Genomic DNA, 112,264 nt, shown 5'->3' with positions numbered 1-112,264 from the left:
GAGCTTGGCGTAAAGCCACTTGCCTGGGCACTCGGTGGCGAATCCGTCCCGATGGCCGGAGATCACGTTCAGTCGTACGTTCTTACCTTTGGGAAAGAGGTTGCCACCGGCCGACGTGAGATATGTCCTGCCCCGCGGATCGGCCCCGAAGAGGCCGAGCTTCCACGCGGTGAGCCGGGCGACGGCCGTCACCGCGGCGCCGGACGGTTTCGTCGCGCCGTAGGAGCCGATGACGGCGATGCCCATGCTGTCGTTGTTGAGGCCGGCGGTGTGCGCCCCGAGGACCGCCTTCGTCACGCCGCCGGCCCGGCCCTCGTAGATGGTTCCGCACTTGTCGACGAGGAAGTTGTAGCCGATGTCGCGCCAGCCCATGCCGTCGACGTGGTAGCGGTAGATACTGCGGATGACGGAGGGGGCCTGGGCGCAGGTGTAGTCGTTGCCGGAGGCCGTGTGGTGCACGAAGGCCACCTTGACCGTCTTCGTGTAGACGAGCCCGCCCACGCGCAGTGACTCGTCGGCGCCCCAGCCGCGCCGGGTGACGATCCGCGGTCGCGGCCCGATGTACGGCTTGGCCCGCACCGGGCCCTGCGTGCGGGCCAGTTCCCGCTCGGTGGCCCTTCTGCCCAGCGCCGGGATCTCCAGGGCGCCGAGGCGGGCGATGCCCGTCTCCTCGCCGGGGTCCACGAGTTCCAGATGCAGGCCGGCCGGCAGCGGGGGCCGCGGCCGGAGCGTACGGCCGCCCTGTGCGCCCTGCGCGCCCCGCGCGGCGGCGACCCGGACCTCCACCCCCTCCGAGGCGCCCACCCACAGCGGTGCGGTCGCTCCCCGCACCCGTCGTGACGCCCGTTCCGCCGTCCCCGGGTCGGCGCCGTGGTCGGCGTTGTGCGTCTCGACGTCCTGCCAGTCGGACCACTTCCCCGACCGCGCCGTCCGGGTGCGCACCTGGACGTGGCCGTGCAGTTCGGTGTCCGGGTCGTCCCAGACGACCCCGACCAGCGAGAAATGCTCACCGCCGGGCCGGTACAGGCCCTGCACCGGGGCGGTGCCGAGGACGCGCTCCCGGGTGAGGGGCACCAGGGGCAGCGACCGGGTGCTGCCCGGGACACCGGCCTCGGACGGCCGTACGGCTGCGACGGCCTCCGACGGTCGTGCGGGGGCGGCGGTCGCGGGCAGGGCCGGCAGCGCGAGCGCGAGGGCCGTGGCGCAGGTGACGCCGTTCGAGGCAGTGAGGATTCCACGCATGTGCATGATCGTGGACATAGGCATACAAATCTGTCCAACGGTGAACCAGCGACGAACTGACGGACCGTCGGGAAACGTTCCGCCGAACCGGTGGCCCCACCGCACCCTGCGCGCACCCGCCCGCGCGTACCCTTTCCCGGGTGAACGCCACCGATCGCACCCCTGCCGACCTGCTGGCTTCCGCGCTCGCCGCGGACCCCGGCCGCCCGCTGGTGACCTTCTACGACGACGCCACCGGCGAACGCGTCGAACTGTCCGTGGCCACCTTCGCCAATTGGGTGGCCAAGACCGCGAATCTGCTCCAGGGCGACCTCGCCGCCGCCCCGGGCGACCGGGTGGCCCTGCTGCTGCCGGCGCACTGGCAGACGGCGGTATGGCTGATGGCCTGTTCGTCCGTGGGGGCGATCGCCGATGTGGGCGGGGAGCCGTCCGCGGCCGACCTCGTGGTGAGCGGTCCGGACTCGCTCGACGCCGCGCGGGCCTGCCGCGGGGAGCGGGTCGCGCTGGCGCTGCGGCCGCTGGGCGGGCGGTTCCCGCAGCCCCCGGAGGGGTTCCTCGACTACGCCGTGGAAGTGCCGGGGCAGGGGGACCGGTTCGTGCCGTTCGCTCCGCCGGCCGCCGAGGAGCCCGCGCTGATCGTCGCGGGGGCCGAGTTCAGCGGGGCCGAGGTGGTCGAGCGGGCGCTCGCGGACGCGCCGTCGCTCGATCTGACAGGGCCCGGGTCGAGACTGCTGTCGGGGCTGTCGTACGACACGTGGGACGGGGTCAGCGCCGGGTTGTACGCGCCGTTGGCCGTCGGGGGGTCGGTGGTGCTGTGCCGGAATCTCGACCGGCTGGACGAGGAGGCCCTGGCCAAGCGGATCGAGAGCGAGCGGGTGACCGCGGTGCGCCGCTGAGAGGGGGCGCTCGGGCCGGCCGCCGTCCCCCGAACGGAGCAGCAAAGGGAGCTTGGGCGGCCCTTCCCCGCCATGGTCGTAAGAGCAGGACGCGACGCTCGTACGCCATGAGGGGGTGCCCCGCCCGTGACCGACACCGTAGGCCAGTCCCTCGGTCCCGGTCCCGGGGCCTCCGCCACCGGTGCGGGGCTCCTGCGGCGGCGTCGGCGGCGGTGGGCGAAGGTGACGGCGGTCGGTGCCGCCGTCCTCGGCGCGGTGGCCGCGGGGACCGGCTGGGCCCTGTACGCCACGCTCAGCGACAACATCACCGCCGATGACGCGGCCGCCCGCGAACTGGAGCGGTACGAGCGGGAGCGGCCCACCGAACTGGTGCGGGGTGCGCAGAACATCCTGCTGATCGGGTCGGACACGCGGGCCGGGGAGGGGAACTCCGCGTACGGGCGGGATCTGGGCGGCGAGCGGTCGGACACCACGATCCTGCTGCATCTGGCCGCCGACCGGCGCAGCGCCACCGCCGTGTCCCTGCCGAGGGACCTGATGGTGGACATCCCCGGCTGCCGGCGGCCGGACGGCAGCCGCAGCGAGCCGGTGTTCGCGATGTTCAACCACGCCTTCCAGCTGGGCGGTTCGGCGTGCACGATCCGGACCGTGGAGAAACTGACGGACATTCGGATCGACCACCACGTGGTCGTGGACTTCCGCGGGTTCAAGAAGATGGTGGACGCCGTCGACGGGGTGCAGGTCTGCCTGAAGGAGCCCATCGACGACAAGGCGGCCCTGCTGCAACTGCCCGCGGGCAGGGTCGAGCTCGACGGGGAGCAGGCGCTCGGGTTCGTGCGGGCCCGCAAGTCGCTCGGCGACGGCAGCGACACCGAACGGATGGAACGCCAGCAGCGGTTCCTCGGCGCGCTGGTCGACAAGGTGCAGAGCGACGACGTCCTGCTGAACCCGGCGAAGCTGTATCCGGTGCTGGACGCGGCGACCTCCGCCCTGACCACGGATCCGGAACTGGCAAGTCTGCGTGGCTTGTACCAGTTGGTGCGCGGACTGCGCAACATCCCCATTGAACAGGTGCAGTTCCTGACGGTGCCGAGGGAGTCGTACCTCTACGACACCAACCGTGACCAACTCGTGGAGCCGGAGGCCGAGAAGCTGTTCGCGCGGCTGCGGGCCGACCAGCCCGTGGCGGTGGCCCGGCAGACGCCCGAGGAGGCCGCGCGGACGGGCGCGGAGACGGGCGGGGAGCCGGACGGCGGGACCGGCCCCTCCCCCACACCGACGTTCCGCGGGAACACCGCCGCCGAACACATCTGTGAGTGACGCGCACATCGAAACGCCGAACTTCCGTCCGGGAAATGAGGCGGATTGCCCAGTTGTAGGCACAGGGAATTTGTCACCGGCGTCGCTTGACGCTGAACTGGGCGGATAGTGTGAGCGATCCGGTGCACCCGGCCACGAGGTCCGTCCTGGGGTCGTGCACTGATTCACCGAGACCCGAGCGCCTTTGAGGGGGAAGGCGCCGCGTGGCCCCGACGGAGGATTCGGACAACCGTGGACGCGCAAGGCCGTGGGCGGGCGGACAACATCGACCCCGCAGACCAGTGGGTACTCAATCCGGACACCGGCGAATACGAACTGCGACTGGGTCCTTCCGCAGCGCAGTCGGCGATTCCCAGCCCCCGCAGATCCGCCCCCCGGGCGGGAACCGGTGCGCCGCGCCGCCGTGACGACGCGACGCCCGGCGAGACCCGTGAGACGCGCCGGGGCCGCGGGGGCGACGTACCGCCGCCGCGGTCGGGCCGGCGCCGCGGAAGCGAGCCCGAGCCCGCGCAGGGCAGGCGTGCGGCCCGGCGGCCGGTGAAGAAGAAGTCCAAGGTCAAGAGGGCCCTGGCGTGGACGGCCGGCGGCACGGCGTTCGTGCTGGTCGCCGTCGGCACGGCCGGCTATCTCTACCTCAAGCACCTCGAGGGGAACGTCACCACGACGGACGTCGAGGGCGCCGCCAAGGACGGCTTCAGCAAGGACGACGCCTTCAACATCCTGATCATCGGCACCGACAAGCGCACCGGGAAGGGCAACACGGGCTACGGCGACAAGGGCAGCGTCGGGCACGCGGACACCAACATCCTGCTGCACGTCGCCAAGGACCGGTCGAACGCGACCGCGCTGAGCATTCCGCGCGACCTGATCGTGAACGTGCCGGACTGCCCGACCAAGCAGGCCGACGACTCGACCAAGATCATCCCCGGCACGCAGAACGTGCGCTTCAACACCAGCCTCGGGCAGGACGGCCGGGATCCGGGCTGCACCATGCGTACCGTGAAAGCCGTCACCGGCATCCAGCCGGACCACTTCATGATGGTCGACTTCAACGCGGTCAAGACGCTGACGAGCGCGGTCGGCGGCGTCGACGTCTGTCTCGCGCACGCGGTGAACGACAAGGAGTCGCACCTCGACCTGCCCGCCGGCAAGCACAAGATCGAGGGCGAGCAGGCGCTGGCCTTCGTCCGCACCCGGCACAGCTGGGGCAACAAGGGCGACCTGGACCGCATCAAGGTGCAGCAGCAGTTCATGGCCTCGCTGATGCGGAAGATGTCCTCCAGCGACACGCTCACCAACCCGTCCAAGCTGATCGACCTCGCCGAGGCCGCCACGAAGGCGTTGACCGTGGACAAGGGCATCGGCCACGTGGGCACGCTCAAGGACATCGCGCTGGAGCTGAAGAAGGTGCCGCCGAAGAACATCACCTTCCTCACCGTGCCGGTGAAGGACAACCCGGCCGACGGTGCCGTCCACAAGACGGTGATCGTCGACCCGGCGCTCGCCCCGCAGGTGTTCGACGCGATCAACAACGACGTGTCCTTCACCGAGGTGAAGAAGAAGCAGCAGGCGGAGAAGGACGCGCAGGCCGCGCGCCTGAAGGGCAGCAGGTCCGCGCCCTCCGAGGTGCGGGTGCGGATCCTCAACGGCGGTGCCGTGGGCGGCAGCGCGCAGGAGACCCTCGACTGGCTGCAGAACCAGGAGGGCGTGCTGAAGTCGGAGAACGCGGGCAACGCGCCCGCTCAGCTGGACAGGACCACGCTGGAGTACGCGCCCGACCAGGCCGCCCAGGCGCGTGAGCTGGCCCAGCTCATGGGGCTGCCCGGTTCCGCGCTCAAGCCCGGCAAGAGCGTGGTCAACTCCCAGGGGCTGCCGGCGATGACACTGACCCTGGGCAAGGACTTCAAGGGCGCGGGCGTCTCGCTCACCGCTCCGAAGAAGGCGCCGGACGTCGACAAGTCCACGGCGGACAAGGTGAAGTGCGCGTCGTAGGTAACCCAACGGGCCCGTCGTGCGTCTAACCGGACGCGGGACGGGCCCGTTGGTACGCGCAAGGGTGGGGAGGGCAGGAAGTTTGGCGCAGAGCGATGTGCGAGGGCAGGACCCTGCGGTCGACGACACGATGTCGCTCGCACCGCAGGACCGTACGGCGCCCGAGGGGTCCGGCCGGCACGGCGGGGGGCGGCGCAGAGGTGGTGCCACGGCCGAGCGGCCACGGCGCAGACGGCGCGCGTTGCGCTGGTCGGCGACCGTGCTGGCGGTGGTGATACTCGGCACGGCCGGCGCCGGTTACCTGTACTACCAGCATCTGAACGCGAACATCCGCAAGGGTCAGCGCAGCAGCGCCGACGACTCCAAGGCGTACAGGACGCCGGCGAACGCGGCCGGCCAGACCCCGATGAACATCCTGCTGATCGGCTCCGACAGCCGTAACACGCCCGAGGACCTGAAGCTCGGCGGCAGCAAGGACAGCGTCGGTGCTCCCCCGCTCGCCGATGTGCAAATGCTCATCCACCTGTCCGCGGACCGCAAGAGCGCCGCCATGGTGAGCATCCCGCGGGACACCCGCGTCGACATCCCCAAGTGCACGGATCCCAAGACCGGCAAGGTCTACCCGGCGACCAACGACATCATCAACACCACCCTGGCCCGGGGCGGGGCCGGCTGCACGCTGGCCACCTGGGAGAAGCTCACCGGGGTCTACATCGACCACTGGATGATGATCGACTTCGCCGGCGTGGTGAGCATGGCGGACGCCATCGGCGGCGTCGAGGTCTGTGTGAAGCAGAACGTCTGGGACCACCCGACGCCGGACCAGCCCGGCGGCTCCGGGCTGAAGCTGAGGGCCGGGACGCAGAAGATCTACCACGAGCAGGCCCTGCAGTGGCTGCGCACGCGGCACGCCTGGGGCAGCGACCCCCTGCGGGCCCGCGCCCAGCACATGTACCTGAACTCGATGGTCCGCACCCTGAAGCACCAGAACGTCTTCACGGACAGCGGGCGGCTGATGGACCTGGCCGAGGCGGCCACCAAGTCGCTCCAGGTCTCCGAGGAGATCGGCACGGTCAAGAAGCTGTACGACCTGGCCATGGAACTGAAGTCGGTGCCGACGAACCGCATCACCTCGCTGACGATGCCCAACATCACCGACTCGCAGAACCACGAGCACGTCGTGCCGGACCAGGCCAACGCCGACAAGCTGTGGGAGATGCTCCGCGACGACGTCCCGTTCGACAAGAACGGCAAACCGCCGGCCGCGAAGCAGGTCGCGGACAAGACCCCGGCGGCCACGTCGCCCTCCACGGACCCGGGCCGGCTCGGGGTACTGGTGCGCAACGCCACCCGGACCTCCACACAGGCGGCGGTGGGAGGCCGCGCGAACGACATCAGCCAGGTGCTGGCGCAGAAGGGCTACACCCGGGCGGCCGCCGACACCTCGGGGTCGCTGTCGGAGGACAGCACGGTCGTGCAGTACCCCAGCGCGGATCTGCAGGGTGACGCGCAGGCGGTGGCGAAGGCGCTCGGCATCCCGGTGAGCGCGGTGAAGCGGTCGACCGACGTCTCGGGGGTCACGGTCGTCGTCGGCGCGGACTGGCGCACCGGCACGAGCTATCCCCAGCAGCCCAAGCCCAAGGCCGGCGACACGCCCGACGGCTCCGACGCCATCAACGGTGCGGACACCAGCACGTGCATGGACGTGTACAAGCCGTATCAGTGGTGACCGGCGGTGGGGCCCCGGGAGCGGGGCCCCACCGGGTCAGCGGGCGCTGAGCACCGCCGGCCGCCGTGACGCGATGACCCTGCGGGCCAGGGACCTGGGGCTGGTCAGAAAGCCCCAGCCCCACGACATGTGCATGGTGGCCAGGGCCACCGGGATCTGCAGCCGGGCCTTCAGGGGCAGCCCCCTGCCCGCCGGGACCGAGCCCGCGACGATCGCCGCCAGATAGCCGCCGGGGACGACGAGGGCCCACGGGGTGAGCGCCGCCCCGGCGACGACGCCGGCCGCGATGGCGCACAGGGCGGTCGGCGGGGCGAGGTAGCGCAGGTTGATGGAGCCGGAGTGGTAGCGGGCCACGACGTGCCGCCAGCGGCCGTAGTCCTTGTACTGCTTGGCCAGCGCCCGCACGGAGGGCCGCGGCCGGTACGACACCTTCAGCTCGGGCGAGAACCAGATGAGGCCGCCCGCCTCCCTGATCCGGAAGTTCAGCTCCCAGTCCTGGGCGCGGATGAACTCCTCGTTGTAGCCGCCCTGCTGCTCCAGGGCCTCGCGGCGGAACACCCCGAGGTAGACCGTCTCGGCGGGACCGGCCTCGCCGCCCGTGTGGAAGGCGGCGTTGCCGACCCCGACCTTCGAGGTCATCGCGGCGGCGACCGCGTGCTCCCAGTCGTTCTCGCCCTCGGCGTGCATGATGCCGCCGACGTTCTGCGCGCCGGTCTCCTCCAGGAGCCGGACGGCGGTGGCGATGTAGTTCGGCGAGAGCATGCCGTGGCCGTCGACGCGGACCACGATCGGGTGCCGGGAGGCCTTGATCGCCGCGTTCAGCGCGGCAGGGGTACGGCCGGTGGGGTTCGGGACGGTATGCACGCGGGGGTCTTCGGCGACCAGCTCGGCGGCGATCTCGTCCGTGCGGTCCGTGGACGGACCGAGGGCGATCACGACCTCCATCTCGCCGGCGTACTCCTGCGCGAGGATCGCTTGGACGGCCCCGCGCAGATGCCGCTCCTCGTTGAGGACGGGCATGATCACGGAAACAGCGGGGTGTCGCACGTCGGGCTTGGCGTTCATAGGGGGCTCACGTTACCGCGAACGGGGGACACCGGTGCGCGCCGCCGGGGCGTAGTCCCGGGCTGGAGATCGTATCGGCCTACGGTGCTCACGGATCCCACGTACGGCCTCGTCCGGAGGTGTCCTCTTTGGCCAGCCCGCCCCGGTCCCCTGCTCGCCCGCAGCGCCGACCGCAGCCGCCTCGCCGTGTGCCGCACCCGCCCGAGGGGCCCGTGCGGTCGGTACGGCCGCCCCGGCGGCCCCGGTGGGCGATGCGGGCGGTGAGCACGCTGTCGGTCGTCGTGCTCGCCTCCGCCGGGATCGGGCACGCGGTGATCAGCAGCCTGGACGCGGGGATCGCCCGGGTCGACGCCTTCAAGGACATGAAGAACCGGCCGCGGGCGGGCCAGGGCATGAACATCCTGCTGGTCGGCACCGACGGCCGGGACCGGATCACCGATCGGGAGCGGCGGCAGTACCGGCTGGGCGGGGTGCCCTGCCACTGCACCGACACGATGATGATCGTGCACGTCTCGGACAACCGGGAGCGGGCCACGGTGGTGAGCCTGCCGCGCGACTCCTACGCCGAGGTGCCCGCGCACACCGACGTCCGCTCCGGGCAGCAGCGGGGGCCGCACCCGATCAAGCTCAACGCGGCCTACGCCGAGGGCGGCCCCCAGCTGACCATCCGCACGGTCGAGAACATGACCCATGTGAAGATCGACCACTATCTGGAGGTCGACTTCACCAGCTTCATGCGGACCGTGGACGTCCTCGGCGGGGTGAAGGTCTGCACGACGACCCCGCTGAAGGACTCCTACACCGGCCTCGACCTCAGCCCCGGCACGCACACCCTCAACGGCGGGCAGGCCCTGCAGTACGTGCGGGCCCGGCACGTGGACGTGGCGAGCGACCTCGGCCGGATGAAGCGGCAGCAGCGGTTCCTGGCCGCGCTGATCGAACGGGCCACCTCCTCCGGGGTGCTGCTGAACCCGATGCGGTTCCGGGACGTGGCCCGCGCGGTGCTCGGCTCGGTCCGCGCCGACGAGGGCTTCGGCACCGACGAGCTGCTCGACCTGGGCCGGGCCATGCGCAACTTCTCCCCGTCCTCCTCGGAGTTCACCACCGTGCCCATCGGGCAGCTGAACTACGACGTCAAGGGCATCGGCTCGACCCTGAAGTGGGACCAGGCCAAGGCGGACCAGCTCTTCGCGGCCCTGCGCGACGACAAGCCGCTCACCGTGGACCAGCCGCAGCGCGGCCATGGTCCCGCCCCGGCGCCGGTGGCGCCCGTTGAGGTGGATCCGCGGCAGATCCGGGTCCAGGTGGAGAACGGCAGCGGCACGGTCGGCCTCGCCAAGCGCGTCGACGCGGGGCTCGCGGCGACCGGCTTCGCCACGACGCGCCTGCCGGTGACGGCCGCCGCGCACGTGCCGCACACCGTGATCTCCTACGACCCCCGCTGGGACCGCTCGGCCCGTGCCCTGGCGGCTGCCCTGCCGGGGGCCGAGCTGCGCGCCGTACCGGGCCAGGGCCCGCTGCTGAGGGTGATCGCCGGGGCGGACTTCAGGAACATCCACCAGGTCCGCTTCGAGGACCCGGCCCAGCCCGAGCAGACCCCGGTACGCGGCAGCGAGGTGGTGTGCCCGGGCACCTCCTGAGCGCTCAGTCCTCGAAGCCCTCGGCCGCGCGCTTCTCCCGCAGCTCGCGAATGGCCCGGCGGCGCGCCAGGCGATGGGTGCGGCGGATCTGCGCCTCCTGGTAGCGGCGCCTGTCACGCTCGGTCTCCGGCAGCACCGGCGGCACCCGGCGCGGCTTGCCGTCGGCGTCGACGGCCGCGAAGACCAGGTAGGCCGAGCCGACCTGGGTGGGCGGGGCCGACTCGTTCCAGCGCTCGGCGAGGACCCGCACCCCGACCTCCATGGAGGTCCGGCCGGTCCAGTTCACCTGCGCCTTCACATGGACCAGGTCACCGACGCGCACCGGCTCCAGGAAGGCCATCTCGTCCATCGACGCGGTGACCGCGGGTCCGCCGGAGTGCCGGCCCGCCACGGCGCCCGCCGCGTCGTCGACCAGCTTCATGATCACACCGCCGTGCACCGTCCCGAGGAGGTTGGTGTCGTTGTGGGTCATGATGTGGCTGAGGGTGGTGCGCGAGGCGGACGTCGGCTTGCCGGGGATGTCCGGTTCCGTCTCCGGTTCCGCGTCCGTGGCCTGGTCTGTCATGCCCTCCACCTTATGCCGAAGCCGCAATCGCGGAATTTGTGTCGGGTTCGCAACAGCGGCGCTGTTATTTTCCGACAGCCCTTGTAAGCCTCACACCGACGCCCTGCACACTGGGGCGCATGAATGACTGGCCCCAGGGATGGTCCGACGACAACCGCGGCCCGCGCTACGGACGCGGCAGTGCCGGCGCACAGCCGGAGAACGCCCGCGTGATGCGTCAGGTGCGGCGCGGCCCGGCGGTACCGCCCGGGCAGCGCTCCTACGGCGACCCCGGCCCGGCGGCGCCGCCGTACGGGGCCGGCGTCCCGCAGCAGCCGTCGTACGTCGACGGCCAGGGGTACGACGACGGCGCCGGTTACGACAGCGGCTACAACACCGGGCAGGTGTACGGGGGCGGGCGGCGCGGCGGCGGCTTCGTGCCGAACGACAACGACCCGGACCCGGAGCTCGACCGGTACCGGCCGCGCCCGAACTGGCGGCGCCGGATCAAGTGGACCGTGATCACCCTGGCCACCGTGCTGGTCGTCACGTCCGTCGCGACCTACTTCTGGGCCGACTCCAAGCTGCGCCGCGAGGTCGACCTGTCCAAGGTCATCGACCGGCCGGCGTCGGGCGCCGGCACGAACTACCTGATCGTCGGCTCCGACAGCCGTGAGGGCATGTCCAAGGCGGACGAGAAGAAGCTGCACACGGGCTCCGCCCAGGGCAAGCGCACGGACTCGATGATGATCCTGCACGTCGGCGACAACGGCGACACGCTGATCTCGCTGCCGCGCGACTCGAACGTGACCGTGCCGTCCTTCAGGGGGTCGTCCGGGAAGCTCTACCCGGCCACGGGCCGGCAGGAGAAGCTCAACGCGACCTACGCCGAGGACGGCCCGACCCTGCTGGTCCGCACGATCGAGGCCAACACGGGTCTGCACATCGACCACTACGTGGAGATCGGCTTCCAGGGCTTCGCCAACATCGTGGACGCGGTCGGCGGTGTCGAGATCAACATCGACAAGGGGTTCAAGGACTCGTACTCGGGCGCCGACTTCAAGGCGGGCAAGCAGACGCTGAACGGCGCGCAGGCCCTCGCCTTCGTCCGTACCCGGCACGCGTTCGCGGCCTCCGACCTGCAGCGCACCAAGAACCAGCAGAAGTTCCTGTCGGCCCTGGCCCACCAGGTGGCCACCCCGTCGACGGTCCTCAACCCCTTCAAGTTCTACCCGGTGATGGGCGCGGGCCTGGACTCCCTGATCGTCGACAAGGACATGTCCCTGTGGGACCTGGGCTCGATGTTCTGGGCGATGAAGGGCGTCCAGGGCGGTGACGGCACCTCCCTGAACATGCCGATCTCCGGCTCGGTCGGCGGCAACCTCGTCTGGGACAAGGCGAAGGTGAAGACGCTGGTGGACGAGCTGAACAACGACCAGAAGGTCACCGTCTCCGGCAACTGAGCGGCCGCACTCCGGAGCGAGGGTGCCCGTCCGGGCGCCCTCGCTCCGCGTTCAGGCGGGCCTCACATCTTGGCGCCCGCCATGGCACGGCACATCTCCGCCGCGCGACGACACGCCTCCGCACAGCGCATCATCTGCGGATCGTCCGGCATCGCCATACACGCCTCGGCGCACATCTCGCACGCCTTGGCGCACATCGCGCACATGTCGCCCGACATGGGCGAGCGGCGCATCATCATGTCGGCGCACATACGGGTCGTCTCGGAGCAGTCCATGAGCGCGCGCATGATCTGCATCTGGGCCTGGCCGCCCATCTGCATGCAGGAGCTCATGCTCTCCTCGCACACGGTGTGCGCGGCCATGCAGGCATTGACGCAGTCCTGCATCTGCTGGGTCATGGGCGTCATCGTCGGCTGGGTCATGGCTCCTCCTCGGAGGCGGGGGCCCGGGGCGGACCCCGTGTGCTTCCGTACTACGTCGGCCGGACCCGGCCCGCATGTGACCGACCGGTCGTCACGTGCGGCACAACAGCCGGAAGGCGCCCCGGAGGGCGCCTTCCGAAGAGAGCCGAAGTCCCGTGCGGTTACGGCAGGTTGCGGGCCATGACGATCCGCTGGACCTGGTTGGTGCCCTCGTAGATCTGCGTGATCTTGGCGTCACGCATCATGCGCTCCACCGGGTAGTCGCGGGTGTAGCCGTAGCCGCCGAGGAGCTGAACGGCGTCGGTGGTGACCTCCATGGCGACGTCCGAGGCGAAGCACTTGGCGGCAGCGCCCAGGTAGGTGAGGTCGGCGTCGCCGCGCTCGGAGGCGGCGGCGGCCTGGTAGGTGAGGGCGCGGGCCGCCGAGATCTTCATCGACATGTCGGCGAGCATGAACTGGATGCCCTGGAAGTCGGCGATCGGCTTGCCGAACTGCTTGCGCTCCTGGACGTAGCCCTTGGCGTAGTCGAAGGCGCCCTGCGCGACACCGAGGGCCTGGGCGGCGATGGTGATGCGGGTGTGGTCCAGGGTCTTCATGGCGGTCATGAAGCCGGTGCCCTCCTCGCCGATCATGCGGTCGGCGGGGATGCGGACGTTGTCGAAGTAGACCTCGCGGGTGGGCGAGCCCTTGATGCCGAGCTTCTTCTCCGGGGCACCGAAGGAGACGCCCTCGTCCGACTTCTCGACGACGAACGCCGAGATGCCCTTCGAGCGCTTGGCGGGGTCGGTCACGGCCATCACCGTGTAGTACTCGGAGACGCCCGCGTTGGTGATCCAGCGCTTCACGCCGTTGAGGACCCAGAAGTCGCCGTCGCGGACCGCCTTGGTCTTCATGCCCGCCGCGTCCGAACCCGCCTCCGGCTCGGAGAGGCAGTACGAGAACATCGCCTCGCCCTTGGCGAGCGGGGTCAGGTACTTCTTCTTGATCTCCTCGCCGCCGGAGAGGATCACCGGCAGGGAGCCGAGCTTGTTCACGGCGGGGATGAGGGAGGAGGACACGCAGGCTCGGGCGACCTCCTCGATCACGATGACCGTGGCGAGCGCGTCGGCGCCGGCGCCGCCGTACTCCTCGGGGACGTGCACCGCGTGCAGGTCGTTGGCCACCAGGGCGTCGAGGGCCTCCTGCGGGAAGCGGGCCTCCTCGTCCACCGCGGCGGCGTACGGCGCGATCTTCGCCTCGACCAGGGAGCGGACGGCGTCGCGGAGCATGTCGTGCTCCTCGGACGGGCGGTACAGGTCGAAGTCAGCCGATCCGGCCACGGACTCTCACGCTCCAAAGACGCAGTGATACTGACGCTAATTACCGTTAAGTAACTCAAATTTTAGAGGGCCGCCCGGAGGACGCCTACGTGAGCTACGCGACAGCGGGGAAATTGCCCGGCGAGGGGCCCGACTATGCTCAGGGGCCGCATCACCGACGTACCCGAGCTGGAGCGCATCCATGAGCCTGAAGATCACCGTGATCGGCACCGGCTATCTCGGCGCCACGCACGCCGCGGCCATGGCCGAGCTCGGCTTCGAGGTGCTGGGACTCGATGTCGTACCCGAGAAGATCGCCCTGCTGGAGCGCGGCGAGACCCCCATGTACGAGCCGGGCCTGGAGGAGCTGCTGCGGCGGCACGTCGCCGGTTTCGAGGGGTCCACCGGGCGGCTGCGGTTCACCACCGACTGGGCCGAGGTCGGGGCGTTCGGCGATGTCCACTTCGTGTGCGTCAACACCCCGCAGCGGCACGGGGAGTACGCGGCCGACATGAGTTACGTGGACTCCGCGATCTCCTCCCTCGCCCCGCATCTGCACGGTCCGGCCCTGGTCGTGGGCAAGTCGACCGTGCCGGTGGGCTCGGCCGACCGGCTGGCCGGCTACCTGGCCGAGCACGCCCCGGCGGGCGAGGACGCCGAGCTGGCCTGGAACCCGGAGTTCCTGCGGGAGGGCTTCGCCGTCCAGGACACCCTGCACCCGGACCGGATCGTGGCCGGTGTGCGCAGCGAGCGCGCCGAGAAGCTGCTGCGGGAGGTGTACGCGACCCCGATCGGTGCGGGCACGCCGTTCGTCGTGACCGACTTCCCGACCGCGGAGCTGGTGAAGACGGCCGCGAACTCCTTCCTCGCCACCAAGATCTCCTTCATCAACGCGATGGCGGAGGTGTGCGAGGCGGCGGGCGGTGACGTGGCGAGGCTGGCGGAGGCCATCGGGTACGACGACCGGATCGGGGCGAAGTTCCTGCGCGCCGGGATCGGCTTCGGCGGCGGCTGTCTGCCGAAGGACATCCGGGCGTTCATGGCGCGGGCCGGTGAGCTGGGCGCGGACCAGGCCCTGACGTTCCTGCGCGAGATCGACTCCATCAACATGCGCCGGCGCGGCCAGATGGTGGAGATGACCCGGGAGGCGCTCGGCGGCGGCTCCTTCCTCGGCAAGCGGGTCGCGGTGCTCGGCGCCACCTTCAAGCCCGACTCGGACGACGTGCGCGACTCGCCCGCGCTGAACGTGGCCGGCCAGATCCACCTGCAGGGCGGCCAGGTCACCGTGTACGACCCGAAGGGCATGGACAACGCCCGCAAGGTCTTCCCCACCCTGGGCTACGCCGGTTCCGCGCTGGAGGCCGTGCGGAGCGCCGACGTCGTCCTGCACCTCACCGAGTGGCGGGAGTTCCGCGAGCTGGACCCGGCGGCCCTGGGCGAGGTCGCGGCGGCCCGGCTGATCCTGGACGGCCGCAACACCCTCGACCCGGAGCTGTGGCGCCGGGCGGGCTGGACGTACCGGGCGATGGGCCGCCCGACCGCGTAGTCAGACGGTGACGCCGGTTCGGCCGAGGCTCAGTCGGCCGAACCGGCGTCTTTCCGCATTCTGCACCACCGGACACATACGTGGCCGGTGAACTGCCTGTGTCTTACCCCTCTTTGGCCCGGTAGCGGCGCATCTTCGCCCGCGCCCCGCACACCTGCATCGAGCACCAGCGGCCGCGTGCGGCCGGGCTGCGGTCGTAATAGGCCCAGTGGCAGTCGGGTGCCTCGCAGGCCTTGAGCCGCATCCAGGTGCCCTGCACCAGGCCCTCGGCGACGGCGGCGGCGACCCGGGAGAGCAGCGGCGCGTCCGGGGCGGGGGCGAGGGCCGCGGAGCCGTCGCGCGCGTCGACGGCGACGTACAGGGGCGCGCGGGAGAGCAGCTCGCCGAGCGGGGTCACCTCGCGGTGCGGCGGATGCCCGGCGTGCGCGAGCAGCGCGGCCCGCAGCGACTCCCGCAGTTCCCGCGCCTCGTCCACCGCGTCCGCGGCGATCCCGAAGCACCCCCGCACCTCGGCCGTGTCCAGCGCGTCGGCGCCGGTCTCGATGTCCAGGAGCGTGTTGACCAGGGACTCGATCAGCGCCAGGGCTCCGGGGGCGGCCGATCTCTCATTCATGCTTGCGACGTTACCCCCAATGCGGGAGCATGCAGTAACCGTTACCGGTTACCCGGCTCTACAGGTAACGCCGTCTGTGACACAAGGAGGTAGTCATGGCTCTCGCCAAGCTCGGTGTCGTGGTGCTGGACTGTCCCGACCCCCGTGCGCTGGCCGGCTTCTACGCCGGGGTGCTGGGCGGCACGGTGGAGGGGGACGGCGAGTGGGTCGACCTGAAGGTGGCCGGCGGGCCGGCGCTGGCCTTCCAGCGGGCGCCCGGGTTCGTGCCGCCGAAGTGGCCCGCGCCGGACGCCTCGCAGCAGTTCCATCTGGACCTGGTCGTGGAGGACCTGGACGCGGCGGAGAAGGGGGTGCTGGAGCTGGGCGCCAAGCCGCTGGACGCGGAGGACCGCGAGCGGACCTTCCGTGTGTACGCCGACCCCGCGGGGCACCCGTTCTGTCTGTGCGCCTGCTGAGCCGGAGCGCCCGCTGACATCAGGGAGGATCCCATGACGTCCGTCGCCCGTTTCCGTTCCGTCGTGCTCGACTGTCCCGATCCGCACGCACTGGCCGCCTTCTACGCGGCGGTGGCCGGGGGCACCCCCGACGCGGAGGACGACGACTGGGTCGTCCTGAGGGTGCCGGACGGGCCGCGGCTGGCGTTCCAGCGGGCCGAGGGGTACACGCCGCCCGAGTGGCCGCGCGCGGACGTGAACGGCCAGCAGTTCCACCTCGACTTCGACGCGGGCCGGACCTGGGCGGAGGTCGACGCGGCCCATGAGCGGGTGCTGGCGCTGGGCGCCCGGCCGCTGGATCTTGAGGACCGCGAGAAGAAGGACTTCCAGGTGTACGCCGACCCGGCCGGGCATCCGTTCTGCCTGTGCCGGATCGATCACCCGTGACGCCCTGATCAGGGGGCGTCCAGCTCCCCGATCCGCGCGTTGGACACCTCCCGGCGGTGCTGCGCGGCCCTTGCCGTGAAGTCCGCGCTGCGCAGCACCCGTTGGACGTTGCCCCAGGTCAGCAGGGCCAGTTCGGGCTCGGACCAGTCGCGCCGGAGGAGTTCGGCGATCAGGCGGGGGTAGCGGGCGGCATCGGCGAGGTCGCGGGGGTGGGCGGCGCCGGAGTCGTAGGCGCCGGCGAGGCCCACGCACTCCGGGCCGGCCACGTCGCGGACGTGGTCGAGGTGGTCGGCGACGTCATGGACCGTCGGCCCGGTCTGCTCGGCGGTCAGCGGCACCAGGCACAGACCTTTCGCCGCGCCCAGCGAGGCGAGCAGTTCGTCGGGCAGGTTGGCCGGGTGCGGGCGCAGGGCGCGGGCGGCGGAGCGGGTGCACAGCACCGGGGTCTTGGACAGCGCGAGGGCGCGTTCGGCGGTGGCCCGGGAGGCGCCGGAGACATCGGCGACCACCCCGAGCCGGTTCATCTCGCGCACCACCTCCTCGCCGAACCGGGTCAGGCCCCGCTCCCCCGCCCAGGCCGTGTCCGCGAGCGTGAGCACGCGCAGGCCGAGACCGTGCAGGACGCGCAGGATGCCCAGGGAGTCGTCGAGCGCGGTGGCGTGGGCGGGGCCCAGCACCACGGCGATCCGGCCGCAGTTGCGGGCGTCGATGACCTGCCCGGCGGTGCGCACCAGGCGCAGGCCCTCCGGATGGGCGTCGATCACCGAGCGCGCCTGGTCCAGCTGTTCCAGGGTGGCGGCCGTCGCACGGTCGCCGCCGGAGCCCTCGGGCAGGTGCAGGGACCAGAACAGCGCGCCCACGTGGCCCTCGCGCAGCCGGGGTATGTCGGTGTCGATGGCCGCCTCGCCCAGCTCCAGGTCGTACCAGGGCAGCTTGCGCAGGGCCCACGGCAGCGCGTTGTAGCCGTCGGCGACCGGGTGCGCGGCCAGCAGGGCGTGGGCCCGCTGCAGCGACGCGGGCTCGGCGGGGAAGGGGTCGTCCGGCAGGCCGTCGTCCTCGCCGACCTCGGTCGGGGTGGGGATGTCGTCCTGGAGGTCGGCCATGGCGGGCTCCGTACGTCGTCGCGGCCCACGCAGGTCGTGAGCCACGTCGGGCTGGGGCGTATCGCCACCGTCGCACGGAGGCCAGGACGGCTTCCTGGTGAGTGGGGCGTTCGGGGGTACGGCGGCTCAGGCGCCCCGGGCCGTGCGGATCACCTCGTCCAGGGTCTCCCGGGAGCGGCGCAGATCGGCGATCATGCGGTCGATCCGGTCCCGCTCGGCGGTCAGGTCCTGCACCAGGCGCGGGGTGGCGATCGCGGAGGGGCCGCCGTCCCGGTCGCGCATGCAGGGCAGCAGCTGCCGGATCTTCTCGCTGTGCAGCCCGGCCGCGTACAGCTCCTGGATACGGATGACCCGGTCGACGGCCCACTCCGGGTAGTCGCGGTGGCCGCCGGGGGTGCGCTCGGCAGTGAGCAGCCCCTGGGTCTCGTAGTAGCGCAGCGACCGCTCGCTCACGCCGGTGCGCCGGGCCAGTTCACCGATCCGCATGTCCGCCTCCGCGTGTCCGCCGCCGAGTGACCGCCTCGCCGACGAGGGCTTGAACCTTACATCGGTGTCAAGTTCTACCGTGCGCGCATGACGCAGACAACGGACTTGCCGGACTCCACGGACTCCACCGACTTCCTGGCCCCGGCCCGGCTCGGCCGGCTCGACCTCCCCCACCACCTCGTGATGGCCCCGCTGACCCGCAACCGCGCGGAAGCCGACGGCACTCCGACGGACCTCATGGTCACGCACTACGCCCAGCGTGCCTCCGCCGGTCTGATCATCGCCGAGGGCTCCACGCCCAACGCGGTCGGGCAGACGTACCCGGACATCACCGCGATCCACACCGACCGGCACACCGCCGGCTGGCGGCGGGTCACGGACGCGGTGCGGGCGGCCGGCGGGCGGATGTTCCTGCAGCTCCAGCACGGCGGCCGGGTCAGCCATCCGGCGACCACCGGCCGCACACCGGTCGCTCCCTCCCCCGTCCCGCTGCCGGAGACGATCTTCACCCCGTGGGGCCACCTGCGGGCCGCCGTCCCGCGCGCGATGAGCGCGGACGACATCTGCGCCACGATCGCCGACTTCGCCGCCGCCGCGCGCCGGGCCGTCGACGCGGGCTTCGAGGGCGTGGAGGTGCACTCGGCCAACGGGATGCTGCTGCACCAGTTCCTCGCGGACAACACCAACCGCCGCACCGACGGCTACGGCGGCCCGGCCCGGCGGCGGGTGCGCTTCGCGGCGGAGGTGACCGAGGCGGTGGCCGACGCGATCGGCGCGGACCGGGTGGGCATCCGGATCTCCCCCGCGAGCACGGTCAACGGGGTCCTGGAGGAGGACACCGAGGGCCTGTACGCCGCGCTCCTGAACCGGCTGAAGGGGCTGGACCTCGCCTATCTGCACCTGGTGCGCTCCGACCCGGCCACCGGCTGGTACCGGCGGATCCGCGCCGACTGGCCCGGTGTCCTGATCGGCAACCCGGACCTGACCGACCTGTCCACCCAGGCCGTCACCCGGGCCGCACGGGAGATGCTGGCGGCCGGTGCCGACCTGGTGGCGCTCGGCCGGCCGTTCCTCGCCAACCCGGACCTGGTCGAGCGGCTGCGCCTCGGCGCACCCCTCAACCCGGTCCGGGACCGGTACTTCATGTACGTGGGCGGGGCGGAGGGGTACAACGACTACCCCACCCTGGCCGGTCAGCCGTCCAGCGACTCGATCGTGGCGTTGGACGGGGCGCGGGTCGCCTGAAGGTCGCGGGCCACGTCCTCCGCGGCGCCCAGGACCCGTACCGCGTTCTGCCAGGTCAGCTTGGCCAGGTCGGCCTTGGACCAGCCGCGGTCGAGCAGTTCGGCGAGCAGGTTGGGGTAGCCGGAGACGTCGCCGAGGCCGTCGGGGGTGAACGCGGTGCCGTCGTAGTCGCCGCCGATGCCCAGGTGGTCGACGCCGGCGACCTCGCGCATGTGGTCCAGGTGGTCCGCGACCGTGGACACCGTGGCGATCGGGCGCGGGTTGTGCTCCTCGAAGGCCTCGTGGATCTTCATCGCCTCGGGGCCGGTGTCGAGGTGGTGCAGACCGTGGGCGCGCAGGTTCTCGTCGGCCGCCGCCGTCCAGTCGACGGCCGCCTGGAGCACGAACTTCGGCACGAACGTCACCATCGCCACACCGCCGTTGGCGGGCAGCCGCTCCAGGACGTCGTCGGGGACGTTGCGCGGGTGGTCGCACACGGCCCGCGCGGAGGAGTGCGAGAAGATCACCGGCGCGGCCGTGGTGTCCAGCGCGGCCCGCATGGTCGTGGGGGCCACGTGGGAGAGGTCGACCAGCATGCCGAGGCGGTTCATCTCCCGCACCACCTCGCGCCCGAACGCCGACAGGCCGCCGGCCTTCGGCTCGTCCGTCGCGGAGTCCGCCCAGTCGTTGTTGTCGTTGTGGGTGAGCGTCATGTAGCGCACGCCCAGCTCGTACAGACCGCGCAGGGTGCCCAGGGAGTTGTCGATCGAGTGACCGCCCTCCGCGCCCATGAGGGAGGCGATACGGCCCTCCGCGCGCGCCGCCTCCATGTCGGCGGCGGTCAGCGCGGCCCGCAGATCGGCGGGGTGCCGGGCGATCAACTGCCGTACGCAGTCGATCTGTTCGAGGGTCGCCGGCACCGCGCCGGGCAGGTCCGAGGGCACGTACACCGACCAGTACTGCGCCCCGACGCCGCCCGCGCGCAGCCGCGGGATGTCGGTGTGCAGATGGGCGTCCTGCCGTACGGCGATGTCGCGCGCGGCGAGGTCGTAGCGGACCTGTTTGCGCAGCGCCCACGGCAGGTCGTTGTGGCCGTCGACGACCGGGAACTCGCGCAGCAGGGACCGCGCTTCGTCAGTTGAGGTCATGCCTGTTACTTCCCGAAGCCGAAGCCGCTCGACCCCTCGACTTTCGAGCGCAGCCGCTTGCCCTTCTCGGTGGCCTGGTCGTTGAGGTCCTGCTGGAAGTCGCGCATCTTGTGCAGCAGGTCCTCGTCGTGCGCGGCGAGGATGCGGGCCGCGAGCAGGCCGGCGTTGCGGGCACCGGCGACGGAGACGGTGGCGACCGGGACACCGGCCGGCATCTGCACGATGGACAGCAGCGAGTCCATGCCGTCGAGGTACTTCAGCGGCACCGGCACGCCGATGACCGGCAGCGGAGTGACCGAGGCGAGCATGCCGGGCAGATGGGCGGCACCCCCCGCACCGGCGATGATCACCTTCAGGCCGCGGTCGGCGGCCTGCTCGCCGTAGGTGATCATCTCGCGCGGCATGCGGTGGGCGGAGACGACGTCGACCTCGTAGGCGATCTCGAACTCGTCCAGGGCCTTGGCGGCGGCCTCCATGACGGGCCAGTCGGAGTCCGACCCCATGACGATGCCAACAACAGGGCTCATTCGGTGATCGTGCCTCTCAGGTATCCGGCTGCGTGACGGGCGCGCTCCAGCACGTCGTCCAGGTCGTCGCCGTAGGTGTTGACGTGGCCGACCTTGCGGCCGGGCTTCACGTCCTTGCCGTACATGTGGATCTTGAGCTTGGGGTCGCGGGCCATGCAGTGCAAGTACGCGGAGTACATGTCGGGGTAGTCGCCGCCCAGGACGTTGACCATCACCGTCCACGGGGCACGCGGGCGGGGGTCGCCGAGCGGGAGGTCGAGGACCGCGCGGACGTGGTTGGCGAACTGGGAGGTGATCGCGCCGTCCTGGGTCCAGTGGCCCGAGTTGTGCGGGCGCATCGCCAGCTCGTTGACGAGGATGCGGCCGTCGCGGGTCTGGAACAGCTCGACCGCGAGGTGGCCGACGACGCCGAGTTCCTTGGCGATGGTCAGGGCCATCTGCTCGGCCTTGAGGGCCAGCGCCTGGTCCAGGCCGGGGGCCGGGGCTATGACGGTGTCGCACACGCCGGCCACCTGCTGCGATTCCACCACCGGGTAGGCGACGGCCTGGCCGTGCGGGGAGCGTACGACGTTGGCCGCGAGCTCGCGGACGTAGTCGACCTTCTCCTCGGCGAGCACCGGGACGCCCGCCCGGAACGGGTCCATGGCCTCCTCGGCGGACTCCACGACCCACACGCCCTTGCCGTCGTAGCCACCGCGCACGGTCTTCAGGACGACCGGGAAGCCGTCCCCCTCCGCCGCGAACCGGACCACGTCCTCCGGGTCGGCGACGATCCGGTGCCGCGGGCACGGGATGCCGATCAGATCGAGCTTCGCGCGCATCACGCCCTTGTCCTGGGCGTGCACCAGCGCGTCGGGCCCCGGACGGACGGGGATGCCGTCCGCCTCCAGGGCCCTGAGGTGCTCGGTGGGTACGTGTTCGTGATCGAAGGTGATCACATCGCAACCGCGCGCGAACTCGCGCAGCGTGTCCAGGTCGCGATAGTCGCCGATGACGACATCGTTCACGACCTGCGCCGCGGAATCCTGAGGGGTGTCACTGAGAAGCTTGAACCTGATGCCCAACGGGATGCCCGCCTCGTGCGTCATACGCGCGAGCTGCCCCCCGCCGACCATGCCGACTACCGGGAACGTCACACCCCTAGCGTATCGGCCACGCGGGGGCGACCGGATCGCGCCCTTCGGGGGAACTCTTACCAGTCGCTTTCCGCCCTCTTTCCGATCTGTTTCCCGGTCTTGGCCTTGTGCACAGGCGACAGGGGGTTCACCCGGATAGCATGGCTGGGCTGACGAAACCTACCGACGGGAGCTGCACAGCCATGGAACCTCGTTCCTCGGGGCTGCAACGGCTCGTACGCGAGGTGGCCAAGTTCGGCACCGTCGGCGTCGCGGGCATCTTCGTGAACCTCGGCGTCTTCAACCTCGTCCGGCACGTCTCCGACCTGCCGGTGGTACGCGCCAGCATCATCGCGACCATAGTCGCCATCGCCTTCAACTACGTCGGCTTCCGCTACTGGACGTACCGGGACCGTGACAAGGGCGGCCGCACCAAGGAGCTCACGCTCTTCCTGTTCTTCAGCGCGATCGGCCTGGTGATCGAGAACGGCGTGCTGTACGCGGCGACCTACGGCTTCGGCTGGGACAGCCCGCTGCAGAGCAACGTCTTCAAGTTCGTCGGCATCGGCGTCGCGACGCTCTTCCGCTTCTGGTCGTACCGCACCTGGGTGTTCCGCGTGCAGCCGTCCCAGGAGGCGGAGTCGATCCTGGTGGCCGAGTCGAAGCGGCCGCACACGGAGCCGGAGCCGAAGTCGCAGCGGGTTCCGTAACCCGGTTCAGCGCACCGTCGGCCGCTCCTCCTCCGTCTTGCGGGCCGGCGGCGTGCGTGAGAGGAACAGCCCGAACACCGGCGGCTGCGCCTGGAGCAGCTCCAGGCGCCCCCCGTCGGCCTCCGCGAGGTCGCGGGCGACGGCGAGGCCGATCCCGGTGGAGTTCCGTCCGCTGATCGTCCGCTCGAAGATCCGCGCGCCCAGGTCGGCCGGGACCCCGGGGCCCTCGTCGGTGACCTCCACCACGGCCTGGTTGCCGGTGACCCGGGTGCGCAGCGCGACCGTGCCGCCACCGTGCATGAGGGAGTTCTCGATCAGCGCCGCCAGCACCTGGGCGACCGCTCCCGGCGTGCCGACGGCGTGCAGATGCCGCTTGCCGGAGCTGACGATGGCCCGGCCCGCGCTGCGGTAGGCGGGCCGCCACTCGGCGAGCTGCTGCTGGATGACCTCGTCCAGATCGAAGGTGACGGCGGAGCCGGTACGCGGATCGCGCGAGTTCGTCAGCAGCCGCTCGACCACGTCGGTGAGCCGCTCGACCTGGGTGAGCGCGACGTTCGCCTCTTCCTTCACGATGTCCGGGTCGTCCGTGAGGGTGATCTCCTCCAGGCGCATCGAGAGCGCCGTGAGCGGGGTGCGCAGCTGGTGGGACGCGTCGGCCGCCAGGCGCCGCTCGGCGGTCAGCATGCGGCCGATCCGCTCGGCGGAGGAGTCCAGCACATCGGCGACCCGGTCCAGCTCGGGGACGCCGTACCGCTTGTGCCGCGGGCGCGGGTCGCCGGAGCCGAGCCGCTCGGCGGTCTCCGCGAGGTCGGTCAGCGGGGAGGCGAGCCGGTTGGCCTGCCGTACGGCCAGCAGCACGGCCGCGACCACCGCGAGCAGCGCCACCAGGCCGATGATCAGCAGGGTCCGGCCGACCTCGCGGGTCACCGCGGAGCGCGGCTCCTGCACCGTGACGCTCTCGCCCTCCTCGCCCTGCTGGGTGGCGTGGATGACATCGCCCCGCGGCTTGGTGCCGATCTCTATGGGCGCCTGCCCGGGCATGCGGATGACCGCGTACTGGTCCTTGCTGACCGGATTGCGCAGCACGTCCGCGTTGACGTTCTCCGCGGCGAGGATCCTGCTGTCCACGATGCTGGCCAGCCGGATCGCCTCGGAGTCCACCCGCTCCTGGGCGCTGTTGCTGATCGTCCGCGACTCGACGATCACCAGGGAGATGCCGAAGACGGCGATCACCACGAGGACGACGGCGAGAGTGGACTGGATGAGACGTCGACGCATGTTCCGTTACCTGAGGTGATCGCTGGGCCCCGGGAAGGGCTCACCCGGGGAGGGGCTCAGCTCTTCTCGAAGCGGAAGCCCACGCCTCGTACCGTGGCGATGTAGCGGGGGTTCGCCGCGTCGTCACCGAGCTTCTTGCGCAGCCAGGAGATGTGCATGTCGAGGGTCTTGGTGGAGGACCACCACGTGGTGTCCCAGACCTCGCGCATCAGCTGGTCGCGCGTGACGACCCGGCCGGCGTCCCGCACCAGCACCCGCAGCAGGTCGAACTCCTTGGCGGTGAGCTGGAGTTCCTCGTCGCCCATCCACGCCCGGTGCGACTCGACGTCGATCCGCACCCCGTGCGTGGCCGGCGGCTGCTGCGGCTCGGCGGCACCGCGCCGGAGCAGGGCCCGTACCCGGGCGAGCAGTTCGGCGAGCCGGAAGGGCTTGGTGACGTAGTCGTCGGCGCCCGCGTCCAGGCCGACGACGGTGTCCACCTCGTCGGCCCGCGCGGTCAGGATGAGGATCGGCACGGTGTGGCCGTCGGCCCGCAGCCGGCGGGCGACCTCCAGGCCGTCCATGCCCGGCAGGCCCAGGTCCAGTACGACCAGATCGACGCCGCCCTGCATCCCGGCGTCCAGCGCGGCGGGTCCGTCCTCGCGCACCTCGACCTCGTAACCTTCCCGGCGCAGGGCGCGGGCCAGCGGCTCCGAGATGGACGCGTCGTCCTCGGCGAGCAGTACACGGGTCATGAGGTGATGGTAGACCGCCCGCGTGCGGTGCTGGGGTGTGATCGCTTCCAGGAACTCTTACCTTGTGACGGCACTGGTACGAACCATCGCTGTGGGGGTGAGATCGTAGAAGAGACCTTCGATTCCGGTCCTGCGGTTCCTCCGACAGCTGTGATCCGTGTCTCAAGTCCTTCCATATCCGGCAGTGTCCTGCCGTATGGTGACCTGAACGCCTGTAGTACACCGGGGACCTTTGGCGAGCACATGACGCTGAGGGTCTCTTTTGTGTGCGGGCCGACCAAGATCAGTCCTTGGCCGGCCTTGAAAGGAATGACCTCTGGCCGGGCTCCGCAGCGCATCGAAGCGCGTCGGGGCGTGGATCCCGGTGGTCGCCGTCCACCGCTTCCGAGACCCGGACGCGGACTCCCCGCGGGCGTTGGGGGCGGACGACCGACCGTGCCGGTGCCGGCCGCACCCCCACCGGGCGCGCAACGCTCGAAAAGCGCGTCCCGACCAGCAAGGAACGACCATGGCGTCCAGCCTGACGAAGGACTCGGTCCGTCCGGGCACCCCCGGTTCCGAGAAGACCTTCTTCGGCCACCCCCGCGGCCTGGCCACTCTCTTCATGACCGAGATGTGGGAGCGTTTCTCCTACTACGGCATGAAGGCCCTCCTCACCGTCTACCTGCTCTCCGGCGGCCCCGATGCCGGCAAGGGCAGCCTGGGCGGCGGCCTGGCCATGGACGTGGCCACCACCACGGTGATCGTCTCCGTCTACTCGGCGATGGTCTACCTGCTCGCCATGCCCGGCGGCTGGCTGGGCGACCGTGTCTGGGGCCCGCGCAAGACGGTGACCATCGCGGCCGTCACGATCATGTCCGGCCACATCGTGCTGGCCCTGCCCGGCGGTCAGGCTCCGTTCTTCGCCGGTCTCGCGCTCGTCGCGGCCGGTTCGGGTCTGCTCAAGGCCAACATCTCCACGATGGTCGGCCACCTGTACAACGGCCCGGACGACCCGCGCCGCGACGGCGGTTTCACCATCTTCTACATGGGCATCAACGCGGGCGCCTTCTTCGCCCCGCTGGCCATCGGAACCGTCGGCCAGGAGGTCAACTGGCACCTCGGCTTCGGTATGGCCGCGGTCGGCATGGCGGTCGGTCTCGCCGCGTTCCTGCTCGGCACCCGCAACCTGAGCGCCAAGAGCGACATCGTCCCCAAGCCGCTGACCGCCGAGGAGCGCACCACCTGGCTGCGCAAGGGCCTGACCTGGGTGGCCGTCGCGGCCGTGTTCTACGGCATCGTCGGCGGCACCGGCCACTTCACCCTGAACTGGGCGATGATCCCGCTGACCGTCATCGGTCTGGTCATCCCGGCGGGCGTGCTGATGCGCATCAAGCGGGACAGGGAGCTCTCGACCACCGAGCAGTCGAAGATGACCGCCTACATCTGGTTCTTCGTGGCCGCCGCCGTCTTCTGGATGATCTACGACCAGGGCGCGTCGACGGTCCAGGCGTTCGGCGAGGGCAAGGCGTCCCACGACCTGCTGGGCTTCGGCTTCCCGACCTCCTGGTACCAGTCGCTGAACCCGCTGTTCATCATGGCGCTGGCCCCGGTCTTCGCCTGGGTCTGGGTGTGGCTGAACCGCAGGGGCAAGGAGCCCAGCACCATCGTGAAGTTCTCGATGGGCCTGGTCCTGATCGGTGTGTCGTTCTTCTTCTTCCTGATCCCGCTGGCCATGGCGGCGAACGGCACCGCGGTCAGCCCGATGTGGCTGGTCGGCATCTACTTCATCCAGACCGTCGGCGAGCTCTGCCTGTCGCCGGTCGGCCTGTCGGTGACGACGAAGATGGCCCCCGCCAAGTACGCCAGCCAGATGATGGGCGTGTGGTTCCTGGCGGTCACCGCGGGCGACTCCGTCACCAGCCTGCTGTCCAACCCGGCCATCGCCGGGGTCGACCTCAGCGGTACGGGCGCCGTCTTCGGGGAGGCGCTCCTCGCGGCCCTCGCCGGTTTCGCGGTGTGGATGTACCGCCGGAAGGTCAAGTCGCTGATGGGCGACGTGCACTGACCTGTCGGAAGGCTAAACGGCGGAGGGCCGCCGCACCTCGGGTGCGGCGGCCCTCCGCCGTTCGTCCGTCACTTGGTCTCGACCGACCAGGACCGGGTGAAGCTGCTGAAGCCGCACATCACGGTCGACTTCTGGCCGGGCTTCACCCACGGCCCCCACAGGTACCACGGGATCTCGTGCGGGTTGCCGCGTCCGCGGATGACGTCGCACACGAGCTTCACCCGGTGCTTGGTCACCGGCTTGCCCGAAGCGGACTTCTTGCACGACGACGTGGCCTTGGGCCGGCCGAGGTCGAGGTGCACCACCGCCGTGCACGTGTACTTCGCCCCGGCCGCCTCCGCGGTGCCCGCGCCGGCCAGGCCCGTCCCCGTCGCCATGAGGAGGACGGCGAGCGCGCCGCCCGCCGCCTTCTTCCCCCACATCATTTGCTCCTCTTTTCTCCATCGGACGTCGAGAACGAAGGTCAATCGCCCAACTGCATCTTTGCCCGATGGGTAGTGCGCTTGTTCACTTTGCTTGCATGAACGACGGGGACGTTATAGCGCCATTGATCTTGGAAGCAAATCGTCTGCTGGGGTTTGAGTGTTTTCTGAGGTACGGCGGCTGGTCAGCGCGTCCGTCGGCCCGGCATGAACGTGAACACCGCGCCGCCCAGCAGGATCGCCGTGCCCGCCACCAGGCCGAGGGCCTTCAGGGCGCCGTGGTCGCTCGCGCCGGTCTCGGCGAGGCCGCCGGAGCCGGAGGTGCCGCTGCCGCCGGTCGAGGAGGTGCCTCCCGAGGTCGACGTGGATCCGGACGTGCCGCCCGGCTGCCGGCTGGTGTCCAGGGTGAGCGAGACCGCTGTCTTCGTCGGTGTGCAGGTCGTGGTCGTGCCGAGGGCCTTGACCGTGAGGACGCCCGGGGACAGCGTCGAGGAGCCGCTCGCGCCGGGCTTGTAGGTCCCGGTGAGGTCGGGGATCTCGATCGGGTCGCCGGACTTGATGTCCTTCGCGTTCGTCGGCCCCTCCACATGCACCGTGCCCTTGTCGGCGCCGCCCAGCACCACCTCCATGGACGGCTTCACGGAGCCCTTCGGGATGTCGGCGGGGCTGTTCATCACCGACTTCTTGAACTGCACGGTGAGGTCGAAGTTCCCGCCGTTCCTCTTGGCGTTGATCTGCACCGGCGAGGTCGCGTTCTTGTCGCCGATCGGCGTCTTGCAGGCGTAGGGGATCTGTACCTCCTTGCCGGTGAAGTCGGTCTGCCCGCCGCCGGACGCGGTGGCTGTGGGGGTGGCCGACCGGGTGGGGGTGCCGGACGGGGTCGGTGTCGTCGACTGCGTCGGCGTGCCGGTGCCCCCGCCGCCCCCACCGGTCACCTGGATGGTCGCCGCCTTCTGCACGGTCTCCTTGGGCGTGCACTTGGTGTCCGTCGACATCGCGTTGACGGTGTACGCGTCGGGCGTCAGCGTCACCTCGCCGGCCGTCGTCAGCTTGATGCTGCCCTTCATGTCGGACAGCACCATGGCGGCGCCCTTGGGGATCGCGGGGTTCGTGCGGGTCCCCTGCATCGCGATGCCGGCGACCTGCGCCCCGGCCGCCTTCAGCACGCCGGAGGGCTGGACCGAGTTCGCGGGCAGGTCGATGATGTCGGGATTCTTGGACGCGGCCTGGACGAACTTCCACACCACGTCCACCGTGTCGCCGACCTTCGCCGTGGCCGGCGCGTCGATCTCGACCTTCGTGGTGCCGTCGACCGGGCTGATGCCCGCGGGGGGCACACAGTGGGTGGCGTACGCCACCTCGGCCGCCTGCGCGGGGCTCGCGGCGAGGCCCAGCAGGACGCCCGCACCGCTCAGCGCCAGCGCGGCGCCCGCGGCCGTACCTCTCCTTCGGATGCTCACGTCGGTCCTTTCGTGGTGGGAGTCGTCGGACTCGTCGGGCTGTCGGGGTGCGGTGCGGAGAGCCGGCCGGCCGGGTCGCCCGGGACGGAGTCCGGGGCGAACCACGGCAGGGTCGGGTTCGTGGGGGGCGGTTCGGAGGTACGGCGGCCGGGGCGGGGCAGCCGGTGCAGGCGCGGCGTGCGGGCGGGGCGGGCGGCACCCGGGCGGCGCGGCCGCACCCGGTCCACCACGGCCATCCCGATGCGGAACAGCGCGGCCGGGACGACCAGGCAGAGCAGGATCCAGAACAGCGTCACGCCCCAGGGGCGGCCCACGCCCCACGGCTGTTCGGCGAGGACCCTGCCGTCGTACTTCAGGGAGACGGTGTAGTCGCCGTGCGCCCCGGCGGACAGCTCGACCGGCAGCCTCACCTCGGCCTTCCCGCCGGGGGCCAGGGTGCCGTGCCACTGCCGGTCGTCCCACTGCGGGGCGAAGACGCCGTGCGCGCTGCCGACCTGGAAGACGGGGTCCTTGATCGTGCCCGTGCCGGTGTTGCCGACGGTGAGGACGAGGCTGCGGCTCGGCGGCGCGCCGAACCAGGTCAGCAGGCCGCTCGAACCGGTCAGCCGGACGTCGGACAGCACGGAGAGCCGGCCGGCGGACGGTTCGGCGGGCAGCGGGGCGACGGGATGCCCGGCGACCTGCAGGACGGCGTCCGCCTCGGCCCGGGCGCCGGTGACCGTGGCCACGTGCACCACGCAGGGGCAGGGCACGGGCGGTTCGGCGACCGGGAGCCGGCGGCTGAAGGCACCCTGCGCATCGGTGGTCACGGCCCGGCCGTCGCCGTTGGCGCAGGAGTTGGTGCCGCCGATGACCCCCCGGGCCGGGGTGGCCCGCCCGCACACCAGCAGCATCAGCAAGGTGTGCGGCCGCCAGCCGCTGCCGCCGACGGTGACCGAGCCGCCGGTACCGGCCTGGGACGCCGACAGTCTCACCGCCGGCCCGTCCGCCGCGTACGTCCGTCCGCCGCCGGTCAACAGAAGCAACGCGAGCACCGCCGCCACCGCCGGCACCCGCAGGATCCCCGCCCTGCCGCTCACTTCACCGCGCCTTCCGTCAACTCACCACTGGGGTACGGGAGACCGGCGACCGCAGAGTCCCGCGCACTCCCGGTCACCGGACCACCGACCGCCGGAGTGCGGCCGCGACGCCGGCGGACGGCGGTCGGCACCGCCACGCCCGCGAGCAGTACGGCGCCCGCCACCGCCACGGCAGGCCACGGCACGAACCGGGCCGACGTGGTCGCCGTGTCGTGGGCTCCGCCCGGGGCCGTGACCGTCAGCCGTACGTCGACCGCGTCCAGCGCGGGACGGTCGGGCCAGGGCTCGGTGAGCCGCACGCGGGCGCCTGGGCGCAGGTGGACGGCCAGCGTGCGCGGCGCCCGGTCAAGGACCCGGCCGAGGACACCGTCGGCGCGTACCGCGAGCCTCGGCACGAGGACGGTCGTACCGCGGTTGACCAGCTCGTACGTGATGCGGTCGGCGTGCACGGCGAGGTGCTCGACGGTCAGCGCGGCGAGCGCCGGGCCCCCGACGCGCAGCCGGACCGGGACGGTCGCCGTACGCCCCCGCGCGTCCCGCGCGACGACGGCACCGGAGCGGTCGCCGGGCGCGGCCCCGGCCGGCACGGTCACCGTGAAGGGCACCTCGGCGCGGGTGCGGGCCGGGACGCGTAGCCCGCGCTCCGCCTTCTCGACGAAGACCGTGCGCAGACCCGTTCCGGACAGCCGTACGACGACCGGCGCCCGCCCGGGATTGGTGACGGCCACCGTGTCCTGCAGCACCGCCCCCGGCGGACCCTCGGCGTAGAAGGACGGGCGGCCACCGCCCACGGGCGCGACGGACCACCGCCCGGATGCGGGGGCGGCCCCAGGTGCGGCGGAGGCGCCGGCCGCGGCACCCAGTACGGCGCACAGGCACAGGGCCGCGGGCAGGGCGGCGCGGGCCGGAAGCGACGCGTGGGTCCGGGGCGGGCACCGATGACGGCTCAGGGCGCGGGCGGCGGACGGCATGGGCGGCTCCGGGCGGTTGTCCTGGGTTTCGACGGGGCTCGGCTTCGGCGGTGACTCTGCTCTGCGCGGTCGGCCTGGCGGCTTGGGCAGTGACTCGGCTTCGGCGCCCGGCCCGGGGCTTCGGCGGTGGCTCCGCTTTCGGTGGTCGGCCTGGGCTTCGGCGGTGGCTCGGCTTTCGGCGGTCGGCCTGGGGCTTCGGCGGTGGCTCGGCTTTCGGCGGTCGGCCTGGGGCTTCGGCGGTGGCTCGGCTTTCGGCGTTCGGTCTGGAGCTTCGGCAGTGGATCGGTTCTCGGTGGTCGATCTGGGGCGGACGGCCTGCAGGATTCGGCGGTGGCTTCGCTTCGGCGCTCGGCCTGGGGCTTCGGCGGTGGCTCCGCTATCGGTGGTCGGTCTGGGGCTTCGACGGTGGCTCGGTGGTCGGCCTGGGGCGGACGGTCTGGGGGATTCGGCGGTGGTTCCGCTCTCGGTGGGCGGCCTGGGCTTCGGCGCTCGGCCTGGGGCTTCTGTGGTCGTCCGGCCGGGTCAGCGGCGGGACGGCTGGTTGCGGCGGGTCAGCCAGAGGGCGCCGGCCGCGCCGGTGAGGAGGACCGTGCCGCCGAGGGTGCCGAGGGCGATCGCGGAGTCCTCCGGGCCGGTCTGCGGGAGCGTTCCGCCGGTGGAGGAGCTGCCGGAGGACGACGTCGGCGAGGAGCCGCCTGCCGCGGTCACGTCCAGCGTGAGCCCCGGCCCGGGGCTGTTGGTCGGCGTGCAGGTCGTCGTCGTACCGAGTGCCTTGATGACGAGCGTGCTCGGAGTGAAGGTGACCTTGCCGGTCTTCTTCGGCGTGTACGTACCGCTCAGATCGCTGATCTTGATCGGGGTGTTGGCGGGGATCGCGGCCGCGTTGGCGGGCCCGCTGACCGGCAGCGTGCCGCTGTCGGCGCCGCCGAGCCGGATGCTCGCGCTCGGCGTCATCGCGCCCTTGCCCAGCTCGACGGGGCTGGAGGAGACGCCCTTCTGCCAGGACATGGTGATCCGGTAGCCGCTGCCGCTCTTGACGCCCTTGATGTCGATGGGCGAGACGGCGCTCTTGACGCCGATCGGGGTCTGACAGCGGTAGTTCACGTCGACCACGTCGGCACGGGCGGCCGGCGCGGACAGCAGCAGCGCCGAGCCGGCCAGGGCCGCGGCGGACGCGAGCGCGGCGGTTCGTTTCGGGTACGACACGATCGGTCCACCCCAATCCCTTGCGACGACATTTCCTGACGACGTATCAGATTCGGCCGTCAAGGTACGCCCGGCGCCGCGAGGAGGGAAGACGCATCACACGCCGGAGTTGTGGTGATCCGGCGTGTGTGACGGGTGGCTGGAGTGGAGGCTGGGCAGTGGCGTCAGGGCCTGCGCAGCACCTCCGGCAGGCCCCAGCGCCGCAGCACCTCGGGGACGGCGACGGTGCCGTCGGGCCGCTGGTGCTGTTCCAGGAGGGCCGGAACCAGACGGCTGGTGGCCAGGCCCGAGGCGTTGAGCGTGTGGACGTACGCCGCCTTGCCGCCGCCCGCCGGGCGGTACCGGATGCCGCCGCGCCGTGCCTGGTAGTCGCGGGCGTTCGACACCGAGCTCACCTCGGCGTAGGTGCCGAGGCTGGGCAGCCAGACCTCGACGTCGTACGTCTTGGCCTGGGCGGCGCTGGTGTCCCCGGCGGCGAGGCGGGTGACGCGGTAGTGCAGGCCCAGGTCCGTGACCAGCTGCTCGGCGCGGTCCAGCAGTTCGAGCTGGGCCGCGTCCGAGTCGGCGGGCCGGGTGAGCTGGAACAGTTCGACCTTGTTGAACTGGTGGCCGCGCAGGGTGCCCCGCTCGGCGGCGCGGTAGCCGCCGGCCTCCTTGCGGTAACAGGGCGTGCAGGCCACGTACTTGAGCGGCAGCTCGCTCTCGTCGAGGGTCTCGCCCTGGTGCAGGGCGGCGAGCGCGGTCTCGGCGGTGGGCAGCAGGAACCGCTCGGGACGGCCGTCGGCCCCGCGGTCCGTGACGAAGACGTCGTCGGCGAACTTCGGGAACTGGCCCGCGACGTAGCCGGCCTGCCAGGTGAGCAGGTGGGGCGGCAGCACGAAGGTGTAGCCGGCCCGGCGGTGGCCGTCCAGGAAGTGGTTGAGCAGCGCCCACTCCAGCGCGGCTCCCTCGCCCCGGTAGACCCAGTTCCCGCTGCCGGCGAGCGCGGCGCCGCGCCGGTGGTCGACCAGTGCGAGCTCCTCGGTGAGCCGGACGTGGTCCCGGGGCGGGAAGCCGAACTCCGGGCGGGCGCCCTCGGTGCGGACGACCTCGTTGTGTTCCTTGCCGCCCGCGGGCACGTCCGGATCGGGGAGGTTCGGCAGGCCGTCGAGGAAGGCGCGGTGTTCCGTCTCCAGCCTGCCGTGCGCGGCGGTCGCCTCGGCGACCCGGTCGGCCAGTTCCGCGGCCCTGCGCAGGAGTTCGTCCGCCGGTTCGCCGGTCCGGCGGCGGGTGGCGATGTCCGCCGAGACACGGCGCCGTTCACCGCGCAGCCGCTCCAGGGCCGTTCGGGCCTCGCGCAGCCGCTGGTCGAGCGCGAGGAAGGCGTCGAGGTCCACGTCCAGGCCGCGTTTGGCCAGGCCTTCGCGGACGCGTCGGGGGTGCTGTCGGACGAGGGTGACGTCAAGCATGCTGCTGCCCAACTGATCGGCGGGGCGGCACGGTCCGCCCCGGGTCGGTCCCTCGGGGCGTGGGCGAGAGGGTGCTCGCGGTGCCACCACGCCTTCGCCGTCGTACGACGGCCTCTTAAAGCCCGATGACGGGGGCCGGCCGGCGGGGCATTTCCTCCCCGCACTCGGGAGGGGATTCGCACCGGGGGGCGAGGCCGCCTTCACAGCGGGTGGCGGCTCTCTCGGCTCGCCGGATCCCGGGCTACTTGTCTCCGTCAGCGCGTTGCGGCCAGGGTAGGCGGCGCAGTTTTCTGCGCAAACCGATTTTCCGGGCGCCGTGGGTGGCCGGAAACCCTAGGGTCATGCAGCCGGGAGCCCGTTGAACCCTGCCAGGGAGCCCGATGGACCGCGCCCGGGGACCCGATGCCCTGCGCCCGGGAGCCCGATGGACCACGCCCGGGAACCCGGCGCCCTACGCCGGAGCGCCCAGTTCCGCCCACACCGTCTTGCCCGGGCGGCCCGCGGCGCGGACGACGCCCCAGTCCAGGCACAGCCGCTGCACGATGAACATGCCGTGGCCGCCGGGGCGGCCGGCGCGGTGGGGGGTGCGGGGGGCCGGCTGGCCGGTGCCGCTGTCCGAGACCTCGATCCGGATCACCTTTTTGTCGCAGGCCAGGAGCAGTTCCTCCGGGCCCTCGGCGTGCAGGCAGGCGTTGGTGACCAGTTCCGAGACGACGAGCAGCACATCCTCGGCCGCGGCCCGCTGGTCGGCGCCGGCGGCGGGCAGCCAGCCCCACGCGTACAGCGCCTGGCGGGTGAAGTCGCGGGCGAGCGGGACGACCCCGCTCTCGCCCTGCAGGCCGATCCGGCGGACGTGCGGCCCGCCGAGGCCCTGGGTGCCGCCGGGCGGTACGGACGGCGCGGCTGCCCCCGTGGGCGCGCCGGCCGGCGGCGCACCCTCCTCGGACGCCCCGGAAGCGCCGCTGGGCTCCGGGCCGCGGTCGCCCGGCGAGTAAGGCCGGGTGGTGCTCATCAGCGCTTCACCTCACCGAATCACCAGTTCACGATGTCATGATCCAAAGGACCGGCACTCGTCCGTGCCGGCCGGTCCGTACGTCGTCCACCCGCTGTCCGTACGTCGTCCGCCACTGTCCGCGCGGGGTGTCCTGTCCGTCCGTCCGTCGTACGTACGTCCCGTCCGGTCGTCTCGCCGGTCCCGGGGCGGTCCGGGCCGGCGCTCGTCAGGGGGTGCCCCGCCTTCTCCTGCCCTCTCCTGCCCGGCCGATCCGGCACAACACCCCTGATTTCGGTGTGCCCGGCGCGAACGCCCGCGGCCGCCGGGACACGGGAGGGCGGGCACGGCGGGGTCAGTCGGCGCCGTCGGCCAGGGCGGCCTCCACGGAGTCGTGCACGGTGAAGACCGCCTCCGCCCCGGTGATCTCGAACACCCGGGCGACCACCGGCTGCATCCCGGCCAGATGGACCCCGCCACCGGCGGCCTCCGCCTTCAGCCGGGCGCCGAGCAGGACGTTCAGGCCCGTGGAGTCGCAGAACTCCAGTCGTGCGCAGTCCACGACGAGGCGCGAGAAGCCCTTGTCCAGAAGGTCGTCGAGGGGCTCGCGCAGAAGATCGGCGGTGTGGTGATCGAGCTCACCCGCCGGTGTCACAACGGCGCTGGAGCCCTCTTCACGCACCTCCACCAGAAGCCGGCCCGACTGTGCGCTGCCGACCGTCCCGTGGTCCATGCCGTCTCTCTCCCGAGGTCGTGGACGCTGACTGCTCTCGAACATTACGCCCTCCATGCGCACTCCGGCACCCGAAGAACCTCACGGAAGTGGACATATCACAACAGAACGCACTTGCGATCGCCTCCGTCGAGCGGGTAGGGCTAGTAGGAACATCTTTCGCTACACGCCGGCTTTGGAGGCGCCGCACACCGCAGTGCACGTATTGGCTTCGGCAGCCATATGCCGAGAACGATGGAGGACACCATGTCACCCCGGCTCGACGCATCGCATACCCCGATCGCGACGTCGACACCCCCACCGGAACAACTGGATCATCCCATCGACGCCCTCGACCCCTTCGAGGGACTCCCGGAGATCCCCCCGTACGACGAGATCGGCCCGGTCGATGCTCGCGCCCTGTCCAAGACCCTCTTCGAGCGCCTGGAGTCGCTGGAGGAAGGGACGCACGAGTACTCGTACGTCCGCAACACGCTCGTCGAGCTCAACCTCGCGCTCGTGAAGTTCGCCGCCTCCCGCTTCCGCTCCCGCAGCGAGCCGATGGAGGACATCATCCAGGTCGGCACCATCGGCCTGATCAAGGCGATCGACCGCTTCGAGCTCGCCCGCGGAGTGGAGTTCCCCACCTTCGCGATGCCGACGATCATCGGCGAGATCAAGCGTTTCTTCCGTGACACCTCGTGGTCCGTGCGCGTTCCGCGCCGGCTGCAGGAGCTGCGCCTGGACCTGGCCAAGGCCGGGGACGAGCTGGCCCAGCGGCTGGACCGGGCGCCGACCGTCCCGGAGCTGGCCGAGAAGCTCGGCATCTCCAACGACGAGGTCCTGGAGGGCATGGCCGCCTCGAACGCCTACACCGCCTCCTCGCTGGACGCCCAGCCCGAGGAGGACGAGACGGAGGGCGCGCTCGCGGACCGCATCGGGTACGAGGACCACGGTCTGGAGGGCATCGAGTACGTCGAATCCCTCAAGCCGCTGATCGCCGAGCTCCCGCAACGGGACCGGAAGATCCTCTCCCTGCGTTTCGTGGCGAACATGACCCAGTCGGAGATCGGCGAGGAACTCGGCATCTCCCAGATGCACGTGTCCCGGCTGCTGGCGCGCACGCTGGTACGGCTGCGCAAGGGTCTGACCCTCGAGGAGTGACCTCCGCGTCGCTGCTGTGACGCCTTTCGCAGCGGTCCGGCCACCGGTGCCGGGCCGCTGCGGCGTTTCCGCCGTCGGCACACCCCTCCGGTTGCCGCGAGTAGCCAGGAATCCACCCGTCATTCCCGGTTCTTGACGGCCTTTGGGGCCAACTGGCCCCGTGATCCCAACCGTTATGCGGTTACCCAGAGTAACCCCTTTTTTCGGCCAGCCCCCTCGACCACTATGGCCCCTCGAACCGGCTACTGGCCGGTATGTGAGACCGGGGCCGCAACGGCGCGGTGCCCCGGGGTGCGAGGAGGCTGGACGCATGGCTGAGGGGGACGGCACCGGGACGGGCGGAACCGAGGCGGGTGGACCCGGGAGGGGCGGCACCGGGACGGGCGTGGAGTACGAGGACGCGCCGGACGCCCGGCTGACCGAGCTGCTCCGCTCCCCCACCGCGACGGCGTACCCCGCCCTGCAGGAACTGCGCCGCCGGCACCACCCGGCGGTCCTGGCCTACGCCCGGCTGTGCGCCGCGGGCGAGTCCGCCGCCCGTCGGCTGGCGGCCGATGTCCTCACCACGGCGGCCCGCGAGACGGCCCGGGGCGTCGACCCGGCCGTCCCGCTGCGCCACCGGCTGCTGCTGCTCACCGCACGGCTGGCGGCCGGCTGGGCGCGCGACGAGCGATCCGGCGGCGTCGACCCCGGACTGCTGCTCGTCCTGAACGCGTCCGGCCTGCCCGAGGGCCCCACCCCGCCCCTGCTCCCGGCGTTCCGCTCGCTGCCCTCCCGTACCCAGGGCCTGATCTGGTACGGCGTGCTGGAGGGGGAGCCGCAGCACCGCACCGCCGCCTTCCTCGGCCTGAGCGGCGTCGACGTGGCCTACGGCACCCCGCAGGCCCTCAAGGCCCTGGCCCAGGCCTGCCTGCGCGACCGTCTCGCCGCCTCCGACGACCCGCAGTGCGCCGACTTCCGCCGGCTGATCGAGGAGGCGGTACGGCCGGACGGCCCGCGCCGCAGCCCCGACCTGGACGCCCACATGGCCCGCTGCCCGCACTGCACGGCCGCGTTCGAGGACCTGCGGGCACTGCGGGACGCGCCCCGGGAGACCCTGGCGGAGGGCCTGCTGCCGTGGAGCGGAACGGCGTACCTGCGCGCCGGGGATCCCCCGGCCGCTCCGGGCTCGCCCGGCGTTCCTGGCGCCCGTGCCGTACGTCCGTCCTGGCCGCCCCGGCGGCGCGTCCTGCTGGCCTCGGCGGCCCTGGGCGTGGCCCTGACCCCGCTCCTGGTGTTCGTCCTCACCCCGGCGCACACCGATGACCAGCAGCCGACGGCCGCGACGCCCGCGCCGCCACCGGTGACGGTGACGGCGACGGTCTCCGTCACCCCGTCCCCGTCTCCCTCCCCCACCAAGTCGCCCTCGTCCAGGCCGCCTTCGCCCACACCGAGTCCGTCGCGCCCGGCCACGCACCCGCCGCGCACCCGGAAGCCCACGCCCACGCCGACGCCCTCGTTCGCCCCGCCCGGCACCTCCTTCGCCCAGGTGGTGAACCAGGCGACGGGCCGCTGCCTGGACATCCGCGACGGCGATCTGTCGCAGGGCAACGACGTCGTCACGGCCCCCTGCTCCTCCGCCGACACCCAGCGCTGGCGGTTCGACACCTACCTGGGCGTGCTGCGCTCCGCGGCCGACGACCGCTTCTGCCTGGACAGCCGCGGCTCGACCGACCGCGGTGTGGGCATCTGGACCTGCGACTCGGTCTACGGCGGCAACGGCGACAACCTCCGCTTCACCATCGACCCCGACGGCACCATCCGCCCCGACATCGCCATCGAGACGGCGGTGACCCCGGACGGCCGGGACGGCGTGTCCCTGGAGCCCCTGGACGGCGGCCGGGAGCAGCGGTGGGGGGCGGGGGCGCGGTGATGCGGGGAGGGGCGCGCCGAAGGCGGGCAGGGCGCTGGAGCGCGGTAAGGCGCGCTGGAGCGCGGTGAGTTGAGCGAGGCGCGGTGAGGCGCGCTGGAGCGCGGTGAGTTGGGCGGGGGCGCGGTGAGTTGGGGCGGGCCGCTTCCCGTGCGGCGCCGCCCGCTCAGACCACGCGTTCGCCGCGCCGCCACACCCCGCTGACCAGGGGCACGCCCGGGCGGTAGGCCAGGTGGACGTGGCTGGGCGCGTCCAGGAGGGTGAGGTCGGCCCGGGCGCCGGGGCCGAGGCGGCCGATGTCGGTGCGGCGCAGGGCCGCCGCGCCGCCCGCCGTGGCCGCCCAGACCGCCTCGTCCGGGGTCATCCGCATGTCGCGCACGGCCAGGGCGATGCAGAAGGGCACGGAAGACGTGAAGGACGAGCCCGGGTTGCAGTCCGTGGACAGGGCCACCGTCACGCCCGCGTCCAGCAGGCGGCGGGCGTTGGGCCACTCGGCGCGGGTGGAGAACTCGGCGCCGGGCAGCAGGGTGGCCACCGTGTTGCCGCCGGCCAGGGCGTCGACGTCCGCGTCCGTCAGGTGGGTGCAGTGGTCGGCGCTGGCCGCGTCGAGTTCGACGGCCAGCTGGACGCCGGGGCCGTAGGACAGCTGGTTGGCGTGGACGCGGGGGTGGAGGCCCTTCGCCCTGCCCGCCGTGAGGATCGCGCGGGCCTGGTCGCCGTCGAAGGCGCCCTTCTCGCAGAACACGTCGATCCAGCGGGCGTGCGGCGCGCAGGCGTCCAGCATCTCGCCGGTGACCAGGGCGACATAGGCGGCCGGGTCGTCGGCGTAGTCCGGGGAGACGATGTGCGCACCGAGGTACGTCACCTCGTCGGTGTGCTTCGCCGCGAGGCGCAGGGCGCGGGACTCGTCCTCGACGGTGAGGCCGTAGCCCGACTTCGTCTCGAACGTCGTCGTGCCCTGGCGGAGGGCCTCGTCCAGGTAACGCGTGAGGTTGGCCTCCAGTTCCGCGTCGCTCGCCGCCCGGGTGGCCGCGACCGTGGTGCGGATGCCGCCCGCCGTGTAGGAGCGGCCGGACATGCGGGCGTTGAACTCCTGCGTGCGGTCCCCGGCGAAGACCAGGTGCGAGTGGGAGTCCACGAAGCCCGGCAGCACCGCGCGGCCGCCCGCGTCGACCCGGTTGTCAGTGGCGGGTGCTTTGCTGGATTCACCGGTCCACGCGACGCGGTCGCCGTCGATGACGACGGCCGCGTCCTGGATCAGACCGAGGGGGGAGCCGTCACCGAGGGAGGGGTCGTTGGTGACCAGCGTGGCGATGTTGGTGATGACGGTGCTGCTGCTCATGGTGTCCTCGTGGGTGGCCGAAGGGTGGTCGGCGGACTTCGGGCGCGCGGGGTTCACCCGCGCAGGGCGTCGATGGCGTCCGCGAGCGCCGACGGCACATCGGGCACCAGCGTGTGCGCCCCGTCGCGTACGACATGCCGCCCGCCCACGACCGTATGCCGTACGTCCGCCCCGCTCGCCGCGAATACGGCCGTTTCGGCGCCCAGCCGGGGCAGCGGTCCCGCTGTCCTGACCGAGTCCAGGGCGATCGTCGTGAAGTCGGCGAGGGCGCCGGGTTCGAGGGTGCCGGCCTCGTCCCAGCCGAGGGCGGCGTGGCCGTCGGCGGTGGCGGCCCGCAGCAGGGCGTCCGCCGTCCAGTGCCCCCGGGTGCGGGTGCGCAGCCGCTCGTTCAGCTCCATCGCGCGCGCCTCCTCCAGCAGGTCGATGACGGCGTGGCTGTCGGAGCCGAGGGAGAGCGGGGAGCCGGCCCGCTGCAGGGCGGCGGCCGGGCCGATGCCGTCGGCGAGGTCGCGCTCGGTCGTCGGGCACATGCAGGTGCCGGTGCCCGAGCCGCCGATCAGGGCGATGTCCTCGTCGGTGAGGTGGGTGTTGTGCACACCGGTGGTGCGCGGCCCGAGGACACCGTGGTCGGCGAGCAGCCGGGTGGGCGTGCGGCCGTGCGCGGCGAGGCAGGCGTCGTTCTCGGCGGTCTGCTCCGACAGGTGGACGTGCAGCGGGGCCCGCCGCTGCTGGGCCCATCCCGCCACGGTGGCCAACTGCCCGGCCGGCACGGCCCGTACGGAGTGAATCGCCGCCCCGATCCGCGCGTGATCCCGCTCCTTGAGAACTGCACAGCGTTCGGCCCAGGCCTCCGCGCTGCCGTCGGAGAACCGCAGCTGGTGGGTGTTGGGCCGCTCACCGAAGCCGGAGGACAGATAACAGGTGTCGAGGAGGGTGATCCGGATGCCGGCCTCGGCGGCGGCGTCGATCAGCGCCTCACCCATGGCGTTGGGGTCGGCGTAGGGGGTGCCGCCGGGCGCGTGGTGCACGTAGTGGAACTCGCCGACGCAGGTGACGCCGGCCAGCGCCATCTCGGCGTACACCGCGCGCGCCAGGGCGTGGTAGCTGTCCGGGGTCAGGTGGCCGGCGACGGAGTACATCACCTCGCGCCAGGTCCAGAAGGTGCCGCTGCCGACCTGGACGGTGCCGCGCAGCGCCCGGTGGAAGGCGTGGCTGTGGGCGTTGGCGAGCCCCGGCAGGGTGAGCCCGCGCAGCACCTCGGCGCCGGGCGGCGGGGCGGGCGTCCCGGTGCGCACGGCACCGATCCGCCCGTCCTCGCTCTCGAGCACGACGCCCGGCTCGACCCGGTCGCCGAGCCAGGCGTGCTCCAACCAGTAGGTCCGCTTGGTCACCTGCAGGCCAGCCCTTCCAGTACGTCGGCGAGCGCGCGCACCCCGGCCACGCAGTCGTCCTCGGCGGCGAACTCGGCCGGGGAGTGCGAGACACCGGTGGGGTTGCGCACGAACAGCATGGCGGTCGGAATGCTGCCGGAGAGGATTCCGGCGTCGTGTCCGGCCCCGGTTCCGAGGACGGGCACCTTCAGGCCGGTGTCCCTGCCCAGGATGCGGCCGAGCTCCTCGCGCAGGGCGTGGTCGAACTCGACGACCGGGGTGAAGGACTCCCTGACCACGTCCAGGTCGATGCCGTGGGCGTCGGCGTACTCACGCGCGGCCTTCTCCACGCCGCCGACCACCGTGTCCAGGGTCTCCTGGTCGGCGGCGCGGGAGTCGAGCCAGCCGCGCACCAGGGAGGGGATCGCGTTGACCCCGTTGGGCTCGACGGCGATCTTCCCGAAGGTGGCGACGGCACCGGCGAGTTCGGCCTCGCGGCGGGCGGCGAGCACCGTCTCGGCGTAGGACAGCATCGGGTCGCGGCGGTCGACCAGCCGGGTCGTGCCGGCGTGGTTGGCCTCACCCCGGAAGTCGAACCTCCAGCGGCCGTGCGGCCAGATGGCGCTGGCGATGCCGACCCGGTCGCCGGACAGGTCCAGGGCCCGTCCCTGCTCGACGTGCAGCTCCACGAAGGCGCCGATCCGGGCCAGCCGCTCCGGGTCCGCTCCGATGGCCTCGGGGTCGTACCCGGCGGCCTCCATGGCCTGCGGGAGGCTGACCCCGTCCCCGTCGGTGAGCCGGTGGGCCTGCTCGACGGTCAGCTGCCCGGCGGTGAGCCGCGACCCGACACAGGCGAGCCCGAACCGGGCCCCTTCCTCGTCCCCGAAGTTGACGATGGCGAGGGGCTTGGTGAACCGCACGTTCCTGCTCCGCAGCTCGTCGAGAGCCGCGAAGGAGGACACAACCCCGAGAGGTCCGTCGAAGGCCCCGCCATCCGGCACGGAGTCGAGGTGCGACCCGGTCACCACGGCGTCCCCGGCGCCCGGATCCCCCAGCCAGGCCCACTGGTTCCCGTTCCGGTCCACCTCGTACGTCAGCCCGCGCCCCTCGGCCTGCTCCTTGAACCAGGCCCGGCACTCGCCGTCGGCACCGGTCCAGGCATAACGCCGGTAGCCACCGGAGTCGGGATGCCGTCCGATGGGGAGCAGCTCGCGCCACATCTCCTGGAAGGAGGGGGCGCTTGGGGCGGAAGTCGCCCCAGGCTGTGGGCAGTCGTTCCGCAGGGCGGAACGGGTGGGCACAGCCGAACCCGCACCCGGCGGCGAGGCCTCAGCCCCCGCCGGAGAGTTGCCGTGCCCCGCCTCACCAACGGTCACGCGCCGTCACCCTCACGCATCGGCACCCGCACCCCACGCTCGGCCGCAACCGACTCCGCGATGTCGTACCCCGCGTCCACATGCCGGATGACACCCATTCCGGGGTCGTTGGTCAGCACGCGCCGGATCTTCTCGCCACCCAGCTTCGTGCCGTCGGCCACGGTCACCTGCCCGGCGTGGATGGACCGCCCCATCCCCACGCCACCACCGTGGTGGATGGAGACCCACGACGCACCGGAGGCCACATTGACCATGGCGTTCAGCAGCGGCCAGTCGGCGATCGCGTCCGACCCGTCGAGCATGGCCTCGGTCTCGCGGTACGGCGAGGCCACCGAACCGCAGTCCAGGTGGTCGCGGCCGATCGCCAGCGGGGCCGCCAGCTCGCCGGAGGCCACCATGTCGTTGAAGCGCTCGCCGGCCTTGTCGCGCTCGCCGTAGCCGAGCCAGCAGATGCGCGCGGGCAGACCCTGGAAGTGGACGCGCTCACCGGCCATCTTGATCCAGCGGGCCAGGGACTCGTTCTCCGGGAACAGCTCCAGGATCGCCTTGTCGGTCTTGGCGATGTCGGCGGGGTCGCCGGACAGGGCCGCCCAGCGGAAGGGGCCCTTGCCCTCGCAGAACAGCGGGCGGATGTAGGCGGGGACGAAGCCGGGGAAGGCGAACGCCCGGTCGTAACCGGCGAGCTGGGCCTCGCCGCGGATGGAGTTGCCGTAGTCGAAGACCTCGGCGCCGGCGTCCATGAAGCCGACCATGGCCTCGACGTGCTTCGCCATGGACTCGCGGGCGCGGGTGGTGAAGCCGGCCGGGTCCTTGGCGGCGGCGTCGGCCATGTCCTCGAAGGCCACGCCGACCGGCAGGTAGGACAGCGGGTCGTGGGCGGAGGTCTGGTCGGTGACGATGTCGATGGGGGCGTTCATCTCGAGCAGCTGCGGGACCAGTTCGGCCGCGTTGCCGAGGACGCCGATGGACAGCGGCTTGCGCTGGTCCCGGGCCTCCACCGCCAGCTGGAGGGCGTGGTCGAGCGAGTCGGCCCTGACGTCGAGGTAGCGGTGCTCGATGCGGCGCTCGATGGCGCGCGGGTCGCAGTCGATACAGATCGCCACGCCGTCGTTCATGGTGACGGCGAGGGGCTGGGCGCCGCCCATGCCGCCGAGGCCGGCGGTCAGGGTGATCGTCCCGGCGAGGGTGCCGTTGAACTTCTTCGCGGCGACGGCGGCGAAGGTCTCGTAGGTGCCCTGGAGGATGCCCTGGGTGCCGATGTAGATCCAGGAGCCGGCGGTCATCTGGCCGTACATGGTCAGGCCGAGGGCCTCCAGCCGGCGGAACTCCTCCCAGTTGGCCCAGTCGCCGACCAGGTTGGAGTTGGCGATCAGGACGCGCGGGGCCCATTCGTGGGTCTGCATCACGCCGACCGGGCGGCCGGACTGGACCAGCATGGTCTCGTCCTGCTTGAGGGTCCTCAGGGTGCGGACCATGGCGTCGAAGGAGCGCCAGTCACGGGCGGCCTTGCCGGTGCCGCCGTAGACGACGAGCTTGTCGGGGTGCTCCGCGACCTCGGGGTCGAGATTGTTCTGCAGCATGCGCAGGGCGGCTTCCTGCTGCCATCCCAGGGCGCTCAGTTCCGTGCCGCGCGGTGCTCGTACGGGGCGGGGTCCCGACATCGTCTGCCTCCTCCTGTTACTACGTCTATTCACATCCTGTCTTCCTGAATAGAACTAGTCAATACATCGGGCGACCCTGTCCGCCCGTCGCCGGTGTTTGGCTGGATGTACGCGAGACGGACACGAAGGGACACGAGGGGAGAGGCCGTGGAGCCGGACCTCGACAGGGAGGCGCGGGAGCGCGCCGCGCGGCGGGACGAGGCGGTGCGGGCCGCCGTGGAGCAGGGGCTGCTGGGGCCGGACGCGGCCGTGGCCGGGCTGCTGGACGTGACCGGGATCCGCGCGTCGGCGGCGGCGCTGCGGGCCGCGTTCGACGCCGTCGTGCCGCCCGGGACACCGGTGCTGCACGCCTTCGCGGTGAAGGCGACCCCGCTGGTGCCGGTGCTGCGGCTGCTGAGCGAGGCGGGCATCGGCGCCGAGGTGGCGAGCCCGGGCGAGCTGGCGCTGGCGCGGGCGGCCGGGGTGCCGACGGCCCGGACCGTGCTGGACTCGCCCGCCAAGACCCCCGCCGAGCTGCGCGAGGCGCTGACCCTGGGCATCGCGGTGAACGCCGACAACCCGCAGGAGCTGCACCGGCTGGACGCCCTGGTGCGGTCAGCCCCGACCAGGTCCCCGCTCGGCCTCCGGGTCAACCCGCAGATCGGCGGCGGCTCGATCGGGGCCACCTCGACGGCGACGGAGACCTCCAAGTTCGGGGTGGCGCTGCGCGACGAGGGGGCGCGCGAGTGGGTCGTACGGGCGTATCTGGACCGGCCGTGGCTGACCCGGCTGCACGCGCACACTGGCTCGCAGGGCATTCCGCCGGCGCTGCTGGCGCGGGGCGTGGCCGAGACGTACGCGCTCGCACAGGAGATCAACGAGCGGGCCGGGCGGCGGCAGATCGACACGCTGGACATCGGCGGCGGACTGCCGGTGAACTTCGCGGCCGAGGCGACGGCACCCTCGTACGCGCAGTACGCCCGGCTGCTGGCCGAGCGGGTGCCGGGGCTGTTCGACGGGCGGTACGGGCTGGTGACCGAGTTCGGGCGGTCGCTGCTGGCCAAGCACGGGACGGTGGTGGCCCGGGTGGAGTACGCCAAGAGCGCGGGCGGGCGGCGGATCGCGGTGACGCACGCGGGCGTGCAGGTGGCGACGCGGACGGTGTACGCGCCCGGGGCGTGGCCGCTGAGGATCGCCGCGTACGACGCCAAGGGGCGGCCGAAGCCGGGGCCGGAGGTGGTGCAGGACGTGGCGGGGCCGGCCTGCTTCTCGGGCGACCTGCTGGCGGAGGGGCGCGCGCTGCCTCTGCTGGAACAGGGCGACTACGCGGCCGCGCTCGACACGGGCGCGTACTGCTTCGCCCACCACTACGCCTACAACTCCCTTGTGCGTCCGGGCATTTACGGCTTCGCGCCGGACGGCTCGGGAGGGGTCGCCTTCGCGGCCGTACGGGAGCCGCAGACCGTCGCCGAGGTGGTGGCCGAATCCGGCGGGGCGCACGCGGACGCGCTCACCACCCTGTGGGCACCGGGAAGCCGTTGACGCACCCCCGGCACCCCTCCGACGAATGGATCAACTCGCCTGCCGCAGAGCTCAGTTGACCTACGCTAGTACGCCGGACGCATGTTCCACTGGAAAATGCCAAAGGCTCCCCCTTTTCCGCGCACGGTGCGTAGTGTCGCTGTCACTCAGCCGGAGACCCAGGCGGGAGGGGAGCCACCGGTGCCCGGAATCGACGAGTGCCTGCTGGAAGCGATGCGACTGCCCGGTGCCCGGGGGGCGGCGCTGGTGGACTGGACGAGCGGACTGGCCCTGGGCACGGTCGGGGAGGCGCCAGGCGGCGATCACGAGACGACCGCCGCCGAGGCCGCCGAACTGGCCCGGATGGCCGCCGAGCACGGCGCCTTCGCGACCCGGGCCGACGACGGGCAGCCGACCGTGGAGGACGTGATCGTCAGCAACCGCGACAGCTACCACCTGCTGCGGTTCGTGGACACGTCCTTCGACAGCAGCGTCTTCCTGCACCTGTGGCTCGGCCGCGAGGAGGGCAACCTCGCGCTCGCCCGGATCAGACTCGCCGAGATGGCGGCCCGGCTGGTGCTGGGATGACCGTGACCCAGATACCTCCGCCGCCCCTGCCGGTGCGGGACACCTCGGCGGGCCGGGCCCTTTCGCCGATGCTGACCCGGCTCGCCGAGGAGCGGGCCACCGGCGTCCTGGTCCGCGAGCACGGCACCCTGCACCTCGCCGAGGGCCGCGTGGTGCACGCCGAGAGCCCCTTCGCCCCCGGTCTCGACGTGCTCCTCACGGCCCACGGCACCCTCGCGGCCGACGCCTGGCAGCGGGCCGCCGACCGGGCCTCGGGGCCGCCGCACGCCGCCGAACTGCTGCTGGAGTCAGGGCTGCTGCCCGCGGGCGCGCTGGAGCTGTGCCAGCTGGACGCGCTCTACGACGCCGGGTACTTCGCGCTGGCGCCGAGCAGCACCCCGGGCCGCTTCCGGTACGACAACACGCCCCGGCTGGGCCCGCTGCCCTCGGTCCCGGTCGTCGCCCTGGAACGCGAGACGCTGCGCCGCCGGCTGCTGCTGCACCGGCTGTGGCCCGACCCGGCCGCCGACAGCGCCCCGCTGATCCGCGCGGACCCGGCCGCCGCCCCGGCCGCCGCCGCACGGGCCGCCGCCGCGCCGGTCACGCCCCGGCAGCGGGCGGTCCTGGACCGCGTGGACGGCGTCCGCACGGCCACCCAGATCGCCCGGAACCTGGGCCGGCAGGCCTTCCACACCCTGGTCGACGTACGCAGGCTCGCCGCGGCCGGCCATGTCGCGCCCCGGGCACCCGTCGTCGCGGAGCTCGCACCGCCGCCCCCACCCCAGGTCACCGACCCCGACATCGCGCTGCTGAAGAGGCTCAGGGATGCGCTGGAGGCGCTTTGAACGGCACCGCCCCGCCGAGAGGAGAGAGCTGATGGTGTCCGAGAAGGACCTGGGGGCCGTCCAGGACGAGCTGCACCAGCTGCGCAACCGGGTACCGCAGCTCACCGGCGCCCTGGCGGCGGGCGTCGACGGTCTCGTCGTCGCCCACGACACGCCCGGGGTCGACCCCGAGGGCCTCGCGGCACTCACCGCCGCCGCGCTCGGCGTCGCCGTACGGGTCGCCGACGCCACCGGCAACGGCGGCTTCCGGGAGCTGCTGGTGCGCGGCGAGCGCGGCTATGTCGCCACGTACGCGGCCGGCCGCACCGCCGTACTGACCCTGCTCGCCGGGGACCGGGTCAACGTCGGCCGGCTGCATCTGGAGGGCCGCCGTTCCGGAGCCCGCATCGGGGAGCTGCTCGACGCCGCCGACGCCTCGGCCCGGGAGGCCGGGCGCGCCGGGCGGCCGCTGGGCTCGGTCAGCTCCGCACCCCCGGCCCGTACCCGCACGACCCGCACCACCCGCACGCCCCGCGCCACGAGCGCCGACGCGCGCACCGCAACCGACAGTTGAACCGTTCGAGAGGATCCACCATGGCCAACACCGAGACCGCGCTGAAGGAAGCCCTCACCTCCATCGAGGGCGCCACCGGCGTCGCGCTCGTCGACTACACCAGCGGCATGGCGCTGGGCACGATCGGCGGCAGCAAGACCTTCGACCTGAACGTGGCCGCCGCGGGCAACACCGACGTGATCCGCGCCAAGATGCGCACGATGGAGATGCTGGGCCTCAAGGGCGAGATCGAGGACGTCCTGATCACGCTGACGGACCAGTACCACCTGATCCGCCTGCTCAAGGGCCGCGGCGGCAACGGCCTGTTCCTGTACCTGGTCCTCGACGCCGCCCGGGCCAACCTGGCGATGGCCCGGCACCAGCTGAAGAAGATCGAAGCGGAGCTGGAGGTCTAGACCAGAGCTGCGGTACGGCGGCGGGCCCCGCCCGGGGCCGCGTCGCCGGCCGCGATGCCCGTACCGCGCAGGCCCTTGACGGCCTTGCCCGCCGGGCTCCCGCCGCGCCGGTCGAGCCAGTCGACGCGGACCCACAGCAGCGTCTCCGCGGCGCGTTCGCGGCGCCCGATCCAGGCGGCCTTCAGCCGCAGCCCGGTGCCGAGCCCGGCCAGCAGCATGCCGCCGGCCGCCGGCACCGCGAAGGAGGAGCCGAGCGCCGCCGCGAAGGCCGACAGCAGCCACCAGCGGTGGCCCCGGCGCCAGTTGCGCACGGTCACCGCACGGTCCTGCAGCACGTCGTACTTGCCCGCGCGGGCCGCGCCGCGGGCGAGGGCGCCGTACCGGCCCCGCCGCACCAGTGCCACGGCCGCCGCGCCGACGAGGAACAGCGCGGCCCCGGCGAGCACCCCGATCCGCCGCCCGGTCAGCCCGGGCGGCAGCACCCCGACCCCCGCGGCGAACACCCCGCTCCACCACAGCGGGGCTGCCCCCGCCCGTACGACGACGGCCACCCGGGCCAGCCCCTGTCCTCCGCGCGCCACGTCAGCCTCCCGTGTCACGTGTCCACAGCGCTCGTGTCTGGTGAGGAAGCTAATAGCAGAAAGTGAGACGAGTCTGAGAGACCCCGGACGTCACTCCACGAAGAGCCCGCGGCCCGCCGCCTTCGCGTCGAACTCCTCCAGCCGCGCCTGCGCCTCGGGCAGGTCGTCGCAGACCGCCTCCAGCAGCACCCGTCCGAGCAGCATCGGCGCGCACGCGGTGTCGAAGGCGAGCCCGGTGCCGACGGCTGCGGGCAGCAGCAGGTCGGAGTACTTGGCGACCGGCGCGAACGCGGAGTCGGCGACCGTGACGGTGGTCAGGCCGACGTCCTTGGCGTAGGCGAGGGTGTCGACGACCTCGCGCGGATGCCGGGGCAGGGCGAAGCACAGCAGCGCGGAGGCGCCCGCGCGGACGGCGGCGTCGATCCGGTCCTGGATCATGGTGCCGCCCTCGTTGAGCAGCCGGACGTCCGGGTGGACCTTGGCGGCGAAGTAGGCGAAGCCGTACGCCTGGGAGGCGGCGGCACGCAGGCCGAGCACCGGCAGCGGGCGGGAGGCGGCCAGGATCCGGCCGGCCCGCTGCACCGGGCGCGGGTCGGCGAGCAGGTCGGCGAGGTGCCTGAGGTTCTCGATCTCGGCCTCGACGGCCTGCTGGTACTCGTTGAAGGTGCCCGCCTCGGCGGCCGGTTCGGCGGGGACGACCTCGCGCAGGTGCTTGCGCAGCGCCGGATAGCCGTCGAAGCCCAGCGCCACGGCGAACCGGGTCACCGAGGGCTGGCTCACCCCGGCCAGCTCGGCCAGCTCCACGCTGGACAGGAACGGCACGTCGGCGGCCCGCCGGACCATGCTGTGCGCGATCCGGCGCTGCGTCGGCGTGAGCCGGTGGCCCTCGAACAGCGCCTGCAGCCGGTTCGCGGGACTGTCGGTCACGCCACCGGACGCGGCACCGTCCACGGCGTCCGCACCGGTATCCCTGTCCACGCTCATGACGCGCTCCCCCTCCAGATGTCCGTGAACCGGTCGAGCAGTGCGGCCGCCTGTGTCACGTCGTCCGTGAGCGGCCGGTCGGCCGGGTCGGCGTCGAGGACCGACTCGGCGAGCGCGAACGCCCGCCCGGCCGGCAGCCCGGGGTCGGGTCGCAGGTCGCGCTGGCGCAGCGCGCGGACGGCGGCGACGAGCTCACAGCCGACCACCAGACGATACGCACCGCACGCGCGCAGGGTCTGCCGCGCGGCGAGTGAGGCGAAGCTCGCCTGTTCCTCGACGCCCCGGGAGAGTACAGCGTGCCCGAGCGAGGCGGGCGCGGAGAAGGCCCGCAGGTCACCGAGGGCCGCTCCGGCCGCGTACTCCAGGATCATCACGCCGGAGGAGGCCGGCTCCTGATCGGCGAGGAAGGGGCGCAGCCGGGTGTAGGCGGGCTCGTTGAGCGTGGACAGGCGGGACGTGGACAGCCGGGCCACCTGCATCAGGGCGAGCCTGAAGTGGTCCAGGGCGAGGGCGAGTTGGGCCTGGTAGAAGCCGCCGTGGTGGTAGGCGGCCAGGTCCTCGGGGGCGATGAGCGGGTTCTCGGCGGCCGCGTTGATCTCCACGGTCAGCACCTGCTCCAGGGCGTCGGCCGCGTCGTGTGCCGGGCCGTGGATCTGGGGCAGGCAGCGGAAGCCGTAGGGGTCCTGGATGCGGCCGAGCGGCGGGGTGGGCCGGTCGGCGGCGCCGATCAGCTCCCGCATCCGCCGGGCCACCTCGGCGCTGCCCCGGTGCGGGCGGGCGGCGTGCACGGGGGCGGCGTACGCCTCGTGGGAGCCGTCGACGGCGAGCAGGGACAGCGCGGCGACGACCTGCGTGGCGCCGATGAGCCCGCGCAGTTCGTGCAGGGCGAGCGCCGACTGGCCGAGGGTGAGGGCGTTGCTGCTGATCAGGGCGAGGGCGTCGTTGTTGTCGAGGGGCTGGGGGGCGGGGGCGCCGGCGCCGCGCCAGGGGTGCTCCCCGGCGAGCGCGAGCCCGACCTGGGCGAGGGCGGCGATGTCGCCGGTGCCGACGGAGCCGAACTCGTTGACGACCGGGTGCGCGCCGGTGTCCAGGGCCTCGCACAGGGCGGTGACCACGCCGGGCCTGAGGCCCGCGCCGCCGGCCAGCAGCTGGTTGACGCGGACGGCGAGCATCGCGCGGACCTGCCGGGCGGGGAGTTCCTCGCCGATGGCGCCGGCGTGGCTGCACAGCAGGCGCAGGCCGTGGCCGGCGGCGGCCTCGGTGGGCACGTCCTCGTTCCGGTTGGCGCCGACGCCGGTGGAGCGGCCGTAGACGCGCCCGGTGGCGGCGATCCGCCGGGCGGCGTGCCAGGAGTGCTCCACCCGCCGCATCGCCCCGGCCCCGGGGACGGGATGCGCGGCCCCGTCGGCGAGCCGCACGACGTCCTCGACGCCGAGTCCGGAGCCGTCCAGGACCAGGGGCCCGGACCGCGCGGACGGCACGGACGGCGGCGTGGACTGCGGCACGGCCGGCGGCGCGGACCGCGGCGCGGACTGCGGCGCGTCCGCGATGCGTGACGACATCACACCCACGCTCCCCTCGATCCGTCGCACCGGATCAACGCCGACCCACCGACCAACTATTCACACAGCAAGAACTCTGCATGAAGTTATGCACACGGGCAAGACGCAAGGGCGCCAAGAGGGGGGTTGTCCCCAGTGCGCGGGGCGGGGGCGCTCCCTAGGGTTGAGCCCATGAGCGCACTGGACTCGCGGGACAGCGACCTGAAGAGGGATCCGGACCTGCGGAAGGAACTCGACGCCACCCTGCAGACCCGCAGGGAGCTGGGCGAGGAGTACGAGACGGCGCTGGTCGACTCCTTCCTGGAGAAGGTCGAGCAGCGGATCGACGACGCGGTGGACCGCCGGGTGCGCCGTCATCTGGCCGAGCAGCAGCTGGCGACCGCCCGCGGCGCCCGGCGCCCGAAGAACGCCGACACCTGGCCGGAGCGCTTCGGGCTCGCGATCATCTCGCTGGTCCTGGCGATCCCGCTGACCGCCGTGGCCGGCGGTGTCGCCGGGACGGCCGGGACGGTGGCCGCCTGGGTCGGCATCGTCGGCGTCAACTTCGCCCAGGCGGTACGGCTCAACCCGGAGCTGCTCACCGGCCGCCGCGACCGCTCCGACCGGCAGGACTGAGCCCGGCCGGGCCCGCCGGGCCGACCAACCGAACGGACCGCCGGTTCACGCCTGCCGGGTCGTCCGGCCGAGCGGACCGCGACCGCCGGTTCACGCCTGCCGGGTCGTCCGGCCGAGCAGGCCGCCGGTTCACGCCTGCCGGGTCGGCAGGACCACGATCTGGCGGAGGTTGACGTGCCGGGGCCGGCTGGCGGCGTAGGCGACGACGTCCGCGACCTCGGCCGGCGAGAGGGCACCGATCGCCTCCAGCATGCCGTCCAGCTGCCCGGACAGCTCGGTGCTGTCGACATGGTCCTTCAGCTCGGTCTCCGTCAGTCCCGGCTCAATGTTCGTCACCCGCACGTCCTGCGGCCCGAACTCGGTGCGCAGGGACTGCGAGAGATAGGTGACGGCGGCCTTCGTGGCGCCGTACACCGCGTAGTTGGGGAAGGGGATGTGGGCGCCGATGGAGGAGACGTTCACCAGGTCGGCGGTGCGGCCCGCACCGGCGGCGGCCACCAGGTCGGCGCCGAAGGCACGGATGACCCGCAGCACCCCGGTGACGTTGGTGTCGAGCATCCGCTGCCACTCGTCGAGCCGGCCGTCGGCGACGGGGTTCGGGAGCATGACTCCGGCGTTGTTCACGACGAGGTCGACGGCGCCGAAGGTCTCGTGCACCAGGTCCCGGGCGGCCGCCACGGACGCGTCGTCGGTGACGTCGGCGGCCACGGCGAGCGCCTCGCCCCCGTCGGCCCGGATCTTCTCCACCAGCGCCTGAAGCCGGTCCGCGCGCCGGGCGAGCAGCGCCACCCGGGCGCCGTCTGCGGCGAGCCGCAGCGCGAGGGCCTCGCCGATGCCGCTGGCGGCTCCGGTGACGACGGCGGTGCGGCCGGACAGGTTCTCGTACGACATGGGTGTTCCCCCTGGGTGTGGGCGGCCGGGGCGGCTCCCCGGCGGCTGGCACCAGCCTCGCCCGGTCCGGCGGCCGTACCCAGGGATGCGGTTTTCCTGGGTCTGCCAGTACCAGGACGGCGTCCGGCGGCTCCCCTACGATCGACCCATGGACGGGGACTGGCTGGAAGGGGAAGTCGGCGACTTCCTGCGCTCGCGACGTGCACGGATCCAGCCCGAGGAGGTGGGGCTGCCCGGCCACGGACGGCGCCGCGTACCGGGCCTGCGCCGCGAGGAGGTGGCCCAGCTCGCGGGGGTCAGCGTCGACTACTACATCCGGCTGGAACAGGGCCGGGGTACGAGCGTGAGCGACGCCGTGCTGGACGCGATCGCCCGGGTGCTGCGGCTGGACGAGACCGAGCAGGCGTATCTGCGGACGGTGGCGCGGCCCCGCCGGCGACGGGGGCGGCGGCAGCGGTCCGAGGGGCCCCGCGTCCGTCCCGGAATCCAGATCCTGCTGGACGGCATGGAGCGCAGCCCGGCGTTCGTGCTGAACCCCCGCATGGACGTGCTCGCGTGGAACGCCCTCGGCGACGCGCTGAACGGCTTCAGCCGCGTGACGGCGGCGGAGCGGAACATCCCCCGGCAGGTCTTCCTCGAGTCCGCCGGCCGCGACCTCTACCCCGAGTGGCACGCGGTCGCCGCCCAGACGGTGGCCCACCTGCGCGTGAACGCGGGACGCCACGCCGACGACGCCGAGCTGTGCGCGCTGGTCGGCGAACTCTCCCTGAAGAGCGAGGACTTCCGCCGGATGTGGGCGGACCACGAGGTCAGGGAGTGCGCGTACGGCGTGAAGAAGGTACGGCACCCGGTGGCCGGCCTGCTGACCCTGCCGTTCGAGACGCTCACGATCCCGGCGGCCCCGGACCAGGTGATCGTGGTGTACACCCCGGAACCGGGCTCGGAGACGGCGGAACGCCTTGCCTTGCTGGGAAGTTGGAAAGCGACGACCGCAACCACGCATTGAGGAACCACGACGGCGAGCGACCACGTCCGCGAGGGCGGCGCCGGTTGAGGCGCAAAGGGGGCTTGCGCGGGGACCGCCGCACCCCCATTGCTGGGGGGCGGGACGACGGCGGTCCCCGCGAGGGACGCGGGCCGGGTCAGGGCCGGCATCTCGCGTCCGTGGCGTCCATGGAGGTCCGGGAGCCGCTCCGGAGGTCCTAGGCGCCGTTCGGCGCCGGCCGGGGCGGGGAGCCGCTCCCGCCCTGCCGACACCCACTAATCTGCCGGACGCGTGTTAAGCGGGTGCTGCGCGCACGTGACACGCTCGTACCACTTCCGCGAACCCCGCCTCACCTGAAGTCGTGCCCGTAAACCCACAGTTCACCGGGGGTTCGCTACTGCTTTCCGCCCTTGGCCAGGAAGGCCAGCAGGTCCTGCCGGCTGACCACGCCGGTGGGCTTGCCCTCGACCAGGACGATCGCCGCGTCGGCGGAGCCGAGCACGGACATCAGGTCGCCGACCGGCTCGCCGGAGCCGACCTGGGGCAGCGGGGCGGACATGTGCTTCTCCAGCGGGTCGTCGAGCGAGGCGCGCTTGTTGAACAGGGCGTCCAGCAGCTCCCGTTCCACCACGGACCCGACGACCTCGGCGGCCATCACGTCCGGGTGACCGGCGCCCGGCTTGACGACCGGCATCTGCGAGACGCCGTACTCGCGCAGCACCTCGATGGCCTGGCCGACGGTCTCCTCCGGGTGCATGTGCACCAGGGAGGGGATGATGCCGCCCGCCTTGTCGCTGAGCACGTCGCCGACGCGGGCGCTCGGGCCCTCGTCCTCCAGGAAGCCGTAGTCGGCCATCCACTCGTCGTTGAAGATCTTGCTGAGGTAGCCGCGGCCGCTGTCCGGGAGCAGCACCACCACGACGTCGTCCGGACCCAGCCGCTCGGCCACTCGCAGCGCCGCCACGACGGCCATCCCGCAGGAGCCGCCCACCAGCAGGCCCTCCTCCTTGGCCAGCCGGCGGGTCATCTGGAAGGAGTCCTTGTCGGACACGGCGACGATCTCGTCCGCGACGGTGCGGTCGTAGGCGGTCGGCCAGAAGTCCTCGCCCACGCCCTCGACCAGGTACGGCCGCCCGGAGCCGCCGGAGTACACCGAGCCCTCGGGGTCGGCGCCGACGACCTGGACGCGGCCGTCACTCACGTCCTTCAGGTAGCGGCCGGTGCCGGAGATGGTGCCGCCCGTGCCCACGCCGGCCACGAAGTGGGTGATCTTCCCCTCGGTCTGCTCCCACAGCTCGGGGCCGGTCGAGTGGTAGTGCGAGAGCGGGTTGTTGGGGTTGGAGTACTGGTCGGGCTTCCACGCGCCCGGGGTCTCGCGGACGAGCCGGTCGGAGACGTTGTAGTAGGAGTCCGGGTGCTCGGGAGCGACGGCGGTCGGGCACACCACGACCTCGGCGCCGTAGGCCCGCAGCACGTTGATCTTGTCCGTGGAGACCTTGTCGGGGCACACGAAGATGCACTTGTACCCCTTCTGCTGCGCCACGATGGCAAGGCCCACACCGGTGTTGCCACTGGTCGGCTCGACGATCGTCCCGCCCGGCTTGAGCTCGCCGCTCTGCTCGGCGGCCTCGATCATGCGCAGGGCGATGCGGTCCTTCACGGAGCCGCCCGGGTTGAAGTACTCCACCTTGGCCAGGACGGTCGCCTGGATGCCCTGGGTCACGCTGTTGAGCCGCACCAGCGGGGTGTTGCCGACGAGGCTGATCATCGAGTCGTGGAATTGCACCGTTGTCTCCGGTTGCTGCAAAAGAGATGTGGTCTTAGTGGTGTCGCCAGCCTAAGGCCAGGTGTGTGGCCGGGGCGGCCGTTCACTCCCCGTTGAGATTGACGCACGGTCCGTACGGGGCAAGGACTGTGTACGGCTACGAGGAGGTGGCGGCGACGCATGACGAGCATGTCGAGGGCGAGAGTGGCCCGGCGCATCGCGGCCGGAGCGGCGTACGGCGGTGGCGGGGTCGGCCTGGTCGGCGCCGCCGCGGTCGGTCTGCTGCTCGCGGAGGTACGGCTGGCCCGGCGCCATGTGGGCAACCACAGCGGCGGCCGGGTTCCGGTCGCCGACGGCGTGTACGGCCACGCGTACGACATCCCCGGGGAACCGCCCCTCCGCCTGACCATGCTCGGCGACTCCACGGCGGCCGGGCAGGGCGTGCACCGGGCGGGCCAGACCCCGGGCGCGCTGCTGGCCTCGGGCCTGGCGGCGGTGGCCGAACGCCCGGTGGAGCTGCGGAACGTGGCGCTGCCGGGCGCCCAGTCCGACGACCTGGACCGCCAGGTGGCGCTGGTGCTGTCGTCGCCGGTCCCGGTCCCGGACATCTGCGTGATCATGGTCGGCGCGAACGACGTGACCCACCGGATGCCGCCGACCCGCTCGGTACGGCATCTGTCGGCTGCGGTACGACGGCTGCGCACGGCCGGCGCGGAGGTGGTGGTCGGCACCTGCCCGGACCTCGGCACGATCGAGCCGGTGCAGCAGCCGTTGCGCTGGCTGGCCCGGCGGGCCTCCCGGCAGCTGGCGGCGGCGCAGACGATCGGGGTGGTGGAGCAGGGGGGCCGGACCGTGTCCCTCGGTGACCTGCTGGGCCCGGAGTTCGAGGCGAACCCGAGGGAGCTCTTCGGCCCCGACAACTACCACCCCTCCGCCGAGGGCTACGCGACGGCGGCGATGGCGGTGCTGCCGACGGTGTGCGCGGCGCTGGGGCTGTGGCCGGCGGAGGAGGAACGGCCGGACGTGTCGCGGCGCGAGGGCTTCCTGCCGGTCGCTCGCGCGGCTGCCGAGGCGGCGTCGGAGGCCGGTACCGAGGTCACGGCCGCGATGCCGACGGGGCCGCGAGGGCCGTGGGCGTTGCTCAAGCGCCGGCGGCGGCGCAGGGTGCCGGAGGCCGAGCCGGCCCGCCCGTCGTTGTGACCCACCTGGGGGCTGCTCCGCCCCCAGACCCCTTTTCCCGCCCGCGCGCCCGTCTCGGTCGGCTGGGCAGCGACGGGAAGGGCTTCCCCCTCGGCCATGGCCACCGCAGGGCAAAGCAAGCGCTTAGTAAATTGCGGTCAGTGTCACACCGCGACACGGGTGACCGGGGCCATACGTAGCGGTAACTTCCCAACCGGCCCTGCTTAAACAACCCTCACTGGAGCCGTGATGCCCGAAGCCGTCATCGTCTCGACCGCCCGTTCCCCCATCGGCCGCGCCGGCAAGGGCTCCCTGAAGGACCTGCGCCCCGACGACCTGACCGCCACGATCATCCAGGCCGCGCTGGCCAAGGTCCCCGAGCTGGACCCCAAGGACATCGACGACCTGATGCTCGGCTGCGGCCTCCCCGGCGGCCAGCAGGGCCACAACCTCGGCCGGATCGTCGCCGTGCAGATGGGCATGGACCACCTGCCGGGCTGCACCATCACCCGGTACTGCTCGTCCTCCCTGCAGACCTCCCGCATGGCCCTGCACGCCATCAAGGCCGGCGAGGGCGACGTCTTCATCTCGGCCGGTGTCGAGATGGTCTCCAGCTACGCCCACGGCAGCTCCGACATGCCGGGCACCTACAACCCGCTGTTCGCCGAGGCGCAGGCCCGCACCGAGGCCGTCGCCCAGCAGGAGGGCACGACCTGGCACGACCCGCGCGAGGACGGCCTGCTGCCCGACCCGTACATCGCGATGGGCCAGACCGCCGAGAACCTGGCCCGCGCCAAGGGCATCTCCCGCCAGGAGATGGACGAGTTCGGCGTCCGCTCGCAGAACCTCGCCGAGCAGGCCATCAAGAACGGCTTCTGGGAGCGCGAGATCACCCCGGTGACCCTCCCCGACGGCACGGTCGTCAGCAAGGACGACGGCCCCCGCCCCGGCGTCACCCTGGAGGCCGTCCAGGGCCTCAAGCCGGTCTTCCGCCCGGACGGACTCGTCACCGCCGGCAACTGCTGCCCGCTCAACGACGGTGCCGCCGCCGTCGTCATCATGAGCGACACCAAGGCCCGCGAGCTGGGCCTGACCCCGCTCGCCCGGATCGTGTCCACCGGTGTCTCCGGCCTCTCCCCCGAGATCATGGGCCTCGGCCCGGTCGAGGCGAGCAAGCAGGCCCTGCGGCGCGCCGGCCTCACCATCGACGACATCGACCTGGTCGAGATCAACGAGGCCTTCGCCGCCCAGGTGATCCCCTCCTACCAGGACCTCGGCATCGACCTCGACAAGCTGAACGTCAACGGCGGCGCCATCGCCGTCGGCCACCCCTTCGGCATGACCGGCGCCCGCATCACCGGCACGCTCATCAACTCCCTGCAGTGGCACGACAAGCAGTTCGGCCTGGAGACGATGTGCGTCGGCGGCGGCCAGGGCATGGCGATGGTCATCGAGCGCCTCAGCTGACCCACCGTCCGTAGCGGGGCAGGCACCTTACGTCAGGAAACGGCCCGGAACCGAGGGAACTCCAAGGTTCTGGGCCTTTTCGTGATCCAAATGCCCCCAGGATGTGACCTATCTCGCTCCCCGGACACATCGGCGCAGGTCAGCGCAGGTCAGCGCGGCAGGCGAAGAAACCGCGAACCCAAAGTCCTGTCCGTTTCGTGACGTTACGCACTGACAGCTGCTTAGTCCGCCCTTCAAGCTGATGTAGGAAGTCGGGGGTCGACTTTGAACCGGGAGTACGTCAGTGAGCGCCATGCCGATCGCCCTGCTGCTCACCACGGCAGCCACCGGCGCCGTGGGCGTCGCCGTCCTGCGCACCGTGCTGAAGCTGCGCCGTCAGCTGGCGGAGCTGCAGACCCAGCTCGCCGAGAACCAGTCGGCCGCCCTGGGCGCGCTGCTGCCGAACGCCCGCAGCAGCGCCGACGCCGACCAGATACGCGCCGCCGTGGCCGAGGCGCTCGCCGAGGAGCGGGAGCGGGAGCTGGCCGAGGCGCGTGCCTTCTGGGCCGCGCAGGAGGCCCGTGACGCCTCCGACACCCCGACGCTGCTCGGTCTTCCCGACACGGAGCTGTTCCTGCCCCGGCAGGCCGACTTCGCCGGGCTGGAGCCGGTGTCCGAGCCGAGTGCCGACGCCGACGAGTTCGCCGGGGAGTCCCCGGAGCTGGCCGCGGCCCGCCGCCGTCACCCCTCGCACCCCGACTTCGTCCCGGTGCAGTCGCCGGCGGTGAACGACCACGAGCGCACCGTCACCACGCTGGAACAGCTGGCCGCCGACCGCGTCGAGCTCTCCGACGTCCGCCCGGGCCCCCTCGGCACCCTCGACGTCTACGTCTTCGCCGACGGCACCACCCTGTGCATGACCCCGGGCCACCGCGAAACCGCCGAACGCCTGGCAGCGGCCGTGGAAGCCGGCGAGGCCCCGCACCTCCTGGGCGGCTCCGGCATCTCCGGCGCCTACACCCTCACCTTCGCCTACGGCGAGGACGACGGGAACATGGTCTACATCCTGGCGGACCGGGTCATCGCGTCACTTTGAGAGCCCTTTGAAACGGGGCGAGCGGCAGCCGACCCAAGGGGCGCGGGGCTGCGTCTGATATGCGGCTCCGCCGCGTGGGCGCGACCAGCCACGACGAAACCGCAGTCGCGAACGGCGCTCAGACACCCGCCCTCTGACGCGCCTCCTCAACCACCCGCACCGCCTCGGCGACTTCGTCGTCACTCCGCAACACCACCGCCAAGTCATGCGCGGCAACCAGAAGCTGGTCGGCCGCCGCGAACATCCCTGCATCCGGCATCTCCCGAGGCTCGGCTCCAGGCTCTTCCAGCAACTGGGCCCGCCGAGAAAGCTCCCTGGCCACAGCCAAGGCCTCACCGGCAGCGCCCCTTTGCAGCCGGCTCTGCGGAGCCGCCCGCAACCGGTCGGCGAAGTGATCCACTGCTCGGGTCAAGGGCGTCGTATCAACCACGCGCCGAGCGTAACGTGCCGCACTGTTGCCAATACGCGAACGCTCAGGCACCGTGACGTGAAGGACCGGCTTACATCCCCTTTGCGTTCGGAGGCGCCGATGTCCCAGCTCTTCTCGGAGGAGACCCACCGCAATCTGCTCGCCCGCATCCCCCACTGCACCGGTCGCGAAGTCTCCGACTGGTTGCGCACCGTTGAAGAAGGCCCCGCCCTGTTCCGCTTCGAGGAGAAGGTCAGCTGGCTCCGGCACGAGTACGACCTCGCCTACGGCCACGCGAAGGCGATCGTCCACGAGTACGACCTGAGGAGGGCGGCGCGCAAGCTGCGCTAGCCGCCGAGGACGGCGAAGGGCCCCGGGTCGGAACCCGGGGCCCTTCTCATGACCGGCGCGTGCGCTAGTCGTTGTTGGTGAAGATCGCCACCAGTCGCAGCATCTCCAGGTAGATCCACACCAGGGTCACGGTGAGGCCGAACGCGGCCAGCCAGGACTCGTTGCGCGGGGCGCCGTAGGCGATGCCGTCCTCGATCTGCTTGAAGTCGAGGGTCAGGAAGAACGCGCCGAGCACGATGGCGACGATGCCGACGAGCGCGCCGAGCGGACCGAAGCTGCGCAGCCCGCCGTTGTCGGCGACGCCGAACACGACCAGCAGCAGGTTGACCGCCATGACCACCAGGAACGCCAGGGCGATGGACATGCCGATGCGGGCGTAGCGGGCGGTGACGCGGATCCAGCCGGCCTTGTAGACCAGCAGGGTCGCGGCGGAGACCGCCATGGTGCCGAGCACCGCCTGGAAGGGGGCGCCGCTCCAGCGGCTGTTGTACATCTCGCTGATGACACCGAGGAAGACGCCCTCGAAGGCGGCGTACCCGAGGATCAGCGCGGGAGACGGGGTGCGCTTGAAGTTCTGGACCATCGCCAGGACGAACGCGACCAGCGCGGAGCCGACCGCCAGGCCGTAGCTGGTCGCCGTGACCGGCAGCAGCGCCCAGGCGAGGACGGCGCCGACGGCGACGGTGCCGAGCGTGATGGCCGAGCGGACGACGACGTCGTCCATCGTCATCCGGTCGGTGGTGACCGGTGCCTGGGGCGGCGCGCCGAACTGGACGCCCGCCTGCGCGTACGGGTTCTGGGCGTAGGGGTTCTGCGCGTACGGGTTGCCCTGTGCGTACCCGGCCTGCGGTGCGGTGTTGAAGCCGGCGTAGCCGTTGTCGCGGCTGAACCCCCGTCGCGAGAAGACCGGGTTACTGCTCCTCATTTCACTCCTCCATGGCTGCCGTGCGCAGCCTTGGCTCAAAGCGTAATGGATTGGCAAAGGATCGACACGCTACTTGAGGAGGATCTTTCCCCTGCCGTGCTGCCCAACACGCTACGCGTACCGGTGATTCCCGGCCATGGGTGATCGCCTTCCATGACGAACCTGCTACCTCACCGAGACGCTCCGCTAACCCGGCGGGGCCCCGGTCGGCCGAGCGGGGCCCCGGTCAGCCGAGCGGGAACCCGGTGTACGCCTCGGCCAGGTCGGTCTCGGCCGCGCGGGAGGAGGCGACCCGCTCCAGCCGGGCCTGCTGCAGGCGGGCGTCGAAGGGAGTGGCGTCCGGGGCCGGATGGAGCAGCGTCGTCATGTCGTAGGAGAACCGCTCGGCCTGCCAGACGCGGCGCAGGCAGGTCGCGGAGTAGGCGTCGAGGAGCTCCGGGGAGCCGCTCTCCTGCTCGTGGGTGAGGGCGCGGGCGAGGGTGACGACGTCCCCGACGGCGAGGTTCAGCCCCTTGGCTCCGGTCGGCGGCACGATGTGGGCGGCGTCACCGGCGAGGAAGAGCCGGCCGTGGCGCATCGGCTCGTGCACGAAGGACCGCATCGGCGTGACCGACTTCTGGGTGATGGGCCCGCGTTTTAGCCGCCAGCCGTCCCCGGTCTCGAAACGCCGCTCCAGCTCGGCCCAGATCTCGTCGTCGGTCCAGTCCTGGGCGTCCGTGCCGGCGGGCACCTGGAGGTAGAGGCGGGAGACGGACGGGGAGCGCATGGACAGGAGGGCGAAGCCCCGGTCGTGGCGGGCGTAGACGAGTTCGTCGTGGGAGGGCGCGACGTCGGCGAGGATGCCGAGCCAGGCGTAGGGGTACGTCCGCTCGAACACGCGGGACAGGGCGGCCGGGAAGGCCCTGCGGGACACGCCCCAGAAGCCGTCGCAGCCGGCGACGTACACGCACTCCAGCTCGTCCTCGCGGCCCTGGTGCCGGAAGCGGACGCGCGGCCGGTCGCCGTCCGCGCCCAGCACCGCCAGCGCCTCCGCCTCGAACAGCAGCGGCCCGCCCTCCTTCAGCTGAAGGGCGATCAGGTCCTTGCAGACCTCGGTCTGGGCGTACACCATCACCGACCGGCCGCCGGTCAGGCCGGGGAAGTCCACGCGGTGGCGGCGCCGGCCGAAGCGCAGCTCGATCCCGTCGTGCCGCAGACCCTCCCGGTCCATCCGCTCCCCGGCGCCGGCCGCGCGCAGCACGTCGACCGTGCCCTGCTCCAGGATTCCGGCGCGCTGCCGATGTTCGACGTAGGCGCGGTCACGGCTCTCCAGGACGACCGAGTCGATGCCGGCGCGGTGCAGCAGCCGCGCGAGCAGCAGTCCGGCCGGTCCGGCTCCGATGATCCCGACGGTGGTGCGCATCGGTGGGTCCCTTCGGGTCGACTCCACGAGTATCGCCTGTTCGCTCAGTGAAATTTTCTTCACTGATGTGCGGCGAGTCTGCGTCGAAGGGCATCCGATGTCAATGGGGCACCGCGTGGCCGGGTGCCTCGCGCTCCGGGGGAGCGCGAGGCGTTCACGCGGTCAGTGGCCCGGCCAGCCGTCCAGGTGCCGGTGCAGCGTCACCGTGGGCTGGGCGGCGTCCGCCGCCTTGGGCGCGTGGGCGACGGCGTCGCGCAGGACCTGCGAGACCTCGCCCGCCAGTCCGTCGACCCGCGTCCTCAGCTCGGCCGCGGGCAGCGAGGAGCGGGTCAGCGCGTCCAGCCGGCGGTGGATGTCGGCGAGCCGCTCCCGGGCCGCGGCGTCGAGGGTGAGGGGGGCCGGTGTGGAGACGACGAACTGGTAGGCGCCGGCGAGGGTCTGGCAGCCGGTGCACTCCTTGTTGGCCGCGTCGCTGAGGTTCACGGCGTTCAGGTGCGTGTGCTCGCCCGCGATGGTCACGATCTGGAAGGACAGCGCGACCGACCGGCAGTGGTCGTCGGCCGAGCAGCCGGCGGAGACGGCGTTGGCCTGGTTGCGCACCCCCGCCGCGTTGACGGCGCCGAACTGGCGGATCGTGAAGGAGTCCCGGGCCTGGGTGTGGTGGGCCCGGTCGACGTGGCTGAAGACGTGGTCGGCCGCGAAGGCCGCGTGCGAGGCGCCGGTGGCGGCCTGGGCCGGTACGGCGGTGGCCACACCGGCGAATCCGGCCGCGAACAGGCCCATGCCCAGGGCGCGCCGGGCGAGGGGATGGTTGCTGGAGCGTGCCTTGCGGTGGCTGCTCATGGGGTCTCCGTAAGGTGTCGGTCGGCCCAGGAGGGCCGGAAGGTGTCGGTCGGCCCAGGAGGGCCGGAAGGTGTCGATCGGCCCTGGAAGGCCGGAAGGTGTCGATCGGCCCAGGAAGGCCGGAAGGTGTCGGTCGGCCCAGGAAGGCCGGAAGGTGTCGGCCGGGCGGGCCGGACGTGGCTGACGAGGTGTCAGGACGACGCGGGCGCGGGCGAGCCGGCGGGCGGCGCGGACGTCGGACTCCCGGTCGGTGACGCGGGGACGCTCTCCGAGGGCGTCGGGGAGGTCGGGGGGCCGGGGTCCGGGCTGGCGGGCGGGGTCGTGGTCGCGGTGGCGCCGCCGCTGGAGGACTCCGGCTGGTGGGACTTCGAGCCGGTCGACACGGCCGGTGCGGCCGGGCCCGATGCCGAGGACTGCGGCGCGGAGGCGGACGCGCTCCCCGAGGGGCCCGGTGACGACCCGCCGCCCGGCGCCGAAGCGGAAGCCCCCGGCACCGCCGAAGGCGACACGGAGGCACCGCCGGTGCCGTACCGGCCGTGCCTGCCGGGGGCCGGAGTGGAGACGTCCCGGGGCGAGGGCTCCTCGGTCGACACCCCCGGTTGCAGGATCGGTGCGATCGGGGGCTGCTTCGGCAACGGCTTCGGGGTCATCCCGGACACCCAGGCGTAGGAGAGCCCGCCGAGTCCGGCGAGGGCGAGCACGCACAGCGCCAGCCGCAGCCGGGGCCGGCCGGCGGTGGAGCGGTTCGCGGCCCGCAGGAGCCGGCCGCCGATCTTCACGGAGAGGTAGCCGACACCGGCCATCGGGCACAGCAGCATCACGCTGCCGATCACCCCGACGAGCCCTGCGACGATCTGCCCGTGCGCGAACGCGGCGGCGGTGCCGATGAGTTGCTCGGTCAGCGAGCGGACCGTCGTGGTGAGGATCCGGGGCAGGTTCCACAGCGCGTAGCCCAGCTCGCCGGCGATCAGCGGCACCATGGTCAGCACCCAGCCGGCCACGATGGTGCGCGCGGACCTCTTCAGCCCGGCGACCTCCGTGCGCGCCGCCCTGCCCTTGGCGCCCGGCACGAGCGAGAGCAGGATCGGCTTGATCTTGCCGTAGAGATCCGGCACCCCGGCGAGGTCGCCCAGGATGTAGTAGCCGTCCAGGCGGACGGCCGGCATCAGCTGTTCCAGGATCTCGAAGTGCCCGAGATAGACGGCGGCCAGGAAGAACTGCGCCCCGGTCGCGAAGTAGGCCCCGGCCAGGGCCAGCATGAAGACGACGTTGAAGTACACCCCGCCGAGGTCCGTGCGGAGCCGGCCGGCCCGGGAGATCCGGTAGACGTCGGTGACGTCGGTGTACATCGACGGCCAGATGAGGAAGAGCCCGCAGCCGATGCAGCCGGGCCGGGCGCCGCCGTAGCGGCAGGCCGAGGCGTGGCCGAACTCGTGGAAGACGAGGGAGGCCACGGTGAGGACGAAGACGATGAGGATCAGCACCGGCTGGTCCAGGACCTCCAGCACCGGTTCGATCGCCCCGAAGTAGCCGAACAGCCAGACGTCCATCGCGAGCGCCGTGAGCAGCACGGCGGCGACCACGGCCGGGCGGTGCAGCCAGGCCAGGGCGCGCGCGATCCGCGCCGTACGGCGCTCGTCGAAGACCACCCGGTGGCCCTTGAGGGCGAGCAGCAGGTCGGAGCGCGGTGCGTCGACCTCGTCGTCCTCCTGGCCCTCGGGCACGGTCACGCCGAGCGGCTGGAGCTTGTTCTCCAGCAGGTAGCGGATGTTCTCGCCGCTGACCTCGCGGCCGTAGCGGGCGCTGACCCGGTGGGCGATCGTGTCGACGTCACGGATCCCGTCGACGGACGACGCCACCAGGTACAGCAGCCGCGACAGCTGCACGACCTGCCCGTCCCCCCGACGGGCGATGTACTTCGGTTCGGTGAAGCCCGAACCCTGGTACTCGCCGTGCAGCCGCAGCCCCGCGCTGAGCCGCGGGGCCGGGCGGACCGGCTCTCCGACGGCCGGCAGGCTGCCGGTCGTCACCTGTTCGTACGTCACCGGCCAGCCCCCGGGCCCGGGCACCGGGCCGGTGTCGTACAGCGCGCTGGTGCCGTCGTCGAGCACCGTCATCCGTGGTCTCCCCCCACGCCGTTCCCCCCATGGCAGCGGGGGCGGACCGCCCCGCCCGCCGGTGGTCCGTCGCCTCCGGCGCGCCCCTTCGGCGGTGCGGTCCGCCCCCCTGCCGTCGTAGCGGTGGTGCCTTACTGCTGGACGGTGATCGTCTGCTGGGCCGACGACTCGGCGTCGGACCACGAGGAGTGGTCGTTGACGGCGGCCGACTCGTTGTGGGCGTTGATGTGCGCCACGTGCTTGGTGACGTTGACGGTCCTGCCGAAGCTGAACTTCAGCCGGCCCAGGGCCTCACGGCCCGGCAGCAGCTCCGCGGACTCGCCGTCCAGCTCGCGCATGTCCATGCTCATGGTGTGTTCCTTTCGTGGTGTGTCGTTCGGGGACGGGGCGCGAGCGTTACTGGACGACGGTGATGCTCTGGCCGGCGCCGGAGTCGGCCACGGACCACGAGGAGTGGTCATTGACGGCGGCCGACTCGTTGTGGGCGTTGATGTGCGCCACGTGCTTGGTGACGTTGACCGTCTTGCCGAAGCTGAACTTCAGGCGGCCCAGGGCCTCACGGCCCGGCAGCAGCTCCGCGGACTCGGCGTCGAGCTCATGGGCGTTCAACATGATCGATTCCCCCTCGGGAAACAGGCGGTTCCGGTCGGAGAGAGTCAGGTTCCCCCCGGACTCTGTCCAACTTGGTCGGACGGGCTGTCCAACGAGATTGGACACTAGGGCCTCGCGGCACCCCTCCGCAACCCGTTCGGCGAATCACCCTTTCGGCGGGCCGACTACCCGACCGTAGAATCGGCGCCGACAGGGACGGTTCGGTCGAGCGGCGAGCAGGAAGTGGACTTCGGTGGCCAACGCACTGCAGCAGTTGATCCGTGAGCGTCTCGACCGCAAGGGCTGGTCCTACGGCGACGTGGCGCGGCGCGGCGGTGTGCCCCGCTCCACCGTCCACCACCTGGCCACCACCGACCGGGTCGTCCGCATGCCCCAGGCCACCACCCTGGAAGGCCTGGCCAAGGGCCTCGAACTGCCGCTCGACACCGTGCGCCGGGCCGCCGCCGAGGCCTGCGGCATCCACGTCTACGGCACCCCGGCCGGACCGGACGCCGACGGTACGGCCGCCCCGGCCACCGACCCCGAGGTGGACCTGCTCATCGCCAGCGTGCAGCAGCTGTCGGCGGAGGACCGCCGCCATGTCGCCGCCCTGGTCGAGTCCCTGCTGGGGCGCTCCGCGCCGTCGGCGCCCTCGGCACCGGAGAAGTGACCGGCCGTACCGCGCGGGGCGTGCCGGAAAAATCTGATGCCGGAAAAATCATGCAACTGCGCCCGAATGGGCCGACATCCCCCGCTAGTCTCTCGTCCTGCCCGAGGAACGAGAGCCGCACGATCCCGGGCTCTTTGGGGGGAACGTGTTGTTCGTGCATGGCGGGCCGGCCACCGCGGTGGTCCGGGGCCCCGCCGGTGAATCGGTCGTCCTGCTCTCCGGCGAGCTGCCCGAGGTGCTCACCGAGGACGCGGTGACCGAACTGCTGGACCTGGCCGCCGCGATCCTGGACGCGGACGAACTGGAGCTGTTCCACGCCTGTCTGCGCACCCTGCGCACGGACGGCCTCCGGGCGGGCCGGCGCATCGAGGTGGACGGTGCGGTACTGACGGTGTACGAGGGGTGAGGCGCCGTACGGCCGAGGCGAGACTCTTCGAGTGAAAAACCGGGGCAAGGCCGCCTGACCGGCGGTTCGCTGGCGGTCGGGGGGGTCTGCAAACCATACGTTCAGCTCCAGCGCTCACAGCGGCGGCGCTCTCGTGCACAGAGTGCGTTCGCACCTTCCGACAGAGCGCGAGGCCGAGAGGAACAGTTATGCGTCTGACCCGCGGCGCTCTCGCTGCTGCGACGGTGGCGGCGTCCGCCTCAGCCGTCGCCCTGCCCTTCCTCTACACGCACTGGACGTCCGGGAGCTCCGATGTCGCGCAGGTCCGCATGGTCAGCGCCGTGGACGCCTCGCGGAGCAGAGCCGAGTCGCCCGACCCGTCCGCGACGGAGCCGGTCCCGCAGGCAGCGGCGCCCCCCTGCCGCAGTTACGGCGGCCCCTACTGCGGCTGGGTGAGGGTGTACCGGGGCGGCTGTGACTGGGTGTGGGGTCTGAGCTACGGCATCAAGGATCCCGACGCGCTCTGCCCCCACGACCCCCGCCCCAGCCCCTCGGCCACGCCCAGCCCCTCGGGGTCGACGGCGTCCTCCGGGGGCGGTGGCACCACCGGAGGCGGCGGCACGACCAGGGGCAGGGGCACCACCGGGGGCTCCTCCGGCAGCGGCGGTACCTCGGCCGGGCTCGGTCGCTTAGCCGACCCGAAGCACAAGCGCCCGGCCGCGCCCCACCGCTCGGCCGCCCCGAACCCCACAGCCCCACCCAGCGCCACAGCCCCACCCGGCGCCACGGTCCCGGCCGACGCCGCAGCCCCGCCGGGCACCACAGCCCCGGCCGGCACCACAGCCCCGGCCGACGCCGCAGCCACGCCTCCTCCCGTCGGCGGCCGCCCGCAGCGGCAGTCCGTCCCGACCGCTCCCGCTGGAACGCCTTCGGCGCCGAGCGGCACCGGCGATGCGCACGCGCCCACGCCGGTCGGACCGCAGGTGCCGCCGGAAGAAGAAGGCGCCGGCACAGCGAGCCTTCTGCAAGCCGTACGCACCGCTGTGGAGGGCTACATCGCCCCCTACGCCTCCCCCTTCCCGGAGGTCGGTCCTTCGCCCATCGGCACCAGTTGACGCGGCAGCACGCCGGCCCCCTGACGCCAGGTCGCGTCAGGGGGCCGGCGGCGCTTTGGGGGCCGTGTCCGGCCCGCTGTCACTCGGACGAACGACGCCGGCGAAGCCGGGCCGCGGCGAGGAATCCCAGAACCACCAGCAGACCCGCGGCCGCGCTCACGATGCCCGTCACGCCCAGCAGGCTGCGGCTCCAGCCGACGGCCGCGCCGTCCTGCGCGGAAGCGGTGCGCCCGGGGGCGCCCTTCCGGGGAGCCGGGGAGTTCGACGGACCGTTCCCGTCGACCACCGCGCCATCCCTCGGACGAGCGCCGGGCCCGCCGTCGCCGTCGTCCCGGCTGTTGCGGCAGTGGGTGGCCGGGAAGGGAAAGACCCGCTTGTGGACGCCGAAGGTCCGCACCTCGAAGATCGGGTGCACGCGGAAGAACTGACGGATCGAGAACTCGTACTGGCCGGAGGTCTGGTTGGGATAGTCCACGCTCAGATAGGTCGAGACGGTGAAGGTGTCCCATGTCGCCGCCGGAGACGAGGACGAGGACGATTTGCCCGAGATGACGAGCGCCTCCGGCCCGCGCGGGCCGTTGGTCAGAATCGCCCTCAGGTCAGGGGCGACGAGCACGACACCGCGGCGGCTGTGACAGTCCCGGTAGGGATTGTGGTGACGGTGGTGCCCGTCCCCTTCGTACCGCACGGGCGCCTGCGCGGCGGCGCCGGCCGCCGGAGACACGAGGGCGAGGGCCGCACCCGCCAGCGGTGCTGCGACCCAGGGGCGAAGATTCATCCGAGGACCTCCATGGGTGGCGGACACAGGCGACCACGTGCCGGCCGACACATCCGAATCCGTGAAGAAGCTAAGAGAAATCAGCTCGCCACATCGTGAACGTCCTCGGGGAGCCGTACTATTTGTCACCACTTGTCACTCAACCGCAGCAGCATCGGCGGAAGAAGCAGGTCGTGGGGAGTCCAGCGCCTCTGCGCGTTCGGCACGCGGCGCGGGGTCCGGCTGCGGCGGAAGCGGCGGGTGCAGCCTGGTTCACGCACCGTACAGGAGCGAGTGCCCGGAGCCGGACTTGAACCGGCACGCCCGCGAAGGGGCAGCGAGGTTTAAGCTCGCCGTGTCTGCATTCCACCATCCGGGCAGGCCATGGGCTCCGCTTCGAGGTTCGAGCCTATCGGGACGCATCCCCCGAACAGCGGAAGGGCGGACCGATGTTGTCTTATTTTATTGACGTCTGAGGGTGCATCAGCCCGCGGTACGGGCCGTCCGCACTTGCCAACAGCGTGGCGCGACGTGGCTGGGCACGTACGTGGAATGACGGAATTTCACCGTCCGAACGAGGGTGTTCCACCCGTTCTCTACCAGCGTTCGAGACCGGTTCGACGGGAATTCCGGTGACGGCCCGGCGGTGCCCGAGGAGGGGACCGCTCTCAGGGTCCGCCGTCCTCCCCAGGTATGACACGGCGCTCTCCCGTCCGACCCGAGTCGCCCTCCGGAACCGGAACAGCGACTGACTACACGCGCCCCGGGCGCCGGGACGATGGAGCGGTCCCACTGGAACACACGTCGTCCCGACAGGAGCACCGTCCCGTGACCACCACACCCACCGCCGGCCGGACCACCGCCGTGGCCGCACGCGCCACGGAGCTGTCGAAGATCTACGGGCAGGGTGAGACCCGGGTGGTCGCCCTGGACCAGGTCTCCGTCGACTTCCGGCAGGCCGAGTTCACCGCGATCATGGGCCCGTCCGGCTCCGGCAAGTCCACGCTGATGCACTGCGTGGCCGGCCTCGACACCTTCTCCTCCGGCTCCGTGCGGATCGGCGAGACCGAGCTGGGCTCCCTGAAGGACAAGCAGCTCACCAAGCTCCGCCGGGACAAGATCGGCTTCATCTTCCAGGCCTTCAACCTGCTGCCGACGCTGACCGCCCTGGAGAACATCACCCTGCCGATGGACATCGCCGGACGGAAGCCGGACAAGGCCTGGCTGGACCAGGTGATCTCGATGGTCGGCCTGTCCGGGCGGCTCAGCCACCGGCCCGCCCAGCTCTCCGGCGGCCAGCAGCAGCGTGTCGCCGTCGCCCGCGCCCTCGCCTCCAGGCCCGAGATCATCTTCGGTGACGAGCCGACCGGAAACCTCGACTCCCGCTCCGGCGCCGAGGTGCTGGGCTTCCTGCGCAACTCCGTGCGCGAACTCGGCCAGACCGTCGTCATGGTCACCCACGACCCGGTGGCCGCCGCCTACGCGGACCGCGTGGTGTTCCTGGCCGACGGCCGGATCGTCGACGAGATGTACGCCCCCACGGCCGACTCCGTCCTCGACCTCATGAAGCAGTTCGACGCGAAGGGCCGTACCTCCTGATGTTCCGCACCGCCCTGCGCAACGTCCTCGCGCACAAGGCCCGGCTGCTGATGACCGTGCTCGCCGTCATGCTCGGCGTGGCCTTCGTCTCCGGGACGCTCGTCTTCACCAACACCATCTCCGACGCCTACCAGAAGAGCTCCGCCAAGGGCTTCGACCAGGTCGACGTCGCCGTACAGCCCAAGTACCAGGACTCCGAGGGCGACAAGGTCGGCAAGCTGTCCGATCTGACCCAGGGCGTGCTGGACAAGGCCGCGAAGGTCCCCGGCGCCGCCTCCGCGACCGGTGTCGTCAGCGGCTTCACCGCCGTCGCCGGCAAGGACGGCAAGCTGGTCGGCGGCGACTGGCAGTCCAACGGCGGCAACTACTGGGGCACCAAGGACGCCCGGTACCCGCTGGTCAGCGGCCATGCCCCGCACGGCGCGGGCGAGGTCCTGCTCGACTCCAAGACCGCGAAGCGGGCCGGCTACCAGGTCGGTGACACCGTGCGCCTGTCCGTGAACGGCCCGGTCCTCACCCCGACGCTCGCCGGCATCTTCACCACCGACGACGGCAACGTCTCCGCCGGCGGCAGCCTCGCGCTCTTCGACACGCCGACCGCGCAGAAGCTGTTCGGCAAGAAGGGCACGTACGACGAGATCGACGTCAAGGCCGCCCCCGGCACCAGCCAGACCGCGCTGAAGGCCGAGCTGGACAAGGCCCTGCCGTCCCGCCTGGTCGAGAACACCACCGGCAGGACCCTCGCCGACGGCCAGGCCCAGCAGATCGCCAACTCGATGAGCGGGCTGAAGCAAGCGCTGCTGGTGTTCGCCGGTATCGCGCTGTTCGTCGGCACGTTCATCATCGCCAACACCTTCACCATGCTGGTCGCCCAGCGCACCCGCGAACTGGCCCTGCTGCGCGCGGTCGGCGCCTCCCGCCGTCAGGTGACCCGCTCGGTGCTGATCGAGGCGTTCGCGGTCGGCGCGGTCGCCGGTGTGGCGGGGCTCGCCGCCGGCATCGGCATCGGCGCGGGCCTGCGCTCGCTGCTGGGCTCCTTCGGCGCGAGCGTGCCCGACGGGCCGCTGGTGATCAGCCCCGGCACCGTGGTGGCCGCCCTCGCGGTCGGCGTCCTCGTCACCATGCTGGCCGCCTGGCTGCCCGCCCGCCGGGCCGCGAAGATCCCGCCGGTGGCGGCGATGAGCAGCGTGCACGCCAAGGCGACCACCAAGTCGCTGGTGCTGCGCAACACGCTCGGCGCGCTGTTCGCGGCGGCCGGCGTCGCCGTGGTCCTCGCGGCCACGTCGATGAACGCCGACTCCGCCCAGGGCCCGATGGGCATCGGCGCGGTGCTGCTGATCATCGGCGTGTTCATCCTGACCCCGCTGCTGTCCCGCCCGCTGATCGCGGCCGCCGCCCCGGTGCTGCGCGCCTTCGGCGTCTCGGGCAAGCTGGCCCGCCAGAACTCGGTGCGCAACCCGCGCCGTACGGCGGCCACCGCCTCCGCGCTGATGATCGGTCTGACCCTGATCACCGGCATGACGGTGATGGCGGGCAGCCTGCAGACGGCGATCGACAAGATGGCCAGCTCGTCGCTGCGCGCGGACTACGTCGTCTCGATGACCAACGGCGACCCGCTCTCCCCCGACGTGGCGAAGAAGATCGCCGCGACCGACGGCGTGACCGACAGCAGCCCCCTGCGCCGTGCCGTCTCCCGGATCGACGGCTCCAACGAGGTGCTGACCGGCGTCAACGGCTCCGCGATCGGCGCACTGACCCATCTGGAGATGGAGCAGGGCACCTTCGAGGTGGGCGGCTCCCGGGTCACCGTGGACGAGGGCACCGCCAAGTCGCACGGCTGGAAGGCCGGGTCGGTCTTCACCGTGCGCTACGAGGACGGCAAGCGGCAGAAGCTGACGGTCGCCGGCGTCTACAAGGGCAACGAGATGTTCAAGGAGATCCTGGTCGACAACAAGGCCCTGACTCCGCACCTGCCCCACCCGTCCGACAGCGACGTCATGGTCAAGACCGCGGGCGGCGCCTCCAGCGCCACCAAGGACAAGCTCGTCAAGGCTCTCGACTCCAACCCTGCCATCAGGATCCAGGACAAGCAGGACATCTCCAACGCCATCGCGAAGATCTTCACGACGATGCTCAACATGCTCTACGGCCTGCTCGGCATGGCGGTGATCGTCGCGGTTCTCGGCGTCATCAACACCCTGGCCATGTCCGTCTTCGAACGCGCCCAGGAGATCGGCATGCTCCGCGCGATCGGCCTGGACCGCAAGGCGGTCAAGCGGATGGTCCGGCTGGAGTCCCTGGTGATCTCCCTGTTCGGCGGGGTGCTCGGCATCGGCCTGGGCGTGTTCTTCGGCTGGGCGGCCGGTCAGCTGCTGGGCACCAAGATGCCGACGTACGAACTGGTCCTGCCCTGGGGCCGGATGGCGGTCTTCCTGCTGCTGGCGGGCACGGTCGGCGTCCTCGCCGCGCTGTGGCCGGCCCGGCGCGCGGCCCGGCTGAACATGCTGGCGGCGATCAAGGCCGAGTAGCCGTACGACGACCGGAGGGGCCTCGCAGCCGCGGGGCCCCTCGTGTCGTACCGGCTGTCAGGTGTTCCAGGTGCGGGTGCGCAGCGGCAGGCCGGACACGCCCGACTCCGGGGTGCGGACCGCCAGGACCTGGTTGACGCCGATCCGGTTGTGTTCGAAGGCGAGCGCGGAGGCGGCCATGTACAGCCGCCAGACGCGGGCCCGGCCGGGGGTGGTGAGGCGGACCGCGCGGTCCCACCCGCCCTCCAGGTTGGCGACCCAGCGGCGCAGGGTGCGGGCGTAGTGCTCGCGGAGGGACTCCACGTCCCGTACCTCGAACCCGGCGCGCTCCAGCTGGGTGACGGTGCTGCCGACGGGGGCGAGCTCGCCGTCCGGGAAGACGTAGGAGTCGATGAACTCGTCCACGGCGTACGCCGACTCGTCGCGCTGCGGGCGGCGGGCGATCTGGTGGTTGAGCAGCCGCCCGCCGGGCTTCAGCAGGTCGTACAGCTGACGGGCGTACTCCAGATAGCGTTCGGCGCCGACGTGCTCCGCCATGCCGATGGAGGAGACGGCGTCGAAGGGCCCGTCCTCCACGTCCCGGTAGTCCTGGACCCTGATCTCCACCCGGTCGGTCAGCCCCTCGTCGGCGACGCGCTTGCGGGCGTACGCCGCCTGCTCCTGCGACAGGGTGACCCCGACGACGCCCACGCCGTGCTCGCGGGCCGCGTGGATGGCCATCGAGCCCCAGCCGCAGCCGACGTCCAGCAGCCGCTGACCAGGTGTCAGTCCCAGTTTGGCGCAGACCAGTTCGAGCTTGTCCCGCTGGGCGGTCTCCAGAGTTCCGCCGTCCTCCCAGTAGGCGCACGAGTAGACCATGGACGGGCCGAGGACGATCTCGTAGAAGTCGTTGCCGACGTCGTAGTGGTGGCTGATGGCCCGCTTGTCGGTGCGCCGGGTGTGCAGGTTCCGGCGCGGTCTGCGGATCTCCTCGCGGGGCGGGGCGGGCGGGATCGGGGGCCCGGCCAGCTTCAGCAGCTCACGGGCGGCGGCCCGTACGGCGGGGTCGCGCACGGCGTGCAGGAGGCCGGGGGCGTCCTCGCCGCGCTCCCAGACCAGGCCCGCCATCGCGTCGAGCGCGGCGTACAGGTCGCCCTCGATGTCCAGATCGCCCGCGACCCAGGCGCGGGCGAGACCCAACTCGCCCGGTTTGAACAGCATGCGGCGCAGGGCGCGGCGGTTGCGGATGACCAGCGCGGGTGCCTCCGGCGGCCCCGCCTGCGATCCGTCCCAGGCCCGTACCCGCAGCGGGAGCGGGACCCCCAGCACCTGCTCGGCAAGACTCCTCAGCCGCGACGCGGCGTCGGCCATGGCGCACACCTCCAAGACTTGATCCCGGATGCCGGTAACCACGTAAACACCGTCCGGCGTCCGGCGCAGTCCCGCAAAGGAGTTACACCTGGGCAAAACAGATGCATCGGCCATGCAGATGAGGGAGCGGCGGAGTGTGCGCGAAGCCCGGCCGTCGGTCAAGTCACGACTTGTGGGGGCATGACGCGCTTCGGGAGCCGGGCCGTAATGGATGGCGTACCCGAGATTCCCTCCTCCTCATCGGATGCGCCTCACCATGCTTCGTCTCTCCACGGTCCAGCGTCTCGTCCTGCTCGCCGCCTCCACCACGGTGATCACCGGAGGTGTGCTGTCGCACGGCTCCGCCTTCGCCGCCCCGCAGTGGCAGAAGATCACCGACAGCAGCGGCATCTCCGTCCGGCTGCCCGGGAGGCCCCACGTGGAGAAGTACAGCGAGGGCGGCGTCAACAGCCGTGACTATGTGGTGAAGACCGGATACGGAGCCCTGGGCTTCGTCGTGCTCGACGGGCCCGGCAAGGCCCCCGACCGGCCGTGGGACCTCAAGACGGACCTCAAGGCCGCGGTGGAGGGCTACAACAGCTCCGACACCGGCGCCCGTCTGCGCAGCACCGATGTCCACGAGGGCACGACGGGCGGCGACCACTGTCTGGAGGCGAAGCTCGTCGGCGTCGACCGGGTGGGGCACATCCGCCTCGTCGACCACGGCAGGCAGGAGCTCACGATCATGACGGTCGGCCACGGCGATCAGCGCAGGGCCGTCGACCGGGACTACCGTCAGGTGCTCGACAGCGTCAAGGCCCCGGGCCACGGCACCCGGCACGCCGAGGGAGCCGCCGTGTCGACCTGACCGGTACCCGCACACGCCGAAGGGGCCGCCCGCACCACGGATGGCAGGCGGCCCCTTCGGGTCGTACGCGGCGACCTGAGGTCAGGAGGCCTTGGCCTTCTCCTCGGTCTTCGGCGCGGCGGCGACCGGCGCCGGCTTCGCGGCCTCGTAGAACTCCTCGCGCGGGTTCTCCATGGCGCCGAGGGAGACGACCTCGCGCTTGAGGAACATGCCGAGCGTCCAGTCGGCGAAGACGCGGATCTTGCGGTTGAAGGTCGGCATCGCCATGCCGTGGTAGCCACGGTGCATGTACCAGGCGAGGCGGCCCTTGAGCTTGATCTTCATCTTGCCCATGACGATCATCGCCACGCCCTTGTGCAGGCCGAGACCGGCGACCGCACCCTTGTTGGCGTGCTCGTAGTCCTTCTGCGGGAAACCCCGCATGCCGGAGACCACGTTGTCGCCGAGCACCTTGGCCTGGCGCAGCGCGTGCTGGGCGTTCGGCGGGCACCAGGCGTTCTCGTTGCCCGCCTTGCGGCCGACGAGGTCCGGGACCTGGGCGTTGTCACCGGCGGCCCAGATGTAGTCCGTGCCCTTGACCTGGAGCGTCGGCTCGCAGTCCACGTGGCCGCGCGGGCCGAGCGGGAGGCCGAAGCGGGCCAGGGCCGGGTTCGGCTTGACGCCGGCCGTCCACACGATCGTGTTGGCGTCGACCTCGAGGCCGTTCTTCAGCACCACGTGGCCGTCGACGCAGGAGTCCATGGAGGTGGAGAGGTAGATCTCCACGCCCCGGCTCTCCAGGTGCTCCTTGCCGTACTGGCCGAGCTTCGGGCCCACCTCGGGGAGGATCTTGTCGGCGGCGTCGACCAGGATGAAGCGCATGTCCTCGCGGGACACGTTCTTGTAGTACTTGGCCGCGTCCCGGGCCATGTCCTCGACCTCGCCGATGGTCTCCGCGCCCGCGAAGCCGCCGCCGATGAAGACGAAGGTGAGCGCCTTGCGGCGGATCTCCTCGTCGGTCGTGGAGTCGGCCTTGTCCAGCTGCTCCAGCACGTGGTTGCGCAGACCGATGGACTCCTCGATGCCCTTCATGCCGATGCCCTGCTCGGCGAGGCCGGGGATCGGGAAGGTGCGGGAGACCGCGCCGAGCGCGATCACGAGGTAGTCGAAGGGCAGCTCGTACGCCTCGCCCACCAGCGGGGCGATCGTGGCGACCTTGCGGTCCTGGTCGATGGTGGTGACCCGACCGGTGAGGACCTCCGCCTTCGGCAGCACGCGCCGCAGCGGGACGACGACGTGCCGGGGGGAGATGTTGCCGGCGGCGGCTTCGGGGAGGAAGGGCTGGTAGGTCATGTACGACCGGGGGTCGACGACCGTGACGGTCGCCTCTCCGTAGCGCATCTTCTTGAGAATGCGCCGAGCTGCGTACAGGCCTACGTACCCACCGCCTACTACGAGGATCCTGGGACGCTCCGTGGTGCTCATGCCATCGAGTATCCACCCGCTCCCAGGGGGTCGCTCGTGCGCCCCTTCACAAGCACCGACAGGCCCTGTGCTACACTGCGCGGCCCGCGTGACGCAGATCATGGCGGACGAGGGGAACCGCACTACCCCCGCAGCCGTTGTCAATGCCGCGTGAGCTGCCTCTCTCCGCGGCGGACGGGAGCGTGAGGGGCTCGAAACACCGCCCCGGACACGCAATCCGAAGATGCGGTACGACCCCCATCTGAACACGTTCAAAGGCTTCTTCGCCCCCTGAAGGGGTCAACGGGAGGCTTTCGGCACGTCGGCCGGGGCCGAATCCTTGTGAAGAACTTCACGAAGTTTCCCGACGCCGCGTCACCGAGAGGGCCCGAAAGGCCCCCAGGAGCCGCTCAAACGTTATCCGACCTGCTCAGCAGTTGGCTACCCATCAGTAACAAAAGAGAGCCGGACAACAGCGCCTCACCCGGTCGGAGCGCCGGGCGGCCCGCCGTTCACCCGATCAGTCACGCATCGCGCGTTGCCCGGACATATGTGCACATAGCGTGACGCCATGACCACTACACAGAAGGCCTCCAAGAAGGCCGTCTCGCGAATAGCCGCGGTCAGCGCGGTCCTGGGCATCGTTCTCGCCACGGGGACGGCGACCGCCGCCTGCGCCGTGGCCGCGACGCCCGCCTCTCATCCCACCGCCAGGACGGCCGCCCCCGTCGGCGGTGGCCATGACGAGGGCGGCGGCCGTGACGAGGGCCGCGGCCATGAGCAGGGCGGCGGTCATGACGAGGACGAGGAGTGCAACGGTCTCATCGTGCTGCTCTGCGTCTGACGCCCGGCCGGCCGCGCTGAGGAGGCGGCCCCGGTTCCCGCGTCCGGGGAACCGGGGCCGCTCGCATCACCGGCCGGCGGTGCCCTTGCCCGGTGCCGCGGCCTCGGCCGCGCTGAAGGCGATGCCGTCGAGGATGTCGTGCTCGCTCACCACGACCTCCTCGGCGCCGGTCCGCTCCATGATCGCGAGCAGCACGAGGGCGCCCGCGCCGATGACGTCGACCCGCCCCGGGTGCATGGACGGGATCGCGGCGCGTTCGGCGTGGGTGGAGCGCAGCAGCCACTCGGTGATCTCGCGGACCCGGTCGCGGGAGATCCGGGAGTGGTGGATGCGCGCGGAGTCGTACTCGGGCAGCTCCTGGGCGATGGCCGAGACGGTGGTGACGGACCCGGCGAGGCCCACCAGGGTGCGCGCCTCGCGCAGCGGCACCGTCTCCTCGGCGAGGTCCAGTGCCGCCTCGATGTCGGCCCGCATGGCGGCGATCTGCTCCTCGGTGGGCGGGTCGGAGACCTTGCCGCCGTGCACCAGGTGACGTTCCGTCATCCGCACGCAGCCGACGTCCACGGACCGCGCCGCCCGCACGTGCTCGTCGCCGACGACGAACTCGGTGGAGCCGCCGCCGATGTCCACCACCAGGTACGGCCTGGCGAGGTCCGCGCGCCCCTTGAGCTCCATGGTGGCCCCGGTGAAGGAGAACTCGGCCTCCTGGTCGCCGCTGATCACCTCCGGCTCGACCCCGAGGATGTCCAGCACCCCGCGCACGAAGTCGTCCCGGTTCTCCGCGTCGCGGGAGGCGGAGGTGGCGACGAACCGCACCTGGGCGGCGCCGAGTTCACGGATCACCCCGGCGTACTCCCGGCATGCGGCGAAGGTCCGCTCCAGCGCCTCGGGCGCCAGCCGGCCGGTGCGGTCCACGTCCTGGCCGAGCCGCACGATCGTCATGCGCCGGTCCAGCTCCAGCAGCTCACCGGTGGCGGGGCTGACGTCGGCGACGAGCAGCCGGATGGAGTTCGTGCCGCAGTCGACGGCGGCGACCCGGGAGAAGCCCTCCGGGACCATGGGCTTCTCGGCGAAGAAGCCGCTGCGGACCTCGGCGGGGTCGAACACCGCTCCCTCCTCGCCGGGGTGCTCGTCCGCCGGATCGGGCGCCTCGAGCGGCTGCACGCACGGTCCCTTGCGCCACCACTCCGGCAGCATCGCGAGCGCCTCGTCGCCGAGCGGGTTCACCCCCGGCCCCGCGGCCAGGGAGTGCGCGACCAGCACGTGCAGGCACTTCACCCGGTCCGGCATGCCGCCGGCGCTGGGGAAGCCCGCCAGCACCTCGATGGCGTCCCGGCGCGCGATGTAGTCCTCGTGGGCGGCACGGTAGGCCGCGGCCAGCTCCGGGTCGCTCTGCAGGCGTTCCGTCATCTCCTTCATGACGCCGTTCGCCTCCAGCGTCCCGATCGCCGAGGCGGCGCGCGGGCACGTCAGGTAGTACGTCGTCGGGAAGGGCGTGCCGTCGGGCAGCCGGGGTGCCGTCTCCACGACGTCGGGCTGACCGCACGGGCAGCGGTGCGCGATGGCCCGCAGGCCCCGCGGCGGGCGGCCCAGCTGCTGCTTGAAGGCCTCGACGTCCGCGTCGGTGGGCTCGGTGCGCGGGGTGGAGGGCGGGGGCGTTTCCATGACTGCTTTCAGACTGGCTTTCTGTCGGTCACTGCATCGATGACTGCATCGGCTACTGGTCGGAGGCGTCCGACTTGTCGACGCCGTCCCAGACATTGGCGTACCAGGGCCGCTGGGCGGCCCTGCGGTCGGCGCGGGACTGCTTGGCCGTACCGGGGTCGACGACCACGTAACCGGTCTCCCCGGGCATCACGTAGTGCAGCCGGCGCCGGATCTGCTGCTCGGCGTAGGAGTCGTCCTGCCAGCGCGCCTTGAGGTCGCGCAGCTGCTCGACCCGCTCGCGGGCCTGCTCCCGCTGCCGCTGGAGGTCGGAGATCTGCGCGCGCTGGGAGACGTACTGCCGCATCGGATAGGCGAGCGCGACGATCATCGTGCACAGCACCAGGGCGAGCAGCGCCGCGCGGCCGGTGAGCCGGGAGCGGCGGGCCTGCCGCCTGGTCTGGGAGCGGTAGACCCGGGCCGCCGTCTGCTCGCCGAGCAGCCGCAGCCTGGTCGCGGTGGAGAAACGGTCCCGGTCCTTCACGGCCATCTGGCTTCTCCCGCCTCCCCTTGCCGGTGTGGTTTCCACACGTGCGTACGTCCCCGGACACGGTACGGGACCGAGTCCGGGGACGTACGTACGACTGGCTAAGCCTTACCCCAGGTTGGGTCAGCCCTTGGGTCAGCCCTTGAAGCGCGGGAACGCGCTGCGGCCGGCGTAGACCGCGGCGTCGTCGAGGATCTCCTCGATGCGCAGCAGCTGGTTGTACTTGGCGACGCGCTCCGAGCGGGCCGGGGCGCCGGTCTTGATCTGGCCGCAGTTGGTGGCGACGGCCAGGTCGGCGATGGTGACGTCCTCGGTCTCGCCGGAGCGGTGGGACATCATGCACTTGAAGCCGTTGCGCTGGGCCAGCTCGACGGCGTCCAGGGTCTCGGTCAGCGAGCCGATCTGGTTGACCTTGACGAGCAGGGCGTTGGCGGTGCCCTCCTCGATGCCGCGGGCGAGGCGCTCGGGGTTGGTGACGAACAGGTCGTCGCCGACCAGCTGGACCTTGTCGCCGAGCTTGTCGGTGATGACCTTCCAGCCGGCCCAGTCGTCCTCGAACAGCGGGTCCTCGATGGAGACGAGCGGGTAGGCCGCCACGAGCTCCTCGTAGTACTCCGTCATCTCGGCGGCGGAGCGCTCCTTGCCCTCGAAGAGGTACTTGCCGTCCTTGTAGAACTCGGAGGCGGCCACGTCGAGCGCGAGGGCGATCTGCTGGCCGGGGGCGTAGCCGGCCTCCTTGATGGCCTCGAGGATGAGGTCGAGGGCCTCGCGGTTGGAGCCGAGGTTCGGGGCGAAGCCGCCCTCGTCGCCGAGGCCGGTGGCCAGGCCCTTGCTCTTCAGGACCTTCTTCAGCGTGTGGTAGACCTCGGTGCCCCAGCGCAGGGCCTCGGAGAAGGACTCCGCGCCGATCGGGGCGATCATGAACTCCTGGATGTCCACGTTGGAGTCCGCGTGCGAGCCGCCGTTGAGGATGTTCATCATCGGCACCGGCAGCAGGTGCGCGTTGGGGCCGCCCAGGTAGCGGAAGAGCGGGAGGTCGCTGGCCTCGGAGGCGGCGTGGGCGACGGCGAGGGAGACGCCGAGGATGGCGTTGGCGCCGAGCGAGCCCTTGTTGTCGGTGGCGTCCAGGTCGAACATGGCCTGGTCGATCAGGCGCTGCTCGGTGGCGTCGTAGCCGACCAGCTCCGGGCCGATCTGCTCGATGACGGCGAGGACGGCCTTCTCGACGCCCTTGCCCTGGTAGCGGTTGGGGTCGCCGTCGCGGAGCTCGATGGCCTCGAAGGCGCCGGTGGAGGCGCCGGACGGGACGGCGGCACGACCGGTGCTGCCGTCGTCGAGGCCGACCTCGACCTCGACCGTGGGGTTGCCTCGGGAGTCCAGGATTTCCCGGGCTACGACGACGTCGATGGACGGCACGAGCATCTCCTTCTTGGATGTGACGCTGGAAGTGCGGGGCGGTGTGCCTTACGGCTGTGCCTTGCGCCTAGAGCCTAACCGTCCCGGGGGCGCCGGCCACCGACCGACCGTCCCGTGGACGGGTGGGACACGCAGACGGTACCCATTGTTCACGAGCGGAACAAAGGGTGGGTGTACGGGGCACGAAGAAAGGGGGCGGCGGGACCCGGGCAAGGGGGGCAGAAAAAACCCCGCCCCGGCGCGTACGGGGGAACACGCGCCGGGGCGGGGAGCCCGTGGGGACGGGGGTGGCCCTCACGGAGCCTTCAGGGTGCGGGCCGGGGATGTGAGGGCGCTGTGGGTCCGTTCGGAGCCAGGTGTCACTTCAGGTGCAGCTGCTGGCCCGGGTAGATGAGGTTCGCGTCCTCGACGATGTCCTTGTTCAGCTGGAACAGCTTCTGCCAGCCGCCGGCCACGTGGTGCTTCTCGGCGATGGCGCTGAGGGTGTCGCCCGTGACGACCTTGTACTCGCCGTCGCCCTTCTTGACCTTCTTGCCGGTCGGGGTGGTGACGGTCTTGCTCGCCTTCGGGGCCGTGCGCGTGGTGGAGCGGGTGGCGGCCTGCTGGTCGGTGGAGCGGGTGCTCGTGCTCGGCGCGGACTTCGTCGAGGCGGCCGGGGCGGAGCCGTTGTACGGGGTGCTCGTCAGGCCCGTGCCGCAGACCGGCCAGGCGCCCTTGCCCTGGCCCGCGAAGACCTTCTCGGCGACGGCTATCTGCTGGGCCTTGGTGGCGAGGTCGGCGCGCGCGGCGTAGGCGGTGCCGCCGTACGCGGCCCAGGTGGAGTTGGTGAACTGCAGGCCGCCGTAGAAGCCGTTGCCGGTGTTGATGGACCAGTTGCCGCCCGACTCGCACTGGGCGACCGCGTCCCACTGGGAGGCGGTGGCGGCGGAGGCGTTGCCGGCCGCCATCAGCGGGGCGGCGACGGCGGCGCCGGTGACACCGGCGAGCGTGATGGCGCGAACGGCCTTGGACGGACGACGGTGCTTGCCCTTGCCGGAAAACAGCATGGATCGATCCCCTCACCGACGCCTGCGAGGTGAGCTGTCGGGTTCGGGCCGGTTGAGTTGCCCGGCCGCACACTCGCTTGTCCGAGGTGCGGCTTCACCCCTAGCCGGTCCAGCGTCAACCGCTGGGCCCGGCGCTTACCTTGGGTCCCCCGCTCCTGCCTGCGGCGCTTGACGCGACGACTGTTCCCGGGCAACCGCTGGCAGGATTCGGCGTTGCGACTGCCGGGGCTCGTGGTGACGAGCGGTCCTGACCGTAGACATGCGATCGGCGGATTTTCAAAGACGATCAGGGCTTCTGAGACTCATCCCACACTTTCACCAAACCGGACATCAGCCGCGAAGTGGGGCGTCAACTACCGCTGGCCGCCGCCGCTTTCGGCGCCGACATTCAGCGTCTGACCGGCGGTGATGTGGTCCGGGTCGGCCCCGATGACGTTCTTGTTGGTGTCGTAGAGCGCCTGCCACCCGCCGTCGACGCCAAGGGAGTCGGCGATGGAGGCGAGGGAGTCGCCCTCACGGACGGTGTAGGTGCCCGGTTCCCGGCCGGCGTGACGGCCGGAAGATGTGGCGTTCTGACCGTTTGTCACGCTTTCGTCCGCGCTCTCGCCGCGGTGACGCCCGCCACTGTTGAGTGCGCCGGTGTCGATCAGGCTCCAAGAACCGGGGCTCTGCTGGTAATTGTCCGAGTTGTCGGTGCCGGGTGTCGCCGTGGGGGAGCTGTCGGTTCCCTGCGAGTTTCCAGTGTCGCCCGAGCCGGACTTGTCGGTCTTGTCGGACTTGGGATTGGGCGTTCCGGTGGAGCCGCCGGTCGCACCGGGAGTCCCGGTGGTGCTCTCGCCCGGGCTCGGGGTCGTCGTGGCGCCCGGGTCGGCGGTGGAGCCGGAGGAGTCCGAACCCGAGGAGCCGGAGCCGGGGGTGGAGTGGGAGCCGGAGTCCGAGCCCGAAGTGGCGCCGGACGAGGACGAATCCGGCAGACCGGACGAGTCGGAGCCGTCCGCGGAGCCGGACGTGCCGCCCGACCCGCTGCCGCCGCCCGACCCGCCGCCGGAGCCGACGCCGGTGTCGACGTCGACCGAACCGGAGTGGGAGGTCAGCCCGGCGGTCAGCGCGCACATGGCCCACGGCGTGGTGCCCTGGTCGCCGAGGATCTTCTCGGCGACGGCTATCTGCTGGGAACGGCTGGCCTGGTCGGCGCTCTCGGCGTACTGCGTGCCGCCGTACTTGTCCCAGTCGGCCAGCGAGATCTGCAGACCGCCGTAGTAGCCGTTTCCGGTGTCCGCGCTCCAGGAACCTCCGCTCTCGCACTCGGCGACCTTGTCCCACGTGGTGCCGTCGGCCGCGCTGGCGCTCGCGGCGCCGAGCAGCGGGATCGCGATGGCGGAGCCGGTCACGCCGGCCGCGACGAGGAGGGCCGGAGCCTGACGGGGGCGACGGTGACGACCGTTCCCGGAGAGCATGCGGAAGCCTTTCGTGCGACAGCAGGACCGGCGCGGCGGTGAAGTGGAGTCCCCCGCCACGCTGATGGGTGAACGTATCGGCAGACGATCACTTGTCACAAGTTCATGCCGCGCAGATCACGTGAAGATCACAGAGTTGAAGGTTTGTCATCTCCCCCCGTGCGCCGCCTGATCCTCCCCTCCTGCCCGCTTTGTCACCCGTCGGGAACGGCGCCGCCTCACTCCCGGCGCGCGGGGCGGCCGCGACCATGGGACTCGACATGACCCCGGGGGGCTTGACGTCCAGGAGGACACGATGGCGCGGCACACCCGGCTGCCCGGCGAGTCCGCGGAGTACCTCGCCGCGCGCGAGGAACTCCGCGACGCCGAGATCGAACTCATGCGCCACCGCGAGCGGGTGGCGGCCCTGCGCAGGGCACTGCCGCAGGGCGCCGAAGTCGGCGACTACGTCTTCCTCGAAGGGCCTGCGGACCTCGACGCGGGCGACACGCCGGTCCGAGAGGTCGGGCTGAGCGAGCTGTTCACCGGCCCCGGCCGGCCGTTGGTCGTCTACCACTTCATGTACGGCAAGCGGCAGACCGAACCGTGTCCGATGTGCACCCTGTGGATCGACGGCTTCAACGGCGTCGCCCACCACGTCGCCCGGAACGCCGACCTCGTCGTCGTCGCGGCCGCCGACCCGCCCACCCTGCGCCGGCACGCCCGGGCCCGCGGCTGGTCCCGGCTGCGCCTGCTGAGCGCCGGGGACAGCACCTTCAAGTACGACCTGGGAAGCGAGGACGAGGACGGTGTGCAGGACTCCACCGTCTCCGTCTTCACCCGGGACGCGGACGGCACGGTCCGCCACTTCTACTCCGCCCACCCCCGCATGTCCGAAGACATCGACCAGCGCGGCATCGACCTCCTCAGCCCCGTCTGGCACGTCCTGGACCTCACGCCGGGCGGCCGTGGCGACTGGTTCGCGAGCCTGGACTACTGAGCGCCGGTGCCCACCGGGACCGGTGTGAACTCCACCGGCAGGGTGCGCAGGCCCCGCATGATGAGCCCGCCCCGCCACCTCAGGTCGGCCGGGTCGGAGGCGAGCCGCAGATCGGGCAGGCGGGTGAGCAGCGTGGCGAGCGCGGTCTGGCCCTCCAGCCGGGCGAGCGGCGCGCCGAGGCAGTAGTGGATGCCGTGGCCGTACCCGAGGTGCTGGTTGTCGCGGCGGGCGAGGTCCAGCACGTCCGGGTCGGCGAACCGCTGCGGGTCCCGGTCCGCCGCCGCGAGCACCACCAGCACCGGATCCCCCGGCGCGATCCGCTGCCCGCCGATGCTGAGCGGCTCGGTGGCGAACCGCCAGGTGGCCAGCTCCACCGGGCCGTCGTAGCGCAGCAGTTCCTCCACGCCGGTCTCCAGCAGGTCCCGTTCCCCCGCGGCCAGGGAGCGCTGGAGCCGCTCGCGCTGCCCGGGATGGGTGAGCAGGGCGTAGGTGCCGTTGCCGATCAGGTTCACGGTGGTCTCGAAACCGGCGAACAGCAGGATGAAGGCCATCGCGGCGGCCTCGTTCTCGGTGAGGTGCTCACCGTGGTCGGAGGCGCGGATGAGACCGGAGATGAGGTCCTCGCCGGGCGCGGGCTCGGCGGGCAGCGCCTCGCGCTTCTTGTGGATCAGCTCGGCGAGGTAGCCGCGCATCTTCTTCACCGACCGGGCGACCCCGCCGCGCGGCCCTCCGCCGTGCCGGATCATCATCCCGGCCCAGTCCCGGAAGTCGTCCTGGTCCTCGCGCGGGACGCCGAGCAGGTCGCAGATGGCGTAGATGGGCAGCGGGAAGGCGAATTCGTGGATGAGGTCGGCCGAGCCCTCCGCCGCGAACCGGTCGATGAGGCGGTCGGTCAGCTGCTGCACCCGGGGCGCGAACTCGGCGACCCGGCGCGGGGTGAACGCCTTGCTGACCAGCCGGCGCAGCCGGGTGTGGTCCGGCGGGTCGATGTTCAGCAGATGGGTCATCAGCTCGGCCTTGCGCTCGCCGGGAATACCGGTCTTGCCCTTGGCGTGCGCGGGCTCGTCGTGATGCGCCGGGTTCTTGCTCAGCCGCTGGTCGGCCAGGGCCTGCTTGGCATCGGCGTACCGGGTGACCAGCCAGGCCTCGACACCGCTGGGCAACCGCGTCCGGTGCACCGGCGCGTGCTCGCGCAGCCAGGCGTAGGCGGGGTAGGGGTCGGTGGCGAACTCCCAGGTGAACAGGGTGGGAGCGGAGGCGGCGTCGGGAGCGGGCACCGGGCTGGGGCCGGTCTCGGGGTGGGGCTGGTCGGTCACTCCCCGACCGTATCCGGATCCGGGCGGGCCTCCGCGTCCCGGTAACCGCCGGGAGCCGTGGGTATCGCCCCGGTCGCGTCCGGCTCCCCGGGGTCCCGGTGGGCCTCCGCGTCCCGGTGGGCCTCCGCGTCCCGGTGGCCGCCGGGGGCCGTGGGCACCGCCCCGGGGACGGCTCCCTCCGCCTGCCGGATGGCGTCCCGGTACGCTCGCGCCGCCGCGCGCAGGGCCGCCTCCGGGTCCACGCCCTCCGCCTCGGCGCGGGCCGCCAGGGCCAGCAGCTGGTAGCCGACGCCCTCGCCCTGCGGGAGCGGCACGTCGAGGCCCGCCGTGCGCGCCCGGGAGGCGAGCTTGGCGGCGAGGGCCAGGCCGGGCTGGCCGAGGGGGACGCCCTCGGTGACCGAGGTGCGCCGCTTCTCCTCGGCCTTGGTGCGCAGCCAGTGTTCCTTGACATCCTCCGGGGTCTCGGCCTTCTCGTCGCCGAAGACATGCGGGTGCCGGTGGACGAGCTTGGCGACGATGCCGCCGGCCACGTCGTCGACGGAGAACGGCGCGTCCGGGTGCTCCTCGGCGATCCGGGAGTGGAAGACGACCTGGAGCAGGACGTCGCCCAGCTCTTCGCGCAGCTCCTCGCGGTCGCCGGCCTCGATCGCCTCGACCAGTTCGTACGCCTCCTCGATGCCGTACTTGGCGAGGCCCTGGTGGGTCTGCCGGGAGGACCAGGGGCACTCGGCGCGGATGCGGTCCATGACCTGCACGAGGTCCAGCAGGCGGGCGCCGGGCAGGTCGTACGAGGCCGGGAGCAGCTCCAGCTCGGGCATGGCGACGCGGCCGGAGCCGGCCAGCCGGGCCAGGCCGTCGGTGAGCGCGGGCTCTCCCTCACCGGTGGCCACGACCACCACGGTCCGCCCGCCGGCGCAGGCGTCGACGAGCTCCTGCGCGGTGGGCGACGCCTCCCGCACCGCTATGCCGGCCTCGCGCAGATACGGCAGCTGCGGATGCGCTCCGTCCGCGCACAGCACGGCGTCGGCGGCGCGCAGGGCCTGCCAGGCGGGCCAGGACAGCAGGCCCGGCGCGACGCGGTGGCTGGTGGTGAGCAGGACGATGCGACCGGGGTCGGCGGCGGGGGCGAGGTCGGAGCTGGATGCGTTCACGATCCGAACGTAACCCACGGCGGCGACGAGCGGATTTGGTTGTCCACAGGCCGGGGACGGTCGTGTGATCGTATGACCGACACTCCCCAGTTGACCGGCACTCGGCGGCTGACCGTCACCCCGCGGCCGCGCCCGGGCCGCTACGCCGTCACCGGCTGCCCGCCCGACGTCGTGACCTCCCGTACCCAGGGCGTCCTGGCGTCCACGCGGCTGCTCTTCTGCACGTCCCAGGTGCCGTAGCGCGGGTTGAGGTCGATGTGGAGTTCCTGGGACGCCGTGGACAGCGCCTTCCAGAAGGCGGGCTGGCTGGTGTCGGTGCCGAGCCGCCCGGCCAGCTTCTGCGCCTCCAGCTGGAGCCGGAGGTTGTCGTCGAGGCGGGCGGGGGCGATGCCGTACTTCTGCAGCCAGGCGGTCTGCAGGCCCTTGGCGCCGCCGGCCTGCTGCTCCAGCCCGGCGCGCATCTGCTCGACCTCCTTGCGGCTGACCGTGATGCCGGCGTCCTGCGCGGCGCGGTGCAGCACCCGGTCGAGGACCATGTTGTGCAGGGTGTCCCGGGTCAGGCTGCTGGTGGAGGCGAGGACCTGCTGGTACTGGCTCTCGTCCGGCACCGCGGCCCGCTGTGCCCTGCGGACCTCGTCGACCCGGCTCTCCAGCTGGGCGACGGTGATCCGCTGCCCGCCGACGACGGCCGCGGCGCCCGCGTGCGCGTCGTTTCCGCAGGCGGTCAGCAGGGGTGCCGCGGCGGCGATCGCGGCGGTGAGGACGAGCGCGGTGCGACGGCGGCGGTGCAAGGAAACCTCCCGAGGAGATTGTGCGACGGTGCACAAAGTCTTGCGGTGATCGATGGTAGGCAGTGGGGAGGCCGGGGCCAACCCATTCGACCAACGATTCGCACGCGCTTCGGGCACCGTCGCGCACCCTGCCGGGCCTGCTCCCGGTTCAGCCGGTGATGGCCACCGGCGCGTCCCACGCGTCCCGGTCCACGGTGAGCGTGACCCCGCCGTAGGTCTCCTTGCTGTTGACCAGGTACTGATGGCCGCGGCTGTGGTTCGTGAACTGGGTCGCCCCCCACGGCCAGTCCGCGGTGGTCGTGTTCTGCTTGTCCCACAGCGCGTACCAGAGGTTGCCCGGCAGGTCCGTCTTGTCCTTGGCGGTGGCGATGGCCTTGGCGCTGGAGCTGGTGAAGCCGTAGTAGCCGCTGCGGTACGTCTTCGCGCGCAGGCCCTTGTCGAAGGCGCGGACGTACGTCAGCACGGCGTCGTTGCACGCCGTGTTCGTGATGTCGTACGGCTCCATGTCGAGGTAGACCGGGCTGCCCGCCTTCATGCCCAGCGCGGAGGCCTTGGCGACGGCGTCGGCGGCGTCCTTGGCGCCGAGGGAGGCGGCCGTGGACGCGGTGATCTTCTCCGGGTTGGCACCGGACTGGCAGGGCGGCTGGGCGCCGACGTAGAGCGGGATGAGCTTCCAGCCCATGCCGGAGACGTACCTGACCCAGTCCGCGGTGAGGTTGGACTGCGCGCAGCCGCGGTTCCTGCCGCCCACGTAGACGGCGGCGGCGCCGTAGAAGCCGGTGTGCCAGGCCTTCATGGCCGCCTTGGAGGGCGCGGCGCAGGTGTCGAACGCGCGCCCCGTGAAGGTCTTCTGCGCCGGCCAGGCGGTGGCGGCCATGGAGGTCTGCGCGGCGATCCCGGCACCGGCGACGACGGCCGCCCCGGCCACCGCCCACGTGATGTGTCTGCGCTTCTTCGACTGCCGATGACCGGCCATGAACCCCACCCCTTGCGTGTGTCGCCCGTAAAAGCGAAGCGCAAGGTACCAAGTGCCGCCGCTAGCCCCGCACCTGCCCCAGCCATTGCAGGGTGCGCCGGATCTCCAGGGCCATCGGGTAGCCGGGGCCGTGCAGCCGCTCCACGTCCATCAGCAGCCGGGCGAGGGTGTCGTGCGCCGACGGCCGGTCGCCGAGGGCGAGCAGCAGATGGCCGATGCGCCGGCGGACGTCGTGGGCGAGCTGCGGGTCGCCGGAAACGTACTGGTTCTCGTAGTACGGCAGCAGCGCCCGGTACTCGGCGAGCGCGGCGGTCGGCTGGCCCAGCTGCTCCAGGCACTGCGCGGCCTCGTAGCGGTAGCGCAGGGACTGCGGGTCGGCCTGGCCGGCCTCGGCGGCGCGTTCGTCGGCGAGGCGGCGCAATTCCGGCAGCGCGCGCCGGTACTGTCCGTCGTCCATGAGCGTGGCCGCGTACTGCTTGCGCAGGGTGCGCACGACCGGGGAGTGCTCGCCGTGCTGCTCGGCGGCGGCGGGCAGGATCGCGCCCAGGATGTCCACGGCCTGGGTGATGCGGCCCTCCCCCAGCAGCCGCTTGACCTCGTCCACGGCCGCGGCGACGTCGGGCTTCTCGGCCACCGGCGGCGCCGGCGCGACGGGCGCGGGCTGGGGCGCGGGGGTCCGCGCGCGGTCCGGCCAGGGGGCGTGCGGGCGCAGGAAGGGGCGCGTGGGGTCCAAGGGCGCCCCGGTCGGGGTCCCGCGCGCGGGCAGGAGTGCCGCCAGGTCCTCGTACACCTCCTGCGCGGAGCCCGGCCGGTGCTGCGGGTCCTTGGCGAGCAGCCGCAGCACGAGCGTCTCCAGCGCCTCGGGCACCTCGGGGCGGATCCGGCGCACGGGCAGCGGGGGCTCGTACAGGTGCCGGTGCAGCACCCCGAGCGCCGTGGAGCCCGCGAACGGCACGTCCCCGCTGAGCAGTTCGTGCATCAGCACGCCGAGCGCGTACAGGTCGGTGTACGGGCCGACCGCGCCGCCCATCGCCTGCTCCGGCGCCATGTAGGCGGGCGAGCCGATCGGGGAGCCGGTGTGGGTGAGGCGCGTGGTGTCGCTGTCCATGACGGACGCCACGCCGAGGTCGAGCACGGTGACCGTGCCGTCCTGCTTCACCATCACGTTGCGCGGCTTGAGGTCGCGGTGCACGATCGGCACGGCGTGCACGGCGCTCAGCACGGCGCACAGTTGCGCGGCCACCGCGACCGCCCACTGCCACGGGTACGGGTCGTGCTCGGCGAGATGGTCCGACAGGTCGGCGCCGTCGACGTACTGCATGACGAGGAACAGCTCCTCGCCCTCGCTGCCCGCGTCGTGCACCGTCACCAGACCGGGGTGGTCCACCTGCGCGGTCACCCGGCACTCGCGCAGGAACCGGCGGCGCAGCTCGTCCGCCTCCTGGCCCGCCACCTTGTCGGGGCGCAGCAGCTTCACCGCCACGCGCCGGTCGAGCCGCCGGTCGTACGCCGTCCACACCTGGCCCATGCCGCCCTGTCCGATGAGCGTGGACAGTTCGTACCGGCCGGCGACGACACGTCCTGTCGCCACGCTCACCTTCCGCTCTCATGGCCGTCGGGCCGGCCGTCGTGCTTGCGCAGGTAGTCGCTCAGCTCGTCCAGTTCGGCGCGCACCTGGTCGATGTGGCTGGGCGCCGGGCGCTGCGGCGGCGGGGTGGTCAGCGGCGGCTGGGGCACGGGCGCGTGCGGCATCGGGGGCGGGGTCTGCGGGGCGACCGGGGCCGGCGGGAAGGGCGTGTCGCGGCCGGTCCGGCCGAACGGCATGGCCGGCGCGGCGGGTACGGTCGCCGCCGTGTACGGGTTCACCGGGCCCCGATAGGCGTACCCGCCCTGCGCCGCGTACGCCTCCTGCCACCGCCCGTAGTGGCGTATCTCCGCGGCGAGGTAGTACGCCATCGTGGCCACCAGGCCGCCGAGCAGCATGAACATGCCGAAGTAGCCGAGCGGGGTGTGCACGTCGTCGCCGGGCTCGCTGCCCACCAGTGCCAGGCTGAGGAAGTTGATGATCACCCCGGCGCCGAACAGGCACCAGTTCAGCGCCCGCCGCGTGACGATCGCCAGCCGCAGCAGCATCACCCAGGCGAACAGGCCGATGCTGAGGAACCCGATCGCCACGAACAGCACACGCAGCAGAACCAGCACTGCGGTGTGCGGCGGCTGCTTCACCGGCTGTCCGTAGCCGTGGGCTTGCATGACTGCTCCTGATGCCTGGTGCCTGATGCGGGCGTGCGTGGCCGCCCGGCGCGCGCCGCGGGGCGGCCACGCCGGTCGTCCGATTGTCGCTTCGAGCATATGACCCGACACGGACAAGGACACGGACAAGCCTCCCGGTTGTACCGAACCGTTGTCCTGCCCACACCGGCGATCAGCCGGGCGTCACCGTGCCGTCGGTGAGGCCGTCGTACATCCCGCGCACGAGCTGTTCCCCGAGCCGGCTCGCGTGCCGCAGCGCCCGCTCGAACTCGTCGAGTGCGCGGAAGCGCGCGCCGTAGCGCCGTTGCTCGTCCAGCGGGAGCCGGGGCAACTGCAGCCGGCGCACGTCCAGCCGGGTCGCGGTGGAGGCGTAGCTGCTGGCCTGCCGGTTGTTCGCGGTGCCGCGCAGGAACCCGGCGAGGAACCACGGGTCGAGCGCCGTGCGATCGGGGCGCAGCAGCACGAGGTTGCGCCCCAGGGCGGCGCCGCCCGTCGTGTCATCGATCACACGCGCCACCGAGCCGCCGCCGAGGACCGGTACGACGACGTCGCCCGGCTCGGTCAGCACCGCCTCGTCCTCGCTCTCCGGCAGCGATCCGGAGGGCGCCGTGCCGGCGAGGACGTCGTGGTCGGTGAGCACGGGCACGCGCACGTGGCCGCCGTTTCCGCCGGTGCGCATCATCAGCGCACCCCCGCGCGCGAGTTCACCGATGGTGGTGAGCGGCCAGCGCGCGCCCGGCGCGGGCGCCGCGGGCGGCGGAGTGAGCTCGGCGGTCAGGCGCAGGGTCGCACCAAGGCGCTCGCGCACCGCCGTGAGCTGCTCCGCGCCGTCGGCCACGGCCGCCGGCGGCAGATGGCGGGCGGGGGCGAGGTCGACGTCGTCGTCGAGCAGTTCGATGACCGGCACGCAGCGGGCGAGCCCCGGCCGCTCCGCCGGCCGCCCCGCGCGCTCGAAGGCACGCCAGGCGTCCAGGACGGCCTCGCGGACCGCCGGCCAGTCCGGACCGCCGCGGCCCTCCCCGGCGAACCTCCCGGTGTCCACGAGCAGCACCTCGGGCGCCGCCGGCGTCCGGTCGGGCCGGCGCAGCACCCACACGTGCAGCGGGATGTTGTACGGCGGCGCCGCCCCGACCGGCAGCGCGATCACCGCCCGGAGCGCGCCCCGGCGCAGCAGGTCGGCACGGATCCGGCGCCCGGAACGGCGGGAGGCCGCGGCCGGCGGCATGAGCAGCACGGCACGGCCGCCGTCGGCCAGCCGGGCCAACGCGTGCTGCACCCAGGCCAGTTCGGACTCGGTACGGGCCGGGAAGCCGTACTCCCAGCGGGGGTCGTAGGCGAGTTCGTCGTGGCCCCAGTTGCGCTCGTTGAACGGCGGATGGCACAGCACGGCCTCCGCGCGCAGCTCCGGGTGGGCGTCGGCGCGCAGGGTGTCGCCGACGGCGCCGCGCACGCCGGCCCGGGAGTGCAGCGCGAGCCGCAGCGCGGTCAGCGCGGCCAGGTCGGGCGCGGCGTCCTGGGCATACAGCTCCTGCTCGGGGCGGGGGTCGACCGCGCGCAGCAGGGCGCCGGTGCCGCAGGCGGGGTCCAGGACGGTACGGGCGGGACCGGCGAGGTCGGCCATGAGTCCGGCGAGTTCGGCCGGGGTGAGCGTGTACTGGCGGGGGTTGGCGTCCAGGTGCCGGCCCAGCAGGAACTCGAAGGCCTGCCGCGCCCCGGTCTCGGCGGCCAGCTCGGCCACGCCGCGCAGGAGCGGGACGGAGGGGAGGAGTTGGGGGCCGGTGGGGGTTTGGAGGGCGGGGATGCCGTGAACTGGGGCGGCTGTGTGAACGGTTGGCGGGGTGTTCACAGGCTGCTCGGTCGTTGCGGAGTTCACGGCGGGGGGCGTGCGTGCCGCGTTCACAGCGGGCGCCTCCGTGGCGGCGTTCACGGCAGGCGCCGCCGAATCCGCGTTCACACCGGATGTCCCAGGGCCCGCGTTCACACCGGGCCCGGTCCGCGCGGTGTTCACACTCTCCGGCCCCCCGGACGCGTTCACAGCCGCCCCCGCCCCTGCTCCCACCCCTGCTCCCGCTCCCGCACCCCGCCCGCCGCGCCGGGGCCGCCCCCGCACGCTGCCGAAACGAGCTGTCAGCACCTGCTCCAGCGCGCCCGGCAGCATCGCGGCCAGGCGCGCGTCGGAGCCGGCGCTCGCGTCGAGCCAGACGGTGGGGCGTTCGTGGATCAGCAGCAGCGCGCAGCCGGCGTGCACCAGGGCGGTCAGCGGGCCCTCGGGATGTCCGACGAGTTGCTGCCAGACGCGTTCCCGCAGCGGGACTTCGGCGAGTTTGCCCTGCTTGCGCAGCCAGGCCTCGACCTCGGCGAGCGCGAAGGACGGGCTGGTCTCGGTGCCGCCGACCGGCTTGGGGAAATCGGCGTGCCGACGGCGCCAGTTGCTGACGGCGGCCCGGCCCACTCCGGCGAGCCGCGCGATCCCGGCCGCGGTCACCTCTGTCGCGTTGTCCTGCACCGGCCCCGCTCCCCTCGTCCCGTGTGTGCGCCGAGCATACCGGCGTACACAAGATCCATGCATTCACGGCGTGTACATACCGGCTTCCGTGAACCGTGTTGACTCGGTTCACAAGCTCTGCTCTTATTGACCCAGCGAACGAGCGGCCACCGGAGGGGGAGGCCGCCGCTGTGGGGAGGGATTCGCCATGGGCATGAAGGCCAAGCTCTCGCTGAGTGCCGTCGTGGGGGTCGTCGTCATCGCCGCCGTGTCGGCGCACGCCGGCAGCAACGGCAAGGACGGCGGTTTTGGCGGCACCGGCAAGGGCTCTTCCGCCGCGGCCGAGCACACGCCCGGCGGCACCAAGGTCAAGAAGGGGTCGGGGGACGGGCAGGCGGCCGGGAAGAAGCAGGCGGTCATCGCCGGAGACGGCGAGTACCAGGTCGGCTCGGACGTGAAGCCGGGCACGTACCGCACGACCGGCAACACCGACGACATGTGCTACTGGGAGCGCGCCAAGGACGCCAAGGGCGAGTCCGGCTCGCTGCTGGCCAACGACAACGTCACCGGCACGAGCTACGTCACCGTCAAGCCCACCGACAAGATCTTCAAGTCCAGCGGCTGCAAGGACTGGGAGGCCGTCGATCCCAAGGCGAAGGGCACGCCCGTCTCCTCGATGGACGGCGACGGCGGCATGTACAAGGTCGGCACGGACATCGCGCCGGGCACCTACAAGTCGACCGGCAACGGCGACGACTCCTGCTACTGGGAGCGCGCCAAGGACGCCGAGCACGGGCTGGACTCGATCATCGCCAACGACAACGTGACCGGCACGGCCGTCGTCACGGTCAGCCCGGGCGACGCCTACTTCAAGACCACCGGCTGCGGCGCCTGGAAGAAGACGGCCTGACCCGGCCGACCCGTCCCGCCACCGCTCACCTCACGCCCACCGCTCACCTCACGCCCACCGCTCACCTGACACCAACCGCTCACCGAACCTGTCCTCCCGGCTCCGGCTGCCCGGGTCCGACCCCGCGCAGCCGGACCGGTTGCGGACGCCGTACGGCAAGCCGTACACACATCCCTGTCACACCCACCCTTTGAAGGATCGTCATGCGCCTCACCCCCCGTGTCGCCACGCTGCTCGCCGTCGCGGCGCTCCCCCTGGCCCTCACCGCCTGCTCGTCCGGTTCCTCCTCGGACGGCGGGGCCGCGAGTGCCAAGCCGGCCAAGGTGAAGGACCTGAACGCCGGTCTCGCCACCGGTACGCAGTTGAAGAAGGCACTGGCGCCCGCGTCGGCCGTCCCGTCCGGGCTCGCCCTGGAGGCCGACGGTTCCTCCGACAGCGGCGGCCAGTTCCTCTCCCCGTCCAGCCGGAAGGCCGGGAAGCCGGACTGCACGCGGCTGGAGACCACGTCCTGGATCCAGGTGAGCGGCTACAAGGGAGGCGTGTCGTTCGCGCAGAACGACTACGCGAACAAGGACCAGACCGAGCTCGTGGCCCAGGAGATCGACGTCTTCCAGGGCACCACGGCGGCCACCGTGATGAAGGACCTGCGGACCGTGGCGGCCGAGTGCGCCACGTACACGAACACCGACGACCACGCCCAGGTGAAGGTCACCGGCAAGTCCGCGGCCGGGCTCGGGGACGAGGCCTACACGATGACGCTGACGAGCGGTCACTGGCAGAACGGTCAGACGCTGATCGCGGCCCGTTCCGGGAACTCCGTCGTCACCGTGCTGTCCACGGCGGGCGGCGACAACGGCGCGGCGTCCGCGAAGAAGGTGACGACCGAGATCCTCGGCGCCCTGAAGGGTCTGAAGAGCGCCTGACCGGCCGAGAAGACGCGGCACCCGCTCACAGCGGGTGCCGCATCCACACGTTGGGCTCGACGTAGACGGCGTATCCGCGCTCCGGTTCGCAGCGGACGGGGACCAGTGCGCCGGGCACCTCGACGTCGGTCGCGGTGTCGAACGGCAGCCCGGTCCAGCGGCGCCACTCCTCCAGCGAGGCGCCGACCGTCATGGAGGCCGGGGCGAGGGAGTCGACGGTGGCCCCGGCACGCGCGTGGACGCGCAGCCACGGGTCCTCGGGCAGGCCGTCGGGGCGCACCCGGCGCGCGTACTCGGCGATCGGGGTGTGCGGTTCGCGGTGCTTGGCGCTGGGGCGGACGGGGGCGACGACCTCGCGGAAGCCGAGCGCGCGGGCGTTGTCGCGCATCGCCGAGAGCATGACGGCGGACAGGCCGTGGCCCTGGGCGTGCGGGGCGATGGTGACCGAGACGGCGCTCACCGTGTCGGGGCGGGTGCCCCGGCGCAGGTCGGCGAAGGCCCACAGCAGGATCTGGTCCCAGCCGCGGGCGGGCAGGGTGCGCCGGCCGTCGATGCCCAGGGCGAAGGGGACGCTGAAGGCGTGGGCGACGATCCGGCCGCGCTCGTCCTCGGCGAACAGCGCGTACTGCGGCAGTTCGGCGGGGATACGGCCGTAATGGGCGGTGCCCACCGGGTCGTTGGTCACGAACTCGGGCCATGTGTCGGCCATCTCGAACAACGCCGGCAGCCGGTCGGGCCGCTCGGCGATGCTGCTCACCTTGACGTCCATCCCGCCATCCTGACGGCGGCCCGGCAGCGACGCATCCGCATTCGGGGGCCCGTGCCGCAGACCATGTTGTGGTAGGCAGGGCTCGTGATCAGCCGCCTCCCCCTTGACGAGCAACTTGACCGCCTGCGTGAGACGTTGTCCCGGAACGAGGTGTTGACGGAGGTACTGGCGCGCGCTGCGACGTTGAGTCTGCCCGGGTGGTACGTGACGGCCGGGTGCCTGTTCCAGACCGTATGGAACGTGGCCACGGGCAGGCCGCCGACCAGCGGCATCAAGGACTACGACGTCTTCTACTTCGACGCCGGCGATCTGTCCTGGGAGGCGGAGGACGCCGTGATCAAGGCCGGGCGGGGGGTTTTCTCCGGTCTGCCCGCAGAGGTTGAGATCCGGAACGAGGCGCGGGTGCACCTCTGGTACCAGGACAAGTTCGGAGTGGCGTGTCGGCCGTACGAGTCCACCGAGGCGGCGATCGACAGTTTCGCCGCGACGACCTGCTGTCTAGGGGTGCGTACGGAGGCCGACGGCACGTGGCGTGTGTATGCGCCTCATGGGCTGTCGGACGTGTTCAACCTCGTCGTCCGGCCGAACCCGGTGCTCGCGCCGAGGTCGGTGTACGAGGCCAAGGCGGCACGGTGGCGCGAGCAATGGCCCGAGCTGACCGTCCTGGAGTGGCCGTCCGCGAATACCACGGATTTCTCGGCCGGCGGCTGATGCCGACTGCGTCCGCCTCTATCGGCCGCCGCACTGCGTCAGCATCATCCGCTTGTCCGCGACCGTCACCGGAAGGTCGTACTTCAACGACACCTGGGCGAAGCGCACCACGTAGGAGCAGCGGATCTGCTTGTTCGGGGGCAGCCAGGTCGCGGGACCCGAGTCGCTCTTTGCTCCGTTGGTGGGGCCGTCCACGGGAATCAGGTTGAGAGGGTCGTTGGCGATGTCCTCCCGCTTGCCCTTGGTCCAGCGGGACGCACCCATCTGCCAGTCGTACGAGAGCGGCATGACGTGGTCTATCTGCACCGTCGTGGCGTGGGATTTGATCCACTCGATGGTCTTACCGGTGTACGGATCGTGCAGCGTCATGGAGGTGACGACGCAGTCGGATCCGGCCCGGAAGCGGACACGCTCGCCATCGCGTTTCAAGAGGTCGTTTCGCGAGTCACAGCCGTTGTGAGCGAAGGGGATGCCGCCCGGAGCCGAGTCCATCCAGGCATAGCCGAACTTGTCCCTCTCATACCCCGTCTTCGGTCCGCGTCCCTTCGTCGCCACTTTTTCGATCAACGACCGCGCCTTCGCCATGTCCGCGGTGGACGTGATCGCCGCCAGTCCCGGCTTCGTACCGTCCGGATTGTCCAGCGGATTCACGGCCCGGCCGTTGTCGGCGGTCGAGACGGCGGAACCGGAGGGTCCGCCGTCCGCAGGCGGAGCAACGCCCTTGCAGCCGGCGAGCAGGATTCCGGTGGCCACCACTGCGGACGCCAGCGCAGCACGCCGGCCCCCGACCCCGTGCCTCATGTGCCTCTCAGTACGCACAGCGCACCACCCCTCGAATGAGCTGCGAAAGCCCCGCGATCACGCCGCGCAGCACAGAGATGACGCGGGTGTCGCAGGAGTTGACGTCGGTGTCCGCCCAGGCGGTGCCGAACCGGGCTCGTGCATAGCCGGTCTTCGGGGCGCGGCCCTTGACGGTCAGTGAGTCGACGGCGGTCAGGACCGCGCCGTCGCCGCCGCTCCGCTCGGGCCCGGAGGTCCCCTTGGTCCGGTCCGTGGTGCAGCCGGCCACCGCGGCCAGCACGACCGCGGCGGTGACCGCCCCACCCCTCAGACGCGCCACGGTGCGTCCCCCCTCACTCACCCGGGTCCGCCCGTCGGACTCGGGCGGAATCGTTCCGTCCTTTACGGTAACTGCCGCGAGGCCCACTCCAGACGGGGACGAAAGCGATATTCTCGGGCGGCCGCTGCTCGGGTTGAGGCATGCCGGTGCCGTACGAGGGGAGCACGGCCGGCACGCGCGTGAGCCCGCTCACAACGGGGCGCCGGGGCGCGTGGCTCCCGCGACCCGGGATGTCCCGCCTCTCCGTTCCTACGACCCCAGGACCGAGGCGAGGAACTCCCCGACCCAGCCCAGCAGTTCACGGCCGACCAGCGGCTTGCCGCCGACCTTCGCGGTCTTCGGGCGCGGGACCAGCACCTGGTGGACGGCCGGCTTGATGACCGTACCGGGGTAGAGGCGCTTGACCCGCAGTTCCTGGGACTCGCGCAACTCCACCGGTGCGAAGCGAATGTTGGTGCCCTGGAGGACGATCTCGCCGACGCCGCACGCGCGCGCGAGCATGCGCAGGCCGGCCACCAGCAGGAGGTTCTCGACCGGTTCGGGCAGCTTGCCGTAGCGGTCGGTGAGTTCCTCGCGGACGGCCTTGATGTCCTCTTCGGAGTTGGCGGAGGCGATGGCGCGGTAGGCCTGGAGGCGCAGGCGCTCGCCGGGCGCGTAGTCGTGCGGCACGTGGGCGTCGACGGGCAGCTCGATCTTGACCTCGAGCGGCGCCTCCTCCTCGATCTCGCCGGTCTCCAGCTGGCGCCGGTAGTCGGCGACGGCCTCGCCGACCATGCGGACGTACAGGTCGAAGCCGACGCCCGCGATGTGGCCGGACTGCTCGCCGCCGAGGAGGTTTCCGGCGCCGCGGATCTCCAGGTCCTTCATGGCGACGTACATGCCCGCGCCCATCTCGGTGTGCTGGGCGATGGTGGCCAGGCGCTCGTGCGCGGTCTCCGTCAGCGGCTTCTCCGGCGGGTACAGGAAGTAGGCGTAACCGCGCTCGCGGCCGCGGCCGACGCGGCCGCGCAGCTGGTGCAGCTGGGACAGGCCGAAGGTGTCGCCGCGCTCCACGATGAGGGTGTTGGCGTTGGAGATGTCGATGCCGGACTCGACGATCGTGGTCGAGACGAGGACGTCGAACCTCTTCTCCCAGAAGTCGACGACGACCTGCTCCAGCGCCGACTCCGACATCTGGCCGTGGGCGGTGGCGATGCGCGCCTCGGGGACGATCTCGCGGAGCCTCGCCGCCGCGCGGTCGATGGACTCGACGCGGTTGTGGATGTAGAAGACCTGGCCCTCGCGCAGCAGTTCACGGCGGATGGCCGCGCCGATCTGCCGCTCCTCGTACGGCCCGACGAAGGTGAGCACCGGGTGGCGCTCCTCCGGGGGCGTGGTGATCGTGGACATCTCGCGGATGCCGGTGACCGCCATCTCCAGGGTGCGCGGGATCGGGGTGGCGGACATGGTCAGCACGTCGACGTTGGCGCGGAGCTTCTTCAGCTGCTCCTTGTGCTCGACGCCGAAGCGCTGCTCCTCGTCGACGATGACCAGGCCCAGGTCCTTGAACTTCGTCTCGGAGGAGAACAGGCGGTGGGTGCCGATCACGACGTCCACCGCGCCCTCCCTCAGCCCCTCCAGGACTGCCTTGGCCTCGGTGTCGGTCTGGAACCGGGACAGCGCCTTCACACTGACCGGGAACTGCGCGTACCGCTCGGAGAACGTCCCGAAGTGCTGCTGCACCAGCAGGGTCGTCGGCACCAGGACCGCGACCTGCTTGCCGTCCTGTACGGCCTTGAAGGCGGCCCGCACCGCGATCTCGGTCTTGCCGTAACCGACGTCGCCGCAGATCAGGCGGTCCATGGGGACGGACTTCTCCATGTCCTCCTTGACCTCGGCGATGGTGGTGAGCTGGTCGGGGGTCTCGGCGTAGGGGAAGGCGTCCTCCAGCTCGCGCTGCCAGGGCGTGTCGGCCCCGAAGGTGTGGCCGGGGGCGGCCATGCGGGCGCTGTAGAGCTTGATCAGGTCGGCGGCGATCTCCTTGACGGCCTTCTTCGCGCGGGCCTTGGTCTTCGTCCAGTCGGCGCCGCCGAGGCGGTGCAGGGTGGGGGCCTCGCCGCCGACGTACTTGGTGATCTGCTCCAGCTGGTCGGTCGGGATGTAGAGGCGGTCGCCGGGCTGGCCGCGCTTGGCGGGCGCGTACTCCACGACCAGGTACTCGCGGGTGGCGCCCTGCACGGTGCGCTGCACCATCTCGATGTAGCGGCCGACGCCGTGCTGTTCGTGGACGATGTAGTCGCCCGACTCCAGGGTGAGCGGGTCGATGGTCTTGCGGCGCCGGGCGGGCATGCGGGCGCCCTCGCGGCCGGTGGCGCGCTGGCCGGACAGGTCGGTCTCGGTGAGCACGGCGAGCTTGAGGGCCGGGTCCACGAAGCCGTACTCGATGGAGCCGCAGGCAACGTGCACCACCGACGGGCTCAGTTCGCCGAGGTCGGCGTCGAGACGGGCGGCGATGCCCTCGCCGCCGAGCACCTCCGCGGTGCGGGCGGCCGGGCCGTGGCCCTCGGTGACGAAGACCGCGCGCCAGCCGTCGGCGAGCCAGCCCTTGGTGTCGGCGAGGGCCCGCGCGGTGTCGCCGCGGTAGGTCTCGGGCGCGTGCATGCCGAGCTTGAGGGTGTCCGCGTCGAGTTCGAGATCGGCCGCGAAGGGCGACACCGACCACCACATCATGTCCAGCTCGCGCGCGCGGTCGCGGACGTCGGCGATGGACCACAGGGAGGCGGCGCCGACGTCGATCGGGGCCTCACCGCCGCCGGCGGTGGCCGCCCAGGAGGCCTGCAGGAACTCCTGGGAGGTGGCCACGAGGTCGGCGGCGCGGGTGCGGACCCGCTCCGGGTCGCAGACGACGGCCATGGCGCCCTTGGGCAGGACGTCGAGGAGCAGTTCCATGTCGTCGACGAGGACGGGGGCGAGGGACTCCATGCCCTCGACCGCGATGCCCTCGGCGATCTTGTTCAGGAGTTCGCCGAGCTCCGGGTGCTCCTCGGCGAGAGCACGCGCGCGTGCCCGGACGTCGTCGGTGAGCAGCAGCTCGCGGCACGGGGGTGCCCACAGGCCGTGCTCGGCGACTTCGAGGGAGCGCTGGTCGGCGACCTTGAAGTAGCGGATCTCCTCGACGTCGTCGCCCCAGAACTCGATGCGCAGCGGGTGTTCCTCGGTGGGCGGGAACACGTCCAGGATGCCGCCGCGCACGGCGAACTCGCCGCGCTTCTCGACGAGCTCCACGCGCGCGTAGGCGGCGGCCGCGAGGGCTTCCACGACGTCGTTCAGGTCGGCGGTCTGGCCGGTCCTCAAGGACACCGGCTCCAGGTCGCCGAGGCCCTTGACCTGCGGCTGCAGCACGGACCGTACGGGGGCGACGACGACGGAGACAGGGCCGGTCTCGGGGTCGTCGGCGCTGGGGTGGGCGAGGCGGCGCAGGACGGCGAGGCGGCGGCCGACGGTGTCGCTGCGCGGGCTGAGCCGCTCGTGCGGGAGGGTCTCCCAGGAGGGGTACTCCACGACGCCCTCGGCGGGCAGCAGGGAGCGCAGGGCGGCCGCCAGGTCCTCGGCCTCGCGGCCCGTCGCCGTGACCGCGAGCACCGGGCGGCCCGCCTCGCGGGCGAGGGCGGCGACCGTGAAGGGGCGGGCCGCCGGGGGGCCGACGAGGTCGATGTGCATGCGGTTGCCGTCCGCGGCCGCGGTGATCGCTTCCGCGAGGGCGGGGTCCTTGACGACGGCGTCGAGCAGACCGTGCAGGCTCATGGGGGCAGTTTCCGTCCGGAGGTGGGCAACGCAAGCAGCCCGGTGCGGGTGGCAGCCGGGGGTGTCCAGCCTACGACGCTGTCGGCGTTGCCGTCGGTGCCTGTGGACAACCAGGGGGCTCCGCCCCCTGGACCCCCGATTTCCCACGCCCACCCGAAACTGTCGGCTGAATGGTGAACCTCGAAAAGCAGAAACCCGGTGCCGGGAAGTCCCTCAAGACTCCCCGGCACCGGGTCTTTCCCCCGCAACCCCCGTATGCGGTGGTCGTGCCCCCCTGTCGGCCCAGCCTGCGCGGCTAGTCCGTCGCGATGGCGTTCAGTACGTTCATCCGGCCCGCCCGGAACGCCGGGATCAGCGCGGCGAACAGGCCCACGAAGGCCGAGCCGATGAAGACGGCGGTGATCGTCGGCCAGGGGATCTGAAGGATCTTCAGGCCCTGCAGGGCGAGGAGCTTCTGGGCGGTCGCGCCCCAGCCCATGCCCAGGCCGAGCCCGAGGAGGGCGCCGAAGACGGCGATCACCACGGACTCCAGGCGGATCATGCGGCGCAGCTGGCGGCGGGAGAGGCCGATGGCCCGCATGAGGCCGATCTCCCGGGTCCGCTCGACCACCGACAGGGCCAGGGTGTTCACCACACCGAGGACCGCGACGATGATCGCGAGGGCCAGCAGGCCGTAGATCATGTTGAGCAGCTGGCCGATCTGGTCCTTCAGGGCCTTCTTGTAGTCGGTCTGGTCGCGCACGGTGAGCTGCGGGTAGTCGTCGTGCAGGGCCGACTTCAGGGCCTTGTAGGCGGCGGCCTGCCGGCCGTCCTTCGCGCTGGCGAAGACCAGCTGGTCGAGCGGCATCTTCCCGGCGGGGACGTACCTGGCGAGCGTGGCGGTCGACGTGTACTTGGCGCCCTGGTCGATCACGTCGTCGCTGCTGGTGATCGCCCGGACCGTCAGGCGGGCGGTGGCGCCCTCCTTGAAGGCGACGGTGATCTTCGAGCCGAGGTGGATGCCGTGGGCCTTGGCGAACTTCTCGTCGACGGACATCGAGTCGGACAGGTAGGCGTCCTTCAGGTTCCCGGCGACGGTCTTCTTGCGCAGGTCGGTCGCGTAGGTCGGGTCGGCCGCGGTGATGTCCGTGTCCTTGAGCGTCCGGCCGTCGGGCGTGGTGAAGTCGGCCAGGGTCGGCCGGTACTCGGTGACCCGCGCGAGCCCCGGGGTGTCCTTGATGAGCCGGACCGCCTGCGGTACGACACGCTGGCCGTTGTCGGCCTGGATGATGAAGTCGGTGCCGACGGTCTTGTCGAGCTGGTCGGTGGCCGAGGCCACCATGGAGGAGCCCACCACCGACAGGCAGGCCACCAGGGCCAGGCCGATCATCAGGGCCGCGCCGGTGGCGCCGGTGCGGCGCGGGTTGCGCAGCGCGTTGCGCTCGGCCATCCGGCCCACGGGGCCGAAGATCCGCAGCATGACCGCGCCGAGCACGCGGACCAGTCCGGCGGCCAGCAGCGGGCCGATGACGACGAAGCCGATCAGCGTGGCCACCACGCCCAGGCCCAGCCAGCCCGAGCCGGCCTTGGCCTTGTCGGCGGTCGCGGCGACGTACAGGCTGAAGCCGCCGCCGGCGGTGAGGACCAGGCCGATCACGGCCCGGACGGCGCCGGCCTTGGCGTCGGCGGGGGCACCGGCGTCGCGCAGGGCGGCCATCGGGGAGACCTTGCCGGCGCGCCGGGCGGGCAGATAGGCGGCCAGGACGGTGACCACGACGCCGAGCAGCAGGCCGAGGGCGGGGGTCGTCCAGGCGATGGTCAGGTCGTCGGTGGACAGGTGCATGCCCATCTTGCCCATGAGTTTCATCAGGCCGACGGCGATGCCGACGCCCGCGCCGACGCCGAGCACCGAGCCGATCACGCCGAGCAGCAGCGCCTCGATCAGCACGGACCGGTTGATCTGCCTGCGGGAGGAGCCGATGGCGCGCATCAGGCCGATCTCACGGGTGCGCTGGGCGACCAGCATGGAGAAGGTGTTGATGATCAGGAAGATGCCGACGAGGAAGGCGATCCCGGCGAAGCCGAGCATCGCGTACTTCATGACGTTCAGGAAGCTCTCGACGCTCTTCTGGTTGGCGTCGGCGACCTCCTTGGCGGTCTGCACCTTGTAGCCGTGGCCGAGGGCGGCCGTGACGTTCTTCTTCAGCTGGTCGTTCGGCACGCCCTGGGCGGCGGTGACGTTGACGTCGGTGTACACACCGGTCCGTCCGACCAGCGTCTGCTGGGCGGTCTTCAGGTCCAGGTAGAAGATCGCCGCGCCGGGGTTGGTGACCGTGAAGGCGGCGATGCCCGACACGCGCGCGTGGTGCGTGCCCACGACCGAGATGACGCCGATGTCGTCACCGAGCTTCAGGTGGTGCTTGGTGGCGGTGTCCTCGTCGACCATGACCTGGTCCGGGCCCTGGGGCGCCGTACCGGAGGTGATCTTCATGGTGCGGGCGTCGTTGCCGTTCCAGCTGCCGACGATGGTCGGCGCGCCGCTGGTCGGCGACAGCTTGTCCTTCTTGGCGTCGATGACGGTCACCGAGGTGGAGAACACCGTGCCCTCGGCCTTCGCCACGCCCTGGGCCCCCCGGACCCGGCCGACGACGGAGGCCGGCATGACCGGCGGCTTGCCGGTGCGGGAGGTGGTCTCACCGGTGTCGGAGGAGCCCTGCGCGCTGACGGTCACGTCCGGGGCCGTGGCCTGGAACAGCTTGTCGAAGGTGGTGTTCATGGTGTCGGTGAACACCAGGGTGCCGCTGACGAAGGCCACCGACAGCAGGACCGCGATCGCGGAGAGCGCCATGCGGCCCTTGTGCGCGAGGAAGTTGCGCAGCGAGGTCTTCAGGACGGTCATGACGTACGCCCCCGGGCGTCGAAGTCCTTCATGCGGTCGAGGACCTGATCGGCCGTCGGCTGGTACATCTCGTCGACGATCCGGCCGTCGGCGAGGTAGAGCACGCGGTCGGCGTAGGAGGCGGCGACGGGGTCGTGGGTGACCATCACGATGGTCTGGCCGAGTTCGTCCACCGAGCGGCGCAGGAAGCCGAGGACCTCGGCGCCGGCGCGGGAGTCGAGGTTTCCGGTCGGCTCGTCCCCGAAGATGATCTCCGGGCGGGCGGCGAGGGCGCGGGCCACGGCGACGCGCTGCTGCTGGCCGCCGGAGAGCTGGGTCGGCCGGTGCTTGAGCCGTCCGGCGAGCCCGACGGTCTCCACCACGCGGTCCAGCCAGGCCTTGTCCGGCTTGCGGCCCGCGATGTCCATGGGGAGGGTGATGTTCTCGATGGCGTTCAGGGTCGGCAGCAGGTTGAACGCCTGGAAGATGAAGCCGATCCGGTCCCGGCGCAGCTGGGTGAGCTTCTTGTCCTTCAGGCCGGTGATCTCGGTCTCGTCCAGGTAGATCTTGCCGCTGGTGACGGTGTCGAGGCCGGCGAGGCAGTGCATGAGCGTGGACTTGCCGGACCCCGAGGGGCCCATGATGGCGGTGAACTGGCCCCGCGCGATGTCCACGTCGACGTGATCGAGGGCGACGACACGGGTCTCGCCGGACCCGTACGCCTTCACGACCTGCCGCGCCCGCGCGGCAACGGCCGTAGTCCCTCCAGTGCCCCCGTGCCTGGGAATGGTCACAGCCGATGTCACGGTATGTCTCCTATGTCGGTCGGCAAATCGGTGCGTGGTGCCCCGGCGTGCCAGGGCGTGGTCTTGGGTACGTCGATGAGTCTCGCGGTCGGCGGGGCCCTCGCGCGCTGGTGCGAAGCCCCCTCTTTGCCGGGGGAAAACCCCACCCCGCCGGTGCGGCCTGCCGCCCCCCAGCGGCGTAAAGCCAGGTTAAGGACCGGGCCCCGCCCCGCTCGTCCTCCGGGGGGACGAACCCTCCCCGGGCCGTAGTACGGAGGTACCCCTAGGGGTGCTCCACCCCCGGGCGGAGACCTTCTCGGGGTCGTCTCCACCCTTCGGTGCGCCGAGCCTCCACCCTCCCGTCGTGTGAGGGTCAATGGGAAGCTGTCGTACCGGAGATAGCTGCAAGGGGCACGGGAGGGGATTTCCGGTGGGGAGTACGAAACCCGCGATACGCGGCGCCGCCGCCGACGAGCAGGGCGTCCGGCGCCGGGGCGCGGTCGTCGCCGCGCTGATGCTGGCGATGGCGCTGGCCGCGCTCGACGCCACCATCGTCTCCACGGCCGTACCGCAGATCGTCGGCGACCTCGGCGGGTTCTCCGTCTTCTCCTGGCTCTTCTCCGGCTACCTGCTCGCCGTGACCGTCACGCTGCCCGTCTACGGCAAGCTGTCCGACACCTTCGGCCGCAAGCCGGTGCTGGTGACGGGCGCGGCCGTGTTCCTGCTGGGCTCGCTGCTGTGCGCGGGCGCCTGGAACATGGCGGCGCTGATCGCCTTCCGGGTCGTGCAGGGGCTGGGCGGCGGGGCGTTGCAGGGCACCGTGCAGACGCTCGCCGCCGATCTGTACCCGCTGGCGGAGCGGCCGAAGATCCAGTCAAAGCTGTCCACCGTGTGGGCGGTGTCGGCGGTGGCGGGGCCGGGCCTCGGCGGGATGCTCGCCGCGTACGCCGACTGGCGCTGGATCTTCCTGATCAACCTGCCGATCGGCGCGGCCGCGCTGTGGCTGATCGTCCGTCATCTGCACGAGCCGGAGCGGGAGAAGCCGGAGAACGCGGCCCATGCGCGCGTGGACTGGGCCGGGGCGCTCGCGGTGTTCGCGTGCGGCGGGGTGCTGCTGACCGCGCTGGTGCAGGGCGGGGTCGCCTGGCCGTGGCTGTCGGCGCCGTCCCTGGCGCTGTTCGGCACGGGACTTGCGCTGGTGGCCGTCGTGGTCGTGGTGGAGCGGCGGGCGGCGCAGCCGATCATCCCCGGGTGGGTGTGGCGGCGCCGGACGATCGCGGCCGTCAATCTGGCGCTCGGCGCGCTGGGGCTGCTGATGGTGGCGCCGAGCGTGTTCCTGCCGACGTACGCGCAGTCGGTGCTCGGACTCGCGCCCGTGGCCGCCGGTTTCGTGCTGTCGGTGTGGACGCTCAGCTGGCCGGTGTCGGCGGCGCTCAGCCAGCACGTGTACCGCCGCATCGGCTTCCGGGACACCGCGCTGCTCGGCATCGGCCTGGCCGCGCTGATCCTGTGCGCGTTCCCCCTCCTGCCCTACCCCGGCTCGTGGTGGCAGCCGACGCTGCTGATGCTCCTGCTCGGCGCGGCGCTCGGGCTGTTCCAGCTACCGCTGATCGTCGGGGTGCAGTCGACGGTGGGCTGGTCGGAGCGGGGCACCACGACCGCGTCCGTGCTGTTCTGCCGGCAGACCGGGCAGACCGTGGGCGCCTCGCTGTTCGGCGCCGTCGCCAACGGGGTGCTCGCCGCGCGGCTGGGGGGGGCGGGCGACCTGGACTCCGTCACGCGCGCGTTGGACGCCGGTACGGCCCCGGAGGCGACCCGGCACGCGATCGCCGACGCGGTGCACGCGGTGTACCTCGGCGCGGCGGCCGCGGCGGCGCTGGCCTTCCTGGTGCTGCTGCTGGTGGCGCCGCGGCGGTTCCCGGTGCGCGAGGAGTGAGCGGTCCCGCGGGACCGGCCGCACCCGGTTAACGCGGGTAACAGCCCAGGCGGAACAGGAACTCGGTGCAGTAAGCGCATACCGACCGGCCAGTTCGGTGAAAACGCAGCGCGATCCAAGGCTCACGAGTAGCGTGCGTGGCTCCACACCCCCCACCTCCCTGCGGTCCGCCGCCACGGACCCGAGCCGCGCAAGGAGCCCCGGGATGTCCTACGACCCGCCGCACCCGTCGTACCGCCCACCCCAACCGCAATACCGCCCACCAGAGCCGCAGTACGACCCACCCCAACCGCAATACCGCCCACCGGAGCCGCAGTACGACCCGCCGCCACCGCAGTACCGCCCACCGGGGGCGCCGTACGGCGCGCCTCGGCCGCCGTACGGCCCGCCCCGTCCGTCGCCCGACCTCACCTACCCCTGGCAGCCCGCTCCCGCGCAGCCGCCCCGCCCGGACCGCCGGCCGCCCCGCGAACCCCTCGGCCACCACAGCGACCTGCGGGTGCTGCGCAGCGCCTACCGCTGGCAGCGGCGTACGGCCACGCTCACCGCGCTGGGCTACTTCACGCTGTTCCTCGTGCTGTCCGCGTCCGCGCCCGGCGTGATGACGCGCACGGTCGCCGACGGCATCCCCGCCGGTCTGCTGCTCGCCCTGATCCAACTCCCGGTCACCTGGCTGGCGATCGCCCTGTACGAGCACACCGCGCGCCGGCACGTCGACCCGCTCGCGGACCGCATCCGCAAGGAGGCCGAACTGGACGCCCGCCGAGGAGCACTGCGATGACCGGCGCCGCCGGCACCCCGGCCGTGGGGGGCTTCGCCGGTTTCAGCGGCTCGGCCCAGTCCATGTCCCTGGTCGCCTTCTCCACCGTCGCCACGGTGACCCTGCTGCTGTGCGTGATGACCGGCCCCGACCGCGACGACCTCGACGAGTTCTACACCGGCTACGGCTCCCTGTCCCCGCTGCGCAACGGCCTCGCCATCGCCGGGGACTACATCTCCGCGGCCACCGTCCTCGGCACCGGCGGAGTGATCGCCCTGTGCGGCTACGACGGGGTCGTGCTCGCCCTGAGCACCGCGCTGTCGCTGATGCTGCTGATGTTCCTGCTGGCCGAACCGCTGCGCAACGCCGGCCGGTTCACCATGGGCGACGCGCTCGCCCGCCGGCTGCCGGGACGCCGGGTGCGCATCACGGCCTGCGCGGTGACCATCGCCGCGTTGCTGCCGCTGATGCTGGTCCAACTCGCCGGAACCGGACAGCTGATGGCGTTCATCCTCGGCTTCACCGACGAGTCCCTGAAGACCGCGTGCGTCGTCGGGCTGGGCGCCCTGATGATCGCTTACGCGGCGATCGGCGGCATGAAGGGCACCGCCCTCATCCAGATCCTGAAGATCGTGATGCTGGTCGGATCGGGCGCGGTGGTCGCCGTGCTGATCCTGCGCCGCTTCGACTGGGACCCGGGCGCGCTGTTCACCGCGGCCTCCCGGCAGAGCGGCGCCGGGCCCGCCTTCCTGCACTCCGGGCTGGAGTTCGGCACGTCGGGCAGGTCCCGCCTCGACATGATCGCCTCGGAGCTGACCGTGGTGCTCGGCGGCGGCGTCCTGCCGCACGTCACCATGCGCATGTACACCGCCTCCAGCGCCCGCCAGGTGCGCCGCTCGATGTCCTGGGCGGTGTCGATCGTGGCGCTGTTCGTGCTGGTCATCACGGTGGTCGGGTTCGGCGCGACGGCGCTGGTCGGCCGTGCGGTGATCGCCGGGGCCGATCCGCAGGGCAACACCGCGTACCTGCTGAGCTCGCGGGCGGCGTTCGGCGCGGACGTGTCCACGGCGGAGACCTTCCTGTTCACCATGGTGACGACGGCGATCTTCCTGACCCTGCTCGCCTCGGTCGCCGGGATGATCCTCGCCTGCGCCAACTCCCTGGCCCACGACGTGTTCGCGGCCCGCGTGCAGGAGATGCCGGCCCCTCGCGAGATGGCGCTCGCCCGCGTCTCGGCGCTCGCCATAGGCGTGCCGACGATCCTGCTCTCCACCCTGGTGCAGCACCACAGCCTGCAGCCGCTGGTGACGCTCTCCTTCTGCCTGGGCGCCTCGGCCATAGCGCCCGCCCTGGTGTACGGGCTGTTCTGGCGCCGCTACACCCGCACCGGGCTGCTGGCAACGCTGATCGGGGGCACCCTGACCGTGCTGCTGCTCATGCCGGGCACCAACCTGGTCTCCGGCTCCCCCGTCTCGGCCTTCCCGCACGCCGACTTCAACTGGTTCCCGTTCACCACGACCGGCATCGTCTCCATCCCGGCCGGCTTCCTCTTCGGCTGGCTCGGCACGATCGCCTCCGGCCGCACCGAGGCGGAGCAGCAGCGGCACCAGTACGAGGCGGTGGAGGGGCGGATCCTGGCGGGGGCGGTGCGGAAGGGGAGTTGAGCGCGGGCGGGAGCCGGTGGCCCGGGGGTCAGTCCAGGACCGCTCCGCCGGTCAGCGAGATCAGGCTGCTGCGCATGTCGTCCATGTGCGTCTGCACGTCGTCCCAGGTCTCGCCGTGCTCGCGCAGCACCTCTTCGGTCTCCCGGGCGATGCGTTCCTCCCGCACGCGCGCGTCGGCGATGATCTCGGCGGCACGCGCGCGTGCCTCTTCCTGGCTGCGGCGCGCGTACTCCTCGGCCTCCGCCAGGGCCCGCTCGGCGTCGGACAGCGCGGCCTCGGCCCGGCTCACCTGCTCGGCGTGCCGGGCGTCCAGTGCGGCGATCCGCTCCGCCTCCTCGCGCTCGGCCCCGGCCCACCGCTCGGCGTGCCGCCGGGCCTGCTGGTCGAGCATGCCGGTGGTGCGCTGCCGTGCCTCGCGCAGCGCGGTGAGCGCCTCCGAGCGCTCCTGCCTCACCTCGCGCCGGACGCCGACACGGATGCCGTCGGCCTCGGCGCGCGCGGCGTCCAGTACCCGGCGGGCGTGGTCGTCGGCCTCCGCGCAGAGCGCGTCCGCCGCTTCCCGCGCCCCCCGGCGTACGCTCTCGGCGCGTGCTTCGGCCTGTGCGACGCACTCGTGCGCGGCACGCCGGGTGCGCTCGCGGAGGTCCGCGGCCTCCTCCAGCACGACCTGGTACAGCCGCCGTGCGCCCTCCCCGAGCGACTCGTAGGTCTGCGGTGCGAGCTGGGCGACGACCTCGCGCATCCGCGGGGCCTCCGCCTCCATCTCCTTGGCGAGCACGGTCAGCCGCGCGGCCCGTTCCCACGCGGCGTCGCGGTCGTACGACAACCGCTCCAGGAAGGCGTCGACCTGAGCGGGGCGGTAGCCGCGCCCCCGGCCGGTCACGAAGCCGTGCGGCGACATCGATGCGCTGCTCACCCTGGAACCCCTCTCCACCGGACATGCACGACACGACGATTTCGCGCACATCTTGATGGATCGGGCATAAGTGTACATAACGCGACACTCCGTGCTCAGGTCACGCCCCGAACCGCGCAGTCAGTGATCGGTGCGGCGGACAGGGCCGGCTACCCCACGTCCTCCTCCATGGTGATGATCATGCTGCGAACGGGCGCGAGCTCCGCCGGACGCGCCGCGTCCGCCGCCGTCGCGCGCCCCTCCGGCGGGTCGAACGCCGCGCGCAGCTCCTCCGGCGGGTCCCCCTCCGGCGTCACGACCAGGCAGTACGGCGCACCCCCGCGCACCGGCGCCGGGTTCCTGCCGACCGTTCGGAGGCCCGAACCGGGCAGCCGCCGGCCGAACGGGAAGTGCGCCTCGCGGTCGTGACGGGCCGACGCCTCCGGGTCGGCAGGGGTCCCGTACAGGGCGAGGAAACGGGCCGTCATCGCACCGCCCTCCCCCTGCCGCGCGAGAACCGCGGCGGCCCACCCGTTCGGCCGACCGACACTCCAGCCCGCACGGCAGGAGGCGGTGTGCGCGGTTCCCGGTCCGGTAGCCGTACACGACCAGCTCGCCGCCGTACGGCTCGGCCCACCGGCGCATCATGCCCGCCACGCGCGCGTGCAGGGCATGATGCGCTCACCTCCGGCCGGCGCCGCCTACAGCAGGCCGTCCCACATCTGCTCCAGCAGCACCGACCACCAGCTCTCCGGCGAACCGAGCGCCGCCGGGTCCAGCGCGGCCAGCTGCGCCTGGAAGTCCACCGTCCAGCGGCCCGCCTGCTCCTGGTTCAGCCCGTACCGCAGGCGCCACATCCGGCCCAGCAGCGCCAGGCAGCGCGCGAACTCCGGCAGCCCGGTGTTCACGAACTGCGGCGGCACGGCGGCCCCGCCCGGCCCCGCCTCCACCGGCACCGCCACGATGTTCGCCGTGCCGTACTGCACACAGAGCGCCTTGCCGAAGTCGGTGCCCATGACGAGGTACGAGCCCGCGTCCGAGGCCGGCTGCACCCCGCGCTCGGCCGCCAGTTCCGCCAGCGTCGGCACGGGCCGGCCCGGCTGGGCCTGCGCCCAGAAGAACGGGCCCATGTCCACCGGCAGTCCGGCCACGACCAGCGTGTGCGCCACGATCGGCGGCACACCCTGCCGCGACACCGCCTGCTGCTCGAACCGGAAGATCCCCGGCCCGAACGCCGCCGCCAGCTCCTGTGCGATGCCCTCCGGCGGGACGGGCGGCGCGGCCTGCACCGGCGGCAACGGCGCCCGCACCGGCGCGGGCCGCGCCGGCCCGTCCGCCACCTGGTGCAACTCGCCCTGGTGCGCCAGCAGTTGCTGCATGCCCTGCTGCCGGCTCGCGTGATCCGTGCCGTACGGCGCGATGCTCGTGATCCGCGCCTGCGGCCACTGCTCCCGGATCATCCGCGCGCAGTAGGCACCCGGCAGCGCACACGACTCCAGCTCCGTGTGCAGCTCCAGCACCTGGTCCGGCGGCACGTTCATCGCCCGCAGCTCGTGGAAGATCTGCCACTCCGGATGCGGCGTACCCGGCGCCGAACGCCGGATCAGCTGCTGCTCCGAGCCGTCCTGAGCGCGATAGCGCAGCACGGCCTGATAGCCCGGACCCACCGTCGGCTGCCCCTGCTGCGGATACCCGTACGCCGGCGGCTGCCCGGGCGCGCCCGGCGGCACCGGTTGCGGGGCCCCCGGAGCTCCCGGCGGCATGCCAGGGGCGCCCGGCGCACCGAGCGCGCCCGGAGCGGGCGGCGGCGGGGGCG

At 72.0% G+C, this 112,264-nt stretch carries 98 protein-coding genes, 1 tRNA gene, 3 pseudogenes and 1 riboswitch (1 of these 103 only partly in view); of the genes and pseudogenes, 39 read left to right on the top strand and 63 right to left on the bottom strand.

Going from position 1 to position 112,264, the window contains the following annotated elements:
* Positions 1-1,242, bottom strand: the 5' portion of a protein-coding gene (locus ABB07_RS23070; RefSeq protein ID WP_244189476.1) for a peptidoglycan recognition protein family protein. 42 nt of this gene lie to the left of the window's left edge; 1,242 of the gene's 1,284 nt are visible here — the first part of the coding sequence; the start codon lies at positions 1,240-1,242; its stop codon lies off the left edge, out of view.
* 140 nt (positions 1,243-1,382) lie between these two features.
* On the opposite strand from ABB07_RS23070, the gene ABB07_RS23065 reads away from it, so the two are divergent.
* The 4 genes from ABB07_RS23065 to ABB07_RS23050 all read left to right on the top strand — a co-directional run bounded on the left by ABB07_RS23065 (position 1,383) and on the right by ABB07_RS23050 (position 7,179).
* Positions 1,383-2,138: a TIGR03089 family protein gene (locus tag ABB07_RS23065; RefSeq protein ID WP_208900488.1), complete on the top strand. Its 756-nt coding sequence runs from the start codon at positions 1,383-1,385 to the stop codon at positions 2,136-2,138.
* 126 nt (positions 2,139-2,264) lie between these two features.
* Complete coding sequence (locus ABB07_RS23060) at positions 2,265-3,458, top strand: LCP family protein (protein WP_208900487.1); 1,194 nt, start codon at positions 2,265-2,267, stop codon at positions 3,456-3,458.
* A 231-nt stretch (positions 3,459-3,689) separates the two neighbouring features.
* A complete protein-coding gene (locus tag ABB07_RS23055; RefSeq protein ID WP_208900486.1) occupies positions 3,690-5,450 on the top strand; it encodes an LCP family protein in 1,761 nt (586 codons plus the stop codon).
* A 130-nt stretch (positions 5,451-5,580) separates the two neighbouring features.
* On the top strand, positions 5,581-7,179 hold the full coding sequence (locus ABB07_RS23050; protein WP_208900485.1) for an LCP family protein: 1,599 nt from the start codon (positions 5,581-5,583) through the stop codon (positions 7,177-7,179).
* A gap of 36 nt (positions 7,180-7,215) precedes the next feature.
* Here ABB07_RS23050 and ABB07_RS23045 read toward each other — a convergent pair whose 3' ends face one another.
* Positions 7,216-8,244: a glycosyltransferase family 2 protein gene (locus ABB07_RS23045; RefSeq protein ID WP_208900484.1), complete on the bottom strand. Its 1,029-nt coding sequence runs from the start codon at positions 8,242-8,244 to the stop codon at positions 7,216-7,218.
* Positions 8,245-8,372: 128 nt separating this feature from the next.
* On the opposite strand from ABB07_RS23045, the gene ABB07_RS23040 reads away from it, so the two are divergent.
* Entirely contained in the window at positions 8,373-9,884 is a 1,512-nt protein-coding gene (locus ABB07_RS23040) for an LCP family protein (RefSeq protein ID WP_482268737.1), read from the top strand.
* A gap of 4 nt (positions 9,885-9,888) precedes the next feature.
* Here the strand turns inward: ABB07_RS23040 and ABB07_RS23035 are convergent, their stop codons facing one another.
* The gene (locus ABB07_RS23035) at positions 9,889-10,449 is read right to left on the bottom strand and encodes an acyl-CoA thioesterase (RefSeq protein ID WP_208900482.1); all 561 of its coding nucleotides are present in this window, start codon (positions 10,447-10,449) and stop codon (positions 9,889-9,891) included.
* A gap of 119 nt (positions 10,450-10,568) precedes the next feature.
* On the opposite strand from ABB07_RS23035, the gene ABB07_RS23030 reads away from it, so the two are divergent.
* Positions 10,569-11,891, top strand: a complete 1,323-nt coding sequence (locus tag ABB07_RS23030; protein ID WP_208900481.1) for an LCP family protein — start codon at positions 10,569-10,571, stop codon at positions 11,889-11,891.
* A gap of 62 nt (positions 11,892-11,953) precedes the next feature.
* Here ABB07_RS23030 and ABB07_RS23025 read toward each other — a convergent pair whose 3' ends face one another.
* Both ABB07_RS23025 and ABB07_RS23020 read right to left on the bottom strand, forming a co-directional pair.
* Positions 11,954-12,313, bottom strand: a complete 360-nt coding sequence (locus ABB07_RS23025; RefSeq protein ID WP_208900480.1) for a four-helix bundle copper-binding protein — start codon at positions 12,311-12,313, stop codon at positions 11,954-11,956.
* Between the two features lie 161 nt (positions 12,314-12,474).
* Entirely contained in the window at positions 12,475-13,632 is a 1,158-nt protein-coding gene (locus tag ABB07_RS23020) for an acyl-CoA dehydrogenase family protein (RefSeq protein WP_279617398.1), read from the bottom strand.
* A gap of 181 nt (positions 13,633-13,813) precedes the next feature.
* Here ABB07_RS23020 and ABB07_RS23015 point away from each other — a divergent pair, with 181 nt between their 5' ends.
* On the top strand, positions 13,814-15,157 hold the full coding sequence (locus ABB07_RS23015) for a UDP-glucose dehydrogenase family protein (RefSeq protein WP_208900479.1): 1,344 nt from the start codon (positions 13,814-13,816) through the stop codon (positions 15,155-15,157).
* Positions 15,158-15,260: 103 nt separating this feature from the next.
* Here ABB07_RS23015 and ABB07_RS23010 read toward each other — a convergent pair whose 3' ends face one another.
* Positions 15,261-15,770, bottom strand: coding sequence for a CGNR zinc finger domain-containing protein (locus tag ABB07_RS23010; protein ID WP_208900478.1), 510 nt, complete (start codon positions 15,768-15,770; stop codon positions 15,261-15,263).
* Positions 15,771-15,865: 95 nt separating this feature from the next.
* Here ABB07_RS23010 and ABB07_RS23005 point away from each other — a divergent pair, with 95 nt between their 5' ends.
* Positions 15,866-16,225: a VOC family protein gene (locus ABB07_RS23005; protein ID WP_208900477.1), complete on the top strand. Its 360-nt coding sequence runs from the start codon at positions 15,866-15,868 to the stop codon at positions 16,223-16,225.
* 33 nt (positions 16,226-16,258) lie between these two features.
* Positions 16,259-16,651, top strand: coding sequence for a VOC family protein (locus ABB07_RS23000; RefSeq protein ID WP_208900476.1), 393 nt, complete (start codon positions 16,259-16,261; stop codon positions 16,649-16,651).
* 8 nt (positions 16,652-16,659) lie between these two features.
* On the opposite strand, the gene ABB07_RS22995 is transcribed toward ABB07_RS23000, so the two are convergent.
* Positions 16,660-17,754, bottom strand: coding sequence for a dipeptidase (locus ABB07_RS22995; RefSeq protein ID WP_208900475.1), 1,095 nt, complete (start codon positions 17,752-17,754; stop codon positions 16,660-16,662).
* 126 nt (positions 17,755-17,880) lie between these two features.
* On the bottom strand, positions 17,881-18,240 hold the full coding sequence (locus ABB07_RS22990) for a MerR family transcriptional regulator (protein ID WP_208900474.1): 360 nt from the start codon (positions 18,238-18,240) through the stop codon (positions 17,881-17,883).
* An 87-nt stretch (positions 18,241-18,327) separates the two neighbouring features.
* Between ABB07_RS22990 and ABB07_RS22985 the strand changes: the two genes are divergently transcribed.
* The gene (locus ABB07_RS22985) at positions 18,328-19,485 is read left to right on the top strand and encodes an alkene reductase (protein WP_208900473.1); all 1,158 of its coding nucleotides are present in this window, start codon (positions 18,328-18,330) and stop codon (positions 19,483-19,485) included.
* On the opposite strand, the gene ABB07_RS22980 is transcribed toward ABB07_RS22985, so the two are convergent.
* From ABB07_RS22980 to ABB07_RS22970, 3 genes are read right to left on the bottom strand one after another with little or no spacing between them, the layout of a single operon-like run.
* Positions 19,434-20,612 (bottom strand): dipeptidase, encoded by a 1,179-nt coding sequence (locus tag ABB07_RS22980; protein ID WP_208900472.1) that lies wholly within the window; start codon positions 20,610-20,612, stop codon positions 19,434-19,436. The genes ABB07_RS22985 and ABB07_RS22980 overlap by 52 nt on opposite strands.
* Positions 20,613-20,617: 5 nt before the next feature.
* On the bottom strand, positions 20,618-21,139 hold the full coding sequence (gene purE, locus ABB07_RS22975; RefSeq protein ID WP_079048792.1) for a 5-(carboxyamino)imidazole ribonucleotide mutase: 522 nt from the start codon (positions 21,137-21,139) through the stop codon (positions 20,618-20,620).
* Complete coding sequence (locus ABB07_RS22970) at positions 21,136-22,275, bottom strand: 5-(carboxyamino)imidazole ribonucleotide synthase (RefSeq protein WP_208900471.1); 1,140 nt, start codon at positions 22,273-22,275, stop codon at positions 21,136-21,138. The genes purE and ABB07_RS22970 overlap by 4 nt, the downstream gene beginning before the upstream one ends.
* Before the next feature lie 182 nt (positions 22,276-22,457).
* Here ABB07_RS22970 and ABB07_RS22965 point away from each other — a divergent pair, with 182 nt between their 5' ends.
* Positions 22,458-22,964: a GtrA family protein gene (locus tag ABB07_RS22965; RefSeq protein ID WP_208900470.1), complete on the top strand. Its 507-nt coding sequence runs from the start codon at positions 22,458-22,460 to the stop codon at positions 22,962-22,964.
* 6 nt (positions 22,965-22,970) lie between these two features.
* Here ABB07_RS22965 and ABB07_RS22960 read toward each other — a convergent pair whose 3' ends face one another.
* Both ABB07_RS22960 and ABB07_RS22955 read right to left on the bottom strand, forming a co-directional pair.
* A complete protein-coding gene (locus ABB07_RS22960) occupies positions 22,971-24,242 on the bottom strand; it encodes an ATP-binding protein (protein ID WP_208900469.1) in 1,272 nt (423 codons plus the stop codon).
* Between the two features lie 56 nt (positions 24,243-24,298).
* Positions 24,299-24,976 (bottom strand): response regulator transcription factor, encoded by a 678-nt coding sequence (locus ABB07_RS22955; RefSeq protein WP_030653180.1) that lies wholly within the window; start codon positions 24,974-24,976, stop codon positions 24,299-24,301.
* Between the two features lie 508 nt (positions 24,977-25,484).
* Between ABB07_RS22955 and ABB07_RS22950 the strand changes: the two genes are divergently transcribed.
* Positions 25,485-27,023 (top strand): peptide MFS transporter, encoded by a 1,539-nt coding sequence (locus tag ABB07_RS22950; RefSeq protein WP_208900468.1) that lies wholly within the window; start codon positions 25,485-25,487, stop codon positions 27,021-27,023.
* A gap of 68 nt (positions 27,024-27,091) precedes the next feature.
* On the opposite strand, the gene ABB07_RS22945 is transcribed toward ABB07_RS22950, so the two are convergent.
* The 8 genes from ABB07_RS22945 to ABB07_RS22910 form a co-directional block, all read right to left on the bottom strand.
* Positions 27,092-27,448, bottom strand: coding sequence for a hypothetical protein (locus ABB07_RS22945; protein WP_208900467.1), 357 nt, complete (start codon positions 27,446-27,448; stop codon positions 27,092-27,094).
* A gap of 182 nt (positions 27,449-27,630) precedes the next feature.
* Entirely contained in the window at positions 27,631-28,905 is a 1,275-nt protein-coding gene (locus tag ABB07_RS22940) for a hypothetical protein (protein ID WP_244189475.1), read from the bottom strand.
* On the bottom strand, positions 28,902-29,984 hold the full coding sequence (locus ABB07_RS22935; RefSeq protein WP_244189474.1) for a hypothetical protein: 1,083 nt from the start codon (positions 29,982-29,984) through the stop codon (positions 28,902-28,904). Before ABB07_RS22935 ends, ABB07_RS22940 begins: the two co-directional genes overlap by 4 nt.
* Positions 29,981-30,955: a COG1470 family protein gene (locus tag ABB07_RS22930; protein WP_244189473.1), complete on the bottom strand. Its 975-nt coding sequence runs from the start codon at positions 30,953-30,955 to the stop codon at positions 29,981-29,983. The genes ABB07_RS22935 and ABB07_RS22930 overlap by 4 nt, the downstream gene beginning before the upstream one ends.
* Before the next feature lie 522 nt (positions 30,956-31,477).
* The gene (locus ABB07_RS22925) at positions 31,478-32,161 is read right to left on the bottom strand and encodes an LPXTG cell wall anchor domain-containing protein (protein WP_208900466.1); all 684 of its coding nucleotides are present in this window, start codon (positions 32,159-32,161) and stop codon (positions 31,478-31,480) included.
* A 164-nt stretch (positions 32,162-32,325) separates the two neighbouring features.
* Complete coding sequence (gene serS / locus ABB07_RS22920) at positions 32,326-33,609, bottom strand: serine--tRNA ligase (RefSeq protein WP_208900465.1); 1,284 nt, start codon at positions 33,607-33,609, stop codon at positions 32,326-32,328.
* A gap of 451 nt (positions 33,610-34,060) precedes the next feature.
* On the bottom strand, positions 34,061-34,621 hold the full coding sequence (locus tag ABB07_RS22915) for an ATP-binding protein (protein ID WP_208900464.1): 561 nt from the start codon (positions 34,619-34,621) through the stop codon (positions 34,061-34,063).
* Between the two features lie 334 nt (positions 34,622-34,955).
* Positions 34,956-35,333, bottom strand: a complete 378-nt coding sequence (locus ABB07_RS22910) for an STAS domain-containing protein (protein ID WP_208900463.1) — start codon at positions 35,331-35,333, stop codon at positions 34,956-34,958.
* 246 nt (positions 35,334-35,579) lie between these two features.
* Here ABB07_RS22910 and ABB07_RS22905 point away from each other — a divergent pair, with 246 nt between their 5' ends.
* Together ABB07_RS22905 and ABB07_RS22900 are read left to right on the top strand one after the other, a co-directional pair.
* Positions 35,580-36,476 carry an RNA polymerase sigma factor SigF gene (locus ABB07_RS22905; RefSeq protein ID WP_208900462.1) on the top strand — a complete coding sequence of 299 codons (897 nt, stop codon included), beginning with the start codon at positions 35,580-35,582 and terminating at the stop codon, positions 36,474-36,476.
* Positions 36,477-36,786: 310 nt separating this feature from the next.
* Complete coding sequence (locus tag ABB07_RS22900; RefSeq protein ID WP_208900461.1) at positions 36,787-38,388, top strand: RICIN domain-containing protein; 1,602 nt, start codon at positions 36,787-36,789, stop codon at positions 38,386-38,388.
* Positions 38,389-38,551: 163 nt separating this feature from the next.
* Here the strand turns inward: ABB07_RS22900 and hutI are convergent, their stop codons facing one another.
* The 4 genes from hutI to hutU all read right to left on the bottom strand — a co-directional run bounded on the left by hutI (position 38,552) and on the right by hutU (position 44,134).
* Positions 38,552-39,727, bottom strand: a complete 1,176-nt coding sequence (hutI, locus tag ABB07_RS22895; RefSeq protein WP_208900460.1) for an imidazolonepropionase — start codon at positions 39,725-39,727, stop codon at positions 38,552-38,554.
* A 53-nt stretch (positions 39,728-39,780) separates the two neighbouring features.
* Positions 39,781-41,118: a formimidoylglutamate deiminase gene (locus ABB07_RS22890; protein WP_208900459.1), complete on the bottom strand. Its 1,338-nt coding sequence runs from the start codon at positions 41,116-41,118 to the stop codon at positions 39,781-39,783.
* Positions 41,115-42,317, bottom strand: a complete 1,203-nt coding sequence (locus ABB07_RS22885) for an allantoate amidohydrolase (RefSeq protein ID WP_208900458.1) — start codon at positions 42,315-42,317, stop codon at positions 41,115-41,117. The genes ABB07_RS22890 and ABB07_RS22885 overlap by 4 nt, the downstream gene beginning before the upstream one ends.
* 152 nt (positions 42,318-42,469) lie before the next feature.
* Entirely contained in the window at positions 42,470-44,134 is a 1,665-nt protein-coding gene (gene hutU, locus ABB07_RS22880; RefSeq protein ID WP_208900457.1) for a urocanate hydratase, read from the bottom strand.
* A gap of 105 nt (positions 44,135-44,239) precedes the next feature.
* On the opposite strand from hutU, the gene ABB07_RS22875 reads away from it, so the two are divergent.
* The 5 genes from ABB07_RS22875 to ABB07_RS22855 all read left to right on the top strand — a co-directional run bounded on the left by ABB07_RS22875 (position 44,240) and on the right by ABB07_RS22855 (position 47,994).
* Entirely contained in the window at positions 44,240-45,655 is a 1,416-nt protein-coding gene (locus ABB07_RS22875; RefSeq protein WP_208900456.1) for a type III PLP-dependent enzyme domain-containing protein, read from the top strand.
* 180 nt (positions 45,656-45,835) lie between these two features.
* Positions 45,836-46,222: a hypothetical protein gene (locus ABB07_RS22870; RefSeq protein WP_208900455.1), complete on the top strand. Its 387-nt coding sequence runs from the start codon at positions 45,836-45,838 to the stop codon at positions 46,220-46,222.
* Positions 46,219-47,046 (top strand): transcriptional regulator, encoded by an 828-nt coding sequence (locus tag ABB07_RS22865; protein ID WP_208900454.1) that lies wholly within the window; start codon positions 46,219-46,221, stop codon positions 47,044-47,046. The genes ABB07_RS22870 and ABB07_RS22865 overlap by 4 nt, the downstream gene beginning before the upstream one ends.
* Positions 47,047-47,077: 31 nt before the next feature.
* Positions 47,078-47,599 (top strand): roadblock/LC7 domain-containing protein, encoded by a 522-nt coding sequence (locus tag ABB07_RS22860; protein ID WP_208900453.1) that lies wholly within the window; start codon positions 47,078-47,080, stop codon positions 47,597-47,599.
* A 20-nt stretch (positions 47,600-47,619) separates the two neighbouring features.
* A complete protein-coding gene (locus tag ABB07_RS22855; protein WP_208900452.1) occupies positions 47,620-47,994 on the top strand; it encodes a roadblock/LC7 domain-containing protein in 375 nt (124 codons plus the stop codon).
* On the opposite strand, the gene ABB07_RS22850 is transcribed toward ABB07_RS22855, so the two are convergent.
* The 3 genes from ABB07_RS22850 to ABB07_RS22840 form a co-directional block, all read right to left on the bottom strand.
* On the bottom strand, positions 47,991-48,575 hold the full coding sequence (locus ABB07_RS22850; protein WP_208900451.1) for a hypothetical protein: 585 nt from the start codon (positions 48,573-48,575) through the stop codon (positions 47,991-47,993). The genes ABB07_RS22855 and ABB07_RS22850 overlap by 4 nt on opposite strands.
* Before the next feature lie 90 nt (positions 48,576-48,665).
* Positions 48,666-49,559 (bottom strand): MurR/RpiR family transcriptional regulator, encoded by an 894-nt coding sequence (locus ABB07_RS22845; RefSeq protein ID WP_208900450.1) that lies wholly within the window; start codon positions 49,557-49,559, stop codon positions 48,666-48,668.
* Positions 49,556-51,121 carry an aromatic amino acid ammonia-lyase gene (locus ABB07_RS22840; protein WP_244189472.1) on the bottom strand — a complete coding sequence of 522 codons (1,566 nt, stop codon included), beginning with the start codon at positions 51,119-51,121 and terminating at the stop codon, positions 49,556-49,558. Before ABB07_RS22840 ends, ABB07_RS22845 begins: the two co-directional genes overlap by 4 nt.
* A gap of 171 nt (positions 51,122-51,292) precedes the next feature.
* Between ABB07_RS22840 and ABB07_RS22835 the strand changes: the two genes are divergently transcribed.
* On the top strand, positions 51,293-51,736 hold the full coding sequence (locus ABB07_RS22835) for a hypothetical protein (protein ID WP_208900449.1): 444 nt from the start codon (positions 51,293-51,295) through the stop codon (positions 51,734-51,736).
* A 129-nt stretch (positions 51,737-51,865) separates the two neighbouring features.
* Here the strand turns inward: ABB07_RS22835 and ABB07_RS22830 are convergent, their stop codons facing one another.
* On the bottom strand, positions 51,866-52,627 hold the full coding sequence (locus ABB07_RS22830) for an SDR family oxidoreductase (RefSeq protein ID WP_208900448.1): 762 nt from the start codon (positions 52,625-52,627) through the stop codon (positions 51,866-51,868).
* A gap of 163 nt (positions 52,628-52,790) precedes the next feature.
* Between ABB07_RS22830 and ABB07_RS22825 the strand changes: the two genes are divergently transcribed.
* Entirely contained in the window at positions 52,791-53,633 is an 843-nt protein-coding gene (locus tag ABB07_RS22825) for a helix-turn-helix transcriptional regulator (RefSeq protein ID WP_208903576.1), read from the top strand.
* A gap of 373 nt (positions 53,634-54,006) precedes the next feature.
* Here the strand turns inward: ABB07_RS22825 and ABB07_RS22820 are convergent, their stop codons facing one another.
* Entirely contained in the window at positions 54,007-55,398 is a 1,392-nt protein-coding gene (locus tag ABB07_RS22820; protein ID WP_208900447.1) for a cystathionine beta-synthase, read from the bottom strand.
* Between the two features lie 159 nt (positions 55,399-55,557).
* Here ABB07_RS22820 and ABB07_RS22815 point away from each other — a divergent pair, with 159 nt between their 5' ends.
* The 3 genes from ABB07_RS22815 (at position 55,558) to ABB07_RS22805 (ending at position 59,098) form a co-directional block, all read left to right on the top strand.
* Positions 55,558-56,577 carry an SGNH/GDSL hydrolase family protein gene (locus ABB07_RS22815; RefSeq protein WP_208900446.1) on the top strand — a complete coding sequence of 340 codons (1,020 nt, stop codon included), beginning with the start codon at positions 55,558-55,560 and terminating at the stop codon, positions 56,575-56,577.
* 228 nt (positions 56,578-56,805) lie between these two features.
* On the top strand, positions 56,806-58,023 hold the full coding sequence (locus ABB07_RS22810) for an acetyl-CoA C-acetyltransferase (protein ID WP_208900445.1): 1,218 nt from the start codon (positions 56,806-56,808) through the stop codon (positions 58,021-58,023).
* A gap of 283 nt (positions 58,024-58,306) precedes the next feature.
* Complete coding sequence (locus tag ABB07_RS22805) at positions 58,307-59,098, top strand: hypothetical protein (protein WP_208900444.1); 792 nt, start codon at positions 58,307-58,309, stop codon at positions 59,096-59,098.
* Between the two features lie 118 nt (positions 59,099-59,216).
* Here the strand turns inward: ABB07_RS22805 and ABB07_RS22800 are convergent, their stop codons facing one another.
* On the bottom strand, positions 59,217-59,528 hold the full coding sequence (locus ABB07_RS22800; RefSeq protein WP_208900443.1) for a hypothetical protein: 312 nt from the start codon (positions 59,526-59,528) through the stop codon (positions 59,217-59,219).
* Positions 59,529-59,627: 99 nt separating this feature from the next.
* Here ABB07_RS22800 and ABB07_RS22795 point away from each other — a divergent pair, with 99 nt between their 5' ends.
* The gene (locus ABB07_RS22795) at positions 59,628-59,858 is read left to right on the top strand and encodes a DUF4287 domain-containing protein (RefSeq protein WP_055705230.1); all 231 of its coding nucleotides are present in this window, start codon (positions 59,628-59,630) and stop codon (positions 59,856-59,858) included.
* A gap of 64 nt (positions 59,859-59,922) precedes the next feature.
* Here the strand turns inward: ABB07_RS22795 and ABB07_RS22790 are convergent, their stop codons facing one another.
* The 6 genes from ABB07_RS22790 to ABB07_RS22765 all read right to left on the bottom strand — a co-directional run bounded on the left by ABB07_RS22790 (position 59,923) and on the right by ABB07_RS22765 (position 65,757).
* Positions 59,923-60,783 (bottom strand): Bax inhibitor-1/YccA family protein, encoded by an 861-nt coding sequence (locus ABB07_RS22790; RefSeq protein ID WP_208900442.1) that lies wholly within the window; start codon positions 60,781-60,783, stop codon positions 59,923-59,925.
* Positions 60,784-61,009: 226 nt separating this feature from the next.
* Positions 61,010-62,185: a 4-hydroxybenzoate 3-monooxygenase gene (locus ABB07_RS22785; protein WP_208900441.1), complete on the bottom strand. Its 1,176-nt coding sequence runs from the start codon at positions 62,183-62,185 to the stop codon at positions 61,010-61,012.
* 162 nt (positions 62,186-62,347) lie between these two features.
* Positions 62,348-63,028, bottom strand: a complete 681-nt coding sequence (locus ABB07_RS22780) for a hypothetical protein (protein ID WP_208900440.1) — start codon at positions 63,026-63,028, stop codon at positions 62,348-62,350.
* Between the two features lie 191 nt (positions 63,029-63,219).
* On the bottom strand, positions 63,220-65,145 hold the full coding sequence (locus tag ABB07_RS22775; RefSeq protein WP_208900439.1) for a zinc metalloprotease: 1,926 nt from the start codon (positions 65,143-65,145) through the stop codon (positions 63,220-63,222).
* Between the two features lie 131 nt (positions 65,146-65,276).
* Positions 65,277-65,495 carry a hypothetical protein gene (locus ABB07_RS22770; protein WP_055705763.1) on the bottom strand — a complete coding sequence of 73 codons (219 nt, stop codon included), beginning with the start codon at positions 65,493-65,495 and terminating at the stop codon, positions 65,277-65,279.
* A gap of 46 nt (positions 65,496-65,541) precedes the next feature.
* Positions 65,542-65,757: a hypothetical protein gene (locus tag ABB07_RS22765; RefSeq protein ID WP_199832789.1), complete on the bottom strand. Its 216-nt coding sequence runs from the start codon at positions 65,755-65,757 to the stop codon at positions 65,542-65,544.
* Positions 65,758-65,989: 232 nt separating this feature from the next.
* On the opposite strand from ABB07_RS22765, the gene ABB07_RS22760 reads away from it, so the two are divergent.
* From ABB07_RS22760 to ABB07_RS22750, 3 genes are all read left to right on the top strand, one after another.
* Positions 65,990-66,406, top strand: coding sequence for a helix-turn-helix domain-containing protein (locus ABB07_RS22760; protein WP_208900438.1), 417 nt, complete (start codon positions 65,990-65,992; stop codon positions 66,404-66,406).
* A 154-nt stretch (positions 66,407-66,560) separates the two neighbouring features.
* Complete coding sequence (locus tag ABB07_RS22755; RefSeq protein WP_244189471.1) at positions 66,561-66,812, top strand: hypothetical protein; 252 nt, start codon at positions 66,561-66,563, stop codon at positions 66,810-66,812.
* Between the two features lie 188 nt (positions 66,813-67,000).
* A complete protein-coding gene (locus tag ABB07_RS22750) occupies positions 67,001-67,906 on the top strand; it encodes a hypothetical protein (RefSeq protein WP_208900437.1) in 906 nt (301 codons plus the stop codon).
* A gap of 79 nt (positions 67,907-67,985) precedes the next feature.
* Here the strand turns inward: ABB07_RS22750 and ABB07_RS22745 are convergent, their stop codons facing one another.
* Positions 67,986-68,684: a hypothetical protein gene (locus ABB07_RS22745; protein WP_208900436.1), complete on the bottom strand. Its 699-nt coding sequence runs from the start codon at positions 68,682-68,684 to the stop codon at positions 67,986-67,988.
* Between the two features lie 274 nt (positions 68,685-68,958).
* A tRNA-Leu gene (locus ABB07_RS22740) sits at positions 68,959-69,042 on the bottom strand.
* 449 nt (positions 69,043-69,491) lie between these two features.
* Between ABB07_RS22740 and ABB07_RS22735 the strand changes: the two genes are divergently transcribed.
* Together ABB07_RS22735 and ABB07_RS22730 are read left to right on the top strand one after the other, a co-directional pair.
* Positions 69,492-70,262 (top strand): ABC transporter ATP-binding protein, encoded by a 771-nt coding sequence (locus ABB07_RS22735; RefSeq protein WP_208900435.1) that lies wholly within the window; start codon positions 69,492-69,494, stop codon positions 70,260-70,262.
* Positions 70,262-72,790: an ABC transporter permease gene (locus ABB07_RS22730; protein ID WP_208900434.1), complete on the top strand. Its 2,529-nt coding sequence runs from the start codon at positions 70,262-70,264 to the stop codon at positions 72,788-72,790. The genes ABB07_RS22735 and ABB07_RS22730 overlap by 1 nt, the downstream gene beginning before the upstream one ends.
* Before the next feature lie 57 nt (positions 72,791-72,847).
* Here the strand turns inward: ABB07_RS22730 and ABB07_RS22725 are convergent, their stop codons facing one another.
* Complete coding sequence (locus ABB07_RS22725; protein ID WP_208900433.1) at positions 72,848-74,140, bottom strand: SAM-dependent methyltransferase; 1,293 nt, start codon at positions 74,138-74,140, stop codon at positions 72,848-72,850.
* Positions 74,141-74,396: 256 nt separating this feature from the next.
* Between ABB07_RS22725 and ABB07_RS22720 the strand changes: the two genes are divergently transcribed.
* Complete coding sequence (locus ABB07_RS22720) at positions 74,397-74,987, top strand: hypothetical protein (protein ID WP_208900432.1); 591 nt, start codon at positions 74,397-74,399, stop codon at positions 74,985-74,987.
* Between the two features lie 81 nt (positions 74,988-75,068).
* Here the strand turns inward: ABB07_RS22720 and ABB07_RS22715 are convergent, their stop codons facing one another.
* Positions 75,069-76,451, bottom strand: a complete 1,383-nt coding sequence (locus tag ABB07_RS22715; RefSeq protein ID WP_208900431.1) for an NAD(P)/FAD-dependent oxidoreductase — start codon at positions 76,449-76,451, stop codon at positions 75,069-75,071.
* 550 nt (positions 76,452-77,001) lie between these two features.
* Here ABB07_RS22715 and ABB07_RS22710 point away from each other — a divergent pair.
* Entirely contained in the window at positions 77,002-77,274 is a 273-nt protein-coding gene (locus ABB07_RS22710; RefSeq protein WP_208903848.1) for a hypothetical protein, read from the top strand.
* A gap of 66 nt (positions 77,275-77,340) precedes the next feature.
* Here ABB07_RS22710 and ABB07_RS41775 read toward each other — a convergent pair whose 3' ends face one another.
* The 6 genes and pseudogenes from ABB07_RS41775 to ABB07_RS22685 all read right to left on the bottom strand — a co-directional run bounded on the left by ABB07_RS41775 (position 77,341) and on the right by ABB07_RS22685 (position 83,384).
* A complete protein-coding gene (locus ABB07_RS41775; RefSeq protein WP_244189788.1) occupies positions 77,341-78,333 on the bottom strand; it encodes a Ppx/GppA phosphatase family protein in 993 nt (330 codons plus the stop codon).
* Between the two features lie 201 nt (positions 78,334-78,534).
* A pseudogene (locus ABB07_RS41770) lies at positions 78,535-78,939 on the bottom strand (DUF501 domain-containing protein); the annotation flags it as partial.
* A 52-nt stretch (positions 78,940-78,991) separates the two neighbouring features.
* Positions 78,992-79,468 carry an FtsB family cell division protein gene (locus ABB07_RS22700; protein WP_055710526.1) on the bottom strand — a complete coding sequence of 159 codons (477 nt, stop codon included), beginning with the start codon at positions 79,466-79,468 and terminating at the stop codon, positions 78,992-78,994.
* Between the two features lie 132 nt (positions 79,469-79,600).
* Positions 79,601-80,887, bottom strand: coding sequence for a phosphopyruvate hydratase (eno, locus tag ABB07_RS22695; protein ID WP_142218790.1), 1,287 nt, complete (start codon positions 80,885-80,887; stop codon positions 79,601-79,603).
* A gap of 353 nt (positions 80,888-81,240) precedes the next feature.
* Positions 81,241-81,927 carry a transglycosylase family protein gene (locus ABB07_RS22690; RefSeq protein WP_208900429.1) on the bottom strand — a complete coding sequence of 229 codons (687 nt, stop codon included), beginning with the start codon at positions 81,925-81,927 and terminating at the stop codon, positions 81,241-81,243.
* A gap of 4 nt (positions 81,928-81,931) precedes the next feature.
* Positions 81,932-82,104, bottom strand: a riboswitch (cyclic di-AMP (ydaO/yuaA leader).
* A 176-nt stretch (positions 82,105-82,280) separates the two neighbouring features.
* Positions 82,281-83,384 carry a LysM peptidoglycan-binding domain-containing protein gene (locus tag ABB07_RS22685; RefSeq protein WP_208900428.1) on the bottom strand — a complete coding sequence of 368 codons (1,104 nt, stop codon included), beginning with the start codon at positions 83,382-83,384 and terminating at the stop codon, positions 82,281-82,283.
* A gap of 295 nt (positions 83,385-83,679) precedes the next feature.
* On the opposite strand from ABB07_RS22685, the gene ABB07_RS22680 reads away from it, so the two are divergent.
* Positions 83,680-84,363, top strand: a complete 684-nt coding sequence (locus tag ABB07_RS22680; protein WP_208900427.1) for a DUF899 family protein — start codon at positions 83,680-83,682, stop codon at positions 84,361-84,363.
* Here ABB07_RS22680 and ABB07_RS22675 read toward each other — a convergent pair.
* The 7 genes and pseudogenes from ABB07_RS22675 to ABB07_RS22645 all read right to left on the bottom strand — a co-directional run bounded on the left by ABB07_RS22675 (position 84,357) and on the right by ABB07_RS22645 (position 93,356).
* Complete coding sequence (locus tag ABB07_RS22675) at positions 84,357-85,679, bottom strand: cytochrome P450 family protein (protein WP_425264753.1); 1,323 nt, start codon at positions 85,677-85,679, stop codon at positions 84,357-84,359. The genes ABB07_RS22680 and ABB07_RS22675 overlap by 7 nt on opposite strands.
* A 173-nt stretch (positions 85,680-85,852) precedes the next feature.
* A pseudogene (locus ABB07_RS22670) lies at positions 85,853-86,830 on the bottom strand (nucleoside triphosphate pyrophosphohydrolase); the annotation flags it as partial.
* 140 nt (positions 86,831-86,970) lie between these two features.
* On the bottom strand, positions 86,971-87,621 hold the full coding sequence (locus ABB07_RS22665; RefSeq protein WP_208900426.1) for a SurA N-terminal domain-containing protein: 651 nt from the start codon (positions 87,619-87,621) through the stop codon (positions 86,971-86,973).
* Between the two features lie 148 nt (positions 87,622-87,769).
* The gene (locus tag ABB07_RS22660; protein ID WP_208900425.1) at positions 87,770-88,597 is read right to left on the bottom strand and encodes a glycoside hydrolase domain-containing protein; all 828 of its coding nucleotides are present in this window, start codon (positions 88,595-88,597) and stop codon (positions 87,770-87,772) included.
* Positions 88,598-88,658: 61 nt separating this feature from the next.
* Entirely contained in the window at positions 88,659-90,152 is a 1,494-nt protein-coding gene (locus ABB07_RS22655) for a serine/threonine-protein kinase (protein WP_279617429.1), read from the bottom strand.
* 38 nt (positions 90,153-90,190) lie between these two features.
* Positions 90,191-90,850: a hypothetical protein gene (locus ABB07_RS22650; RefSeq protein WP_208900423.1), complete on the bottom strand. Its 660-nt coding sequence runs from the start codon at positions 90,848-90,850 to the stop codon at positions 90,191-90,193.
* 172 nt (positions 90,851-91,022) lie between these two features.
* Positions 91,023-93,356 (bottom strand): N-6 DNA methylase, encoded by a 2,334-nt coding sequence (locus ABB07_RS22645; RefSeq protein WP_208900422.1) that lies wholly within the window; start codon positions 93,354-93,356, stop codon positions 91,023-91,025.
* A gap of 187 nt (positions 93,357-93,543) precedes the next feature.
* On the opposite strand from ABB07_RS22645, the gene ABB07_RS22640 reads away from it, so the two are divergent.
* Both ABB07_RS22640 and ABB07_RS22635 read left to right on the top strand, forming a co-directional pair.
* The gene (locus ABB07_RS22640) at positions 93,544-94,245 is read left to right on the top strand and encodes an Rv1352/Rv1906c domain-containing protein (protein ID WP_208900421.1); all 702 of its coding nucleotides are present in this window, start codon (positions 93,544-93,546) and stop codon (positions 94,243-94,245) included.
* Positions 94,246-94,448: 203 nt separating this feature from the next.
* Positions 94,449-95,168, top strand: a complete 720-nt coding sequence (locus tag ABB07_RS22635) for a hypothetical protein (RefSeq protein WP_208900420.1) — start codon at positions 94,449-94,451, stop codon at positions 95,166-95,168.
* A gap of 25 nt (positions 95,169-95,193) precedes the next feature.
* Here the strand turns inward: ABB07_RS22635 and ABB07_RS22630 are convergent, their stop codons facing one another.
* Complete coding sequence (locus tag ABB07_RS22630; RefSeq protein WP_208900419.1) at positions 95,194-95,937, bottom strand: N-acetyltransferase; 744 nt, start codon at positions 95,935-95,937, stop codon at positions 95,194-95,196.
* Positions 95,938-96,021: 84 nt separating this feature from the next.
* Between ABB07_RS22630 and ABB07_RS22625 the strand changes: the two genes are divergently transcribed.
* Positions 96,022-96,648 (top strand): nucleotidyltransferase family protein, encoded by a 627-nt coding sequence (locus tag ABB07_RS22625; protein WP_208900418.1) that lies wholly within the window; start codon positions 96,022-96,024, stop codon positions 96,646-96,648.
* A gap of 18 nt (positions 96,649-96,666) precedes the next feature.
* Here ABB07_RS22625 and ABB07_RS22620 read toward each other — a convergent pair whose 3' ends face one another.
* From ABB07_RS22620 to ABB07_RS22600, 5 genes and pseudogenes are all read right to left on the bottom strand, one after another.
* Entirely contained in the window at positions 96,667-97,449 is a 783-nt protein-coding gene (locus tag ABB07_RS22620; protein WP_208900417.1) for an HNH endonuclease family protein, read from the bottom strand.
* An 82-nt stretch (positions 97,450-97,531) separates the two neighbouring features.
* A pseudogene (locus ABB07_RS22615) lies at positions 97,532-97,768 on the bottom strand (hypothetical protein); the annotation flags it as partial.
* A 249-nt stretch (positions 97,769-98,017) separates the two neighbouring features.
* Entirely contained in the window at positions 98,018-101,551 is a 3,534-nt protein-coding gene (mfd, locus tag ABB07_RS22610) for a transcription-repair coupling factor (protein ID WP_208900416.1), read from the bottom strand.
* Between the two features lie 295 nt (positions 101,552-101,846).
* Positions 101,847-104,429 carry an ABC transporter permease gene (locus ABB07_RS22605; RefSeq protein WP_208900415.1) on the bottom strand — a complete coding sequence of 861 codons (2,583 nt, stop codon included), beginning with the start codon at positions 104,427-104,429 and terminating at the stop codon, positions 101,847-101,849.
* Complete coding sequence (locus ABB07_RS22600; RefSeq protein ID WP_055708163.1) at positions 104,426-105,214, bottom strand: ABC transporter ATP-binding protein; 789 nt, start codon at positions 105,212-105,214, stop codon at positions 104,426-104,428. The genes ABB07_RS22605 and ABB07_RS22600 overlap by 4 nt, the downstream gene beginning before the upstream one ends.
* Before the next feature lie 409 nt (positions 105,215-105,623).
* Between ABB07_RS22600 and ABB07_RS22595 the strand changes: the two genes are divergently transcribed.
* The 3 genes from ABB07_RS22595 to ABB07_RS22585 all read left to right on the top strand — a co-directional run bounded on the left by ABB07_RS22595 (position 105,624) and on the right by ABB07_RS22585 (position 109,553).
* A complete protein-coding gene (locus ABB07_RS22595) occupies positions 105,624-107,129 on the top strand; it encodes an MFS transporter (RefSeq protein ID WP_208900414.1) in 1,506 nt (501 codons plus the stop codon).
* Between the two features lie 205 nt (positions 107,130-107,334).
* Positions 107,335-107,910 (top strand): DUF485 domain-containing protein, encoded by a 576-nt coding sequence (locus ABB07_RS22590; RefSeq protein WP_208900413.1) that lies wholly within the window; start codon positions 107,335-107,337, stop codon positions 107,908-107,910.
* Entirely contained in the window at positions 107,907-109,553 is a 1,647-nt protein-coding gene (locus ABB07_RS22585; RefSeq protein ID WP_208900412.1) for a sodium/solute symporter, read from the top strand. The genes ABB07_RS22590 and ABB07_RS22585 overlap by 4 nt, the downstream gene beginning before the upstream one ends.
* Before the next feature lie 28 nt (positions 109,554-109,581).
* Here ABB07_RS22585 and ABB07_RS22580 read toward each other — a convergent pair whose 3' ends face one another.
* From ABB07_RS22580 to ABB07_RS22570, 3 genes are all read right to left on the bottom strand, one after another.
* Positions 109,582-110,469 (bottom strand): DivIVA domain-containing protein, encoded by an 888-nt coding sequence (locus ABB07_RS22580; RefSeq protein WP_244189470.1) that lies wholly within the window; start codon positions 110,467-110,469, stop codon positions 109,582-109,584.
* Between the two features lie 149 nt (positions 110,470-110,618).
* Positions 110,619-110,936 carry an EthD family reductase gene (locus ABB07_RS22575; RefSeq protein WP_208900411.1) on the bottom strand — a complete coding sequence of 106 codons (318 nt, stop codon included), beginning with the start codon at positions 110,934-110,936 and terminating at the stop codon, positions 110,619-110,621.
* A 213-nt stretch (positions 110,937-111,149) separates the two neighbouring features.
* Positions 111,150-112,264 (bottom strand): SUKH-4 family immunity protein (locus ABB07_RS22570; protein ID WP_244189469.1); only part of this gene is annotated, 1,115 nt, incomplete at its 5' end.

Origin of the sequence: Streptomyces incarnatus (assembly GCF_001027185.1) — a bacterium.
Classification (GTDB): domain Bacteria; phylum Actinomycetota; class Actinomycetes; order Streptomycetales; family Streptomycetaceae; genus Streptomyces; species Streptomyces puniciscabiei.
Note: the sequence above shows the minus strand (reverse complement) of the source record. Positions and strands in the feature narration are given on the sequence as shown.

What these genes read in the sequence shown, in the direction of transcription:
- ABB07_RS22955 (WP_030653180.1), bottom strand. Translation starts at nt 24,976, where the DNA reads ATGACCCGTGTACTGCTCGCCGAGGACGACGCGTCCATCTCGGAGCCG.
- ABB07_RS23035 (WP_208900482.1), bottom strand. Translation starts at nt 10,449, where the DNA reads ATGACAGACCAGGCCACGGACGCGGAACCGGAGACGGAACCGGACATC.
- ABB07_RS22815 (WP_208900446.1), top strand. Translation starts at nt 55,558, where the DNA reads ATGACGAGCATGTCGAGGGCGAGAGTGGCCCGGCGCATCGCGGCCGGA.
- ABB07_RS22915 (WP_208900464.1), bottom strand. Translation starts at nt 34,621, where the DNA reads ATGAGCACCACCCGGCCTTACTCGCCGGGCGACCGCGGCCCGGAGCCC.
- ABB07_RS22985 (WP_208900473.1), top strand. Translation starts at nt 18,328, where the DNA reads ATGACGCAGACAACGGACTTGCCGGACTCCACGGACTCCACCGACTTC.
- eno (WP_142218790.1), bottom strand. Translation starts at nt 80,887, where the DNA reads ATGCTCGTGCCGTCCATCGACGTCGTCGTAGCCCGGGAAATCCTGGAC.
- ABB07_RS22865 (WP_208900454.1), top strand. Translation starts at nt 46,219, where the DNA reads ATGACCGTGACCCAGATACCTCCGCCGCCCCTGCCGGTGCGGGACACC.
- ABB07_RS22750 (WP_208900437.1), top strand. Translation starts at nt 67,001, where the DNA reads ATGCGTCTGACCCGCGGCGCTCTCGCTGCTGCGACGGTGGCGGCGTCC.
- ABB07_RS22730 (WP_208900434.1), top strand. Translation starts at nt 70,262, where the DNA reads ATGTTCCGCACCGCCCTGCGCAACGTCCTCGCGCACAAGGCCCGGCTG.
- ABB07_RS23050 (WP_208900485.1), top strand. Translation starts at nt 5,581, where the DNA reads ATGTCGCTCGCACCGCAGGACCGTACGGCGCCCGAGGGGTCCGGCCGG.
- ABB07_RS23000 (WP_208900476.1), top strand. Translation starts at nt 16,259, where the DNA reads ATGACGTCCGTCGCCCGTTTCCGTTCCGTCGTGCTCGACTGTCCCGAT.
- ABB07_RS23010 (WP_208900478.1), bottom strand. Translation starts at nt 15,770, where the DNA reads ATGAATGAGAGATCGGCCGCCCCCGGAGCCCTGGCGCTGATCGAGTCC.
- ABB07_RS22990 (WP_208900474.1), bottom strand. Translation starts at nt 18,240, where the DNA reads ATGCGGATCGGTGAACTGGCCCGGCGCACCGGCGTGAGCGAGCGGTCG.
- ABB07_RS22690 (WP_208900429.1), bottom strand. Translation starts at nt 81,927, where the DNA reads ATGCTGTTTTCCGGCAAGGGCAAGCACCGTCGTCCGTCCAAGGCCGTT.
- ABB07_RS22840 (WP_244189472.1), bottom strand. Translation starts at nt 51,121, where the DNA reads ATGTCGTCACGCATCGCGGACGCGCCGCAGTCCGCGCCGCGGTCCGCG.
- mfd (WP_208900416.1), bottom strand. Translation starts at nt 101,551, where the DNA reads ATGAGCCTGCACGGTCTGCTCGACGCCGTCGTCAAGGACCCCGCCCTC.
- ABB07_RS22930 (WP_244189473.1), bottom strand. Translation starts at nt 30,955, where the DNA reads ATGCCGTCCGCCGCCCGCGCCCTGAGCCGTCATCGGTGCCCGCCCCGG.
- ABB07_RS22720 (WP_208900432.1), top strand. Translation starts at nt 74,397, where the DNA reads ATGCTTCGTCTCTCCACGGTCCAGCGTCTCGTCCTGCTCGCCGCCTCC.
- ABB07_RS22830 (WP_208900448.1), bottom strand. Translation starts at nt 52,627, where the DNA reads ATGTCGTACGAGAACCTGTCCGGCCGCACCGCCGTCGTCACCGGAGCC.
- ABB07_RS22635 (WP_208900420.1), top strand. Translation starts at nt 94,449, where the DNA reads ATGCGCCTCACCCCCCGTGTCGCCACGCTGCTCGCCGTCGCGGCGCTC.
- ABB07_RS22965 (WP_208900470.1), top strand. Translation starts at nt 22,458, where the DNA reads ATGGAACCTCGTTCCTCGGGGCTGCAACGGCTCGTACGCGAGGTGGCC.
- ABB07_RS22900 (WP_208900461.1), top strand. Translation starts at nt 36,787, where the DNA reads ATGGCTGAGGGGGACGGCACCGGGACGGGCGGAACCGAGGCGGGTGGA.
- ABB07_RS22630 (WP_208900419.1), bottom strand. Translation starts at nt 95,937, where the DNA reads ATGGACGTCAAGGTGAGCAGCATCGCCGAGCGGCCCGACCGGCTGCCG.
- ABB07_RS22650 (WP_208900423.1), bottom strand. Translation starts at nt 90,850, where the DNA reads ATGCAAGCCCACGGCTACGGACAGCCGGTGAAGCAGCCGCCGCACACC.
- ABB07_RS23025 (WP_208900480.1), bottom strand. Translation starts at nt 12,313, where the DNA reads ATGACCCAGCCGACGATGACGCCCATGACCCAGCAGATGCAGGACTGC.
- ABB07_RS22585 (WP_208900412.1), top strand. Translation starts at nt 107,907, where the DNA reads ATGACCGGCGCCGCCGGCACCCCGGCCGTGGGGGGCTTCGCCGGTTTC.
- ABB07_RS22785 (WP_208900441.1), bottom strand. Translation starts at nt 62,185, where the DNA reads ATGCGCACCACCGTCGGGATCATCGGAGCCGGACCGGCCGGACTGCTG.
- ABB07_RS23015 (WP_208900479.1), top strand. Translation starts at nt 13,814, where the DNA reads ATGAGCCTGAAGATCACCGTGATCGGCACCGGCTATCTCGGCGCCACG.
- ABB07_RS22770 (WP_055705763.1), bottom strand. Translation starts at nt 65,495, where the DNA reads ATGAGCATGGACATGCGCGAGCTGGACGGCGAGTCCGCGGAGCTGCTG.
- ABB07_RS41775 (WP_244189788.1), bottom strand. Translation starts at nt 78,333, where the DNA reads ATGGTCCCGGAGGGCTTCTCCCGGGTCGCCGCCGTCGACTGCGGCACG.
- ABB07_RS22660 (WP_208900425.1), bottom strand. Translation starts at nt 88,597, where the DNA reads ATGGCCGGTCATCGGCAGTCGAAGAAGCGCAGACACATCACGTGGGCG.
- ABB07_RS22910 (WP_208900463.1), bottom strand. Translation starts at nt 35,333, where the DNA reads ATGGACCACGGGACGGTCGGCAGCGCACAGTCGGGCCGGCTTCTGGTG.
- ABB07_RS22710 (WP_208903848.1), top strand. Translation starts at nt 77,002, where the DNA reads ATGACCACTACACAGAAGGCCTCCAAGAAGGCCGTCTCGCGAATAGCC.
- ABB07_RS22875 (WP_208900456.1), top strand. Translation starts at nt 44,240, where the DNA reads ATGTACGCGAGACGGACACGAAGGGACACGAGGGGAGAGGCCGTGGAG.
- ABB07_RS22845 (WP_208900450.1), bottom strand. Translation starts at nt 49,559, where the DNA reads ATGAGCGTGGACAGGGATACCGGTGCGGACGCCGTGGACGGTGCCGCG.
- ABB07_RS22680 (WP_208900427.1), top strand. Translation starts at nt 83,680, where the DNA reads ATGGCGCGGCACACCCGGCTGCCCGGCGAGTCCGCGGAGTACCTCGCC.
- ABB07_RS22860 (WP_208900453.1), top strand. Translation starts at nt 47,078, where the DNA reads ATGGTGTCCGAGAAGGACCTGGGGGCCGTCCAGGACGAGCTGCACCAG.
- ABB07_RS22575 (WP_208900411.1), bottom strand. Translation starts at nt 110,936, where the DNA reads ATGACGGCCCGTTTCCTCGCCCTGTACGGGACCCCTGCCGACCCGGAG.
- ABB07_RS22945 (WP_208900467.1), bottom strand. Translation starts at nt 27,448, where the DNA reads ATGATGTGGGGGAAGAAGGCGGCGGGCGGCGCGCTCGCCGTCCTCCTC.
- ABB07_RS22995 (WP_208900475.1), bottom strand. Translation starts at nt 17,754, where the DNA reads ATGGCCGACCTCCAGGACGACATCCCCACCCCGACCGAGGTCGGCGAG.
- ABB07_RS22835 (WP_208900449.1), top strand. Translation starts at nt 51,293, where the DNA reads ATGAGCGCACTGGACTCGCGGGACAGCGACCTGAAGAGGGATCCGGAC.
- ABB07_RS22745 (WP_208900436.1), bottom strand. Translation starts at nt 68,684, where the DNA reads ATGAATCTTCGCCCCTGGGTCGCAGCACCGCTGGCGGGTGCGGCCCTC.
- ABB07_RS22780 (WP_208900440.1), bottom strand. Translation starts at nt 63,028, where the DNA reads ATGAGCAGCCACCGCAAGGCACGCTCCAGCAACCATCCCCTCGCCCGG.
- ABB07_RS23005 (WP_208900477.1), top strand. Translation starts at nt 15,866, where the DNA reads ATGGCTCTCGCCAAGCTCGGTGTCGTGGTGCTGGACTGTCCCGACCCC.
- ABB07_RS22765 (WP_199832789.1), bottom strand. Translation starts at nt 65,757, where the DNA reads ATGTTGAACGCCCATGAGCTCGACGCCGAGTCCGCGGAGCTGCTGCCG.
- hutI (WP_208900460.1), bottom strand. Translation starts at nt 39,727, where the DNA reads ATGAGCAGCAGCACCGTCATCACCAACATCGCCACGCTGGTCACCAAC.
- purE (WP_079048792.1), bottom strand. Translation starts at nt 21,139, where the DNA reads ATGAGCCCTGTTGTTGGCATCGTCATGGGGTCGGACTCCGACTGGCCC.
- ABB07_RS22795 (WP_055705230.1), top strand. Translation starts at nt 59,628, where the DNA reads ATGTCCCAGCTCTTCTCGGAGGAGACCCACCGCAATCTGCTCGCCCGC.
- ABB07_RS22640 (WP_208900421.1), top strand. Translation starts at nt 93,544, where the DNA reads ATGGGCATGAAGGCCAAGCTCTCGCTGAGTGCCGTCGTGGGGGTCGTC.
- ABB07_RS22810 (WP_208900445.1), top strand. Translation starts at nt 56,806, where the DNA reads ATGCCCGAAGCCGTCATCGTCTCGACCGCCCGTTCCCCCATCGGCCGC.
- ABB07_RS22620 (WP_208900417.1), bottom strand. Translation starts at nt 97,449, where the DNA reads ATGAGGCACGGGGTCGGGGGCCGGCGTGCTGCGCTGGCGTCCGCAGTG.
- ABB07_RS22590 (WP_208900413.1), top strand. Translation starts at nt 107,335, where the DNA reads ATGTCCTACGACCCGCCGCACCCGTCGTACCGCCCACCCCAACCGCAA.
- ABB07_RS22715 (WP_208900431.1), bottom strand. Translation starts at nt 76,451, where the DNA reads ATGAGCACCACGGAGCGTCCCAGGATCCTCGTAGTAGGCGGTGGGTAC.
- ABB07_RS22980 (WP_208900472.1), bottom strand. Translation starts at nt 20,612, where the DNA reads ATGACCTCAACTGACGAAGCGCGGTCCCTGCTGCGCGAGTTCCCGGTC.
- ABB07_RS23030 (WP_208900481.1), top strand. Translation starts at nt 10,569, where the DNA reads ATGAATGACTGGCCCCAGGGATGGTCCGACGACAACCGCGGCCCGCGC.
- serS (WP_208900465.1), bottom strand. Translation starts at nt 33,609, where the DNA reads ATGCTTGACGTCACCCTCGTCCGACAGCACCCCCGACGCGTCCGCGAA.
- ABB07_RS22960 (WP_208900469.1), bottom strand. Translation starts at nt 24,242, where the DNA reads ATGCGTCGACGTCTCATCCAGTCCACTCTCGCCGTCGTCCTCGTGGTG.
- ABB07_RS22700 (WP_055710526.1), bottom strand. Translation starts at nt 79,468, where the DNA reads ATGGCCGTGAAGGACCGGGACCGTTTCTCCACCGCGACCAGGCTGCGG.
- ABB07_RS22605 (WP_208900415.1), bottom strand. Translation starts at nt 104,429, where the DNA reads ATGACCGTCCTGAAGACCTCGCTGCGCAACTTCCTCGCGCACAAGGGC.
- ABB07_RS22775 (WP_208900439.1), bottom strand. Translation starts at nt 65,145, where the DNA reads ATGACGGTGCTCGACGACGGCACCAGCGCGCTGTACGACACCGGCCCG.
- hutU (WP_208900457.1), bottom strand. Translation starts at nt 44,134, where the DNA reads ATGTCGGGACCCCGCCCCGTACGAGCACCGCGCGGCACGGAACTGAGC.
- ABB07_RS22725 (WP_208900433.1), bottom strand. Translation starts at nt 74,140, where the DNA reads ATGGCCGACGCCGCGTCGCGGCTGAGGAGTCTTGCCGAGCAGGTGCTG.
- ABB07_RS22855 (WP_208900452.1), top strand. Translation starts at nt 47,620, where the DNA reads ATGGCCAACACCGAGACCGCGCTGAAGGAAGCCCTCACCTCCATCGAG.
- ABB07_RS22885 (WP_208900458.1), bottom strand. Translation starts at nt 42,317, where the DNA reads ATGTGGCGCGAGCTGCTCCCCATCGGACGGCATCCCGACTCCGGTGGC.
- ABB07_RS22685 (WP_208900428.1), bottom strand. Translation starts at nt 83,384, where the DNA reads ATGCTCTCCGGGAACGGTCGTCACCGTCGCCCCCGTCAGGCTCCGGCC.
- ABB07_RS23045 (WP_208900484.1), bottom strand. Translation starts at nt 8,244, where the DNA reads ATGAACGCCAAGCCCGACGTGCGACACCCCGCTGTTTCCGTGATCATG.
- ABB07_RS22790 (WP_208900442.1), bottom strand. Translation starts at nt 60,783, where the DNA reads ATGAGGAGCAGTAACCCGGTCTTCTCGCGACGGGGGTTCAGCCGCGAC.
- ABB07_RS22950 (WP_208900468.1), top strand. Translation starts at nt 25,485, where the DNA reads ATGGCGTCCAGCCTGACGAAGGACTCGGTCCGTCCGGGCACCCCCGGT.
- ABB07_RS22905 (WP_208900462.1), top strand. Translation starts at nt 35,580, where the DNA reads ATGTCACCCCGGCTCGACGCATCGCATACCCCGATCGCGACGTCGACA.